The organism is Saprospiraceae bacterium (genome assembly GCA_016715965.1).
Taxonomy (GTDB): domain Bacteria; phylum Bacteroidota; class Bacteroidia; order Chitinophagales; family Saprospiraceae; genus Vicinibacter.
The window spans coordinates 997,501-1,112,843 of sequence record JADJXG010000001.1; the positions used below are offsets into that span (position 1 = coordinate 997,501).

The window sequence follows — 115,343 nt, forward strand, 5'->3', positions numbered from 1 at the left end:
AACCCAATGGAATAAACGATGTGATGAATTTGGAATTAAAACCCCAAATGCCCATTTTGGAAAAAAAATAATCCCAGATGATGAAAGGGATACTTGCCATTAAAATTGAAATCATCCATTTCTTATAGAAATACATGCTCTCTCCAAAAAATGGATATACCATCAAAGCTACAATCACAGGACCTGCCGCCAACAAATGATGCCAGAAATACATCCATTCATTTTCAAAAAATGGGATTCTGATCAGATTGGGAACAGATCTCAGCAGATGCGCCTCATCGACCGGACGGGATAAAATAAGAATCCCAAATATTGCCAAAACGGCAAATACCAAAGTGTGAAATTGCCATTGTTTGTCGTCGAAGTATTTCAATGATTGCGATTATTGCTGATCCTAAAGCATGTTAAAGCTATAACGGATATAACTTTTGAACAAGATAAAATATTTGATCAAATCCGGTATTCTCTTTCGGCATTGGCTGATGGCGGATGCTTCTGTCCTTGATAAGATCGTCAGCAGGGTGCGATAATAACGATAGGCAAGGTAAACACCGAGCCTGGCGTTGCTGGGAATCGAGCGAATCCCTCGAAGAGCCTTTTCAAAATCAGTCCTTATTTCTGTCTCGATTTGATTTTTTTGTTCTGTGCTGAGTTCGGTGCCTTCTACATTCGGAAAATAAATGCGGTTTCTTTCCATTTGATCACTCCCAAAATCCCGAAGAAAATTCACTTTCTGAAAGGCTGCGCCCAGTGCTTTCGCGGGTTCTTTTAATTCTTCATAGGTCTGTTGATTTTTACCACAAAAAACTTTCAGACACATCAGTCCAACCACTTCTGCAGATCCATAGATATACTGATCGTATTCCTCCCTGCTAAATCTTGTTTTTGCAAGATCCATCTCCATGCTGTCCAAAAATGCATCGATCAGGTCTAAATCAATCTGGTATTGATGCACCACTTCCTGAAATGCATGCAATATGGGATTTAAGGAAAAGCCTTTTTGGATGGAATCCATTGTATCCTGTCGGTATTGCTCCAAATATTTTTGCTGCGAAATGTGGTGAAAACTATCCACGATTTCATCTGCCAATCTGACAAATCCATAAATGGACGCAATGGGCGATCGGATGGATGGTTCAAACATTCGGATACCCAGAGAAAAAGATGTGCTGTATCTGCGGGTCAATTTCTGACTGAGATCCCTGCAAACTTCTGAATACAACATTAAATCCTTCATTCTTATCTACTTTGACATTTGATCAATTAATGAAGAAACAATTTCACCTGAAATCATGGATGGTGGAAGTCCTGGTCCCGGATGGGAAAGTTGCCCCGCAAAAAATAAATTTTTTATTCTGCGATGTTGTAATCTTGGTTTCAGGATCGCAGTCTGGGACAATGTATTTGCAAGTCCGTACGCGTTTCCCTTGAAGCTATTGTAGTCCCGGACAAAATCTGAATTGCCGTAGGATCGCTTAAAGACTATTTTATCTTTGAGCCGGACAGATGTGCGCTTCTCCATTCGGTCCAGCATAAGGTCCAGATATTTTTCCCTGTGCATTTCATTTTCAATCAAACCTGATGAAATGGGCATCAACAAGAACAAATTTTCATGATCTGCGGGTGCCACACCGGAATCACTATAGGAATTCATACAAACATAAAACAAGGGATTTTCCGGCCAGGTTTTGTCATCGTAAATTTCTGCTGCATGCTGATCAAAGTCAGCGTCGAAAAACAGATTGTGATGCAGTAAACCTTGTATTTTCCCTTTGATTCCAAGGTAAAAAATAAGCGCACCGGGAGCCATTTTTCTAGAGTTCCAATAGGAATCTGAATACTGTCGCTGATTCTGCGGCAGCAATTGAGTATCTGTGTGTTGGTAATCTGCCGCGGAAATGATAAAATCAAATGGATGAACACCACGGTCGCTGATGATGCCAATCGCTTTATTATTGTGCACATCAATTCTGCGCACCGTATCCGAAAATGAATATTTTACGCCCTTGTCCAGAGAGAGTTGATAAAATGCTTCAAACAACCGGGTCATCCCTCCCTCCGGATACCAGGTCCCTAAGACCAGATCTGCATAATTCATCAGGCTATATAGAGCGGGTGTGTCTTTTGGCTTGGCCCCTAAGAACAATACCGGAAAATTCAACCAGGCCCTCAGTGCTTTGTTGGATACACCTTTGTTGACCACAGATGCAATGGATTGGGTCATTTGAAGTTTGAAAACCGAGCGCAAAATTTTCCAATCAAAATATTCAAAAATACTCAAGGAAGGCCTGGTGACGTATTCCTTCATTCCTATGTTGTATTTGTACTTTGCCTCATCCAGAAATTTCCTTAAAAATGCGGAAGAACCAGGCTCCTGTTTTTCAAAAACCTGGAAGACTTCTTGCAGATCGGAGGGAGAATCCAAGACCTGATCTTCAAAAAACATCCGGTAAGAAGGAGACAGTCTGCGGAGGTTTAATTGCTCTTTCAGCGATTGGCCGTGCTTATTAAAAAAAGTCTCAAAAATATCCGGCATCCAGTACCAGCTTGGCCCCATGTCAAAGGTAAATCCATCTGCTGAAAACGATCGACCTCTGCCTCCAAATTGGTCGTTCTTTTCAAAAACGACCACCTTATGCCCTTTTGCCGCCAAATCAATGGCTGCTGCCATACCTGCAATTCCGCTTCCTATAATTCCTACGCTTGACAATTCCAGTATTTTTTGGCCAAATGAACTTGGGTTTATTTTTAGAAATTCAAATCCAAAAACACGGTGGTATCTTATTTGTTTAACTAATTAATAAATAAATTAAACAAAAAAGGCTCCGGATATCTCCAGAGCCTTCGTTTACATGGTCAACATGGTAATTTATTCTACTTTGCCTCCTTTCAGGCTGTCTTGCAAGGTTTTAAGTTCGTCCATTTTGCCTTCAGCCGCCAACTGTGCCTGTTGAGCCCAGGTGCCGGGATCGTGCATCTTGTACCTTGATCCTGCCTCTTCCAATATAGACTGCAAAGTCTCAATGGATGCATTGGCAAGGTCATTAAAGCTTACAATGCCTTTTGCCTGAAGAAGTTCGGCAATTTTCGGTCCAATGCCCTCAATGATTTTAAGATCATCTCCTTCCGCTTTTGATTTGCGGGATTTTGGTTTTGGCTCCGATGCAGGAGTTTCCTGATTTTCAGTGGTCGCATCGTCAAATAAAGTAGCCTTTGCGGGCTCTTCTTTGGGAGCGGGAACTGTGCTGGACTTTTCTTCTTTTGCCTCTAATTTGGCCTTGGCATTTTCCTGAAGTTGCTCTTTGAGCGCACTAAATCCTTCCAATTCGCCCAAGGTGGTAATCTCTACTTTCGACTGAGTTTTCTCAATGGCCTTTTTGGTCTGCTGTTTTTCAACATCCTTTTCTCTTCTCACTGTATCGTCTGCTTCCCGCTTGATGTCCTCTAAATAGCGGGTATGAGACACAATGATTTTCTTTTCATCACGGTTGAATTCAACCACCTTTACGGTTAGTACTTCTTCTATTCCGGCGTTCTGACCGTTCTCCTTTTTCATAAACTTGGTAGGAGCATAAGCCTCCAGCCCATAAGGGAGTTGAACGATAAATCCCCTGTCGTCCTTTCTAAGAACAGTGGCTTCATGATAAGATCCTTCCGGAAACACATTTTCAAAAGTATCCCATGGATTTTCTTCCAGTTGCTTGTGTCCAAGGGACAGTTTGCGGGTTTCCATGTCGATGTCGAGGATCTGCACTTCAAGTTCGTTGCCTACTTTGGTGAATTCAGACGGATGGTTGAATCTTTTGGTCCAGCTCAAATCAGAAATATGAACCATTCCTCCGATTCCTTCCTTCAGTTCGACAAAAACTCCATAAGGAGTAAGGTTTTTCACCACACCGGAATGTCTGGTTCCAACAGAGAAATTTTTCTGTACTTCGTTCCATGGATCTTCAGACATCAGTTTGATAGACAATGACATTTTCCTTTCATCTCTGTCCAAAGTAACCACTTTTGCCTCCAGTTCCTGACCGAGGAAAAAATAATCTTTGGCATGGATGGGTTGAGTACTCCAATTGACTTCTGATACGTGGATCAGACCTTCCACACCCGGAGAAATCTCGAGGAATGCACCGTAATCTTCGATGTTGACGATCTTACCTTTTACGATTGATCCTTCCACAATCTCAGCAGGGAATACATCCCATGGATGCGGCTGAAGTTGTTTTAGACCCAGTGAGATGCGCTTCTTATTTTCATCAAAATCCAATACAACGACATTGACTTTCTGGTTTTTCTCCAAAACTTCTGTCGGGTGGTTAATTCTTCCCCAACTGATGTCTGTGATATAGAGGAGTCCATCCACACCACCCAGATCAAGGAAAGCTCCAAAATCCGTGATGTTCTTGACGGTACCTTCCAGAACCTGTCCTTTTTCAAGTCCCGAAATGATTTGTTCTCTTTGCTCCTGTAGGTCTCCCTCGATCAAGGCTTTGTGAGAAACCACGGCATTTTTAATGGTTTCGTTGATTTTAACCACTTTAAACTCCATGGTTTTACCAACGTATGCATCGTAGTCAATGATCGGTTTGATGTCGATTTGGGAACCCGGCAAGAAAGTTTCCAGGCCGTTGCAGTCCACGATAAGTCCACCTTTTGTTTTGCTGATGACAGATCCTTTGATAATGGTGCCATTTTTGAAGGAGTCCACCAAAATTTCCCAGGCTCTGAGCAATTTGGCTTTTTTTCTGGACAGGACCAGATGTCCTTTTTCGTCTTCTGTGCGCTCAACATAAATCTCAATCGTCTCTCCGGGCATTACTTCCATGTCTCTGAATTCAGAAAGCGGAATAACCCCATCTGATTTATAGCGGATGTCAAAGATGACATCGCTGCCTACAATACCGGCGACGCGGCCCTGTAGCACCTGACCATCGATGATGGAGCTAAAAGTAGCATCGTAATCTGCGAGGTATTTTTTCTCGTCTTCAGGAGAATAATGTACGGTGTTCTTATTGGTCACTGTCCAATCGTATTCATCGTGGGGTCCTGAATAATCATCGGCAGCTACCAGGGTTTCTAGGGCGACTTCCTCCTCCAGAAAGACTTCGGTATCTTCGTTGCGGTGGTGGTCCATTGGGGTGGGATCATCCAGAGATTCCTGGATTTGTTCCTGTTCAGGGGTAAATTCGTCCTCAGTGATTAAATTGTTTTCGTCCAACATTTTGGCATTTTTAAGTTAAGAAATCATTTTAGCGGCGCGAAGATAAGGATATTCTCAGTTTTTGGGGCAGTAATATGTTAAACTGCCTTAAAAGTCCGGAAAGGAAATAGGGAGCCAAAGTGCGAAATTTCGGAATAAAAACATCTGGGTAAAAAGCAAATATGTAAGAGGCTACAAAGCAAGACTAAATACAGAATAAAAAAAATTATGTAACTAAATCGCCTCATGTAAACTGGCTTTTGTAAATTTGAATTTAATTTTTAAAATCTTAAATTCGTTTTTTTAAAAAACCATCTACTCCTCCTGTTCAGCATTCTGGGCTTTTATGGCCAATCGCAATCCGATACCATCCGTTTGGCTTTTGAGCTCCGTCAAATCGAAGACACCATCGTTTTGGATGTGGTGCCTTTGGACCATTACGATCTTTTGGGTTTTCAGTTTGCCATAGAGCACAGTTCGCCGGAAGTTGATTTTCTAGAAGTTAAATCAACTCTTCCGAATTATGATCGCAATTTGCGCTTTAATGAAGTCTGCAAGAATGTCATTCGCAATTTATGGGCTTCGCCGGATTTAAGTGTTTATCCCTTTTCACCCGGTAATGCGTTTTTGAGTTTTTATTTTATTGAAAAGACTCCTACCAGACATTTTATAAGAATATTGCCCAGCAGGGCAAGCCCTGGCAATAAATGCAATCACATGCTCAGGGAATTCCTGGGCTTCAATGGAAAGCAGTATTATTTGCCCGACGTCCAGATTGATTACGAGATCCAAAACAATCAGCTCATCATTTTAAACCAAAGCGAAGTCCGGAAACCAATCTTTGCTAAACTGTATCTCAGCTCCGACCAGCAGTCTGTGCTGGTTGAGCCCATTGGTGATTTTGTGCAGGGAAAAGCTTCTATCGCTATCTTTGATTTGTCCGGAAAACAAATCCTTCTGCAAGTCCTTGAAAACGCCGGACCCTGGCAGATCAAGCTTCCGGCTCAAGCTGCGACAAGCGGTTTGCTGACTTACCGCCTCTTGCTGCCTGATCAACAGGTCCAGGCTGGGAAGCTGATGATTAAGTAAGAAAACAGAGGGAACTTCAGGATTCATTTTCTCTCACCGGATCTTTACAGAAGAAACCGCCTATTTTACAAGTTACTATCATCTATTGCCAGTAAATGGGCTGATGGAAGTTGATTTCTATTTGATACAATATCAGTTTTTGATGATTTAAAAATAGCAGCAAAAATATCATGTCAATTTATTCGACTATCTTTGTCGAATAATTCGTCATGTATCTCAACTGCCACAGCTACTTTTCCCTGCGCTACGGGACCCTCAGTCCGGAGCAGCTCGCCCGGGAGGCTCAGGCCCGCGGCATTAGGGAGATGGTCCTGACCGACATCCACAACAGCTCCTGCTTTTATCAGTTTGCCGCCGCCTGCAGCAAGCTGGACATCAAGGCCGTGTACGGCATGGAGTTCCGCGACGGAGACCGCTTTCTCTATCTGGGCATCGCCAAAAACGAGGAAGGGGTCCGCGAGATCAACGAATTCCTGAGCAGGCATTCCTTGAGCGGAGAAGCCCTTCCGGAGCGGTCGCCCGATTGGTCCCACGCCTATACCGTATATCGGAAAATGCCGGTAGACGGCCTCCCGCTCAAGGAGTCTGAATACCTCGGCATCAAAGCCTCAGAGATCAGCCCCCTCTCTCACAAGCGAAAAAGTGTGGACAAGCTGGTGGTATTCGCACCGGTCGTCTTCCTGGATGAGGACGGCTGGAAGACCCACAAGCTGCTGCGCTGCATCGACCACAACATCCTGTTGGGTAAACTGGAAGCACATCAGCATGCCTCCAGGGACGAATGCTTCCTCAGTCCGGAAGAAATCCAGTCTGCCTTTGAGCCTTATCCACAGATCCTTCAAAACACCCAAATGCTCCTGGACAGCTGCGATACACGCTTGCCATCCACCAATGACAACAACCGAAAGACCTTCACAGGAACCCAAGATGGCGACTACAAATTGCTGAGCAAACTGGCCATCCAGGGCTGTCAGCGTCGCTACGGGACCGATCACAGCAAGGCCCTGGACCGTGTGCGACGCGAGCTGCAGGTCATCCACCGGCTCGGATTTTCGGCCTACTTCCTCATCACCTGGGACATCGTGCGCTACGGACAAAGTGCCGGTTATTTTCACGTAGGCAGGGGCAGCGGGGCCAACAGCATTGTGGCATTTTGCCTCTACATCACGGACGTGGATCCGCTGGAGCTGGACCTTTACTTCGAGCGGTTTATCAACCCGCACCGGAGTTCGCCACCCGATTTTGACATCGACTTTTCCTGGAGCGACCGGGACGATGTCACCGAATACATCTTCGACCGCTACGGACGCGATCACACGGCACTTCTGGCGACTTACAATACCTTCAAAGGCAAGTCCATCATCCGCGAACTGGGAAAGGTCTTTGGGCTACCCAAGTCCGACATCGATCAGATCGTGGACGAACCTCTGGCTTCCGCCAAGCATCACCCCTATGCCAAATACATCTTTCACTATGGTAAAAAGATCGAGGGCTTTCCCAACTACCTGTCGATCCATGCAGGCGGGGTGATTATTTCGGAGCGTCCGATCTACTATCACACCGCGCTCCAGCAAATGCCCAAGGGATTTCCCATCACGCACTTTGACATGTACGGGGCAGAAGATCTGAAGTTTCACAAATACGACATCCTCAGCCAGCGTGGGCTGGGCCATATCAAAGACGCCGTAGAACTGGTCCGCGAGAATCAGGGCCGCGACATCAATATCCACGACGTGCAAAAGATCAAGCAGGATGCTGCAGTGCGTGCACAACTCAAATCCGGCCAGTGCATCGGCTGCTTCTACATCGAATCCCCCGCCATGCGGGGCCTGCTCAGCAAGCTCAACTGCGAGGACTATGTGCACCTCGTAGCCGCCAGCTCCATCATCCGGCCGGGTGTGGCCAAGAGTGGTATGATGAGAGAGTACATCCAGAGATTTCACCATCCGGACAAGGTGCAATACCTGCATCCGGTTTTTAAGCAAAACCTGTCGGAAACCTTTGGGGTCATGGTCTATCAGGAGGACGTCATGAAGATCGTGCACCACTTCGCCGGTCTTGATCTGGACGAATCTGATGTGCTGAGGCGGATCATGACGGGCAAGAAAAAATCCTCGGATACCTTCCGCCAGCTGATGGAAAAGTATTTTAGAAACTGCAAAGAAAGGGGCTATCCCGACTCCTTGACGCAGGAGGTCTGGCGACAGATTGAGAGTTTTAGCGGATACAGTTTTTGCAAGGCCCACAGCGCCTCCTTCGCCGTGGAGTCCTTCCAGAGTTTATACCTGAAGTCCTATTATCCGCTGGAGTTTATGGTGGCGGTGATCAACAATTTCGGAGGCTTCTACAGCACCGAGCAATACGTCCACGAAGCGCGCATGCAGGGAGCGGAGATCCAGGCGCCCTGTGTCAACAAAAGCCGTTATCTGACGAGCATCGAGGGCAGGACCATCTGGCTGGGACTGATCCACATCCAGTCTCTGGAAAGAGATTTTGCCCATCAGCTGATCCGCGAGCGACAGACCCGCGGGACCTATGCTGATCTGGAAGACTTCGTCCGCAGACTCAATCCGGGAAGAGAACAACTGCATCTGCTGATCCGGATCGGTGCTTTTCGTTTTTCTGCGCAGAGCAAGTGCGCCCTGATGTGGCAGCAAAACGCGGTGATGGACCCTCGGCGGCAGATCGTGCAGTCGGTACCTATGTTTGCCGAAGCAGAAGAGGAATACCAGTTGCCTCAGCTTCTGGACGGTGCCTGCGATCAGGCTTTTGACGAGATCGAGCTTTTGGGTTTTCCGCTGAGATCACCCTTCGAACTCCTCGAACAAAAGCCCTCCGGCTGCGTCCCGTCTTCGGGACTGAAGGCTCACTCCGGTCAGCAGATCCGCATGCTGGGCTACTACGTCACGCGCAAGCCCGTCAGCACGGTGGGCGGCAAGCTGATGGCCTTCGGTACCTGGGTGGACGAGGAGGGACAGTATTTTGACACGACGCATTTTCCACCCTGTCTGAGTCGCTATCCCTTCCAGGGCAAGGGCTGCTATCTGATCAGCGGCCTGGTGACAGAAGATTTTGGATTTCCAAGTCTGGAGGTCAGCCATATGAAGAAGCTGCCGTACCGGAAGGATGAACGGTATTGAAGGCGGGGAAGATTAGTTGATGAGTTAATGAGTTGATTAGTCGATTAGAAAATTTGGAAATTTGGAAACCGAAGGGACGCTAAAGCGTCCTAAACTCCGCGTAGGGTACGCCTTCAGCGTACTAAATTCTGCCTTGGCGCCATGGGAAATTAGAAAATTAGAGGATTAGAGAATTAGTCGCGTGCCCCCAACGCAGTTGGTGGGATTAGAGAATTGGGAAACGGAGGTAATCTAAAGCGAACTAAACTACTCAAAGGGTACGCTTGCAGCGTACTGAAAGCCGCTACCTAAAACTCAAATCTTAAACCCAAACATTAACTAGATTTGTCCCTTAGAAAAATCACAGGATGGAGGAATTCTTAGAAATCAACGAATTGCTGGAAAGGCTCAACAGCAAGAAACATCAAACCATCAAAGCACTCTCCGAAGCTTTCGGCCTCAACCAAAAAAGAACCATCAAATTACTCAACAGCCTGCTCAAAACGGAGATCAGTGAAAAATCCGGAGTGTTGAGTGCAGATCTCATCCCACACCTTGCAGAACTTCAGGCTCTGTTGATGAAAGAGCAATCCGAATATGGAGAGTCCAAAAAAGATTTGGAGCAACAGAAAAAAATCAAAACCGAATTGAAAAATAACCGCGCCGCTACTCGCTTTGAAAAATCAAAAGAGAAATTAAATAAATAGGTTTTGGCGCATTTGCCAAAATAAATCTAAGATTATATTAAATTGATTTACACCTATTTAAATTCTAAAATACGGTAATTAAAATTAAAGCCCTGGTACAAATAGTGCAAATTAAAAACATCTAATTTTATTCAAACTTCATGCATGTTACTTTCTTTTGACCGTCAAAAGAAAGTAACCAAAGAAAACTCGCGGCTGGACTCCTCGCTCACCCAACATCAGCTCTGTCGCTATGCTAAAAAAACTCGCCCAAATTTTCTCCCATTTAACCTCTCAATCCTCGCTTCGCAAGTTCGTTCATTGTGGCTAGCTCTTCGGTCGGGCTCAAACAGTTTTTAGCATGACCGCGACATTCGCTGGTTGGGGACCCGAGCTGCGGAGCCCTAGGCCGCATTAAATTGCTTGAAAATCATTTTGTTTATTAAGTCTGTACTCAAAATACAGTATAATTTTAGGAGCTTTTTTCTGAGTAAACCAAGGTTGACAGTTTTTGGAATTAGGGCCTTATGTTGGTACTCCTCTATTAAAATTAATATTTCGAACCAAATAAATAAAACTATGTAATAAAACGAAATTATTGCCCAGTGATATCAAGCCCTTAAAAATTTGCACACACTGTGAATCTTGCAAAATGAACCAAATATAGATCAATCAATTCATGTAAGATGCCCTCTTTAAAAAGGCTGCGTTTTTGTCTATTTGTGTGAGATATAAAGTGGGGTCAATTATTTTATTCACAATTATTTTTGTAGGAAGTGCGGTTTTGTATCAGTCAAATACTTTAGGAAGTCACTGAAGTTTTTTTCTTTCCTGATCCAAATTTGCGGCGACCAAATGCACGCTTTCCATTGCGTGGGTGAAAAGGTTTTTTTTCTGCAGTCGCTTCTCTCACCAAAGGCACCCATTCGTTGGTATCTGCGGTCTCCACCGCAATCGGTGTTCCTACCAATTTTTCGATATTGACCCAATCCTTGTATTCTTCCGAGGAGCAAAGACTTAAGGCTTTACCTTCGGCTCCTGCTCTGCCTGTCCGACCGATGCGGTGGATATAGGTCTCAGAAATATTGGGGATGTCCACATTGATGACCTGTGACAATCCGTCCACATCGATCCCTCTCGCTGCAATGTCCGTAGCCACCAATACCGCAGATTTTCCGGATTTAAAGTTGGCCAAAACTTGCTGACGCGCATTCTGTGATTTGTTGCCGTGGATGGCTTCTGCAAAAACTCCATTTCTCACCAACATCTTCGCCAATTTATCAGCACCGTGCTTGGTGCGCGTAAAAATTAAAGTGGATTTGATATCCTGGGTTTTTAGCATGGTTATCAAAAAACTATTCTTGTCCTGCTTCTCCACATAACAAACAGACTGACTGATCATGGGAGCGGAAGAAGAAGGTCTTGATACGTTGACCCTTACCGCATTGTTGAGAATCGAATTGGCCAGACTCAAAATTTCTTCCGGCATGGTGGCAGAAAAAAACAAGGTCTGCCTTTGTTTGGGAAGCATCCTCACAATTTTTCTCACATCATTGATGAATCCCATGTCCAACATTCGGTCCGCTTCATCTAAAACAAAAATTTCAATTTCATTCAAATGGATAAATCCTTGTTGGATCAAGTCCAACAATCGGCCTGGAGTGGCGATCAGCACATCAGTGCCTCTTCCCAATTTGTTGGTTTGTTTTTGTTGTTTGACTCCTCCGAAAATAACCGTATGGTGGACGTCGGTGTGACGACCGTAGGCTTTAAAATTATCGTCGATCTGAATCGCCAACTCACGGGTCGGTGTCAGGATCAAACTGCGAATCCTTTTTTTGGATTTTGCCTGATCTCTTGTTTCATCCAAAATTTGAAGAATGGGCAATGCAAATGCAGCTGTTTTACCAGTGCCTGTTTGTGCGCAACCCAGGACATCTTTTCTTTCAAGTACCAGTGGAATTGCTTTTTGTTGAATGGGTGTTGGGCTTGTGTATCCTTCTTCTGACAATGCCTTTAGCAATGAAGGATTTAGTCGTAAATCATTAAAAGTCATAAAATTAAAGATAAAATAAAAGCTTGAGCGGGTGTAGTGTTCGGTTAAATTACACACAAAGATACAAAGATTATTGTAATCTCAGACATTATATTCCTGAGGTTTACCTTGGACGGAAGGCATTGATCCCTTCATACAGAACAAATCATCTAAAGAATGAACAAACTCATTTTATTCCCCACAGCGAGAAATGCCGGTGAGATAGTTGATCAATCTAACTTTCTTGACCGCATTGCAACCTTTAAATCCACAAATATTTCTGGAAGAGAACTGTTCCAGCTGGGCTTCCCATAAGGCATTCGAAATGACAACATAGGACCAATGCCATTTTTCTTCATTAAATCCAACGGGTCTTTTCTCATCTATGGCTGGATAGGTCTGACAAAAGCCAAACCGGCTTGCGTTGGCACACAACCATTGGTAGATGCGCATTCCTTCTTCTGTGTCAAAATAACTCGGTTCGACAGAATTGAGATCGATGTCTGTACCCCAATGATGACGGGTATATCCAGGGGGTGCGGTATATTCCAGAATTTTTACGGCCCGACGAATGACATCCTTCATCACCAGATTTAATCGTTTGCCATCCACTGGTGTTTTGCCGGTCCATTTGTTTTCCCAAAGCATTTTCTGCTGGTCAAAATCCCTGGTGGCAGATACAATTTGCAACTTGACGGAATCCTGCAGAGCAGCCTGCGCCATGGACACAAACGCCAAATAAGCTTCTTCAAGCATGTACATTTCCCGGTCACAATAGATGCTGTCGATCTTTACAAAGGCACGATGCATCACCGGATCAAATCTGCCATGCAGAATATTGTTCAACTCGGATCGATCAATGGAAATCAATTCAGTGGACTTTTCTTCTGAATAAAAATTTGCCTGCAAAGCGGCTTCGTTGAAACCACAAAACATGCACAACAGTATGGAGAGTATTTTTTTAATGGCAATTATCTTCTAAGTTTGTTTTGCTGCTCGATGTTCTTTTTCCTTTGCTCGTCCTCTTCTTTCAACATATCCTCCATGGTTTTTTTCCTGGACAATTCTTTGGCGTAGGACCCCGTATTGTCTAATAGATAATATACATTGGTCAGCCATTTGGTGGTATCCGGCTCTTCGTTTGGATTGGTCACATACTCCTCGATGATGGGAGGAAACAATGTGAAGGAAGAAGTATTCATAAAATAATCCATTTTCACATGCGCTGTCTTAAGGTTGTTGTAATGTCCAAAAACCTCCAACTTGACGCAAGGAATCTCCGGCACTTCCTCTAATTCAAAACCAGTAGGGGGTTTAAATTTCTGTTCCACAGGCAGAGCCGCCATGATATACACATAATTGGATCCGCCTTCCCAATCGTAAATCAGTCCAACCGGTGGCCCGGATTGCTTTATCTGCATTGAGTCCAAGAGTTTGTACACTTTTGGAAAATTCTCTGCGTAAAATTTCGGTATATTCATGTTGTAAATCGGAGCTTTTACTCCCACGTAATATTTTTTTGGAAAAGTAGTGGCATCCGCTCCAAATTGGGTGTTGATCATTCCCTCAATATAATTCTTTAACCCGGCCAAATCCTCCTGGTGTCTATTGCGGTACTCAGCCTGAAAGTTTCTATACAAAACCCTTTTAAAAAATGGAATCTTACTTACAATTCGACTTCTGGTGGTCAACAATACGGAAGAATTGGACTCAGGAATGATCTGAAAGGTAACAACTACTTTTGCCGGCCACTGATCATTGATGATTTGGGCTGCCATCAATGAATCTTTCAGCGATTCCTCCAATTCAACCCGACCCTTACCGAATATGGGTCCTTCAAAAGTAAAATTGGCTCCCTGATTGACATGTCTTCCCCCCAAGCTAATGGATAATTCAGGATCTTCATTCTTCCAACTCAACCACTTTGGCCATTCCTTGATGTCGTTGATCATGACTCCTAAAAGTCCTTTGGTGCATTTGATTTTTATTTCTCCTTTGTCTGTCATGGTGGATGGAGAAAAAATACATCCGATCACATACAATCCAAAAATGCCTGCCAACAAAGAGGAAATCAGTACAACCGTTTTATTCATTATGAATTTGTAAAAATATTTGATTAAATAAAAACAATCGGTTCAACCATTGATCTCAATGATTGGATCCGGCGCAAAGATAAGCTGATTTTAGGATCGGGAAATGAGATACTGCTTAACGATTTGTAAATAAGTCGATTACCACTTTTCCGCGAAATGGTTCCAGAGGGTACTGGATCGATCCTCAGTCAGTTTGAGTCGCAATCTGAATTTATTCACTCGTCCTAAATCGTCCGGAATGGCTCTGATCCCATCCCCTACCGGCATTTGCATGGAACTGAATGCTACTGTATTGTCCAAGGCTTTTGGTATGTCCACACCATGTCTGTATTTTCCAAACAGAGCAGAATGTTCGAATGGCAGCACCATGATTTCAAAAGGCGTATCCGAATATGCAGCCAGGCTAAGGCCTTCAAAGGTGGATACGGCTGCCCATCTGAGATCTGTTTTGATTCCCATTTCCTGAGGTCTTACAAGCGGTACGTTAAAATCGACCGCGGTTGTTTTAAATTCTCCAATCAGCAATCCTGATTTCCGATCCTGAAATCCATCGTATGGCCCTCTTCCCACCCATTTTATATTTCCAAATTTGGGAGGCATTTTTGTGATCCAGCCAATTCTGGCTGGCATTGGCGCACTTCCTTTGCCTAGCTCCAAAGTCAGGATAAAATCTCCTCCTGACCAAAGCTCCAAATCCCATATCACAGGAATGCGATCTGCCTTTCCGATCACACCATTCATTCTGATGTGGATCATTCCATCCTCCGATTTCACCAGACTGAAATTCTTTTCATTCAGGGTTTCCCAGATTTCCCTCCAGGAATGCAGCCAAAGGTCTTTACCACTGTACAAGTCGTTGTCAACCGGAGCTCTTACAAAAAATGGAACCAATGGAGAAGAAATCAAATCCAGATTTTTATACCTGATTTGTGCAATGGCAGCCCTGGCTGTATCCAAAGTCAGGGAAAAATCATTGGAACTGATTTTCCAGTCCGTTTTATTTTGATCGAGATGCAATGGATTATTGGGATTGGCGGTTAACTGTGCGTTGGGCAGAAAGGGAAACTCGAATTGCTGATGGCTGACATCCTGAAATCTAAACATCCCATTCACTACGCTCGCCTTGTTGACAATCAAATTCAGTACACAATATTTTCCAGGCTTTGGCTTATATCCGTTGAGATTTAATCTGAGCTTTCGGGTTTCTCCGGGTTTGAGGTGTAAGTTGGCAATGGTCCCTTCCATGACCCTGACTTTATTCTCTTCGATGGTCCAGAAATATTTAAACACCGTATCTTCAAAATACACCTGGTTGTTTTTTATCTGTAGGATACCTTGGTCCAGATCAACCATGCTAAAACCAAATGGTGAAAAAGCATGGCTGAGAATTTTGACAGCCGGCTTCGGAGTTTTGTCGGAAGTCATGATACCGCTGACACATCTGAATGAATCGGATTGGTATTCTCCAAAATCTCCACCATAGGCAAAGAAAAACTGACCCGATTTATTCTTCATATAGAAGGTTTGGTCTGTAAAATCTTCCACAAAACCTCCGGCAATCCTTTGGTTTGAAATGATCTGATTCCAGCTGTCTTCAAATCCACCCAATCCATTGCCCTGATGGGTGCCAAGTCTGTAAACGATTTCTGTTTTTTTCGATGCAGAATGGATGTTTGAAGAGTTAGTCAATTCGATATCGCCCAGACTACCACCATTGGAATAGGCTGCCACAGGTCGTATAGGATCTCTTTGTTTGATGTATTGCATCGATTTTTGGATGGCTGGTGAAGTGCCTGTCTGATAACCGAGGCTCCATGCAAAAATGTTGGAGTAGTTTTTATTTCTCTCAAACATGTTTTTTGTTCGGTACAATGCAATGTCTGCAAGGACACTGTCTGCAGGATAGGGCAAATTTCTGTTTGAAAAACTGCTCAGATTTAAATTGACCTCATCCATGATAAACAAGCCAAATTTTTGCATGTATTTGTACCAATAGGAAGGAAAGGGATAATGGTTGTTCCTGACTGCATTTATTCCCTGGAGTTTCAGCACATCCGCGTCATTTTCGATCCAGGTTTTGTCCAGAATGTTTCCATTGGTGGGATGGAATTCGTGACAAACGGCCCCTTTTATTTTTGGGTAACGCTTGTTCCACATCAATCCATTTTGACCATATTGAAGGGATCTGAATCCCAGTGGATAGCGGATGGATTCCAACAATTCTCCCTGATTGTTTTTAAGATTTAATATCAGAAAATATAGATGGGGTGTTTCATCAGACCAGGCTTTTGCATTGGCAAGGCTGGCTTTATACAAAAGCTTTTTATCAGATTGGGCGCCCATATCCATTTTCTGACGGCTTTCAAAAAGCAATCGGTTTGAATCATTTCTAATCTCGACCAAAAGTTGAAGTGCTTCGGATGCATTTTCTTCACGATTCTTCATGGTTACTTCTAAATCAAGGGTGCCTGATTTATTCTTCAGATCTGTTTTTGCAAAAAAATCTGCGATTCTTGTTTTTGGTCTTGCCAACAAATACGCATCCCGATTGATACCTGTCAGATGCCATTGGTTGTGAGATTCGAAATAAGAAGCGTCACTCCAACGAAACAAGATCAAGGTGAGGTCATTGGCTCCATCCTTCAACTGAAGGTTGAGCAAATATTCAGAGCAAGCTTTGCTGTCTTCATTGTAACCAATTAATGTACCATTCAAATACACAAAATAACTGCAGCTGATTCCCTCAAAAACTGCAAATACATCTCTTTGCTTCCAGCTGGGATCGATCTGGATCGATCTGTTGATCATCAACACACTGTTGGAATCTGCAGGAACTTCCGGAAATCGATGGGCGAATGGTAAATCATGATACTTAAAAATGGGTTTGCCCATTCCTTTCAGTTCTATAAAACCCGGAAAACTTATCTCTGAAACCACTTGGATCCACGATGATTTTTCAATGTCTTTGGGTACATAATCCGGACCGGGGTAAAATCGATATTTCCAGAATCCGCTGAGGGATTGATAATATTTACTATTGACCGCTTGCCCGGCCACTGCAAGGGCATCTGTTTCAAAAGGCATAAAATCGGATCTGGGTTCTTCCCTGCCCATTTCAAAAATGTTTGGATTCTTCCAATGGTCCGGAATGGTGGAATTCTGATGTATCTGGTAAATCTCAGGAGTTTGAAGGGAAATTGACTGATTCTCTTTATTTTTGCAGCCCATTAGATAGCTTGAGGTCAATACAATTAAAATGCAATTTTTTGTCATCAGAAGAATTGATTTGGTGTAAATAAGACCCTTCAGGAGATCTGTTTGTGATAAAATAGCGACAAAAATGATAAAAAATATGAAAATTAAATGGATTGGATTGATTCTTGCCAATTTGGTGTTGTGCAAGCTCTTTGCTCAACCGAGTTATCAGGGGATTATGACCGATGTTGTATATCTCGCTTCAGATGATTTGGAAGGCAGGTGTACCGGTACCCGGGGCGAGCATTTGGCAGCAGATTACATCATCCACCGAATGCAAAAAATAGGTCTGAAAGCCAAGGGACAGAACGGTTGGCTGCAGAGCTTTGGTTTTAGCTCGAATCCGCACGACAAAACCAAAATGGACAAAATGGGACACAATGTGATTGGTTTTTTGGACCGAAAATCAAAGCACACCATCGTCGTTGGAGCTCATTACGACCATCTGGGTCACGGAGATGTGGGATCTCTGGCGCCAAATGATCACAGCATTCACAATGGTGCTGACGACAACGCCAGTGGTGTGGCTTGTATGTTGTGGATTGCAGAACAATTGGCTTCCAATAAAAAATTTAAAACCAATGTATTGTTTATCGCTTTTTCGGGTGAAGAGTACGGTTTGTTTGGCTCAAAATCTTTTGTCGAAAATTCTACCATTCCACTGGATCAAATGAAAGCAATGATCAACATGGATATGGTGGGCAGGTTGAATGCCGAAAAAGTATTGGCCATCAGTGGCACAGGGACTGCCAGTGAGTGGAAATCCATTTTGGAGCAAGTAAAGCCTATGGATTTCAAATTCAATTATACCGAAGGTGGTATTGGTCCATCCGATCACACTTCCTTTTATTTGAAAAATATTCCGGTATTGCATTTTTTCACCGGGCAGCACACAGATTACCACAAACCCTCTGATGACAGTCCTTTGGTCAACTATTCTGGGATAGAATCGGTGTCAAAAATTATCCATGAGATCATTCTCCGGATCGACAAGCAGAGCTTGCATTTTCAAAAAACAAAAGATGAAAACAAAGATCAGGCGGTTAGTTTTAAAGTGACCATGGGTCTCATGCCGGATTATGTTTACAACGGAGAGGGCATGAGGGTGGATGCGGTATTGGACAATCGGCCCGCAGCCAAAGCAGGAATGCAAAATGGGGATGTTATTCTTTCCATCGGCACTTATCCTGTAAAAGATGTGCACGAATACATGAAGGCCTTGAATAAATTTGAAAAAGGCCAGACAACCGATGTCACAGTCATGCGTGGTACAGAAAAGCTGGTATTAAAAGTTACATTTTAAGGAATCCTATTTCATCCGAACCAGCTCTTTTTTTATTTTCTTTACCATCCAGGGCCCTTCGAAAATCATTCCGGTGTAAACCTGAATGAGTTGAGCTCCTGCGTTCAATTTTTGTACAGCATCATTACCGTTGAATATTCCGCCGACACCAACAATACTTAAAGTTGAATTTGCCTCTCTCACTGTTTTTATTATATCGGTGGTAAGACTGCTCAATGCTTTACCACTGAGACCCCCGGCCTCTTTGGCTTTCTCTTTTTCAAGCAGGAAATCCGGTCTGCTGATGGTGGTGTTGGTAAGTATCAGGCCCTGAATTCCTGATTGAATCGCTGCGTCAATGACATCCAAAATTTGTTCCTTGTTCAAGTCGGGAGCAATCTTCAGATAAATGGGTTTTGGTACAGGATAATTTTGATTGGCGGCTTGCAGTTTTATCAGCAGTTGCATCAAAGGCTCTTTGTCCTGCAGTGCTCTCAGGTTTGCGGTATTGGGAGAGGACACATTGATGGCAAAATAGTCCACATACTGGTGCAAGGCATGAAAGCACTTCAAATAATCTGCAGCAGCTTCTTCATTGGAACTGTCCTTATTCTTACCAATGTTGCCGCCGATGAGGACATTTTTATGCTTTTGAAATTCACTCAATCTTTTGGCGAGGGCCTCTACCCCGTTGTTGTTAAAACCCATTCTGTTGATGACGGATTGATCTTTGACCAATCTGAACAATCTGGGTTTCGGATTTCCACTTTGAGGTTTTGGTGTGACTGTACCCACTTCTATAAATCCAAAACCCAGCTGTTGTAACAAATGCAACCATCGTCCGTCTTTGTCAAATCCTGCTGCGAGTCCCACCGGATTCTTAAATACCATACCATCCAGATTTTGCTGCAAGGCCGGATGTTCAAATTTCCAGGATTGTATCAACCAATTGGAAATACCCGGGATTTTAAGTCCAAGTTGCAGCAAATTCATACTGAGGTAATGCGCTCTTTCCGGATCAAGGGAAAAGAAAATTTTTTTCAATAAAGTCCAAAGCATCATTTCAATGGTTTTAACTCAAAAAAGGATTGGTCAGTTTTTCCTGACCGATGGTCGTGACAGGACCATGGCCTGAATAAACCCTTGTTTCGTTGGGTAAATTGAGGAGATTGGTCTGGATCGAATGGATCAGGGTGTCATAGTTACTACCGGGCAAATCGGTTCTGCCAATACTGCCTTCAAACAGGACATCTCCTGAAAAGACTACCGATTCCTCCTTGACATAATAGCTTACGCTTCCCGGACTATGTCCAGGGGTAAATAACACCTTCCATTGAATATTTCCAAGAGTTAGTTCACTTCCGGCGATGATATCTGCATCGGCCGAAGGATAATTGAATATTTTTAGGCCATACATCTGACTCACCTGTGCGGCAGATTGGTAAACGAGCAACTCGCTTGGATGCAATCTGGGCCGGATGCCCAAATGTTGAAAGAGAAACTCCAGTCCAAAAATATGATCGATGTGGGCATGTGTCAACAGAATATGTTTGACGGTCAGCTTGTTGGCTGCGATAAAATTTAAGAATTCAGTTTGCTCATCTTCCTGGTAAAATCCCGGATCGATAATGATTGCATCTGATGGCTTGTCCCACACCAAAAAAGTATTTTCAGCAAATGGATTGACAACAAAACAGTGTATGTCCATAATTCGTTATAATTTGCGCAAAATAATGGAATTTAGAACGATTCAATCCAGTTTATTTGTTGTCCTGACAGGCCTGTTGGCTTATATTCCATCTGAAGCTCAGCACGCCCGTGAAACATTTGGTAAAAACAAGATTCAATACAACAATGATCAAAAAGACTGGTGGATCTACGAAACCAGTAATCTGGTATATTACTGGTACGGAAAAGGCAGAAATTTTGCTCATTTTCTGATCAATATCGCAGAAGAAGAAAATCAGGCTGTTCTCAACCTTTTTGAATACCACCCCAAAGAAAAAATAGAACTGGTCATATTTTCAGATTTGTCAGATTTTCACCAAACCAACATTGATCTGAGTCATACCTGGAGTCCTGGTCTTTGGAATCTGGAGCCCAAAATAAAAGGGCAGAAAATTCTGATCTATTTCAACGGCAACCATGACCATGCAGTTAAAATGTTGAGAAAGGGACTGGTCCAGGTCTATTTCAATTCCATGTTTTCGGGTACCAATTTTCAGGAAGTGATCCAAAAAGTGATTAGCTATAAACTTCCACCATGGTTTGAAACTGGTCTCATCGAATATCTGGGAGAGGGATGGACTGACAGAGATGAATGGATTCTAAATGGACTTTGGAAAAAACGCAATGGGTTTAAAAATTTTAGCAAAAAAAATCCTGTGCTGGCAGGAAAGTCATTCTGGAATTATATATTTATTAAATATGGAGACAAAACTTTGTCCAATTGGTTATATCTCATCAGAATTCAAAAGGATCTTCACCAGGCTACCAGAATGGTGTTTCAGATTGAATTGAAAGAACTAATGGAAGAATGGAGAATATGGTATGGAAGACAGCTTGACAATAAGAAATACCAATTGCCAGCCATCCATAAAATCAGATTAAAAAAAGAGGAATCCATCCAACGGGTATATTATTCCAATATTTTCAATGCCTGGGTTTTTGTTACGGATCAAAACAACCGAAAAAGAATCCGATTGTACAACGACCAATTAAAGTGTATTCAAACCATCTATTGCTCTGGTCACCGGAATAAAATAAATATTCCCGACATCAAGTACCCTGTTTACGCTGAAAATAAAATGGAAAATATCAGTGTGGTGGCAGATGAAATAAAGAACCGCATTAGAATGACCATCACCGATCACCAAACAGGGCTGGTTACAAAAACCATTTTACCAGAAGACATTTTTGCCATCTATGATTTGGAAATTTTAAATCGGGATCAATTGATTTTTTCCGGATCAAACAACGGATTTTCTGATCTCTTCCTTTACAAAATCAAATCGCGAAGTTACCAAAAACTGAGTGATGATATATTCGATGAAACAAAACTCCAGTTGGCGTCTTTAAATGGAGAGAAAAGGCTCTATTATCTTTCCAATCGCTTAAATTCTTATTATGAAAAAATAAAATTAGACAGTTTGCTTCCTTTGGATCCATTGTCGCTGCATGAAATGGGAATTTCAAATCCATCCCTTGCGTCTAAATCGCAAGAACCTATGGAAGGAAGTAGTCTTTATCATTTCATTCTTCTAAGGGATGACTTATACATTATTGAAGCAAATCATGCAGATGGTTTGATTCATTATTTATCGGACAACAATAGAAAATATGATTTGTCTCATCCGCTTTTGAATAAAATCGCCGGAAAATCAGGCCTTGAAAAAACAATGCGTATTTACAAAGACATCCACGGAAGACCTTTGGGTCGGATAGATGCATTGAATGATCTTAAAAATTCAGCCCTGGAATTTATTCAAGACAGCAACAATGAAATAAAGGACAGCGCCAATGTGTCGCCATTGGATTCAATTGGTATTTTGCCCCTGTCTAAATTTCAAAGTGAATTTGGTGACCCGCCAAATGCCCTTGAAATTATCCAGAATGGCTTTAAAGTCAAAAGTCAGGAATACAAGTCTTCCCGCAATAATCTTCAAAACCGAAAAATACCTGTTGTTTCATTTGAAAATAAATTTAACTCAAATCAGGCCATTGCCTACAGAGATCGGTTTCAAATTGAAGAGACGTCCGCCAATCTCAACAATGATTTACTCTTTGGTGGACTTAACACTTTTGCGGGGTTTAACGCAAATTTTGTGCCTCCTCCGGTTGGACTTTTATTAAAGATGAGGGTCAGAGATATCTTTGAGAATTACCATCTTGAAGGAGGAGTGAGGATTCCTACCAGTCTTTCGGGAAATGAAGCGTATCTATTGTTTGAAAATGAAAAGAAAAGACTGGATCATATTTATGCCATATACCGCAGGGTTGGTCATGAATCCATTCCATTGAATAGTTTTCAGAGCTTTCGTCAGACAACCAATACTGTTCTATTCAATTACCAATTGATTTATGCTTTTGATCCTTATAAAAGTATTCGGCTCAACAATACGGTTAGAAACGATCACTTGTTTCTCAAAGGAACAGACCTTATTAGTCTGGACAGTTCAAGCACCCACCTGCAAAGTGTGGGAACACGACTGGAATTTGTGTATGATGATGCATTGGAGCTTGGTATCAATCTCCGACAGGGTACACAAATCAAAGTATTCATCGAAACCATGAAGAGATTCAGAATCAATAAAGAAGAAACCTGGACTTTTGCCCCGGAAAAGGGATTGCTGTACATTCTTGGATTTGACGCAAGACATCACATCCCCATCCTTAAGCATTCAGTATTTTCAAATCGATGGTACTTTAATTCTTCTTTCGGCGGGCTCAGAATGTTAAATCATCTCGGTGGAACGGAAAACTGGCTGATCCCAAAATATGGTACGCAGGGAGGTTCCGGTGCACTTTTAAATTATACCTTTTCTCAGCAGGTCACCGAGGTCAGGGGGTTCCCAATTGGAGCCAGAAGAGGTACCAGTGCCATGGTGTTTAGTTCAGAAGTCAGAATTCCATTTTTTCAATATTTGCTGAGTCAAAGTTGGCGCAATGGATTTTTGCGCAATTTGCAACTGGTGGGATTTTTAGATGCAGGCATGGCCTGGAATGGATTTTTACCCCATCTTGCGAAAGCAGAAATAGTCGAACAAAATGTGAGCAACCCAGCGGTGATCGTTGACATAAGATACCAGAGAAATCCAATCATTAGTTCGACAGGTATAGGAGTCAGAAGCGCCATTTTTGGATATTTTATAAGAGCTGATTATGGATGGCCGTTTGACGTTTCAGGAATTGGAAAACCCATTTTTCATTTGTCCCTCGGATTGGATTTCTAAAGAAACCATAGACAATTCAAGCCCCATCGTTTAATATCTGAATACCCTGAGCCAAAGCGGTTACAATCACAAGACCCAACACCCATTTTTTAAAAACGGCCTCGGACATATACTTCAGCAGAAACTTTCCGGCAAGCGTACCAAAATAACTGACCAAAATCAATACCGGCAACAAATACAGGACATCACGAGTCACATATCCTTGTACACTATAAATCACCGCTCTGCTGGTATCGACTCCGAAATCAATCATCGCAGAAGTTGCAATAAAACTTTGTTTTTGCAAATGAATAGATGCCAGGGTGACTCCTCTGACAGCACCTCCTGTTCCAATTAGCCCGGCCAAAAATCCCGACAAGATTCCTGATGAAATCAAATTTCGATTGGTCCTTTCAATTTTCCTTTCTGAATTAAAAAATAGAAAAATGGAAATAAGAATTAAAAAAGCAGATAGCAACAATTCAAGATAAAGGGTCGAAACAAAATTGCTCAACACTGCTCCAACACTGACAAATACGATGGCTGGGATGCCCAATTTCAACATTACCTGTTTGTCCACTCCTTCTCTGAACAAAAATATTTTTGACAGATTGCTAAAAACATGAAAGAGGGCGGTAAGGCCCAATACAGTCTTAAGGTCGAAAAAATAAGAAGACAATGGCACAAACAAAATAGAAGAACCAAATCCACTGATGGTTCCCAGGACTTCTGAGACAAAAGCAAGAATGTAGAAAATAAAAAAGCCTGCAGTGGACATGTCGGCTTTAATTTAACAGGAACTGCAAAGTCAATCCCCCGTTCAAACGAACACTGGTAAATGAGCTTTGTGTATATGGGATTGTTTTATTGTAGTCCACAAAAAACCGGACATTCAAATTTTTATTCAGGTTGTATCTAACCGAAGGAGTAAAACTAAAGACCTTGGAACCCTGCGCAGGTTGACTTGGAATGTTCTCATCGAGTCTGATGACTTTTGTGATATTGTCGGTAATTCCAAAATCAACGGTAATCTGAAGATCGTTTCCTTTTGGTTTGGTCGCTGAGGCTGCCGCCGGATCTTCATCTTTCTTCTTTTTCTTTTTGGAAGAGAGTTTAATTTTTGGGACTTTTGGTACGCCGGGTAGCCAGGACAGGTAGAGGTTTTTGATAATGTAGCCAAATTTAAACGTCAACTGACTTGCAGTGCGATCTTCCAACTGACCATCCAGCGCCATTCTCAGCGAAAGATTGCGACTCTTGTTGTAATCAAAACCCAACTCAATGTTGCTTTTGGTCTTAATGTTCAAACCGATCAATGGACTAAAACTTTCATTGGTGGTCACGTCGGGAATTTCATAAAAAGAAAAATAAGAGGTTGTAAAAGTCGTATCTTGTTTTCTTCGAATGGGAGCTCCGTTTTGTTCCTCATAACCAAGATTGGTCTTATAACTACTCATTGTGAGTGTGTTCTTGTAAGAATGGCGGATGGAGAAATCTTGAAATATTTCTTTAAATCCATTCAATCTTGCAAGACCGTTATAATTGATTTGCCAGTTGGGTAGTGGCAGGGTCTTAAACACGTCCAAACCAGCGGAATTTGGATTCTTGTTGGAATAAGTTGCCAAAAATGCGGGTAGCACTACATCCTGATGGTCACCCAAAAATCCATCCACATAATCCGGATTGAGCACACTCCGTTGACTGATTCCATATCTGGCTCCTACCCTTTGAGAAAATACTTTTCTGTTTTCAGAAAACTCGTTGAAAAGATCGTCAATGTTTCTGCCGAACAAGGTCTGCAAAGAAACATAGGAAATTGAAAACTGACCGGTTTCAAAGGGTGCAAAATGCTGAAAGTCCATTTGATTGGTTCCTATTACAGAATCAAATTTGAAAATCTTATCATAATTATTGGAATAGCTTCGGTCAAAATTTAAGTCGATATTTAGATTTTTGACCACTTCCAGTCGCATTTTTACCCCGGCCACGTTGTTGTGTTTTTTGATCATCTGATTGTTGAAATAAATATTGTCAGTGATCCAGCCGTTGTTTGCAGCATTGTCCAAAAATCCTCCCGGATTAAAATTGGGTTGTCCTCCGAATACATAAGCCCAGCCCGGAGAATTAAACCCCTGGTCCATTCCAAAAAATTCAGGTCTTTGGGTAAATCCCGGAATGGTACTTCCATTGTTTTCTGTGTAATTAAATTGAATGCGTCGAACAGACATCAATGGTCTGATCAAAATTTTCTCGGCCAGACTCGGTACGCGCTTGCTGTTTTTTTGTTTTTCTTTGTTTTTAGGATCTGGTTTTTTAGGATCAGGCCTACCGGGTGCCGGTCTGCCTCTCGTCGGGGCATTGTCTCCATTGATTTGACGCAGGTAGGTAGATTTGTTGTACAAGGTTTGGAGATTAATCTCTCCTGACAAAACGATGGACTGATCATTAGAAATCACACTTCCCAAAGTGTCTATGGTACCCAAAGAGCCAGAAGCCCAATTAAAACTGGCATTGTACTGAATTCTGGCCTGGATGAATTCCATAAAAGGAATTAGTCTTGTGGGTATATTATAACTCAAAGCAACACTTTGCTTAAAATCTCTGGTTCGTCCAAAATCTCCTAAATTTTTCAGCACATAAGGTCTTTTTTCAGATCTTTCGACCAATGCAGAAGTGCGGGGATCAACATGTCCCTGACGCAAGGGGTTGTAGGTTATTTCATCCACAATGGCTTCCGTTTGTGCCGCATAATTTACCTTGATGGATTTGGTTAAATCCCAATTTACATTGTAATCTCTAAACCAGGCAAATTTTACACTTTCCCATGTTGCGTATTTGGGTGCAGCAAAACGATACACCCGGTTTGAAAATCTCCTGTCCAGATTGTTCCGGATGGCAATGGTATTGGGTATGGGATTGATGTTGATCTGTGAAATAAACTTCAGATGGTTGCTTTTGACCAGATTCTTAAATGGTTCAATGGACAAAGGTGACATTGAATAAGAATAGTCCAGGCTACCTTTTTTGCTTTCCTCCAAGTCTTCTGCCACAATGGGGTTTATCTTGTTCGTTGAGGACTGTCCATAACTCAAGGCAAAATTTTCAATTTGCCATGGCATGGGTTTCCCGCTGCCGGTTCTGTTTTTACGGACGTTATTGAATGCAAACCCGCTGATGCTTGTTTGGTCAATGGCCCGCTCGCGGATGCTATCCCGTTCCTGACCGTTTCTAGCCTGAGCCAATTTGTCTGATACTTTGACATCCAAATCATTTGGATCGTATTCAGGAGTCCTGGTGGCATTCGAAAACTGTGCACTAAATGGGACGGCAATGTTCCATTTTTGGGGCAAAAATTTACCCAATTCCAGGGTGGTTGTTGCGTCAATCTGGGTAATTTTTTCCAGTGACCTGTCCAGCAATCTTTGATCCACCGAGCCATATCCTATGGAGGTGTAAGATCCAGCAAGACTGAGATTTCCAAGATCCGCCAATGTCACTTCAGCCCTGGCCAATGCCGCATAACCAGCCCGATCTTCCAGTCCGGTAAGTCTTAATTCATTGGCCCAAATTTCATAAGAAGTGATGGTTTGGTTGGTATTGTTGCGCATACCAATCATGATTCCTCTCACCAAAGCCACATTTGGATTGCCGAGAATTTTCACTTTGTTTGCCGGTTTTTCCGGATCAAAACTTTCAAACAATTGAGAATAAGACACTCCATCCAGATTCCTTTTGTTTTTCAGATCAATCAGGAGTTGTATTGGAAAATCAAACTCATTTTCAGCCAACCAAATGGAGTCTTGTCTTTGGAAAATACTTGAATCAAGGCCTCTGGTAGAAGGTCTGACCGGTATCTCGTATTCATAATAATTCTGTGTAAAATCTTTTCCAAAGCGCAGGAAAACGGAGACTGCCTCTTTTGGCAAATCTTCTGGAGTCTCTGCATGGACAAACATTTTAAGTCTCTTGTATCTTCTGAAGTCGTTGTCTCCAAGACGGAACACCGATTGGCTGCAATTGGGTCCAAATCCATCTTTCCGGATCAGAATGCTACTCTCATTTTGGAACAAATCGGCAAACTGATTGCTGAAAAATCGCTCTCTTTGAATTCCGGGTGGTAAAATATACCGGAAAGGTTTTTTGGCTGAATTTTCTTCAATGTCCACTTTATCCAGGATCAACGCCGGAGATCCGTCAAATACGCAGGTATCGGACAAATATCTCCTCCAGGTATTTCTTCCAAGCTGAAATTTAATCATTCTGAAAGTCACCTGCTCATCAAATCCGGTAAACAATAATCTCATCGACTGGATGGATCTGAAATCCTGTATTTGTCCCACCTTATTGTCAAACTGAGCAATTGGAATTCTGAATCGATACCAGACCTCGGTACCGGTTGATTTGGGGATTGTTACGGAATCTGTGACAAATCTTGTTTTTACCCAGACCCCATTGTTGTGAAGAAAGGGTATGCGATAACTATAATAAGATTCCTGCTCATTGAGTGATTTATCCAGATTGAGGTCTTCCACATCGGGAAAGGAGGTATAAGCCGTCGATATTTGATTGCCTACCTGAATCTGGGCATTCCCTTCCGGCATCGTAAATCTTTTGTATTTATCAAGTACCGTTGTATTGGCAGGAAAGTCGTTGTCCCGGTAAGACTTAAAATCGTCGTTGGCCGGATCTTTCAACAGTATTGTATCAGCTCCCCGGGATAAAAAGGGTCTGACCAGATTGATGTAATCTGCATAATGTGCGATTTCAGTATTTGAGGCAGTTGGAATCATACTGCTCAATCCATCGAATCCTAAATCCTGGAGCTCCCTTTGATTGACATCAAAGCTATTGGTGATCGGCGGTTTGCGAGCCACCTTGCCATATAAGCTGTTATCGGTGGGCAACAACAGAGAAGGCGTTGGCAGACCATGTTCAAACTGTTGCTTTCCGTCCCTCAGAATGTCCTCTGAAAAAGTACCTATTTGGATGTACATATTTCCATCACCCGACACCGGACTACCGTCGTATTTGGGCATAAATGGATTCAACATCCAGAAATCAATGTATTCGACATTGGCCAATTCAAAGTCATTGGTGTTGAGTCGACTCATAATTCCCGCCCATCTTGTTTCCGGAGATAGTAGGGTCAAATCCGGATTGAGTCCCGCTGATTTGAAACCTTCCACATCATAACCGTTTGGTATTTCAAAATTATAGGGTCCTCTTTCCCTTGGAAAATAGGCGATGTCAAAGGTGAGCTCGGTGGCAAAACCCACAGGTCTTTGTCTGTTGGGGAAAATTTCGAGTTCATCGACGAGCCTTCCATAAGGAGAATTTGCATCCGGTGCATCAATTCTCGCAAGTTGATCCACCCTATACCAGGACAGCAAGGCCCTGTTGGCCGTACTTGCCAAATTATTGCGCAAATCACCCCCTTTGAAGTTGGGATCTATTCCCTCAGCCTGTGGGGGCGTGGCCAATATCCAGTTGGTTGGATTGAAATAAAGTCCAATGCCCGTCGCACTACCTTCAAAATCATCCACATACACTACTCCTCCATCACTTCCGTTTTGATTAATGGCTCTGCTATATCCCGGTCTGAGATAAGCTCCTTCGCCCTGGATGGACCATCTGGAAGGTGCCTTGGTGCTATACAAAGGCAGTTTATCCAATGCCCGCGTCAACCAATCAGCCTGTTTGTTGATTCCAAAGTCCAGGCCATACACATTGTTGTTGATGGGGTCTTCCCCGATATTTACCTTTTGCGTAAAAGGTCTTTCAAACAACTTCATAAAGGTTGTTCCAATGTAAATGTCTTTTGTTTTAGCATACTCAGCCCTAAAGCCGAGCATCGTTCTTGTCTGGAAATTGAATAGATTGTTATTTTCGTAATCAACTGTGATGGTGTTGTTGGATTGCAAAAGCGCCTCATTGATGATGATTACCTTGCCCTGTGCCCTGTCAATGGTGTAATCCACACCTTCAACAAGCGCCAATGCTCCTGCTCTAACTGTTATCCTGGCATTTCTATCGACCGTGTTGAGCAAAATTTCATTTGATTTTGAAGCTTTGTAGGACCCTCTCATGATAAACTGGTTTGCCTGTAGATTCTGTCTGGCAAAGGTCACGGAGGTATCATAAATTTGAGGGTAAGAGTATTTTTGGATGACGGCTTCTCTCAAAACCGGATCATTGGTGAGAAGATTCCACTTGTCCAATAGCTGCGGAAAAGATTTACCAAATGGTTCTAACACCGGAAAAATAATGGACCCTGAGGAAGGAATCACCGTTTGACCATTGATCCAATCAAAGATTCCATCCGGTTGGGGATCATTTGTTTTATTGAGGTTGTCCAGACGAAAAAGATTCAGCAAGGGAAATCCTTCTATTTCATCTATGAACCTGCGCTGTGCTCCATCTTGTGACTCATAGAATAAATCAAATCGGAAGTCCTCCTGGTTGACATTAAATCCACCGATTGGATACACATTTTTCATCATGAGTCGGAAGGAAGGTCTGCTGGTCACTTGATTGGTTGACTTCAGCATTTTCACAAACATGACTTTGAAAGTGAGGGAATCTGATTTAACGTCTGAAGCAAACTCCCCGACCTTATAAATGGCTCCTGTTCTTGGATCTTTCTCTCTACCATTGTAGGTGTACTGATAGGCTACAGCGACCACCTGATTGGGTCTTGGCCGGATCCTTAGGGAAATAAATCCCAGATCCGGATGAAAGGTGTACTCATTGGGATTAAGACGTTTGGCCCTGACTTTTTCAAAATCTCGCCCCTGGGTCAGATTGAGCCCGGCAGGATCGGCCAGAATATTGACCACTTCGTTCAGCTCTCGGGCATTTGGGATGGCCTGTATTTTTTCCAGCAACCGATTGCTGGTATTCGTGGGAAGAAATCTTGTTCCACTTAAATCTTTGGCCAATTGGCGACCTGGTACGAAATTGGGGACTTTAAATTCTTCCATATCAAACTCCTGCCCTTCAGAAGTACCTAGGTCTGCCAGGGCGATGATGTCCCTGACATTCACTTCCCGGGAATTTGGATTGTCTTCCGTGATCCAAACTTCTATGTCTTTGATTTTAAACTGACTGTTGACTTCAGGAGGATTGCTAAGGGCTATTTCATAGGTTTCAAAATTAAACTGACTCAGAAAAAAATGTCTGTTCTCATCGTATTGATCTGGTCGCAATTGAAATTCCTGAATGAGTCCACCGCCCTTGGTTCTGATGGCTTCCTGCCTTGCCCTTTGCTGTGAAATCAATCCTGTGAGTCTGAGGTATCCAAAAAGCCATTCGGTTTTAATCCCAAAAAGATTCTGACTACCCTTAATCAGTGAAGACCTGAGTGGCATACTCACATTTCCTGCTTCGATTTTCTTGATGATGTCATCTTCGGTAAATTTTTCAGAATCATAATTGAGCTTTAACTGATTCTCAAAATCAAAAGATGACAGGGAGTTGTAATTTGTATTGAGTTTTAATTTGTCACCTATGTTACCGGCCACTTCCATTTGAATGTCCATCTTGAAATCAGGTCCGGCATTCCACTTTTGTCTGGCGGTCAATATTGGGTTATCCACAAAGCTATAAAATCCCCCGACTGTCAGATCAATATTACCCCGGGGTGTGATTTCAATGCCAAGTCCTCCAAATAGTCTGTCACTCAGATTTCTTTTAAGATCCATTTTGGAAATTGGATCGACCAGACCATTGAGGTATTTTCTACCGGAGGAAGTACCTGCCAGGGTACTCATGTATTCCCTGTCCTGCTGTCTAGCTTTAAACTCCATGAATTCGTCAAAACTGAGGCTTCCGGCAGGGCGAATGTGTTCATTGGCTATTTTTTCTGTCACAATGTATTCGCCGGTGACTGGATCAAATTCTATTTTTTGATCGATCACTTTTGGATCTTTTAGATCGAAAGGATTTTTGTTTTTCTCATCCAGAAAATGACCAGGACGATCCTTGAGAGGGATGGTATCCGCCATTGAAGTTTTCCCCTGAACCTCAAACAGATCTGGTAGTTCTCTACCACCGGCGCAGTATCCCAGAAAATAGATTGCTAAATGAAAGAAAATGGTTAATAAAAAGAACCTCATAAACGCTTTAAAACCTGTCAAAAGGATTCACATTCCGGTGAATAGGGGTATATAACGATAGAATATTCAATTAGGTATATTGATTGAAGACTTTATCCTAAATTTTTCAAGACTTCTTTGATGATTTGTTCCAGTTCAGCCTCTTCCAACATCTGCTGCGGTAATTTTTGAATGGCCATGTCGATCTGAGCTCTCCCAAATCCCAGTGCCAACAGAGCAGATTGGGCTTCTGATCTTTTTGTTGACTTAGAAGAACCCGGCTGGATAGGACCAAATCCCAGATCCTTGCTCAATTTGTCCTTCAAATCCACAATAATTCTTTGGGCGGTCTTTGGTCCAACTCCTTTCACCTTCCGGAAAGCCGTGTCCTCACCGGTTACAATGGTTTGTCTGACCGTTTCTGGTTCCATGGAAGACAGAATGACCCTGGCGGTATTGGGACCCACCCCACTGACCGAAATCAAATGTATAAAGAGGGATCTTTCCTCTTCGGATGCAAAACCGAATAGTGTTTGTCCATCCTCTCGGGTGATCAGATGGGTTAGTATTTTGATCTGATTCTGACCATTAATTTTGGAATAGGTGTATAAGCTAATGTGGACGTGATAGGCCAAACCACCGGTTTCTACCAGGACGTGGGTGGGCAGACATTCTGCTACTGTACCTCTGATGTATGCAATCATTTCGGGCGCAAAAATAATAATATTATCAAATTAAATAATATGTTTTTAATTGATTTAGTTAATTTATTGATCCCCTTTGACCAAAATTTCCGCTTTCTGGTGGCTGTGATAAAAAATTTAGTGTCCGATATTTAAGTAGTTTTACGCCTTAAAGCGTTACTAAGCCATGCAATTTTTATTTTCAGGTTTTTTATGGACATTGGCATTGCTGGCGGTACCTGTCATCATCCACCTTTTTTATTTCAGGAGGTACAAAAAAGTATTATTCACCCAGGTCAGATTTCTAAAAGAACTCGTAGAAGAAACTTCCCATCGCAATAAACTGCGCAATCTGCTGATATTGCTTTGCAGAATGGTGGCATTGGCCGCGCTGATTTTTGCATTTGCCCAACCCTTTATATCAAAAGATGAAGGTCTCAAAGCCGGGCAAAAGGCTGTGATTCTATTTATAGACAATAGCCATTCGATGAATGGCGAATCTGGTCAGGGTTCTTTGTTTTCACAAGCCAAGGCGCATGCCCTGGAAATTGTTCAGTCTTTTTCTGATTTTGATAAGATCGCAATAACCAGTCACGAATTAAGTGGTCGGCAAAGTCGGTTTTTGTCAAAAGATGAGGCAATTACAGCGATTGAGGAAATAAAAGAAACCTCAAGGGTTAATTTGCTGTCAAAATTTCTTCAAAAAGCTGACGGAATGCTGGAAAAAATGTCCACCTATCAAGGTCAGGTATTTTTAATCAGCGATTTCCAAAAATCAATTTCCGATTTGAATCCCACTCATTTTGATAGTCTGGTCCAATATTATCTGATACCAGTGCAAAGCATTTCTGAAAGCAACATTTCTCTTGATACGGCCTACTTTATCCAGCCGGTTGTTGTGCCCGATCAACTCAACAGCGTCGTTTATAGAATGACCAATTACAGCAATCAGGAGGCTGATCAAATCAGAGTTAGTTATCGATTGAACGGACAAGAATACCCGCATCGTCAGATTTCTATTAAACCCAAAACCAGTCTTTCAGATACGATTCAAATGAAAATCGGTCGTTCCGGAATTCAAAAAATTAGTCTGAAATTAAAGGACTATCCCATTGTTTTCGATGACGAATACCATTTGTGCGCACCGGTTGATGAGACGTTTTCAGTCACAATTATTTATGATCAAAAAGTACCTGCCAACCTTCAGGCGGCTGTTTCATCCATACCATTCTTTCTTGCCACCCTGGCACCTGTCAATGCGCTCAACTATGCGCTGCTGGCAGAAAGCAAATTGATTGTCCTGACCGATTTGAAAGAAATCAGTTCTGGTTTGGCTGCAGAGTTGAAAAAAGCAATGGAATCTGGTACGAATGTGATCCTATTTCCTGCGGCAAATATAAGCGATGAAAACTATCGCTCTTTTTTGAACCTTGCGGGAATTTCAGGATTTGGAAAATTTGAACTCAATAGAAAGGAAGTAGGCCGCATCGATTTGGAAGGAGAGGTTTTCTCAGATGTGTTCGTGCATCCCAATGCAAATATCAAATTGCCCGTCAGTCAGGGGCAATATGCGATGCAAGCCGGAGGCGCAATGGAAACAATTATGAGTTACAGAGACGGCAGTACTTTTTTATCAAAGTATCTTGTACAGAATGGTCGATTGTATGTATTTGCAATACCATGGGATGAGAGTTATTCCAATTTGGCCCAAAGTCCGGAAGTTTTATTGCCCTTTATTTTTAAGGCAGCAATCAGCAACCAAACTGTCACTCGACACTCTTATGTGATTGGGAAAGATCAAACGGTGTTGTGGAGACCATCCAATGACTGGATAAAACCGGAATCAGGCTTGTTGGTGAAAGGACCTGAAGAATTTGTGCCTTCGATGAGACCACTCATGAAAGATTGGCAAATCGAGATTTATGAACAAGTGCAAAAACCGGGATTTTATACTTTACAACAGCTTGACCAGGAAATCACGACCTTTGCTTACAATGTGGATCGAATGGAATCAAACCCTATTTGTGATTCGGAAGAGGAACTGATGGAAAAAACAGCTGATAAAGTAAATATCATCAAGCCTTCGGACGCAAGTGCGCTTGGTCAAATTTTGAAAGAGAGCCTTGAGAAAAAATCATTTTGGTGGATATTGATTCTGATTGCAGTAATATCCCTATTTTTGGAAAGTATTCTGATCAGATTTTGGAAGAATTCATAGCATGGAAATCATTTTAAAAAATCTCAAAATAACCGATCCCGGAAGCAGTTTAAATGGAAAAAAGAGAGACCTGTGGCTGCGCGATGGAAAAATTATAAAAATAGGGGTCCATCTAAAGTCCAGCAAATCTTTGCGCTCAATGGATTTTACAGGTTGCAATGTGTCGATGGGTTGGGTAGATATCGGAGCGTACAGTGGTGAGCCGGGTTATGAGGAAAGAGAAACTTTTAAACATCTGGCAGCGGCAGCAGCGGCGGGAGGATTCACTACGGTGTGCATTATGCCAGATACCAAACCCGTCATTCATTCGAAATCCGAAGTACATTATATTCTGGACAGCAGTAAGCAACTGGATGTGGATTTGCTTCCCATAGGAGCCGTCAGCAAAAATCTGTTATCTCAGGAAATGGCGGAGCTTTACAGCATGAAAGAAGCTGGTGCCGTGGCTTTTAGTGATGCATCCCAAGGAATTCAAAAAAGCGGATTGCTGCTTAGGGCCTTGGAATATCTGAAATACTATTCTGATGCCGTTCTCATTCAACAATCTTTTGATCTGGAATTAACGGGCCCCGGACAAATGCACGAAGGCACCCACAGCACGTCAATGGGCTTGAGAGGTATTCCGTCCATGTCTGAGATTACAGGTATTTTGCGCGATCTGGAAATTCAAAAATACTCCGGATCAAAACTTCTATTTCATAAATTGTCTTCCACTGAAGGAATTTCGCTGATCAGGAATGCAAAGAAAAATCAAAGAAATATTTTCTCCTCTGTTTCTGTTTTTAATCTGGTGTTTGAAGACAAGGATCTCTTGGACTTCGATGCAAATCTCAAGTTGTCTCCTCCTTTGAGAGCATCCACTGACAGAAATTCTTTGATCAAAGCAGTCCTCGATGGAACATTGGATATCATCGTGAGCGATCATACCCCACTCAATCCGGAGAAAAAAGACCTGGAGTTTCAGGCTGCTTCTTTTGGAGCGATCTCACTCGAAACTGCGTACAGCATGATTCGCACAAATTTGGACAAAGAGATTTCTGATGAATTGTGGGTTGAAAAAGTAGCCTTGAATCCAAGAAAAATATTCAATTTGCCAGAGGCAAGCATCGAGGAAAATACAATGGCTGATTTGACCATTTTTGATCCCAATAAAACATGGGTGTATGAATTGAATCAAATCAAATCACTTTCGAAAAACAGTCCTTTGGTGGGAAAAAAATTGAAGGGGAGGGTAGAGGCCATCTTCAAAAAAGGCAAATTGCTGCAGCAAGCCACTTAAATCGTCAAGCATGGAAAAATTCAACATTGCCGCCCGTATTGGATTATTTTGGGGTTTGGGTTATATCGCAATCACCATGGTATTGTATCTGGTGGATCATGCTCTCATGCACAACAGTTGGGTAAATGCAATTTTGTTCTTCCTGGGTATTGGGATCATGTATTATTCCGGAATATCGACCAGAAAAGATTTTGGGGGAATCATACCTTGGAAAGATGCCATGACCGCCATGTGGGTGAGCAGTTTGATCTATATTCTGATGTTCAACTTTTTTTCTTATGCGCTGTATCAATGGATCGATCCTGAATTAAAAGAGGAATTGATGGCCCTGCAGGTGAAAGCGTTGGATCAGATGAGAGATTTTATGGGTGAGGAACAATATGAAAAAGCATTGGAGGCGATGGAATCAACAGACAGTTTTGACCTCTCGGGAATTCTCAAGAGCATTCCTTTCATTGCTTTAATTTATTTTATCATTGCATGTCTGCTCGCTCTGGCGATTAAAAAAGCAGAACCGTGGAATCCTGACAGCAAAACTTATGGTGATCAATTTTAAAAGCCAACCATGAGTCAAAAAAGAACTTTCAGCCAGACCCTCCGTTCAGAATTGTCGTGGTATTTCATCAGTCTTTTATTTTGTGTGGTGATTTTGTTTCCCATTTATTATTTTAAAGTCGAATATGATTTTTGGGTGGGCAATGTTATTGCAGTATTTGGTTTATCCGTACTACTGCGTTGGATATTTTTATGGAGCTATACACCTTTTGCCTGGTGGTTATATTTTAAAGTAGTCCTGGCTTTTTTAATGATACCATTGTTTTTTTATACGATCGACTCCTTTGCAGGTTTTAAAGATTTTATCAATGAGGTGGGGTTTCCTGAGATATTACAGCACGTCGAAGGACCAGATCAATTCGCTCTTGCAAAGTACATACAAAACCAGATGACCTTTTTTTCTGTGAGCTTTATGATGTGCATTTTGATCATACCTTTCAAAATGATCTGGAGCATCTGGAAGCAATTGAATCGGAATGAGGTTTGAATTGAATTGATCCCAGAATTGATAGCTGAATTCCACCATAAACCAAAATACCTTCTGGTCCTTTCTTTTTTTTCAAATGGGTCTTTTGTGAAATATAGATCAGCTACCCCCAAATTTCTTTCGAGAAGTATTGCTTTTTAGCTCTTTGAGATTCAACTACGAATCCTTTGGCAATTCTAGAATAAAGTGATACCAAACCTATTCAAAATAAATATAAATTGAATTTATGACTATTGATATACAAGTGTATACAAATTTTAATATGTGATTTTAAAATTGAACCCCCATAACAGCTATTGCAATTTAAAAAATATCTTTTGTTTATTAAACTTCATGTATGTTACTTTCTTTTGGCCGTCAAAAGAAAGTAACCAAAGAAAACTCGCGGCTGGACTCCTCACTCACCCAACTTCAGCTCTTTCGCTATGCTAAAAAAACTCGCCTCTACCTTCTTACTGGGCTCCACAATCCCCACTTCGCCAACTCCGTCATTGTGGATAGCTCCTCGGTTGGGCTCAGACAGTTTTTAGCATGACCGCGAAATTCGCTGGTTGGGTACCCGAGCTGCGGAGCCCTAGGCCGCATTGAAATGCATGAAAACCATCATTCTTCCTGATATTTCAATCAAAATATTGAGGAAAATTACAAACCTTTTCGTCAGCTGCCTAATAAGGATAAATTTTAGAAATAGCGCCTTATATTTTCTTTCCTTTTACGGAAATTTTTATGATGCACTCATCAATCAAACCATCAAAGTGTTATGAAATTATGGTGCGTCAATATTCAGCCCCCAAAATCTGTCCCAACAGTGAACCATACAAAATGAACCAAATAAAGGTCAATAGAACCAAGGAAGATGCCGACTTAGAAAAGGCTGCGTTTTTGGTACTCCGCTTTCGCGGCTCCTTCACTTAGAGTGTTTTCGCACCCTACCAAGCTTTTAGCCTGGATCGTTCAGTCGTGCGCGACAAAAAGTAGGAATGTTGTTTTAAAAAATTATATTGAACAGATGTAAAGTGATACTCTACTACGGTGCTACTTTTCTGGATGGTTGTTGCTGCAAAGCACAATGCATACCTCCTCCACGCCAATTGAGAGGGAGAGCATTGATAAAAATAATGCTGCGGTCAGGAAAAGCATCGTGAAAGATGCTTTTAACCTTCATTTCTTTCGATTTCGATGTGCCAACATGCTGATAGGTAGGCAACAAAACTACTTTGTTGGTCACAAAATAATTTAAATAGCTTGCAGTGGCAAGGCGATTCATGCTGTCGCCTGCTTTAAATTTACTGCCTGGTTTTAGCAACCATTCCGGAATATTGAGACTACCATCCCACTGGCCTTCCGGGTTGAGCCTGATTCTGGTAGAAATCGGATTGGGAAGTGGCACTTTTATAATATTAAAAGATTTGCCATCCTGGTCCCTGGATTTTTTAAGGATTTCATAATTTTTGGACATTCTTTCGTAGTTAAGCCTATTTACCGGATGGAGGTCTTTCTCTTCTTCGGGCACCCATGCCAATAAAATTGTATTGGGATCAGAAAATCTCAAATATTCATCTGTATGTCCTCCGGTCCCTATGGCTACATAATCATCTACCACATTTTGACATACAAGAGGATCTTCAACCAATCCTTCCTTTACCCAAATGATGTTTGTTACGCCAAGTACTCTTTTAAATTCATCTTCCAGTTCCTTTTTTGTGGCACCTTTATTTCTTCCAAGCGTCAGAGGCTCATTCAGTATGAGCGTTCCTTTACCATTCACTTCCAGGGATCCTCCTTCAATGTTTATCCATGACTTAATTACATCCACATTGGCAGATACCGCCATCAAACTGTCCACCCTGTCTTTTGGAGTGGGTGGAACATAGTTCATGGCGCCATTTATGGCGGCCGTATCTCCTTCGTAATAATCTTCCAGCCACTGACTGTAACCGTAATGTGTCCAACCAAAATCAACGGCTTTCATATCTCCAAGTCCATTGATGACGAAAGTAGCTCCATGATCGCGCATCCAATAATCATTGCCGGTCATGATTTGAAAATTAATTTTATCCACATCAATAAAAGCAGATTGCAAATAATCTTTGCATTCCTTCAAAGACTGCTGTGATTCAGCCACTACATTCAATTTAACATAGGGCATAAGCTCCCGGATAATACCAGCACGTACAGGTCTGAAAGCAGAACTGTCATCACTTGACATCCAAACAGCATCTTGTGGTTCGAATTCAGCAGGTAAATAAAATTCTGATTTGTCTAGGCTATTTTTTGTGAAGTAGGAGGTAGTGGTTGGAAACTTCCCTAGGAAGAATAACAGCAACATACAAAAAAAGACCCCTCCTAAAATACGATTACGTACTTTGCTCATATTTACCCGCTTTATGGCACAAAACTAAAAATTATTTACATTATTAATAAAATATTTAATCTAATTGGTTAAAACTTAAACAATAGAATCAAAATGTACTGAAATCTTAAAATTATTAAAATCATCAATTCATCAATTAAACAAATGAAAATGAAAGAAATGAATTCTCCCTTAAAAAAGGTACCATTTTAAATACTTAATTGTAATAGTTTAGACTTAATCTGACAGTTAGTGATTAATTTTAAGTTGTCAAAAATAATTAATTAACCACTAAACTGTCAGAAAATGAAATTAGAAACAAAATTAATCAAAACTAAATTGGGATTAGTCCATTTAGCAGAAAAATTGGGAAATGTATCTCAAGCTTGTAAAATAATGGGGTATTCCAGGGATAGTTTTTACAGGATTAAAGAGATGTATGACACAGGAGGCGAAATGGCCTTAATCGAAGTCAGCAGGAGCAAACCACTGGTCAAGAATCGAGTGGCTCCCGAAGTAGAGAAAGCAGTTGTTGATATGGCTATTGACAATCCAGCTTTTGGACAAGTAAGGGTTGCAAATGAGCTTGTTAAGAGAGGAATATTTGTATCCCCTTGTGGAGTTCGTTGTGTTTGGTTGAGGCACGATCTGGAGACCTTCCAAAAGAGATTAAAGGCCCTCGAAGCCAAAGTGGCCCAGGATGGAATAATTCTTACAGAAGCCCAAGTTGTAGCCTTGGAGCGTAAGAAAGAAAAATTGGAATCTCAAGGTGAAATTGAAACATATCATCCGGGCTATCTGGGAGCTCAGGATACTTATTATATTGGCAATATCAAAGGCGTTGGTCGTATCTATCAACAAACCTACATTGACACTTACTCTAAGGTAGTTCTGGCAAAAATCTATGATCGTAAAAATGCTCTTGTAGCAGCCGATTTGCTAAACGATAAAGTCCTGCCATTTTATGAACATGAGCAAATCAGGCTACTCAGGATACTGACCGATCGTGGCACGGAATACTGTGGAAAAAGAGAATATCATGAGTACGAACTTTATCTGAGTTTGGAGGATATTGAACATACTAAGATCAAAGCACGACACCCACAGACTAATGGTATCTGTGAAAGATTCCACCGCACCATTCAAAATGAATTTTATGCCATTACCTTCCGTAAAAAGTTATACAAATCTATTGAAGAGCTACAGGCAGACTTGGAGGATTGGCTACATTACTATAATTCGGACAGACCTCATTCCGGAAAATATTGCTTTGGCAAAACTCCTATGCAAACTCACATCGAGTCAAAAAATATTGCAATTGATAAAATGTTAGAAACTCATTTTGAATAAAGAAGATCATGAATAGAGTAATTCAACGCGTAAACGTCAACAAACTAAATTGTGGAGTAAATGTCAAGAGTTCCGAAGGAACTTGCCTCGCTCTTGACTTTTACGGAACAATTGTTACTTTTGTTGAAGCGTTGGATTATTCTTTTTTATCGCCAACTGTCAGATCAAGTCTAGGTTATTACAACTTAATCTAGGTTAAGTTTTTTGCAAATTGTTCAAGATTTGATAGGTATTTGATTGCTGTCAGGACCCTTTTCAAAAAACCCGGGTTCTGCTTGGCTCTGAAAATCGATATAAAGTCTCATTGAATTCCTGAGCCAGATGTGCAAAATTATTTGACATCAGACCTATTAAGCCTATATCCTGACTCTGCATTAGAGCATTTGCCTTCACTCCATTGTTTTGCTGATATTCATCGCAACCCAAGTGAAACTTGAAACACAATCTGAAGAAACATGTAAGGACTGATTGTAACCAACACTCTTCAATTAGCTGCTGAAATCAGTACCTGAATTTCGCATATAAAATTTATACTAGGATCCATTTCACTCCAATGACATAGTGCGTCCACCAAAATGATCTTTGCAATCTAAAGTCATTCGTGTTGTCCTCATGCGGGTTCAAAGTCAAAACAACAAAATTTCAATCGCACCAGAAACTTTTCCATAGCGACCAAAGGTACACGACAATTTATTCCTGAAAAGAGTTCTTCAAATATCTGATATCCGACGGACATTTTTTTGCAACCATCCTTTTCTCGCGATCGCTCAAACCATTCCTGTTGGAATAAACAACATCCTGCAGCCCGTCAACCGATTGAATAAAATCGTGGAATGCAAAATAATAATCAATTGGACAGCGACATTCAGATTTGCGATGAAGTGAGAGTACAGGATTCATTTTTTGTCTGTTTTTTAAAAAATCTTTTTGGTATTAAGACCAAATACTTTTCTCCTCCACCCTTGTAAAATTTGCAAAAATCAAAACAAACGGATGAGTTTGAATATTTTTTGTGAAGCCGAACATCCATTTTTAGACCATCCTTAATTTCACTTGCCAGTTCATTTAAATCCCGAGAATTCCTTAAAAGACCCATTTTGATTTTAATATGTAAACATAATTTAACTCATAATTTATTGTTTATCTATAATTTAGATATGTTTCTTGGTATAGATCCACAATTTTGGCTAACTTTGCAGTCTAACATCTATTAAGTATTAACATGGATCTTTCGATCGTGGTACCTTCCTTTAACGAAGAAGAATCGCTGCCAGAACTTGTTTCCTGGATACGGCGCGTTTTGGATCCACTTCAATTTAGTTATGAAGTATTGATCGTCGATGACGGGAGCACAGACCGAAGTTGGGATGTTATCCGCAATTTACACCATGAACATGGTAGTCTCATCAAAGGGATCCGTTTTCGAAGAAATTATGGAAAATCAGCTGCATTGAACACGGCATTCAGACAAACCATTGGAAAAGTTGTCATCACCATGGATGCAGATTTGCAAGATTCTCCTGAAGAAATTCCTGCCTTATATAATATGATCGTCCAGGATGGATACGATCTTGTTTCCGGATGGAAAAAGAAAAGAAAAGACAATACTTTTACCAAAAATCTTCCGTCCAAACTTTACAACGCGGTAACCGGCTGGATGAGTGGGGTTAAACTCCACGATATGAATTGCGGCCTGAAAGCGTATCGATCCGAAGTGATCAAAAGCATTGAAGTATATGGCGAAATGCACCGCTACATTCCGGTCATCGCCAAATGGGCCGGATTTAAAAAAATAGGAGAGAAGGTTGTAGCCCATCAATCCAGAAAATACGGTTACTCCAAATTTGGGATGAGTCGTTTTCTTAACGGATTCCTTGATTTGTCCACCATTCTTTTTATCAGCAAGTTTGGCAAGCGCCCCATGCATTTTTTTGGATCATTGGGTCTTCTGTTCTTCTTTATGGGATTGTGTTTTGTATGTTACTTAATGTTTACAAAATTTGCATATCAAGTCTATGGAATGACTGCGCGACCGGCCTTCTATCTTAGTCTGGTGATGATGATCATCGGGTCGCAGATGTTTTTGACAGGCTTTGTCGCTGAGCTCATTTCAAGATCAGCCTCAGAACGCAATAACTATCTCATCTCAGACGAAATCAAATAATGCCATCTGTCATCATCCTTGGACCGGCACATCCTCTGCGTGGAGGTCTGGCCTCATTTGACGAAAGGCTGGCCAGAGAATGGCAACAACAAGCCTGGAATACGTCCATTTGGACCTTCTCATTGCAATACCCAGGATTCTTATTTCCCGGAACCACCCAATACTCCGATGAACCGGCTCCGGAGAATCTCAACATCAGAGTGGTCATCAACTCAGTGAATCCCTTCAATTGGTACAAGGTAGGTAAAGATCTAAAACGCCTAAAACCTGATCTGATCATCGTGCGTTATTGGCTGCCTTTTATGGGGACCTGTCTTGGGACCATCCTGAGAATAGCCAAATCAAATGATCACACCAAAATAATTTGCATTGCCGACAATGTGATTCCCCACGAAAAACGTCCCGGTGATCGCGCTTTTACGAAATACTTTTTAAAATCCGTAGATGCTTTTATTACAATGAGTGAAAAAGTAAAAATGGATCTGCGTATTTTCGAACAGGAAAAAAAAGCGGTGGTGGTGGATCATCCTTTGTATGATAATTTTGGTGAAAAGTTGGATAAACGAGAAGCCCGCAAACATCTGAATTTGCAGGAAGACCATCCGTTGGTATTGTTTTTTGGTTTTATTCGAAAATACAAAGGTTTAAACCTGCTTTTGGAAGCATTCGCCAAAGAGCCTCTTCGTTCTTCAGGAATTCGTTGTCTTGTTGCGGGAGAATTTTATGAAGATGAAAAACCCTATCTTGAAACAATCAAAAAGGAAGGTATCGAAAAAATAATTCTGATGCACACCCAATTTATTTCCGATAGCGAAGTAAAGTATTACCTCAGCGCTGCTGATGTGGTCGTGCAACCCTACATCCACGCTACACAAAGCGGGGTCACTCCTTTGGCCTATCATTTTGAAAAACCCATGATTGTTACCAACGTAGGAGCTTTGCCCAGACTCGTCCCTCACGGCAAAGTTGGTTTGGTTTGTGAACCCAATTCTGATTCCATTTCATCCGCGATTATCGATTTTTTTGCAGATGATGTAGATCGATTTACATCCCATTTATTGGAAGAAAAAAAGAAGTTAAATTGGACCACGCTGGTGGAGACCATCAAAAAATTGTACCATGATCTGGAGAAGCAAAGCACCATTTAGATTAGGGCTTGCGGGTGGAGGCACGGATGTCAGTCCCTATAGTGATCTGTTCGGAGGAGCTATATTGAATGCCACGATATCCCTGTACGCACACAGCAGCATTGAACCCATCGATGAACCAAAAATAATTTTTGATTCCATCGATCAACAAAAATCTTTGGTGTTTGATTTAGGAGATCATGTCAATGTGGATCAAGGTCTCAGCTTACAATGCGGATTGTACAATCGACTCAGAAAGGAGGGCCTAATCGGCAACCAGGGATTCAGGTTGACAACATCCATGGATGTGCCTGCCGGAAGTGGACTTGGGACTTCTTCTACACTGATGGTTTCTATGTTGAAGGCATTTTCTGAAATGCTCAATATTCCTTTTGGAGATTATGATCTTGCTCATTTGGCTTTTGAAATTGAGAGAATTAATTTAGGACTCGCGGGCGGTAAGCAAGACCAGTATGCTGCTACTTTCGGGGGTGTCAACTTTATGGAATTTAATAAAGCCGATCAGGTCATCGTCAATCCTCTCCGTATTAAATATGAATACATCAACGAACTGGAAAATAATTTGATCCTGTATTTTACATCATCCAGTCGAAGTTCTTCACAAATTATCAGTGAGCAACAAAAAAATGTTTCCGATAACAAAGAAAGTAGCATAGAGGCGATGCATCAATTGAAAGAACAAAGCCGCATGATGAAAAATGCTTTGCTCAAAGGAAAACTCCACGAGATCGGAGAAATTCTTGATTTTGGATTTCAGCAAAAAAAGAAAATGGCAGACAATATCAGCAATGATCGTCTGGATGAAATTTACGACGCTGCCAAAAAAGCAGGAGCGAGTGGCGGTAAAATTTCCGGAGCTGGCGGAGGTGGATTTATGTTTTTTTATTGTCCGCGCAACAGCAGATACAAGGTCATTGAAACTTTGACACAGTTTGGCGGTTATTTTTTAAAATACCAGTTTACACCACAAGGCGCAAGAAGCTGGAAAATGAATACCTAAATTATGGATCAAATTAAAAACATCATTCTGGAATCGATCCGAATTAAAAACATCCTCTCCGGGGATGCCGGCACGCTTTCTAAAATCAAGGAAGCTTCGATTGCAGTCTTACATTCTTTACAACAGGGAGGAAGAATCTATTTTTGCGGAAATGGTGGTAGTGCTGCGGATGCTCAACATCTCGCTGCAGAATTTTCCGGTAGATTTTACACAGACCGAAAAGCCCTTCCGGCCGAAGCGCTTCATACCAATACATCTTATTTGACCGCAGTAGCAAATGATTACAGCTACGATGTCGTTTACTCCAGATTGATTTCCGGTATCGGCAGACCCGAAGATGTTCTGGTGGGAATAAGTACTTCTGGTAATTCAAAAAATATTGTCCTTGCTTTGCAGGCCGCAAATGAAATTGGCATCAAAACCATTGCGCTAACCGGTAGTAAAGGGGGTATGATGAAAGACCATTGCAGCATTTGGATTCCAGCACCATCGGACGATACACCAAGAATTCAGGAATGCCATATTCTGATCGGACACATCATTTGTCAATGGGTAGAAGAAAACTATTTTGTATAAATTCCTGTAATACGAATGAATGAATGCATCATTCTGGCCGGTGGTTTTGGAACAAGGCTGGCCCATCTGATTCCTGAACTTCCAAAATGTCTGGCACCAGTCGGTGAACGTCCATTTTTACATGCCCTATTGCATTACCTCCAGTTACAGAATATAAATCACTATGTATTTTCATTGGGATACAAATCAGATCTTGTGATCGATTATGTTCGCAGGAATTTTGAAGATTTAAAATGTAGTTTTGTCGTTGAAGAACAAGCCCTGGGTACTGGTGGCGCTATCCAGAAAGCCATTCAACAATGTCGGTCTGACCATGTATTTGTAATCAATGCAGATACTTTTTATCCCGTTGAACTAAATCCACTATATCAATTTCACACTGCCAAGAATGCCAACATAAGTTTGACACTCAAACCCATGATTTTTCCCCATCGGTATGGCACGGTTGAGATTGATATTCATCAAAAAGTAAGCCGTTTTCATGAAAAAAATGAAATTAATTATGGTTTGATCAATGGTGGAATATATTTGATCTCCAAATCATGGTTCCTGTCATTGAGTTTACCTGAAGTGTTTTCTTTTGAAAAAGATCTATTGGAAAAAGAAAACTACCAACAGGCTCTTTTCGCCCAAGTAAATGACTTACCATTCATCGACATTGGTGTTCCGGATGACTATGCACGTGCTGAAGAGTTTCTATCAAAGAATCTCAATTACAAACCGCAAATAAAAAATCTCTTTCTGGACAGAGATGGCGTCATCAATGTATTAAGACCCAATGATTATGTCAAGAACTTCGAAGAATTTAGATTCAGGGATGAAGTATTGGAAGAATTACATTTGATTGCTCCTGGATTTGAGAAAATATTTGTGGTGACCAACCAAGCGGGCATAGGAAAGGGATTAATGACTGAAGTAGATTTGCAGAATATCCATGATGTCATGGAAGAGATTCTTGAATTTTTTGGAGTTCGCTTTGCAAGAATCTACCATTGTCCTCATACCAAAGAATTGGATTGCATTTGTCGCAAACCGAAAGCTGGAATGTTGGATCAGGCAAAAATGGACTTTCCGGATATGCTTTTTGCAGAATCCTTGATCATCGGTGACAGTAACACAGACATGCTCATGGGACGATCCAGAGGAATGAAGACGGTGGCTTTGGGATCAAATTTTAGCGACGAACAAGGAAATCCAACACAAGACCATGTGGTGGAAAGTCTTAAAGAATTTAGAGAAAATATTTTAGCCCAATTTGTAAAATGAAAAGCTATTCTGTCAAAGAAATATTTTTGACCTTGCAAGGTGAAGGTGCTCAATCCGGAAGGGCATCTGTTTTCTTGCGTTTTGCAGGATGTAATTTATGGAGTGGCAGAGAAGAAGATCGAAGTTCTGCGGTTTGTAAATTTTGCGATACTGATTTTGTGGGAACAAACGGCACACTGGGTGGAAAATACAAAAACGCAGATCTGCTTGCAGACCAGGTGAACGCTTTGTGGCCTGATGAATCCCAAAAACATAAATACATCGTATGCACCGGAGGAGAGCCCTTGTTGCAATTGGATGAATATCTAATCAAAGCCTTGCACCAAAAAGGATTTGAAGTGGCCATCGAAACCAACGGGACCATCGTAGTGCCGGAAGGAGTAGATTGGATCTGCATGAGCCCCAAACCAAATACTGATATTGTGGTAAAATCCGGTCACGAACTCAAGTTTGTCTATCCACAACCAGACTTGTCTCCTGAAAATTTTGAGCAATTAAATTTCCAGCATTTTTTTATCCAACCCATGGATGGACCGGATATCAAAGTCAATATAGAAAAATCCATTGCATTTATCCACCAAAATCCTCAATGGAGACTGAGTTTGCAAAGTCATAAGATGATTGGAATTAGGTAAGTTGCAGGTTCCATTTTAAATTTAAATTGCACCCTTTTAGTTGGATTTCCAAAAAATGTTTGCTCATATTATTGAAGATACAATTGCAGAATTAAATAAATAAAAGGTGATAATTATGGTTTATAAAACTTAGCAATTGATGACAATTTCTTTTACTTTTAAATTTGTGCTAGGAATTATAACTACTTCAGAAAATCGTGATCAAACTATTTATCTGGAAGATTCTTATCATCTCCTTCAATACAGAAAAATGATTCAAATATTTCATGGTGCATTTCAGTATGAGCAATGAATTCATATCAATAAATTCTATTCTCCAACATTAATAATCACTTGGTCTGAAATCTGAGAAAATTGAATTTCAAAATTTGATTCCCATAAAGCAGCGTTGCGCTATCGCCGGTACTCTTATAAAATGAAATTGAATGAAACATTCGCAGGTGGAAATTCCTGTGTTGTTATTATCGAATAAATTATCTTTGAACCACGAAAATAAAAAGCGAATGAAAGCAACATTTACCCCTTTTTTTTACGTTATCCTACTTTTTGTTCTCGGTATATACTATGTCTCAGCCACCAACTACCACGTGTCAATTACCGGCAACGACAGCAACAACGGTCTGACCGTTTCCACTCCTTTGCGGACCATCCAGGCTGCCACCAATAAAGTCAGAGCGGGTGACAGCGTGCTCGTGTACAATGGAAATTATACCGGATTTGACCATCGCGACAAACAAAATGGACTAGCCGGAAGACCAATCGTTTATTTTGCCATGGGTGACCGGGTAATCATCACCACGGCCTTGTACCGCAACAATGGAATCAATATTGAAAACAACGACTACATCCACATCATTGGATTCAAAGTGAGAAGAATGCTGCAGGAAGGCATTCGCGCTGTGTACGCCAACCATGTCAGCATTTTATACAATGAATGCGACAGTTGCTACCGCGGAATATTTACGGGTTACACGGACGATCTTTTGGTCGAGCACAATGTTTGCAGCAGATCCCACGGAGAACACGGCATCTATGTTTCCAACAACAGTGATCGTGCTGTGGTGAGATACAATTCCTGTTCTTTCAATAAAGCGAGTGGAATACAGTACAACCCCGATCTCAGTAGCGGCGCACCTGGGTACAGCGAGGACGCGGATATTTCTTACAACATCGTTTTTGAAAACAAGAGAGGGGCTGGCTTAAACTTACAAGGATTGAGCCGCGCACTGGTCACAAACAATCTGATTTACAACAACCATGAAGCTTCGGGAATTACCTTATTTCATGGCGACGCTTCCAAAGGATGTACGGATGTAAAAGTATTCAACAACACCATTATTGTACCAGCCGATGGACGTTGGGGAATTCATGTCATTGACGATGCTGAAAGAATCCAGATTTTCAACAATGTGATTCTAAATTTTCATCCGTGGAAAGGGGCCATTGCCTTACAAAAAAACGGTTTCGTTCAAAAGGAAATCATCAGTGACTACAACTATGTAAGCGACAAATTCTGTGATATCGATGACGGTTGCAGCAAAACGCTTTCCTTCTGGCAATCGCTTGGGTATGATCTTCACTCATTGAAAGCTCTGATGGACCAATCCCTGGTATTTGTAAATTTTAACAACAAAAATTACAAGGCTTCGGCCAACTCTCCGCTCTTGGATGCAGGCACTGATTGGGTCGCCCCCCATAGCATGTCGGATTTAGTGGGGATTTCAAGACCTCAAGGCAGTGCTTATGACATTGGCTGTTATGAAAAAGTTTCCATTTCTTTTGTAGAGGATCCTTCCTCCGCAAGCCAGAACGCTATCTATGGACTTTTTGGTTGGGCATCATTTGAAAGTTTGATTGGAGACCAGCCAACTTCCAAATGGATGCTGTTTGATATCAATGGCCGACCCATCCATCCAAATCAATCTGATCCCAGGAAACTAAATCTAAATCCTGGAATTTATATTTTGAAACAATTGCCCAATGGTGCTGAGCAATCAAAAACCTATTTTCTGTACCATCTGACACCTTAAAATTCAATGCTCAATTCCATCGAACTTTCCAGTTTTTGATCATCGATTGGTTTTTAACTCTATGAGCTTCCTTGATTGTCTGAGAAGTTTCAAAAATGGGAATTAAAGAGGTAAATTGCGGATAAACAAAATCTTAACATTTACTCCCTCAAGGCATAAGCCCAAAAAGCTTTAGCTTTGCACGGTTTTTTGAAAAAGGGTCTGTCCCATGATGAAACAATACCTAACATTTTTACTATTTGCAGTGATCTCCCTAGGGCGAATCAGTTCGCAAAATGCTGATCATCAACATGATTCTCACCATCACGACCACCATCATCACGATGGTCACGACCACCCCGCGCACTCCCACCCCGCTGAAAATGCCAATCATCCAAAAGCTGCAGATCACAATGATCACAGCGCTTTTGATCCAAAAAGTACCGCTTTCCATCATATTTCTGATCTAAATGTTTACAACATTGGACCCTGGAATATTCCTCTTCCCTGCATTCTTTACGCCCCATCTCAAGGCTGGTCTGTTTTTTCTTCCGGAAAATTTGGCATCGACAACGCCCACCATGGATCCGGACATTATGCAATCGACCGATACGTGCTCAATGCCGGTAAAGTCATGAGAATCACTGAACCATCCTTTCCGATTGGCAAGGTTGAAATTGGACCATTTACTGCTGTGGAGACCGAAGAAAATGGTAAGAAAAAATACATCGATCAGGTGGTTTATCAGGGTACTCCTTTAAATCTTGAAAAATCAAGTACCGCAGATGGCGGAATTTTTGAAGGTGGAATCACCGGTTTTTATGACCTGTCCATTTCGAAAAATGTCTTTGCCATGTTGTTGGTGATTGGCTTACTCTCCTGGTTGTTTATTGGCATGGCCCGTCAATACAAGCGCGCTCCGGGTACTGCCCCAAAAGGAGCTCAAAAGCTTTTCGAACCCATTATACTTTTTCTTCAAGATGAAGTAGCAAAGCCTTTTTTGGGAAATAAATACGCCAGATTTATGCCTTTGCTTTTGGCTATTTTCTTTTTTATTTTGGGATTGAATCTTTTTGGACAAATTCCCTTCCTGGGTTCAGCCAACGTAACCGGAAATCTCGCTGTCACCATGGTATTGGCGATTCTTGTGTTTATAGTCGTCAACCTCAATGGCAACTGGCATTACTGGCAACACATTCTGTGGATGCCGGGAATTCCTGCAGCTGTTAAAATATTTGTTCTGACCCCGGTAGAAATACTTGGCGTCATCATCAAACCCGTGACCTTGATGCTGCGACTTTTTGCCAACATCACGGCAGGTCACATGGTGATCACCATTTTTATTGGTCTGATCTTTATTTTTGGAAAATCCGGAGAAAGTCCGGGGGCAGCCTATGGTGCTTCCATCGGATCCGTATTGTTAACTTTGTTTATGATGGCCATCGAATTGTTGGTGGCATTTATTCAGGCTTATGTGTTTACTTTATTGACCGCTTCTTACATTGGAGCTGCCACTGAAGATCACCACCATGGTCACGAAGAAATGAGTCATTAATTAATTATTTATAAACCATATTAAAATTTGAAATTATGGGAGGTTCAATTGTAGCTATCGGAATGGGTCTTGCAGCGATTGGTGCAGGAATCGGAGTGGGTACGATCGGAGGTAAAGCGTTGGAAGCGATAGCTCGCCAGCCTGAGGCCATCGGTGATATCCGCGCCAATATGATTCTTACTGCAGCGCTGGTAGAGGGTGCGGCTTTGATCGCCATCATCCTTGCTTATCTCGTGGCTTAAAACTATTTGATTCGAACAGGGTGCAGAACGGTTGGTTGCTGTACCTGTTCTTTTTTAAAACGATTATCGCATTAAGTAAAACAATATATGGAATCATTCATCCTGTTGCTTTCGATGGATTTCAGTCCGATCAAACCCAATTTTGGTTTGCTTCTCTGGACAGTAATCGTCTTCCTGATTTTTTGGCTAATCATTGGAAAACTTGCCTTCAAACCCATTATCCAGGCGCTCAATGAGCGTGCAGATCACATACAGGATTCACTCAACGCGGCAAAAACAGCCCGTGAGGAAATGAAAAATCTGATCTCTGAAAACGAAAGAATCAGTGCTGAGGCCAGAGAAGAAAAAATGAGAATCATCCGGGACGCCAAAGAATCTGCCAACAGCCTGATCGCTGAAGCAAGAGAAAGGGCCAAGGAAGAAGCACAGAGAATCGTCACCAATGCCAAAAACGACATAGAAACTGCAAAAAAGGCAGCATTGGTGGATGTAAAAAATCAGGTAGGTGCAATGGCTGTAGACATTGCTGAAACTGTTATCCGCCAAAAATTAGGCAACGATGCAGAACAGCAATCTTATATCAAGCGCCTTGTGGATGAAATCAAAGTCAATTAATCGAACCATCAGATGTCACAATCCAAAATTGCTGCCAGATACGCCAAATCCCTGATAGATTTATCCAGGGAGAAGTCTTCTTTGGAACAATCCTACCAGGATATGCTGAGCTTACAGAGCCTTTGTTCACAAAAGGATTTTGCATTGATGCTTAAGAGTCCCATTGTGAGTGCAGACAAAAAAGAAAACGTAATCAAAGCGCTGTTGGCGGATAAAATATCTCCACTTATTTACACTTTTATCAAATTGCTTGTGACCAAAGGTCGTGAGCCTCTTTTGGCAAACATTGCCGGTGCTTTTATCGCCCAATACAAATCCATTCAAAAAATCAGAACGGCTACTTTGGTCACCGCCGTTCCCCAATCTGAAACTCAATTGGAGAATTTTAAAAAACAGTTTGCAGACTGGCTGAAGCCCGGTGAGTCCATGGAAATTATTCATAAAGTAGAACCACAACTGATTGGCGGTTTTATTTTTCAGATGGAAGGAAAACAAGTCGATACCACTGCCAAGAGGAAACTGGAGGCATTTAGAACAAACTTATACGATTCATCTTATACCAACTTAGTCGTCAAATCTTAATATCTAAACATAATCATCAACCATCATGGTAAATATCAGACCCGAAGAAATATCAGCCATTCTAAAGCAACAAATCTCAGGCTCGGCCACAGCTTCCCAATTGGAAGAAGTAGGTACCGTACTTACCGTAGGTGACGGTATCGCGCGCGTCTATGGATTGACCAATGCTCAGGCAGGTGAGCTCGTCGAATTTGAAACCGGAGTTCAGGCCATCGTATTAAACCTCGAAGAAGACAACGTGGGTGTGGTACTCATGGGTCCCTGGGGAGGAATTAAAGAAGGTTCCAGAGTCAAACGAACCAACAAGATTGCCTCCATTGAAGTAGGTGAAGGTTTTGCAGGTCGTGTGGTCAATACCCTCGGTCAACCCATTGACGGGAAAGGACCCATCACCGGTGTTAAATATGAAATGCCTCTGGAGCGCAAAGCACCGGGTGTGATCTTTCGCCAGCCAGTCAATGAGCCCCTGCAGACAGGAATAAAAGCCATCGACTCAATGATTCCTATTGGGCGAGGACAAAGAGAATTGATCATCGGCGACCGTCAGACGGGCAAAACAGCCATCGCCATAGATACCATCATCAACCAAAAAGAATTTTACGACAAAGGCGAACCCGTTTATTGCATTTATGTGGCTTCAGGTCAAAAAGCATCTACGGTGGCCAAAGTAGCCAGAACACTCGAAGAATATGGCGCAATGCCTTATACCGTGATCGTATCTGCTTCCGCTGCGGATCCTGCACCCCTTCAATTTTATGCTCCTTTTGCCGGAGCCGCCATCGGCGAATATTATAGAGATACAGGAAGACCAGCTCTTGTCATCTATGATGATCTCAGCAAGCAGGCCGTGGCCTATCGGGAAGTTTCTCTCTTGTTGAGAAGACCTCCGGGACGTGAAGCTTATCCGGGAGACGTATTTTACCTGCACTCAAGATTGTTGGAAAGGGCTGCCAAAGTCATCAACAACGATGAGATTGCCAAAAATATGAATGACTTACCTGATTCTCTGAAAAAAGCAGGTATCGTCAAAGGGGGCGGATCGCTTACCGCGCTTCCCATCATTGAAACACAGGCGGGAGACGTTTCTGCTTATATTCCTACCAATGTGATTTCTATTACCGACGGACAGATATTCCTTGAATCTAACTTGTTTAACTCAGGTATCCGTCCCGCCATCAACGTTGGTATTTCAGTATCCCGGGTGGGAGGTAATGCGCAAATCAAATCCATGAAAAAGGTATCCGGAACCCTGAAACTTGATCAGGCGCAATACCGTGAATTGGAGGCCTTCTCCAAGTTTGGATCTGATTTGGATGCAGCCACAAAAGCCGTACTGGACAAGGGAAAGAGAAATGTTGAAATTTTGAAACAACCCCAATACAGTCCGGTCTCCGTTGAAAAACAAGTAGCCATTATCTATATGGGTACCAACAATATGCTGAAAGATATTCCGGTCGAAAAGGTAAAAGAATTTGAAAATGTAGTCTATACCGAACTCGAACTGAAACATCCTCAGGTATTGGAAAACTTTAGAAAAGGTAAGCTTGAAGAAGCAGACCTGAAAGTGTTGAAAGATTTAGCTGGAGGCCTTAAGATTGCCTAATTTGAAAATGTGAAAATTTGGAAATGTGAAAGTTTAAAATTAATTTTATATACTAGATTTTCCAAAATTATATCACATTATTTTGAAGTTGTCAAATGAAGTAGAAAGTAGTAACATTATACTCAAAAAATGTTTTGAATTTTCATTGGCGATCATACAATATACAGAAGATTTAGAAGCGCTTAAAAAATTTGTGATTGCAAATCAGCTGCTTAAATCAGGAACATCTATAGGTGCCAATGTGTATGAGGCTCAGGATGCTGAAAGTAAGGCTGATTTTTTACATAAAATTAAATTAGCTGCCAAAGAGTTGAATGAAACTGAGTATTGGTTGCACCTTTGCCAAATGTCAAAATCTTATCCTGACTGTGAGTATTTAATTGTTGAGTTAAAAGAAATGTCAAAAATTATAAATAAAATATTAATCACATTAAAATCGAGTAAGTAAATCTTCATGCCAATCGATAGATCCTCTTCACATTTTCACATTTCCAAATTTTCACATTTCCAAATTGATCCAAAATGGCTAACTTAAAAGAAGTAAGAAACAGAATAAAATCGGTGATGTCCACCCAGCAAATCACCAAAGCTATGAAAATGGTGTCTGCTGCTAAGTTGAGAAGGGCGCAACAAGCCATTGTCCAAATGAGACCTTACGCCACCAAACTCAACAACATGTTGGTCAACATCATGAGTTTTTCAGATGGTCAGGGGGCGGAAGCTTTTGCAAGAGCAACTGAAAAGAAAAATCCCTTGTTGGTCATCATCACTTCAGATCGGGGACTCTGCGGTGCTTTTAGCGCAAATATCATCAAATTGGCACAGCAGAGAATTCAGACCCATTATGCTGTCCACGCTGAAGAAGGCCGCTTAAACTTTCTGTGCATTGGAAAAAAGGGGTTTGAGTTTTTCAGAAAGAGATATCCCAAATGCAATATGATTGGTGAGTATTCTACTTTACAGACTGCATTGAGCTACGAAGCAGTTGTGGCCGTTGCAGACCGATTGATGGATGATTTTAAAAATGACAAGGTAGATCAGGTTGAAATCTACTATGGTAGATTCAAAAACGCTGCCACCCAATTTCCGGAAATGGAACAATATCTTCCGGTACCAAAAGCTGTACCATCAAAAACTGAATCCGGCGCCACAAGCACCAAGCCAGATTTTCTCTTTGAGCCCAATCAGGAAGATCTGTTGAAAGAATTGGTTCCTTCGATTCTCCAGTCACAACTTTATAAATGCATTCTGGACAATCAGGCCTCCGAGCATGGCGCAAGAATGACCGCCATGGACAAGGCCACAGAAAATGCAGAAGACATGCTGGTCGAATTAAAAATTAATTACAACAAAGCCCGTCAGGAAGCCATCACCAAAGAACTTTCCGAAATCGTTGGTGGAGCAGCTGCACTTGCCGGATAAATTTACCGTTGGTTTGGTAAACTTATTAATCTAGCTTAAGTCTGCAATCTCTTTAACTTTATTTTAAAAGGCCTTCCTGCATTTTCTCTTAAATTTGCAGAATGCATAAGTTGGCTTATTTTATTCCCATCCTTGTTTTTACCATTTCTTGCAAAAAGACGGAAAATAATACACCCTCAGGACCTCCTCCTAAAAAACCTACAGGAGTAGAAGCTTGGCTGGTCTCAAGCGTGGCTCTCGAAGAGAAACTTAGATTACCTGCCAATATTGTAGCCAATGAATTTACTGAAATAAGGCCTGAAATCAATGGCAAGATTCAGAATATATCATTTTCGGAGGGTCAAAAGATCACCAAAGGTCAGTTGCTCTTCAAATTGAATGATGCCGATGCACAGGCAAGATTGTCCAAACTCAAAGTACAAAAAGAAATACTGCTCAATACCGAAAGAAGACAAAAAGAATTGCTTCAGCTGCAGGCCATAGGACAACAAGAGTATGACTTGTCTCTGCTTCAGTTGAGGATAGCAGAAGCCGACATCAAAATTCTGGAGACTGAAATCGAAAAACACCATATCAGAGCTCCTTTTTCAGGAACCATTGGTATCCGTAAAATAAGCCCCGGTTCGGTGGTTTCGCCTTCATCTATTCTGGCGGAGGTGGCCGATCTGAACCAGGCAAAAGTGCAATTTGCACTACCTGAAAAATACATTCCTTCCATCAAAATAGGGGATCATATTTTCTTTAAAACCGAAGGCAACGACTCTCTTCACAAAGCGAAAATTGAAAGTTTTGAATCTTCCCTGGATCCAATCACCAGATCACTCAATGTTTCTGCCAGTATCAAAAACAATTCTAACAAATTTTTCCACGGTCTATTTGCTGAGGTAATTCTCAATATCCGAAGTAAAACCTCAGGTATCATGGTGCCCAGCCATGCAGTTATTCCACAGGCAAGAGATAAAAAAGTGATTTTACTCAAAAATGGTGTTGCAGAATTCAGATCTGTTACACTTGGAGTCCGTGACAGTACCAGTGTAGAAATAATACAAGGTATTGGTATCGGCGATACATTAATCACCACCGGTCTGATGGGAATCAAACCCGGTGCTCCTGTTCACATCGTTCAATTGTTCAACGTCCAATGAACATCTCTCAATTAAGCCTGAACAGGCCGGTTCTGGCAGTGGTCCTCAATCTGGTCATCATCCTTTTTGGATATCTGGGATTTAGAAATTTAGGCGTCAGGGATTTTCCAGCCATCGACCCACCGAATATCAGCGTCAGGACTTCGTATCCAGGTGCGAATGCGGACATCATCGAATCCCAAATCACTGAACCCCTGGAAAAAGCCATCAATGGAATCGCGGGAATTAAAAACATTACATCCGTCAGTTCTCAGGGGAATAGCAATATCAACGTAGAGTTTGATCTCAGCATTAATCTGGAAGAAGCGGCGAATGATGTAAGAGATAAAGTATCTCAGGCGGTGCGCAATTTACCCAATGATCTGGATGCTCCACCCACAGTCAACAAAGCAGATGCAAGCGGAGAGCCCATTTTGTCCATGACAATCATGAGCGATCGTAAAAATCAATTGGAGCTCACGGAATTTGCCTATGATCATTTGATTGAAATCCTTCAAACCATCCCCGGTGTCAGCAATGTCCACATTTGGGGAGAAAAAAGATATTCCATGCGGATCTGGATGGATCCTGTCAAACTTAGTTCATATGGTTTGACCCCGCAAGATGTCCAACAGGCACTGCAAAGAGAAAGTGTTGAATTGCCTTCCGGCAAAATCACAGGTAACAGTACAGAACTATCCATCAGAACTTTCGGACAACTAAAAACAGAAGAGGAATTTAACCAGTTGGTGATCTCCACCTCAGCTTCGGGAGCGACCATCCGTTTGAAAGACGTTGCCGAAGCAGTCCTCGGCCCGGAAAACGAAGAGTCCATTCTCAAACAAAGTGGGGTGCCCATGATCGCCATTGCGATTGTGCCACAACCAGGAACCAGCTATGTGGCCATTTCGGATGAGTTTTACAAACGCCTCGAAACCATTAAGCAAACGCTTCCGGCAGAATATGAGATCAACGTCGGTCTCGACCAGGCTAAGTTTATTAAAAAATCTATCACAGAAGTGAAGGAAACTCTGTTTATCGCCATCCTGTTGGTCGTCATCATTGTGTTCTTGTTTTTCAGAGACTGGATCATTGCATTGAGGCCTCTCATCGATATTCCTGTATCGCTGATCGGTGCATTTTTTGTCATGTACCTAGCAGGCTTTACCATCAACATTCTTACTTTGTTGGCCATTGTATTGGCCACGGGGCTGGTGGTGGATGATGGCATCGTCGTCACCGAAAACATCTACAAAAAACTGGAGTCCGGAATGTCCAAAATGATGGCTGCAAGATTGGGATCCCAAGAAATTTATTTTGCAGTGATCGCGACTTCAATTACCCTTGCCGTTGTATTTATACCGGTGATTTTTCTGGAAGGTTTTGTAGGGAGGTTGTTTAGAGAGTTTGGAGTGGTGGTAGCGGGTGCTGTACTCATATCAGCCTTTGTAAGTCTCAGTCTGACACCTGTCCTGACAGTATATGTCTCCAGAAAATCCATTGAGCCCGGATGGTTTTACAAAGTGACAGAACCCTTTTTCGAAAAACTGGAATCCGGATATGCCTTCCTATTGCAAAAATTTTTAAAAATCAGGTGGTTGGCTCCCATATCATTGGTCCTTTGCATGTGGGGCGCTTATGGTCTTTTCAATACTATTCCTTCTGAGCTCGCACCAATGGAAGACAGGAGTCAGTTTAGATTGAGCCTGACTGCCCCTGAAGGCACCTCTTTTGACAAGATGGATGCTTATGTAAATAAATTGACACAACTGATGATTGATTCCGTACCGGAAAAAGAAGTAATATTGTCAGTAACTTCTCCAGGTTTTATCGGCAGCGGTGCTGCCAATACCGGATTTGTCAGAGTGGTATTGTGTAACCCAGAAAATCGGAAAGCTACTCAGGAAGAAATCGTCCAAAGAATTAGCAGAAATTTACCCAAATACAATGAAGGAAGGGCTTTTCCCATCCAGGAACAGACGATTGCCATCAATCGCAGAGGTGGATTGCCCGTCCAGTTTGTGATCCAGAACAGCGACATGGAAAAACTCAAAACTGCCATTCCCAAATTTTTAGAAGAGGCCTCTAAAAGCAAGGTTTTGGTCAATGTGGATTCTGATCTAAAATTTAACAAACCCGAGCTGAGCATCACGGTTGACAGAGCCCGCGCCGCTGCTTTGGGGGTCAGCGTCCAAGATCTTGCTCAGACACTGCAAATGTCTTTCAGCAATCAAAGACTGGGCTATTTCACCATGAATGGGAGGCAGTATCAGGTCATTGGTCAGATGGATCGAAAATTCAGAGATGACCCTCAGGACCTTCGATTGTTGTACATCAGATCCAATACCGGACAGAATATACCCCTGGACCAATTGGTCACCGTTCGTGAAATCAGCACCACACCCACGATCTATCATTTCAATCGGTACAAATCTGCGACCATTTCAGCAGGACTGGCACCAGGATTTACCCTGGGCGATGGAATCGAAGAAATGAAAAAAATAGCCTCTACCGTCCTCGATAATAATTACACCACAGCCCTCAGCGGTCCATCCAGGGATTTTGCAGAGAGTTCCGGAAGCATCGGCTTTGCATTTGTTCTGGCACTTATTTTGATTTTTTTGGTGTTGGCTGCACAATTTGAGAGTTTTGTGGATCCACTCATCATCATGATGACAGTACCCCTCGCCATTTTTGGCGCATTGGCAGCATTGTGGATGTTTGATCAGACCGTTAATATTTTCTCCCAGATCGGAATGATTATGTTGATTGGTTTGGTGACCAAGAATGGAATCCTTATCGTTGATTTTGCCAACCAGAACCGACTTCAGGGCATGAATAAAATCCAAGCTGCTTTGACAGGTGCCAAAGCCAGACTCAGACCCATTCTTATGACCACACTTGCCATGGCCCTTGGAGCTACACCAATAGCGTTTTCGATTGGTGCTGCATCCACGAGCCGTGTACCGCTTGGAATCGTCATTATCGGTGGTCTGATGTTTTCACTGGTACTGACCCTGTTTGTGGTGCCATCTATTTACACCTATTTGTCTACCCACAAAAAATCCAGAGATGAACAAATGGATCTTTAGTGTTGTGATCTGTTCTGTTGGGATTCATTTGCACTCACAGAAATCGATTGGTCTCAAGGAAGCCATCGAAACTGCTTTGTCCAGAAATCATGGAATTCAACTTTCCAAAACAGATCTTGAAATATCATCGGTACAAAATAGCTGGAGCAATACCGGAATTCTTCCGGAGGTAATTTTTAATTTAGCCCCCACCCTCTCCTTCAATTCTTTGGATCAAAAGCTGGTCAACAATACAGAAATCAGAAGAGACAATGCCCGATCTGAACAGATGAATGCCAATCTCCTCTTCAATTGGAATTTTTTCAAAGGATTTAAAATGATGGTCGCAAAAGATCGGCTGGAAGAACAAGTAAGGAAATCCAAACACCAATTGGATCTTGACATTTTGGATTTGACCTATCAGGTGGCCCTGGCATATTATGACATTATCAGATTGCAAAATTTAATCAAATCCGCTGAAGAGCAAGTTTCCTTTTCGCTGGAAAGGGTGCGTCAGGAAGAAATTAAAATGCAAAAAGGCTTAAGTGGCAAAACTGAATTCTTGAATGCCCAAATGGATTACAAAGACTTTGAAATTCTATTAAATCAACAAAACCAACAGATCAAAATAGCAAAAATAAACTTACTTCAATTGATGCAAGCCCCTCTCGATAGCGATATTTTCTTGAGCGACACCAGCATTCAAACAAAATTAAATGTGAACATCGATTCTAATAATGATTTTTCCGGCCATCCACAATGGAGTTTTTACCAAAGTGAACAACGGATACTCCAATATTCCAAAAAAGAAATCGAATATGAGCGCTGGCCGGGATTGGGTCTTTTTGGAGCGTACAATTTCAACCGAACCGAAAATCAGGCAGGATTTAGTTTGTTTTCGCAAAACTATGGTCCTCAGATTCAACTTCAACTGTCCGTGCCACTTTATCAGGGAGGTAGAATCAAAAATGAGTCTAGAAGGATGGATCTAAACCTCAAGAAAAATGAAATCACAGCAGATCAATGGGTTTCCGGCGTAAATCATCAAATGGAAACAGCGAAACAGAATTTACTCTTCAATGAAAAACTGTTGATCATGGCAGATGAAAAGATCAAACACGCTGAGGAGATCTTCCAATTGGAAAAAGAAAAATACATGCGATCTGAATCTACCCATCTGGAAATGCGTCAGGCTCAAACAGACATGATACAAGCACAAATCGTACGACAGGATGCATGGTATCAATACATGGTCCAACTGCTCATCATCAAATCGCTTCAAGGTGATCTTAGGTTTTTGTTGGAGTAAAGTTTTGATTGGTTTAGCTTCCATTGAAAATTGTTTGATATGAATTAAACTCAAATTTATAAGATAGCTATCCAGTTTGAAGTTTGATCATATTCAAAATATTTACCATTAAGCCCTATCTTGCGGACTCTAAGACACAATATGGCCAAGAATTACCTTGACGAACTCAACTCCATCCAAAAGCAAGCCGTGCAGCAGATAGAGGGTCCTGTCATGGTGATTGCCGGTCCCGGATCAGGAAAAACGCGCGTACTCACCTACCGTCTGGCTCACATGATTCACAGTGGCATAAAACCCTGGCAAATTCTGTCCCTCACTTTTACCAACAAGGCCGCACGGGAAATGACAGAAAGGATCAGTCAGGTGGTGACCGGAGATGCCAGAAAAATATGGAGCGGCACTTTTCACTCTGTTTTTGCAAAAATTCTTCGCATCGAAGCTCCCAAAATCGGATACCCCACAAACTTCTCCATCTACGATACCGAAGACTCCAAAAGTCTGATCTCTGAGATTATTAAAGAACTGGGACTTAACCCCAAGGATTACAATGCCAATTCGGTCAGAGCCCGCATTTCCAATGCCAAGTCCAACCTGATCACCCCCCTGATGTACGAAAAAGACCAAAGCCTTTTTGAACAGGACCGGTTGAATAAAATGCCAGCCACTGGAAATATCTACAAGCGATATGTCCACAAATGTTTGCAGGCAGGTGCCATGGATTTTGACGACCTTCTACTTCAGTTGTACCGGCTTTTTCAGGAAAACAAAGACGGGGTGCTCGAAAAATACCGGCGCATTTTTCAATACCTCCTGGTAGATGAGTTTCAGGATACCAATTATCTCCAGTACGCCATTCTCAAAAAATTAACGCTCTACCCGGGCAGTAACAGAAATATTTGTATCGTCGGTGACGATGCTCAAAGCATCTATTCCTTTAGAGGTGCGACCATCAACAACATTCTCGACTTTCAGGAAGATTTTCCGGATGTTCAGATTTTTAAACTGGAGCAAAATTACAGGAGCACAAATCATATTGTTCAGGCTGCCAATGATGTGATCACCTTCAATGCCAAGCAAATCAAAAAAGAAATCTGGACCGAAAAAAAAGAAGGCCACAAAATAAAACTGATCAAATCGGCCTCCGACAACGAAGAAGGCCGAAAGGTAGCAGATTATGTCGTCGAATTAAAAAACAGATACCACCTGAAGAATTCGGATATCTGCATCCTCTATCGCACCAATGCGCAGTCTCGCATTTTTGAAGAACAACTCCGAAGGGTAAACATCAGTTATAAAGTGTTTGGCGGACTTTCTTTTTATCAGAGAAAAGAGGTCAAGGATCTGTTGGGCTACATGAGACTGGTCTCCAATCCGAAAGACAACGAGGCTTTCAAGCGAATTATCAACTATCCGAAAAGAGGAATCGGCGACAGCACCATCGACAAATTACAGGAGATCAGTACAGAACAACAATGGTCCCTGTTTGAAAGCATACCCGCCTTTGCAGGATCTGGTAGAGCTTCCCAAAATCTGATCAACTTCCGCAACATGCTACTTCAAATGCAGGATGTTGCAAACAAAAACTCTGCTTACGATGCAGCTTTGTACATTTACAAAACTTCCGGCATCGCTCAGGAACTAAAGCAGGACATGACCCAGGAGGGTATCTCCAGAATCGAAAACATTACCGCACTATTGGACGGTATCAAAGATTTTACAGATAACGACGAACTAACCGGTGATTTGCCAATCGACAAGTCGCTGGCCACCTACCTACAAAGCATCGCCCTGATCTCCGAGTTGGATAGCGAAACAGAAAACAGAGACTACCTTACTCTTATGTCGGTGCATTCGGCCAAAGGTCTGGAGTTTGATGCGGTCATTGTGGGCGGACTTGAAGAAAATCTTTTTCCTTCCTACATGTCGATGAATTCTGCCGAACAACTCGATGAGGAAAGACGATTGTTTTATGTAGCCATTACCAGGGCGCGTCAATTTTTGGCCTTGAGCTATGCAAATTCAAGGTATTTCTTTGGTAACCTGAGAATGAACGAACCCAGCCGCTTTATTGAAGAAATTGATCAGAGCAGATATGAAATCGACAAGACTTCCCGTGGCCTGGTCTTTCACCTTTCCGAAGAACCTGTGACGCCCAAATCGAGATATATAGAGCGCAAACCGGCTGAAATCAAACACCATCCCCTGCTCACCAATTTTAAACCCAGTGAAGCAGGCCAAATTCAAACAGGCATGAAAGTATTGCATCAAAAATTTGGAGAAGGCAAAGTCATCCAGGTCGAAGGCAGCTCTGACAATAGGATCGCCACGATCTACTTTGCTGAAGTGGATAATCCGCAGCGAAAAATAGTTCTTAAATTTGCCAAACTTCAGATACTCAATTGATTCGTTTTTTCGTTTTTTCGTTTTTACATTTATTCGGCTCAAACTTAGACCCTTGTGCCCAATCCATCCAAATGATTCGATCGTATCCCCTTCCTGAAGAACTCCATGAAATTTCCGGAATCATTAGTCTGGATCAGGGAAAAAGTTTTTTTGCACTCAACGATGGAGGCAATCCTGCCATTATTTATCATCTGGATGAAACAGGTGAAATCTTGCGTCGCATTAAGATTAAGAACGCAATCAACATTGATTGGGAAGAATTGACCACAGACTTTGTGCACCATGTATTTATCGCAGACACCGGCGACAATAAAAGAAAAAGACCCAAAAAACAAATTTATAAAATAAAAATCGAAGAACTGTTGAAATTCGATACTGTCACCGCTAAAAAAATAGACTTTTATTTTTTTTCAGAAGATAAAAAATCCACCCGGGAAGATACCCTTAAAACATACGATATCGAAGCCATGTATTGGTTTGATCATTCCCTCTACTTTTTCTCCAAAAACTGGAACAAGAAGAAAAGTCCACGGACCCGATTGTACAAAGCAGATCCTGACAATTCCCATCAGATTCTGAGACCAGAATTTACCAAAACATATACGCACCGATTCTATCTGGAAAGCCAAATTACCGGTGCTTGTACAGATCCTCTTTCACAAAAAGTCTATCTCCTCACCAGTACCGAGATCTTTGAAATGGATCCATATCAAACAGAAGATAAATGGCTGAGCCACAAATTTAATTTTATCAGCCAAAAAGAGGCCATCTGCTGTTATAAAAAAAATCATTTTGTCGTTGCCCAGGAAAAAAACAGAAGGATGAATCAATCGGCACAAATTCATTACATTCAAATGAATCCATCGGAAGAAAAAAATTAATATTTAATGATAGGATGCAATTTGTAAATTCATAAATCGAAAATCCAGTGGATATTTATCAAAGAACAGGAAGATGGAAATGGTATCTCGCCATTTTGGGCATTGTGATCACCGTTGCTCCGCTGTATTACTCAAACCACCTGGCCAACAACCTTGCAGAAAGAGAAAAAACGCACACCGAACTTTTGGTCCGCACATTGGAAGAAATGGTCATCAATGCAGACCTGGATATTGATGTCACTTACCACAACGAGGTGCTCCAAAAACTTTCCGACATCCGGGTAGTGACGATCAACAACAACAAAGACATTGGGCTGCACAATTATCCTGAGCCCATTGACACCCAAAAAATAGTAAAACGAGTGAAAGCTTCCGGGATAACTCCTCTGAGCAGTCCGGATTATCAGGCGATCTATTGGGAGTATCCTGATATTTTGACCGAGATTAGTTATCTGCCATGGATCCAAATGATTCTATTGTTGATTTATATCGCGATTGCTTACACGGTGTTTAATCTTTCCAGAAAAGAAGAGCAAAATAGGGTTTGGGTAGGGATGGCCAAGGAAACAGCACATCAGCTGGGCACACCCATCAGCGGATTAATGGGGTGGATGGATGCCTTAAAAACAAGTCAGGACGATCCCGTGACCAGAGAAGAATTGATCGGTCACATTGAACAGGACATCTACAAATTACAACAGGTCTCAGATCGGTTTAGCAAAATAGGATCTGTGCCAGAACTCAAAGCGACATCCATTAAATCAGAATGTCTTGCCGCATTAAATTACATGCATCCGAGAGCAGCCCGAAAAATTCAGTTTAAAGGACCTTCTGAAGATACCCACGATTATCAGGTGATGCTCAATTCGAATTTGTTTTCATGGGTCTTGGAAAACCTTTTGAGAAATTCGCTGGATGCAATGGATGACCAGGGCCAAATTGTATTGGACTTATACAAGGATGAAAACATGGTCTGCATCGAAATTAGCGATACCGGAAAAGGGATCCCGGCAGGATCATGGGAGACCATTTTCCGTCCAGGGTATTCAACCAAATTGAGAGGATGGGGACTGGGATTATCCCTTGCCCGAAGAATCATCGAAAACTATCACCAGGGCAAAATCTATGTCAAGGATTCAGAACCCGGCCGCGGTACCACCATCAGAATAGAGTTGAAAGAGGCAGACAACAGAATCTGAACGGACGAGGATATCTTTGACTGCATCCATTAGAGAATCACCTTCCCATATTCGCCACATTAAAATGGATTATCCCCCTTTTTCCGGTCCATCTTCTGCATGTCCAAAATGAAAGGTTCTTTTTCCTTCCACCTATATTTCACCAATTAAAAAGGGCAAAATGAAATCCATTGCCGGGCGATGAAAAAATGAAATGCCCTCAACGAAAAAGTCCCGCTGAAACCAGCAGGACTTTGTCTTTCGTTTTGAAATAGATTTATCCGAGAAAAACTTGTGATACTTTTTTATTAGAGTTATAAATGTTTGCGCTCTTTAAAGGAAATAGCCAGCTGTGATCGCAACTGGCTATTTATTAATCCCATGAACATATCCAAACTAACTTACCTTTATCTATCATGAAAAATTTACTCACTTTGGAATCGGATCCGTTCAACTTGTTAATAGAAGCCATCTCTTTGAGACGGCTTCCTATTAACAAATTTTTAATCCCATGAACATATCCGATTTTAACGGTCGCTGATACTTTTACCAGCATTCTGATTGTATTTCTTCCCTTTGTCTACAATCACAGTACAATGATCCGACGATATTCTTCCGTCCACAAGTACAAAAAAAGGCCCTTGTCATATATAATTATATTATATATTTTATTTTTATAATGTATAATACATTAATAATAAATAATATAATAAATTTACCTTTTTGAAATTAGCAATAAATTGTACTAATTAAATTAATTTTTGACCTCTTTTGTGGTTCAAATTTTTTTTAAAAAGGGCTCAAAACGTCTGGATTTTTTAAATAACTCGTGTCAATCAGGGTCTGCAGGAACGCCAAAACCTTGTTTTTTTGACGTACGTTCAGTACCAGGTTGGCAACATTGGGGTCCAGATTAGGGGCTTGTTTTACTTGTTGGGTGTAGTGGTCCATGACTTCATCGATGGTTTTGAATCTTCCATCATGCATATAAGGTGCTGTCAGATGCCAGTTGAAAAGGGTCGTGGCCTTGAATCGACCACTGTCCAAAGGTATTCCGGTAATGGCTCCTCTGCCCGGGTCCGGAAAATCTGATCCAAGCTTTGCAGGATCCAATCCATTGTTGAAATAATCACTGGACTGAAAGCTGGGAAAAGCATGACAGTGACCGCATTGAGCGTCTGGAAGGGAAGGGTTGGTATTAAAAAACATTTCCATCCCATCCTGTTCGTCCGGATCAAAGAAGGTTTTACCCTCCAACTGCTTGGCGTATCTGCTTTCTCCTCCGGTGATCAGGATTCTTTGAAACTGCGCCAATGCTTTAGCTGCCAATTCTTTCCTAATCTCAGACCGGTCACTGATTCCAAAAGCCTTTCGAAACATGGCTGGATACGCCGCATGTCTTTTCAATTTTTGCTCCACCTTGGGCCAGGATTCGTGCAATTCGATAGGATTCTCTACCGGCTCAAGGGCTTGAGTCTCTAAATCCGCACTGCGGCCATCCCAAAACAAACCCTTTGAAAAATAAGCCACATTCAGCAATGACATACTGCTGCGATGACCCATTTGACCTGTGACTCCTGTGCTGAATGCCTTCCCATCCGTAAAGGCAAATTCAGGGCGGTGGCAACTGGCGCATGACATACTCGAATCCGACGACAAAATAGGATCGTAAAACAAGTGTCGTCCGAGTTGGACCCCATCATAGGTCAAAGGATTGGCCGGATTGTCTGGTAAGGGATTGAAAAAAAAAGGGACTTTTACTTCGTAGGCCTTGGGTTCATACTGAATCCCCGTTAAGTCTCCTTCATTGGAATCTCCTCCACAGGAAATAACCACCAACATCCATGAAAAGAGAAAAAAAAGACGAGTTATGATCCCAAAACCCATTGCTCATTTTCTAAGGTAAGTACAAAAATGCAGACCTGAATCGATCCATAAAACGATTCATAAAATCACCTCCTTCATGTATAATCGGGTCCTGATAAATATTCACAAACTCAGATGAGCTGCCCAAAATTTTCTGATGGTCCATTTTGAATTCAATTTTAAATGTTGATCCATCCACAATATTCATCTGTACAGGAAATTCAATCAATTTGTACACCTCATCAAATCCTGAATGGTAGGCAAATTTTGCCTGCTGCGTTCCATTTTCCAATGTACCTTCTGTTTTAGAAAAAATATAAGAATCCCATCCGGCCCAATAGTGATCACCTTGACCCAACGGATTGGAACTTGCAAAATCCTTCGGTGTTTTTGCATTGAGACCGGCTGGCAACCCAACTCCAAATCGAATGGACTTGTAATTTCCCGGAGGTAGGTTTCCAAGATGAAGCTCCAAACCATCTTCAGCATTTTTGAGATTGAAGTGGTGATTCTGCAAATTGACAAACAAGGAGTTTTCTACATCGAGATCCAGCCAATTCCCATTTTGATCCTGAACAGCCAATTCACTCAGAAAAAATTCTGATTTGGTGATTGTAATCTTCGATCCATCAAAATAATCGTAAATCTGACCCATCACCAAAGGACTGTCTCCATAACTGCCTTTGATGACCATTTTTAATTGTCCTGATGGATCAATGGTACTACATGCCTGAATCCATACAGTCAAAACAAAAATCCACAATACCCAATTCTTCATCGATCTGTTTTGTTTTAAAACGCAGATCACTGAAACTTTGTTCTTCAAGCGAAGGCTTACTTTTTGGATTGAAGCTCCGCCAGATAATCTGACAGAATTTTACGGACAAGGTTCTTGACCTGAACCGAGAATTCTTTTTCAAGAATCCAATGGTAATAATTGCGATCCTCGTATAAGATTTTGGCCACAGGTTTGCCAATGTGTTTGCCAAAATTAAAGACAATTTCACCTGCTTCATTGTATCTCAACCTTTGTGTGGCGTCCAATATTTTTTGATCGTTGGTAAATTCATGCAATGCCTGGACATTGTTCTGAACAGGCTTCGAAATAATCTCACCACCTTCTTCTTCAAGATCAATGTCACGGTATTTCTCCAACTGTCCCTGCAATACCTCAATCGTCGCCTTGACATCTGCCATCGCATCATGGGCTTGTTGTATTTCTTTTCCACAATAAAACTGATATGCAGCACGTAAAGTGCGGGGTTCCATTTTGTAAAAAATTCTCTGCACGTCGATCAACCTGCGATTTTCTACATCAAATTCAATTCCGCATCTCGCAAATTCTTCCATTAGAATGGGTACATCAAATCGATTGGAATTGTATCCCGCCAGATCCGCATCACCAATAAAAGAAAAAATTTCTTCAGCCAGTTCTTCGAATTTGGGTTGATGGATTAAATCTTCAGGGGTGATACCGTGAATTTTGATGGACTCTTCAGAAATGGGAATGCCGGGATGGATCAAAAACATTTTTTCTTCCGGTGTATCTGATCCGGGCTTAAATTTAACCATGGCAATCTGGAGAATTCGGTCTCTCAGCACGTGCAAACCAGTGGTCTCAACATCAATAAATACAAGTTCTTTGGACAATTCAAATGTCATATTGGGATGATTAAGTCTGCAAAACTAAACGATTAATTCAGACAATAATTAGTTTTAATGATTGGTCTGCCAATCAATCCTCTCTTCATGGGTATATTCCTGTCCCCATCGATAAAAGCTAAAGACCATCCAAAACACCGCCAATCCAGGAAACAATAAAACCCACCACGCCGTTGGAAAATTTCTTGCACTGTGCATCATATTGCCCAGGCTGATTTCGCCAATCGGCAGACCCAAACCCAAAAATGTAAGGGTGGATTCTGAAAGTACAACACTGCCCAAAGACATGGCTGCCAGCGGAAACAGGGATTGTACCAAATACGGAATGAGGTGAATAAAAATAATTCTGCGATGGCTCAATCCCAAAGCTTTTAAAGATTCTACCCATTGCTTGGAACTCTCGCGAATCATCAAAAAGCGGGCGTATCTGGCCATGCTGACAGCAATAAAAAAACCAAACACAAAAACAATAAATACGGTATTGGGCGTGGTCACCCAATTGACCAAGAAAAGCAATAAAAACAGGGACGGAAAAGATTTTGTCAATCCAATTCCCGCACTCAGGTAAGAATCCGGATTCCAGTTGATTCGTTTTTTCAGATTCATTTTCAATTTTGCGATGGGCAGATAAAGCAAAAACAAGAATACCGGAACCCAAAGTGCTGGCCAAAATACCTGTTGGTGGTGTATCATCACAACAATTATCCATATACAAATCACAATGCCAATGATCCAAAACAAAAAAACCGGCAAAGAAGTATGAATACCTTCCTTGTGATAATAAGCCATGACCGCCGCAACAGGAATTCCTACCAAACAACCCAGGAGAACACTGCAAATGGCCAGGAATAGTGATTTTCGAAAGCCATACAGCAAGTTAGAACCAACGCTTCTACCCAAATCATAACTGCCCAATACATAAATAGGACCTTCAGACTTAAAAGATGGTTTTTGCCATGAATGCAACATGTTGGTTTGATATGGATCTGAGACAATGAGTGGCCAGATGGCCCAATCGTAAGGGATACTTTGCCACTTTAGGTCCCGCTCTGACAATGCAGTCTGCAACTCGGATCCCACAGGTGGATTTTGGCTCCAATAAAATACATACACCCGATCTTTGTAAGAACATAAAATGGGTCTCGGTCCAAGAATGCACTGGCTGCCCATCAAGATCAGAACAAAAAGATGGAGGGACAAACTCAACCAGGGTCTTTTTCTCCAGAATGTAATCCAGGAATGAAACAAGGCTCTGGCTTTCATCGAATGTCGAAAGGATAAGAAGGTGCTGACGAATTTATCGACTTGTTGTATCTTTGTAAGCAAACCATCACAACATGTATTTTTCGGAAAATATTCGTTTTCTGCGTCAAAAATACCAATTATCCCAACAAGAGGCAGCAGAACATCTCAACATTCCAAGAACCACTCTTGGAGATTATGAACGCGGTCACACAGAACCCAATATAGAAACTTTGTTGAAAATTGCGGACTTGTACCAGCTTTCTGTGGAATTGCTTATGAGATTTGATTTGACTGAAACGGGAGCAGATTATTCGGATAAGAAAGGTTTGCGTATCTTAAGCACCACCGTAGATTCCAGAGGCAGGTCCAATATCGAACTGGTCAGGACGAGGGCCCAGGCAGGATATTTGGAGTCTTTCGAGGACCCAGAATTCATTCGTGAGTTGCCCAAAATCCAATTGCCTGGTTTTAAATCTGGTATGTGGTGCAGGGCTTTTGAAATCAGCGGAGACAGCATGGCGCCGCTTCAATCGGGTAGTCTGGTTATTTGCAGTTATGTGGAAAAATTAAAAGAAATCAAATCCGGCGCAACTTATGTGCTGGTATCCCGCCAAAATGGTTTGGTGTATAAAAGGGTGTATCCAGATCATAAAACAAAAACCCTTTTGCTTAAATCGGATAACCCCATGTACCCTTCTGTCCGAATCGATATGGAAGACCTGACGGAAATATGGCATTATGAAGCACATCTCGCATTTGGAGATCTTTTGGAGGTTTTCCAGTCCTGGAACCAATACCAGCAACAGCTTGTATTGGACAAACTGGATGAGCTAAACTTAAATATCAAGCATTTAATGACAAAAAATCATTAATTTTGACCCATGGTGAAAAGCTTGACTTTTGTGGCTTTGATTTTGCTAGGCATTACAGCACTTTCCTCGCAAACCAGCTTAACAGATACAATATTACACGGAGGCCTGCTGAGAAATTACCGCCTATACCTCCCCAAGTCTTATTCACCATCAAAACCATCCGCGCTTTTGTTTAATCTGCATGGCTACACCTCCAATGCAATCCAACAAGAATTTTACGGCGACTTTAGACCCATCGCGGACACTGCAGGCTTCATCATCGTTCATCCCAATGGAACCACCGATCAAAATGGCAGCCAATATTGGAACTCAGGATTATTTCCGTCAAATGTGGATGATATTGGATTTCTTGAAGCACTGATCGATAGCCTGGATCGCAATTATCCCATAGACCGCAAAAGAGTCTTTTCAACCGGAATGTCCAATGGTGGATTTATGTCCCTGATGTTGGCCTGTCAGTCCAAAAAATTTAGAGCCGTTGCCTCCGTCACTGGGACCATGACAAAACTTGTGCAACAGGTTTGCCGACCCATAGACCCCATTCCTGTCATGTTGATTCATGGTACCGCTGATGCTGTCGTGCCTTATGCTGGAAATGTTGGACTCCTTTCTGTGCCAGAATTGTTGAATCATTTTGCCGATCTCTTTAAATGCGATAAAAGCAAAACACTGATACAGGATGTACCTAACCGCGCCCCCAATGATGGAACTACAGCAGAATGGCAAATCTATCAGTCCTGCTCAGATGGTCTGGAACATTTTAAAATCATCAATGGCGGACATACCTGGCCAGGATCGATCATCCCTTTACCAATGACCTGTCAGGATTTTAATGCCAGTGCAGAAATATGGAGATTTTTCAACCAAAGTTTGGTCAACAACAACACCGCACTTGAATCAGACCAAGAAGAACTTATCACTGCCCCTCATCCAGCTGATGATTGGTTAAGTATTAAATTGGTAAATCCGAAAGACCCCAAAATCCTAAAAATATTTGACCTCACGGGAAGACTTATTTACACATCCTCCAATCCTTCCAATGAATGGTCTGTTTATTCCGGAGATTGGCCTGCTTCCAATTATCTGATCAGGCTGGAATCTGCAAAAGGTTTTGCAGTAAAAAGCGTTTGGATTCAACACTAAAGTCAAATTCTATCCAGATTTAGCACCAGCCCGTTACTAAAATCCGGGTTATATTTGCATTTTTCAAAAGAGTACAATCCCCATTATGGATAAAATTAGAATCGGAATCAGCTGTGGAGACATCAATAGCATAAGCCTCGAAGTCATACTGAAGGCATTGTCAAAAGATGTTATATTAGAAAGTATGATACCCGTCATATACGGCAACATTAAAATCGTCTCTTACCACCGCAACATTGTTCATCTGGACAATATATCACTTTATGTACTCAACCCCGGAGAAAGACCCAAACCTGGAAAAATCAATATCATCAACAGCTGGAACGACCAGGTGACACTCAACCTGGGAAAAGCTTCAGTGGAAGGTGGTAAGTATGCCATGATGGCTTTGGACAATGCATTGGAAGATTTAAAAAATCAGCAAATCGACGCACTCGTTACAGGACCTGTGCACAAGCATAGTATGAAATTGGCTGGATTTGAATACAAAGGACATACGGACTATCTGGCAGAAAAAATGGGGGCCAAAAATCACATGATGATGATGATCAGCGATAAAATCAGAATGGGTTTGGTCACTGACCATATTCCCTTAAAGGATGTGGCTGCTAAAATCACCAAAGAAACTCTGTTGAAGAAAATCCAGATGATGGAACAAACACTGGTGCGTGATTTTGGCATAGAAAAGCCAAACATTGCAGTGCTGGGACTCAACCCCCACGCCGGCGAGGAAGGTATGTTGGGCAATGAAGAAGAGGAAATCATCCGACCCGCCATCATTGAATCCAAAAAATCGGGTGTGTTTGTAGCGGGGCCTTATCCTGCAGATGGCTTTTTTGGGACCAACCAATTTACCAAATTTGACGGCATTCTTGCCATGTACCATGATCAGGGACTCATACCTTTCAAATCCTTCAATTTTTACAGCGGAGTCAATTATACCGCAGGACTACCCTTTATCCGAACTTCTCCGGATCACGGAACTGCCTTTGAATTGGCTGGTAAAAATGAAGCCGATTTTAGGTCCATGTTTCACGCCATCATAGAAGCAAAAAATATAGTGGCCACCAGAAAAGGCTACCATGTAATGAGGGAAAATCCTTTGAAGAAAAAACCAAAAATATCTGAGGAGATCAGCAACAATTAATTTTAAATTTACTCTAATTTATCACACCTGTCCAAAATAAGTTTAAATTTGAAATGTGACCATTGATTTACAAGTGAATACTAATTTTGAACCGTTATTATAAAATTGAACCCCCATAACAGTTATTACAATTTAAAAAATTTCTTTTGTTTATCAAACTTCATGTATGTTACTTTCTTTTGGCCGTCAAAAGACGACTGAACGATCTGCGAAGCAGTTTTGAGCAGCTTGTCCCGCCATAGCGCATACGCGTCAACTTAATTAATAATAATTATTCGAAAAAATATTGTAATTACTTGTATTACAATATAATATAAAATTTTTATATATTTGCAAGGTCCTAAAAAATAGGAGCTCTTGGAATTTACCATAAAACTGCTAAATTATGTGTTCCGCAAGCTCCAAGTCAAAGAAACATAAAAATTGTGAAACTCCTTCCAAAATTTTTAAAAAGATACCATTTTTAAAATTGGCAAAGGCGACTGGCTTTTATTGTCGAAAAAGTAAAAAGTTGAATCCTAAATACCTGGTTATTGGATTTATCCAAATGATTGCTCAAGGAAATATCAGCTTTTCAAATTGGGCTTACCATATAAATTTGCTTAGTGGGAGTTTGGTATCAAAACAAGCATTGCATAAAAAAGTAAACCAAGCATTTGTAGAATACTGTTTAAGAGTTCTTCATCAGCTAATGATTAATATTATTTCAAAAGCGAAACAAGACAGTAAAATTATAAAAGGAACACTTTCGAAATTTAGAAATGTATATATACAGGATAGTACAACTGAAGTGGTCCAAGAAAATGGTACACAAATCTAACTTAAATTTGTGTTATGGATCAATCAAAGACAAACAATCGGAGGAGGAGGTACGATACCGAGTTTAAGCTTAATGCCATTCATTTGCTCGAATCCGGGAGGAACGCTAGCGAATTAGCTGATTCTCTTGGCGTTAGTAAGCAAATGCTTTACAATTGGCGTAGTCAAATCAGGATTACCAGGAATGCTTCCGTCCAGCCAGGAACAAATAATCCTTATACTGAACTTGAACAGCTCCGTAAGAAATTAAGGGATGTTGAAATGGAAAGGGATATTTTAAAAAAAGCCTTGAACATTTTCAGCCGGCAGACATGAAACCAAAAGCTGAATTTATCCAGAGTCTAAGCGGTGTGTATCCTACTAACAAGCTTTGCAAGATGATGAATATTCCAAGGAATACTTTGTATCATTTTATCCACAGGAGGGATTCTCCCACTAAACATTTGGGATTAAGAGACCGAATAAAATCCGTATTTGACTCTCATATGAATAGGTATGGAAGTCGTAGAATTAAAATGGAATTAGCCGTAAAATATTCAAAAAATGTTAGCCGCCATTTGATTCGCAAATGTATGAAGGAACAAAATTTGAAAGCAATCCAGCCAAAGAGTTTTGTTCCAAAAACAACTGATTCCACCGGGACCAAATTTCCTGCACCCAATTTACTTCTTGATTTTGGAAAGGCGCAAAAACCAAATGAAGTATGGGTTGGTGACATTACCTACATTCCTTTAAAGAATGGCCAATGGGCCTATCTTTCAACTTGGATTGATACTTATTTGCATAAAGTAGTGGGCTGGGATGTTCAGACTCATATGAGAAGCGAACTGGTTATTTCAGCCTTCAATAAAGCAAAACTGAAATGCATCCAAAATAAATTAAGTGTGATTGTCCATTCTGACCGAGGAACGCAGTACTCTAGTAAAGATTTCAAAAATGCCATTAAAGGAAATAGACAAAGTATGACTCGCAAAAACGAAGTTTATGACAACGCAATTGCCGAATCATTTTTCTCAAGGCTCAAATGCGAATGCATTAGAGGTACTGTATTTGATGATTTGGATCAATTAAGATTCACTCTGTTTGAATACATAGATGGCTATTACAACACAATCAGAAGGCATTCATCCATTCAATACTATACACCCTTAGAATTTGAAAATATTTATTATTCGAAAAATCAATTCACTCATTGCAACTAATATGGAAACAAAACATGACTTTGCATTTTTACCCTTAGACGAGGACCAAGCTTATTGCGGACAAAATGTCAAGAGTTCCGCCGACCTCTTTATTCTGTATTCTTCCGGCGGAACTCGACTTGCTCTTGACATTTTGGGAGCAATGCTTATCTTTGTCGCAGGGGTAAAATGTGTACTAATTTTATTTTTTAACTAAATTAGATCAGTGTCCCATTTATTGGTACCATGTCAAACATTCAAATTACCAGCAAGCTTGAGCTGGTGTTATCCAGGCACAATAGTTAAAGGGGCATTAACATCTCAGTTAAAAATTCAAACAATTTACGAACTAAAAAATAACTTATTTAAATACTTTAAAATAACATCATTTAGAGTCAATGACCAATCATGTACAAATGACATACTTTCTATTGCAAAACACAATGATCTTGTAATAAGAGACATGGGATATTTTAATCTATTATGTTTCAAAAAGTTAATAAATAAAGGTGTTTCCATTATAAGTAAAGTAAAATATGGAGTTGTTATGCTTGATGAAAAAACAGGCAAGCGGATTGATATTTTTAAACTAATGAAGGGAAAATCCAAAATTGAAAAATGGATATTCCTTGGAAAAGATGATAAAGTTAGAGTGCGATTATTAATAAATAGAGTACATCCCATTATAGCTAGTGAAAGAAAACGAAAAGCCAGCAAGGATCGAAATAATAAAATAAATCATAGTGATGATTACTATAAATATTTAAACTTTTCAATTTTAATCACAAATACAGAAAGTAACGATATTTCAATTGACCAAGCTTTCATTCTATATTCATTAAGATGGAGAATAGAAACTATATTTAAAAGCTGGAAGAGTTACAATAATTTGCAGAAAGTAATACCAACATATAATAAGTTATCAAAGGATAGAGTAGATTCAATTATAGTACTTTCTTTAATAAATATCGTAATACAACATAGAATGTACCAAGTGGCAATATTGTATAATAATAATCTTGGAAATGTGAACCAAATTAGTCTATTTAAATTTATAGACTATTTCAAAAAAGAAATCATTGATCTGCTTTCCAATCCAATAATAAACATCAAAAAATTAGTGGAAAATTGCAAATATGAAAAACGAAATGACCGTATAAACTATTTTAATAAACTGGCCCTCTAAGTTGACGCGTATGCGCCATAGCGGGAACAGCTCAAAAAGTGAAGGAGCCCCCGCCAATAAATTGGGGGCAAGGCGCAAGGGATAAAACAAAGATAGTTCGCTGTTTCAATTATCCGCTTTCGCGGTTCACTTCGCCATCGCACTGTCGTACGATGGTATCCTGCATGGCAGGATACTTCGCTACGATCTCCTCGCTCACCCAACTGCAGCTCTTTCGCTATGTGACTGACTGGTGTTCCCCATACGGGGAACATTGGAGTGACACAAAGTCACTCCAAAAGGAGGGAACCGTCCCTCAAAGGACGGCTTGGAGTGCGCCGCCTCGATGGGCTGTTCTTTTGTTTAGCTTCCCACAAGCGCTAACGCGTTCTTTCGCTTCTCGTGCTGTCGCACTCGACCACTCCTAAAGTCGTGGATCGCTCAATCACTGCGGAGCCCTAAGCCGCATTGAAATGCATGAAAACCATCATTATTCCTGATATTTTAATCTGAATAATGAGTAATATTAAGAGCCTTTTCGTCAGCGGCCCAAGAAGGACAGATTTTGGAAATAGCGCCTTATATTGTCGCTCCTTTAACTGAAACTAATATGATGCACCCATCAAACAAACTATCATAGTGAAATCATATTATGGAGCGGCAATATACAGCGCCCAAAATCTGTCCCATCAGAGAACCTTGCAAAATGAACCAAATAAAGATCAATAGAACCAAGGAAGATGCCGCCTTAGAAAAGGCTGCGTTTTTGGTACTCCGCTTTCGCGGCTCCTTCACTTAGAGTGCTGTCGCACTCTACCAAGCTTTTAGCTTGGATCGTTCAGTCGTGCGCGACAAAAAGTGGAAAAGCTGGTTTCTAAAAATTATTTTGGACAGGTGTGCTAATTTATAGTTCTTTACCTGGGCTAAAAAGATCAGGGAACTATAAATGATACCGGCTTTCTGTTGTTTTTCAAATCAAAAAAATAAACTCCGGATACTAAACTCAAGGGAAAATATTCTTCAGCAATTCCTGAGGTGGTTTTTTCAAATAGAACATTTGAGTTGATATCTATAATCCTAAAAGATAAAATACGCTCTGAAAGATTTCTAATCAGTAACCCATTTAATCGATAAATCACCTGCAACTCGGGCAATTTGTCCGATTGAACCAAGTCAGTACTTGAGCACAAGTTAGAGTAAACCCATTGATAAGCATCTGAAATAATAGAATTCCGGTTTGGGAAATCAATCGTATGCTCAATTCCCAAAAGCATGCTGTCTCTGACGCAGGCTCTGGTATTGCTTAAAAACTGTAAGGCGGGATAAAATCTGGTGTTGACCGCATCAAGACTGCCGTGTACTATATAGATATTTTTATTTTTCGCTCCTTCTTCCTTCCCACGCAGTTGATCCGTACCATCAATGGCAGCTCCTATTGGGATTAAACCATGGATCAAATCTGGTCTGGAAAGGCCATAAGAATAGACAGTTCTGCCTCCCCAGGAAAATCCAAGTGCAATCAGTTTGTCTGCATCGTAGGGATGCCAAAACATGACTGAATCCAAAAGTCTGGTGGTGAATGCTGTGTCAACTTCGTCATCAACTCTCCCATCGGCTCCACCATCCGGACAAATCAGCATCAGCTGATTGTGTTCAGCAAAAGTTACTAAAGTATCTCTCCAGCTTATGGCATTCCATCTGGCCGTATTTAGAGGGTGAAATGCAAGTACGGCTTTATAAGGATGTTGCTGTCCTGATGGAAGGTACAAGGAATATTTCTTTAGTACGTTCCTAAAAACAAACTGACCGTTAATTTTCTGCTGACCTTTGGATTCAATGATAAGGAAATGAGCACAAAAAACAAATATCAGAAATCTGGACATTTTAATATGGCTTATGATCTTGTAAAGATAATGATTGTCAGGCAATTTGTCTTAGCTTCATAAGGGCCATTTTCATCAAATTAGGATTTCCAAGCAATGCGTTGAATGAATTCCTGATTTCCAATTTAAATAATTTTTATTTGGCAAAGGGATATGCTTTCCTATGAAAATAGGAAGGAATGAACTGCCCGAGATACAAGATCTGGCTCTAAAATTGGAATTGAAATGAATAAATGAAAGAGAAAAAAAAGCCAAAGCTGTCAGGAGAAACGAGCGAGTAGGTTAAAAACACTCAATTATCATTCGTCTTAGGTTTGAGATTGGTTTATTTAGACTCTGACAACCCTGGCTACGCAAAGATAACGAGTCGGTTTCATATTTGTTTTTTATTTATATAACTTTTTTCTTTTTCCCTTTGTCTTTGTGTTGGTCTCCTTGTTAATTTGGAAAGGAATTCCGGGCTTTACCATGGGTCTGTGGAGGGGCAAAGGGGATTTTATTGCTACCGGATGGGTGGCTGTTGTGATCCTTGCTTCTGCTTCTATGTTTTTGATCGATTCAGCAATAATTTCTTCTTCTGCTTTCACCGGAACAAGCTGAGATTTTAATACCTCCTGATCCAATACGTATAGATTGTATTTTTCAATGGTCTGGATGATCTTGGCAGGGTAAGTAGGATCGGTTGCGTATCCGCATTTTTTCAATCCGTTGGCCCAGGCTACGTAATCGGTGATTTCCAAACTGAATAAAACATTGTAACGGGACCTGTTTCTCAAAAATTCCGAATGATCATAATAAGAATCTTCTGCACTCGGATACAGCCGAAAACAGGAATGCATCAAATTGCCTGATGAATCCCGATCATCATCTTTGTATAAATAGGTTTCCCCCTGCCAGCTGGATTTGCACTTGATCCCAAAGTGATTGTTGGCGTTTACTGCCAACTCGCTTCTCCCTGCCATGGACTCCAGGATTCCCTGAGCCATCTTGATGGAAGCCGGAATGCCGGAACGCTTCATTTCCACCATTGCGATGTCCTTAAACCGATCCATGTACTTCTCCTGTACTGTCACAGGACGGGTGCTGATCATCAGAAATCCTGTAAGCAACACCACCACCAAATAATTCAATTTTTTCATGATCACTCCGTATTGACACATATTCGGTTTTGGTGGTGCAAAAATAATACCAATTTTGAAATACACAAGGGGGTAGTAATATATTATTTATTATTTATCAGTGTTTTATGTGTGTAATATTTTTGTAATATTTGCATAAACGCATAAAAAATGAGGATTTAGCTTTGACTTCCAGGGAATTTGGGAGTGTTTTAAAGCATTGGTAAAATGGGATGTATAATTTGAACCAACCTACATAAGGGTAAATAAAGAAATAAATAGTGAGCTGTGGCTTGACCCTCTATTAAAAATTACTAATAAGTCCATCATTGAATAAAATGGTAAATTTAATTTTCGTGATGTTCTATTTTTGTATCGAAAAAATCCTGAACACAAAATCAAACCAACAGTGTTGATTTAAAGAAAAGTAAGAATTTTATATGCGTTTCTTGATGAAGCGAATTTAATACAAACATAATTGCAAACTCTATGATTATTAATTTTCATAATGAAATCTACATTGTAAAATAGTGCATTTCTGATCCACTCCCTTGGTTCCACTGACTCGATAAACCAATCGATGCTCTCCAGATATTCTCCTCGACCAAAATCCTTGTAAGCCAAATCTTAAAGGCTCTGGTTTACCTATGCCTTTGAACGGATCCTTTCTAATAGCTTTTATTAATTCCTTTATTTTTTGAGCTGATTCTTCATCATTTTCTATCCAATAAGAAAAATCTTCCCAAGCAATTGGTGTAAATTCAATATTCATGACTTTCGTTTCAGATCGTCATAAAACGTATGATTTGGTTTTGCCTTCATTCATCTGTTTGATGGACTCTTCGAGCCTTGATTGATTGGCTTTGGTTGAAAACAGATGCTCGGTCTCTTTAAGTGCATTGTATTCCTGTATAGACATGATTACAATGGAGTCTTCTTCTTTGTTTCTAGGCACAATAATAACTTCCATGGCATTGGAAACATAGTCAAAATACTCTTTCATACCTCTTCGAAGATTAGAAATGGAAATCACTTTCATTCTTTTCAATTTATGTACAAATGTACGTAAATTTGTACATAATATTGTACATATAAAGTATATATTTTTATAAACAGCTTTAATGGGGGTTCATTTTCAATTATAAACGAATTACTATAATATCTATGAATATTGGTCATTTGTTATTTTTTCTTACAGGTAATAGTCCCATTGAAATCCAAACCAATACAAAGGAAATTTGGCAAATTTAATAATATGCCAAAGCAACTCTTTAAAAATTTAATCACCAACTATAAGAATTATCATTTAAACAATTGAATCGGAACCCGATCAATTTTATAATCCACTCCATTGATATTCATCTTCGAAATTTCAGTAATATTTCCGCAACAGTTTGTATCGAAAGAATGGTATTGGGCCAAAAGGGTATCGACATCTGTGTTGTCCCATTTTATATACACATTTTCATGTATTTCAGGAAATAATTTAATGGATAAGATGCTGTCACTTATTGACGAGTCGTATTCTTTTAATGCGATAACATAGAATGTAGTATCCAGACCTAAGATCGAATAACATTTTATTCCCGATCTATTGTACACTCTGCCATCACCAAATATCAGATCACTACTGTCCCTCTGATCTTTAACAACCAGTTTTGCAAAATAATCATCGGATAGGCAATCCACATATCGGCAGCAGCCAGACAGAGTGAATAACACAATTATAGCCAGAAGAAACTTTAGTGGGTAAGGGATTTTAATAATTTTTTTTTGATTTTTCAATTTAAGATCTCCATTTAAATTTTACTAAAATGTGCGCCAGCCGCTAAAATACAAATATTGCCATAATAAAATCATGTATTCATTCATACAATTCACAACGCCAACTACTTTACCAATTTCAATCGCAAACGGTGATAGGTGAATGGCAAGGAAGTTAGCAGGTTTCTTAATTCTTGTACAGGTGTAGCAATAAAGTTAGTACGTGCGCTTACAGCTTGCCCCACACCAACTTCGTTGCTTTGTCCCCAACGCAGTTGGCGGGGGTGCACGGCCAGCTTGCTTGGTGGGGATTTCTTAAAACTGCGTCCAGGATAGGTTTTTGTGCGGCTCTCGCTGTTGCCGATCCCCAAGTGGACTTAGGGATCGGTTCCCTCGCTATCGATTGATCAATATCACTCGATTCCTTCGGACCGCTCGGTCATAGTAAACAATTTTACCGTGTCCCTCCCCAAGTTCACTTGGGAGGTGGATTTCTTAATACTGTGTCTTTTCTCTTTCTTTTTGCGGCCACCTCCAAGCGCTTACGCGTTCCTTCACTTGGCGCACTGTCGTACGCCACCATGCCTTCGGCATGGTGGGGATTTCTTAAAACTGCGTCCAGGATAGGTTTTTGTGCGGCTCTCGCTGTTGCCGATCCCCAAGTGGACTTGGGGATCGGGTCCCTCGCTATCGATTGATCAATATCACTCGATTCCTTCGGACCGCTCGGTCATAGTAAACAATTTTACCGTGTCCCTCCCCAAGTTCACTTGGGGTGGATTTCTTAATACTGTGTCATGCTCGCTTGAATGACTCCCTCTGTTGCCATGCGCAGGAGCGCATGGTTCTGTCGCTATCGAGTGATCAATATCACTCGATTCCTCCGGACCGCTCTGTCATAGTAAACAATTTTACCGTGTCCCTCCCCAAGTTCACTTGGGGGGTGGATTTCTTAATACTGTGTCATGCTCGCTTGAATGACTCCCTCTGTTGCCATGCGCAGGAGCGCATGGTTCTGTCGCTATCGAGTGATCAATATCACTCGATTCCTCCGGACCGCTCTGTCATAGTAAACAATTTTATTTCTTAATGCTGTGTCTTGACACGGAAGAGCTTAAATCAAAATTAGATGTTTCAGTAAACAATTTTATTTCTTAATGCTGTGTCTAGATTAAAGGATGTGCCAATACTTATAGAGAGTTTCAGTAAACAATTTTATTTCTTAATGCTGTGTCAGAGAAGGGTCTCCATCGAGCACCGGGAAGACGTTTCAGTAAACAATTTTATTTCTTAATGCTGTGTCATTGTCTTCTGACCCAGCCAGTCCAGGGTCGGGTTTCAGTAAACAATTTTATTTCTTAATGCTGTGTCATACTGAGGGAGAGAAATGGTCCTTTATTGGAGTTTCAGTAAACAATTTTATTTCTTAATGCTGTGTCGCTGAAGTCGTACTAACAGATGGGACTATATAGTTTCAGTAAACAATTTTATTTCTTAATGCTGTGTCTTGTTTTTTCAAACCTTAAATTTAAAAAAATGGTTTCAGTAAACAATTTTATTTCTTAATGCTGTGTCAGAAGGGTATTACTTAATGATGAGTGAAGAACTGTTTCAGTAAACAATTTTATTTCTTAATGCTGTGTCTTACGGTGTGTTGGGTTCATCAAAATATGTGTGTTTCAGTAAACAATTTTATTTCTTAATGCTGTGTCGCAGGAAGTGGCGCCGAAGGCGTAAAGGAAGAGTTTCAGTAAACAATTTTATTTCTTAATGCTGTGTCCTATTCGAGGATGAGGGCCTTGCCTCGGAGTAGTTTCAGTAAACAATTTTATTTCTTAATGCTGTGTCGTGTTCGAAGGAACTGTATTGGCTCCGAAAGGGTTTCAGTAAACAATTTTATTTCTTAATGCTGTGTCCAACAGGAGTTTATCCAAAAAGTAACGGATTGGTTTCAGTAAACAATTTTATTTCTTAATGCTGTGTCTGGCTAGCGATTTTCAATCAAAGGCGTTTGTTGGTTTCAGTAAACAATTTTATTTCTTAATGCTGTGTCTTCCAAAAGGTATCAACTGCAGCCCCTATCTTGTTTCAGTAAACAATTTTATTTCTTAATGCTGTGTCTATTATATGAAAGCGATACACTCAAAGTATCAGTTTCAGTAAACAATTTTATTTCTTAATGCTGTGTCTGGAAACCCTGCCCGTATTCGAGGGGACCGTCGTTTCAGTAAACAATTTTATTTCTTAATGCTGTGTCTTCCTCCGATAGATTTTACTGGAGGAGTGAAAGTTTCAGTAAACAATTTTATTTCTTAATGCTGTGTCACAAACAATTTTTGGCAGCGTATGAAAGATCAGTTTCAGTAAACAATTTTATTTCTTAATGCTGTGTCCTTATTAATACAATGTTTGTTAAAAGCGTCCCGTTTCAGTAAACAATTTTATTTCTTAATGCTGTGTCCAAGAAATGGGTGAAAAATATCTTCCCTCTGTGTTTCAGTAAACAATTTTATTTCTTAATGCTGTGTCTTTTACAGGGGCGCAAACATTCAATGACGTAAGTTTCAGTAAACAATTTTATTTCTTAATGCTGTGTCCCAGACGACCGCCTTGCGTAGCTGCCTAGTAAGTTTCAGTAAACAATTTTATTTCTTAATGCTGTGTCAAATACACCCGCAGTCCTTGTCGGTAAAATATGTTTCAGTAAACAATTTTATTTCTTAATGCTGTGTCTGTATCAGTAGTTTATGAATTATGATAAAAGAGTTTCAGTAAACAATTTTATTTCTTAATGCTGTGTCTTAATCACTCCAAAAACCACGAAGAGGAACCAGTTTCAGTAAACAATTTTATTTCTTAATGCTGTGTCCGAAATGCAGCTTTAGTAAGTTTCCGCATTAAGTTTCAGTAAACAATTTTATTTCTTAATGCTGTGTCTGGAAATCCAGAGTCAATGACAGACAAATTGGGTTTCAGTAAACAATTTTATTTCTTAATGCTGTGTCCTATTGAGGCCCCGGCGGCTAAAAACGATCTGCGTTTCAGTAAACAATTTTATTTCTTAATGCTGTGTCTATTGAGTCTCCTGCTTCAACCAACGATCTCCGTTTCAGTAAACAATTTTATTTCTTAATGCTGTGTCAATAATCTGGAGGCATGTGAAAATATATTCAGGTTTCAGTAAACAATTTTATTTCTTAATGCTGTGTCTTGGTAATCATTACTTTACCCATAAATAAAATGTTTCAGTAAACAATTTTATTTCTTAATGCTGTGTCAAAAAGATATTCAGTATAATCCTTCGGCTGAAGTTTCAGTAAACAATTTTATTTCTTAATGCTGTGTCGCACTGATTTGGGCAATTCCTGCGGCAATGGCGTTTCAGTAAACAATTTTATTTCTTAATGCTGTGTCTGTCCATACATGGCGGTCACTAAAAAAGAAATGTTTCAGTAAACAATTTTATTTCTTAATGCTGTGTCGATGAAGGACTCGCAGGCGAGTACCTTCATTTGTTTCAGTAAACAATTTTATTTCTTAATGCTGTGTCGAAAAATACTCCGCAGGAGTGGAGTGTAGGAGGTTTCAGTAAACAATTTTATTTCTTAATGCTGTGTCCCACAAGTTGCTAATCCTGTTTCCTCGCAGATGTTTCAGTAAACAATTTTATTTCTTAATGCTGTGTCGACGGAGACCCCGTCATTACCGCCGCAGGCCAGTTTCAGTAAACAATTTTATTTCTTAATGCTGTGTCGCGTATGTAGAGCATTTCGCACCCATGCAAATGTTTCAGTAAACAATTTTATTTCTTAATGCTGTGTCGGTGTGAGTAAAACACTAAGAATTCCAAAAATGTTTCAGTAAACAATTTTATTTCTTAATGCTGTGTCGTAAAGGACAGGACGTACCGGTAAGGGGTTCCGTTTCAGTAAACAATTTTATTTCTTAATGCTGTGTCCCCTCTAGTACTGGCAAAACCTTGTTGCATGGTGTTTCAGTAAACAATTTTATTTCTTAATGCTGTGTCACGACGAAGACAAAAGATCCTATTCTGGTAGTGTTTCAGTAAACAATTTTATTTCTTAATGCTGTGTCGGTTTAGAGACCGTACCTGTCTTCGAAGGCACGTTTCAGTAAACAATTTTATTTCTTAATGCTGTGTCACTTACTAAAAGATACCGATATAGCCTTACATGTTTCAGTAAACAATTTTATTTCTTAATGCTGTGTCAAAAAGAAAAACAAACTGCAAGCTCCCCCAAGGTTTCAGTAAACAATTTTATTTCTTAATGCTGTGTCGAAAGATTCACTGGCATTATTTCAGAACAACTGTTTCAGTAAACAATTTTATTTCTTAATGCTGTGTCTGGAAGGAACAGAGAAGGGAAAACAACTATTTGTTTCAGTAAACAATTTTATTTCTTAATGCTGTGTCATACTTATAGCTAGAGAAGCACATCTTATCTTGTTTCAGTAAACAATTTTATTTCTTAATGCTGTGTCTTTCAAAATTTAATCCTTTGGATGTGCTTAAAGTTTCAGTAAACAATTTTATTTCTTAATGCTGTGTCATGCAAAACCTTTCAGCCGCTTTCTTTTCCCAGTTTCAGTAAACAATTTTATTTCTTAATGCTGTGTCATTTATGGATACTGCATTATCCACACGTTGGTGTTTCAGTAAACAATTTTATTTCTTAATGCTGTGTCCGGTAAAAAGCAGTGCTATTTTATTGTTAAGAGTTTCAGTAAACAATTTTATTTCTTAATGCTGTGTCAGGGGTGCCGAGTTCAACAGGGAAAACGTTGTGTTTCAGTAAACAATTTTATTTCTTAATGCTGTGTCCGCAGTTTTTAATCAACTGCCGGATGATGAGGCAAATATATAACTTTTTTTCGGAGCTCAGATCCAAAGTATCTTTGGTGGATTCAAAATGGCGTCCAGATCCGCCGGTTCTCCTAAAAAATGCATCTGTCTCAGATCTATGGGTTTGACCGTCATAATATTTAGTTTATCGCCAGGTCCTAGCTTGTCTTTGATTACCTGATCGATTTCATCCCTGCAATACCGCCATTGGCTGTCACTGTGCATACCGCAAAATACAGAATACTGTAATCGGACAAATCCCAGCGCTTCCAACTTGTTGTGCAGCTTGGTCCGGACCGGATTGCTCTCGATGTCGTAGAAAATCATCCTTGTCCTCATTCTTCTCCCCGGATGGTCCTCACCAATTTCTGGCTCAGGTGGTGAATGTGGTCTATTTTCTTAATGCGCTTTGCATTGAGCAGACTCCTCTGATCCATTTCTTTGAAAAACTGCCCGATCAAAATCTTGCGGTGGGCAAGACTCAGACTTAGATCTCCTTCTCTGATCTCTTGAGGGATTCTTTTTTGAATATACAACTGCATCAACATCTTGTCCACCCAGGGTCTGAAGGGCTCTATCTGGTCAAAGACCAGACTGGGCTTGTCATACTGGATGGCGTGAAGCAATCCCATGTAGGGATCCAAACCATACATCAGCAGGCTGGATTCGACCATACCATACAAAATCCCATACATGTAATTGAGACTCTGGTTGAACTGGTCTTTGGCACGTCTTTTTTCCCTACCTTCAAATTTGATATACTTGTTCATTCCAATCGATACACCGCTCCAATACCATTTTGAAGCTGCTCCTTCACATCCTCTGATGCTCTCCTGGTTTTTTGCTTCTGCTAACATTCTCCGAAGATGTTCCATTTTGATCATGATCCTTTGAAGCTCCCAGGCTGCCGAAGACACCCTGTCTGCCAACCAACGCAGATTTTGGATTTGATGCCGGCATTTGTGGTCCAGGAGCCCTGTGACCCACTTCAAACAATCAGGTCCATCGCAAAAATAAACTTGTTGCTTCCTCAATTGCGCAATGTTGGCGTACTTGGGACTCCAGACCCAGGCTTCTACCCTACCGGTATTGGAATACATCAGAACCGGCACCTGGTGATTGGCCGCCGCACAAAGCACCGCTGTGGTTACGGTAGCTGGTTTCAAAATATTGATGCTGCTGATTTTAAGGAAACTGGATTTCCTTTCGATTTCTCCGTACACGATTCTCAGCATCTCTTCTTCGATGTCCAGTTTTACGCCGTATTCTTCAATAAAAACATGCATACTTTCGTTTATTTAGAATCCATAAGGCAGGTCAAGCCAATGCACGCTTTCAAAATCTTCCAGCGCTTCTTTGGCCTGATCCATTTGGTCCCTGAGATAGTCGATCCGCTCATTGTCGGGCTCCACCAATTGGGCAAAACTGAGCTTGCCTCTTAATTCTTGCTCGAACAATTTGAGTTTTTTCATCGATGCTCCTGTGCGGTATCGGGCTTCAACTTCATAATATGTAATGTATCGCCCAATTTCAGTTTCCAGCTGCCGCAAATAGTTTTCTTCCAGACAGACTTCTCCCATTTTCAAAAAAAGTCCGGTGATTTCCTTTGGGTTGTTTTCTTTGGCCCACCGTATTTTTTTGGGATTGACTTCAAAACCACAGGTCTGTACGCAATGTAGAAAATGTTCGTAATCGATTCTGCTGATTGCTTGCTTACTGGAAAAACTCAAATCATCCGCATATCTGGTATAGCTGATCCCGGATTGGCTGCAATAAGCCATGAGTTGTTCGTCCAATGGTATGGCGGCGTAATTGGAAAGCACCGGCGAGGTGGGCGCACCCATCGGCAGTCTGGCTTTGTAGCACACAAGTCTGGCCAACAAGTCAATGAGTGCATCCTCGAATTGTGGAAAATGTCGTGAGAAAATCGCCACCACCTTGTCTTCCCGGATTTGATGAAAAAAATCCTTGAGATCGATGTTGAGCAAATGTTTGCATCCGAGATGCTTTTTGGCATTGGTCACAATGTTGCGATCCTCATCTTCCGATGCGGAGATGACAAAACCGTAAGCAGAGGCGGGACGAACCGAATAATAACAGGCTTGCAGATGTTCGTTGAGTTTTTGCAAGACAGATTTGAGTTTGGGTTCCGGATCCTCGATCTGTCTCCAGCCTCCTCCCGGTTTTGGAATCTGGTATTCCTTGTACCGGGGTTTGAAGGAGAGGAGTTGTAATTTGGCCTCCTCCCTACCGAGCCAATGGGCAAACTCAAAGACCGTCCGCAGTTTTTCAAACCTCTTTGCTTTGGATCGGATGGTACTGCGATTGGCCATGGTTTTATTCCAACATGTCAAACAACTTTATTTGCCTTTGGTGGCTTATCCTCCACCGGACGAAGGATCCCATAGCCAAGGGCTTTGAGATTGCCGATGGATATGCCGGCCGGCAAATCAGCATTGATACCAAGATGCAAATCCACCGATACGTAGGTCAGAGGATCTGGAGAATCTTTTGGATGGTATTTGGCCGTCTTAAATCCTTTTAAATCGATGGTTTTTGCGGTGATTTTAAAATGATCCTTTTGTTCGGGAAAAAACTCTTCCATAAAAAGGACCAGATTGTGTGTGGCCATACGCTCGATCAATTCCAGCTTGTCCACAAAAAATAATTTGGATTTGAACTCCTTGTACCGGTCTTCGTTAAATGGCAGGAAATGGGTCAGACTGTATTTCTTCAGGCTGATCTGGTTCCATATTTTGGGAGGGTCCATTTTTTGTTCGATCAAATCCAAAAGATGCAAATTCACACGACCTCTGCCCCAAGGGATCTCAAATGCAGGTTTTTTCTTCAAAAATTTTACAATTTCATCTGCTCCTTTTCCAATGCCCCATAAGCAGGCGCAGGTATGTCCCATGTGATATTCAGTCCGAAACTGAATCTGGGGATAGCGACGCAGGTTTTTTCCCTGTATTTTGCTGTTGCGCACATTGACGGATTGCTCAAAATCATGGTCTTCTTGTTCTACGATGTGATTGTGCCATACATCGTTTTTGGGATTCTGCAAATGCAAAATCTCCTTTTTGAAGAAAGGAATCTCATGGGGCCGGAGGACGAGATTAAAAATGGCTTGAATGGTTTTGATTTGCTGACTCATGATATAGTATGGGATAAAAGGGGCTCAAAAATGTATTTTTCCAACTGCTCTACCAATTCAGTGGCGTAGAGGGAGTTCATCCCGGAGACCTTCATGACGTGCAGGGATTTGTTGGGATCTGCTTCCTGACAAACCAAGAAGCTTTGTGCAGGATCAAGGCCTAAAAATTCACGCTGGCTGGCAAATTTCTGGTAGTAAGAAGCAATATTTCCGGATTTGCACTCAAACCAGAAAAACTTTTGGTTGACCATCAGCAGCAAATCAATTTCTGTATTTTTACCATCCGGTCTCATCACCCCGGTTTGGCTCAAAAAGTCAAAGTTTTGGATGTGCTGCAAATGTTTGCGCAACAATTCTGCGACCTTGCTTCTAAGCAAAACTTCAAGCCAATAACCCATGATAAATTGGGTGGCCTTGTGGATCTCGGCAATCTCAACGACAACCTCATCCCTGTTGAAATGATATCGATCGATGAGCTCCAATTGGCTTAACTTCTTGCACCACTCCCCAATGTATCTCAACGAACTCTTCTGCATCTTAAACCTAAAATCTTTGCGTCTGTTTTGTGCCAATTTTAAGGTTTCGTAAAATGGCTTTAGTTCGGAATAATGCAAGGCCAAATAATCGCTCACCTGATGCAGATAAGCATCTACTTTAAGAGAATCGGATCCTCCTGCAATCGTAAATTTTTTAGAATTCATCCATTGGGTAATGGCTCCCTTCTTAAATTTCATTCGGGCCATCTCCCTAAATCCAACCAATTCGTCTGAGGGCGGAGGCGTTTTGGCCATGCGCTTCATCACCAAAGCCAACTCCTTGATGTACTGATCTCTTTCTTCGAGGTTTTGTGAGGAGATCAGTGTGATAAAATCGATCAATGCATTGGCCAATTCACGGAAAGCTTCAGGTACTTTCTGTTCTTTTTGATCTCGTTGCTTTTTTTCTGTCATTGCCTGCGCATAATTGCACAAAGTTTACAATCCGTTGAGGGTGGCTGCATAGTGTTCATCCTGGAGTAATGCTCTGCAAGTTTTGAAATATTCCATCCAAAATTTTTTGACTTTAAAAAATCGATCAGTATTGGCGCTGTTGGCTCCGGCAACATAAACATTTACATTGTCTAAGCTGGGAATGCCTTGTGGTTTTTTGGATTCTATATCTATGATTTTTTGAATTCGATCATCGGTAAAATCTTCTTGGGTAAATTTATAGGCTTTGGAGTACTCCTCCATGTCGCTCAACAAGATTAATGTCTTTGTGGAATTTTTCTGAATTTTAAAAACGCTCGCAGCCACCTGCAGTGCGCTGAGGATTTCTGTGGCGGGACTGACCCTTTGGCTCAACAAAATGGTGTCCTGGACCATTCTCGTGATTCTGCTTTTTGATTCCTCAAGGGATTTTTTAAATTTCTTTCTGGCCTTCTTTATTCGATCTTTGTTGGTGGTGCCGGATTCAAAATTCGGAAGTTGCGTATTGACCAAAAAATTCAATTCATTGGCGGATGTTTCGGTGATAAAGGCTACCGCCAATTCATCGCCTTCTCCCATTTTCTGCATGATGGTCACAAAATTTTCTGCATATTGTTTCCTCATGGCTGGATTGTTGCGCACTCCGGACATGTCTATGAGTACACACCAGCCTTTGGGTTCTCTGATAACCGCCTTGTCTGAGTGGCAGGATGCAAAGAATAAAATGCACATTAAAAAAACAAGAATCAATAAATGGTTGGATTTTTTCATTATTTGGCTATCAACTTATATTTTAATGTGTTCAATTTTGGTTAAAACCAGTTTTGGAAAATGGATTGAGGCCCATGATATTTGGATCACAAGACCAGTCCAAAGACGCCGCCATCAACAATTCCGGTACTTTCAATTCTGGTATAGGCTCTTTAAAACAAGGAGGCGTAATGCCATTTTTTCTTACCCCAATATTGGCATCGTGGTAGATGGAGATATACAGTCTGGCTTTTTTAATCAGATCAAAGGCCATCGCCTGGTGGATGTCAAATTCTTCTTTGCGCAGGTGTTTGGCTTTTTCATAAGCAATGCGTGCTTTTTGATACATTCTCGATGCCTGTTGATGATCGCGGGATTCGTGATCAAAGCGCTTGCGGGCTCTGTTCATTCGGATACGCAAGGTGCGGTAGGTTTCCGGATCTGCATGAGAGGCCATATAAGAGACCACCGCTCCAACTAAAAAGATGAGAAGGTTGATGACGATAAATACCATGCTGGCGGCCCATGGAGAAATAGGGGGTGCTTCTTCATCCTCGGTCCAGGCTCCTTCAAACAAGGCTGCTCTAAGCAAACTGATACCCATCAATACAAGGACAGGTACCAACAACATCACCAGGGCCATCCATTTCTCCAGGATGTTTTTATCGGCTTTCTTCAACAACATACCGAGATACATCGCAGACATGGGAAGGGTGGCACTAATCACCAAAGCCATAATATGGGTCTCAAGGTCTTCTGCACCGACCATATTAAAAATTATATAGTTGAAAAAATATTCTCCAACCATCAAAAAGGCGATCCACATCCATTCTGTACGATGGCTGATGGGTGGCTGTCTTTGGGCTTCAAACTCGTCTTCGGCCTGATCAAATTCCTTTTTGGCGAACTCGAGATCTTTGGTCTCTGAAGTCAATGCTTCAGTTGCCATTTGCAATTCCACCAAACTTTTGCAATACTGGTTTTTAAGGACCTTGTCTTCTTCACTCCAGGATATTGCAATATCGGCCAGATCGTCTTCTGCAGCGCGATACAGCTCCAGATCAAAAGACGCCTGCTCTTGTTGATCATCCAATGGCTGCACCGGCATTTCCTTCTTAAAAGGCCAAAAGGCATATTGCCAGCCACGGCCATCTCGCCGTCCTATGCATTCTACCTTGCGTGCTGAGTATCGGAATTTTTGTTTTGGCATGGTTTTTTTGTCTTATAAGATGTAGCTGATAATAATTTTAAAAAGTAATTTATTTTTATTGGCACTTTAAATATAATATTGGGTCTCAATGCGAATGCAATTTTACGCTAATTCTATTTTAGTTGTTCTTCATTCATTATTTTATTATTTGCTTGGTCTAATGTTAATGCCTTGGAAGGATGTGGTTTGTCATAACCGGTTTTATTTGCTGGGCTATCATCCCGATTATCAATCCAAAACTTATATTCATCTAAAATCCGAGTATCCATCAGTTTTTCCTGATTAGGGTCTGGAAAATTTTTCAGGTACAAAGTAACTTCGTATAATATATAGCTTTCAGAATTATATATTTTTACCAACGGGTTCAATTGTGTAATGTATGGAAAAAATTCTAAAAAACGAGCTCCAGACATTTGACTTCCTATTTGTTGTGCCCAAGCCCTAATATCACCTGCTGCAGAAAGATATGCTTCATGACAAGTAAGTATGTATTTGTCACCTAATTTAAAATGAACAGTTAATCTTTTCGGCAGATTTTCTCTCCAATTTTGTCTTAGCCTTGAAATCCACAAAAAGAAAGCAAGAAGAAAAGTTGTTAACCCAACGATTGGATCTATCCATTTTCCCCACCAACTATCCATTACGTTTATATAAAATGGTGTATTGCCATTTGTACATGAAGTCCAAATTATAAGAATTGCAACAACTAAAAAACCGATCAATATATCCGTTTTTTGGTTTTTCCAACTATACTTGAGTATTTGTCTAATTTCTTTCATTATTTGGATTTAAGTTTGGATAGGTTCTAAAACGGCAAAATTTAAATACTGAAATTTTGCTTCCATCAGGCTTGTCCTCGACAATTCTTTTGGTTGTTGATGAAATACAATTGAAACCCTGCCTTTGAGCCAAAGCAACGAACGCCATTGTAAAAGTCATTTCCCCGGCAATATGGATTGCATCTAACCATCTTGGAGATCCAAGATGTAATTTTATATTTTCGAATAATTCAAAAGCCATTGCTTCCACTTCAAAAGTTTCTGCTTCTGGTGGAACATGTGGAAATGGGATATCTTCAATAAGCTGATAACTTTTCTCTGCGGCATCTAATTGTTCTGATGACCATTTTGAAGAAGGGTGATTGGAAAGGTTGATTAACATTGCTTCAAATGCTTTTAAATTCCATTTAAATTAATATTCTCATGATTTCAAAAGTGGGCCCCAATATTCATAAGTCCCAGCTCTGTTCCTATGGTACAGCAACACCGGTATCCAATTATCAAAAACTGCACCAGCCAAAGTTCCTGCCATAACCGGTCCAGCTATAAATAATCTCAGCTCTGTTGCTTCTGATAACGGTCCACGCCTACATTCTCTTAGTTTAGTTAAATAATTTTTTATATCTTCTTTAGAACGCAAACCATCCATTTTTATCTCTTCTATTTTTGAAACAGCAAGTCCTGCACCTTTAAAATATCGCTGAACATCTCCTTTGGCACTTTCCTGAATCTCTAATAATGATATAACCAATGCAAAGGGAACTTCTGATCTTATATTTTTGTATTCATCATAATACTTGTCCCAATCATTCGGTGGTGGTGTGGTTGCTGCCAATTGGGCAATTTTAATGTTTTGACGCTGCAGTTTGAACCAAATGGCAATAGAAATAATCACAGTAATAATGCCAATTATTATACTTGCCTTATCTAATATGTCCCAAACAATCTCTGCGTTCATATATTGAAATTATGGTTTCTTATAAATATCCTTTTGAACGACTTCATTGGGATTAGGTAGGATGGGACGGTTTTTGTATTCGTTTTTCGGCTTCTTCTCATCATCTTCAACTCTGAAATAGGGAGAGTCTTTTGATGGTTTAAATTGAATCTCCATATATCGTGAGATATTAAGCCATTGAAAATTATCCAATTTTTCAATTCCTGTAAAATGACCATTATGATCATATGAAAAACTTAATATTTTTTGGAAATGGGAAAGCCTTTCAATATTCCACAAATTCATTACACCCTCACTTTCTTTGAAAGACATTTGAAGAACACTACAAACCAATTTTGCAAATTTGTTCTTGAAATAATCAGATGAAAGTTTGTTCGTATCTAGCCCTATATGCCAGGCACTTCCATCAAAGAGTTTTCCATATCTTTTTTGTCTGTCAATAATGATGAAATTGCTAATTTCAATTTCTACTGACCCAAGCCCTAATGGCTTACCCATACCCATTTTGTGACAACAGTCCTTTGGCAGTTCAATTGCACAAAGGAGAGCACCCAATTCTTCAGCGGTTAAATTCTCAAATCTCAAGCGAGAACAAAATGACGCTCCTGCTTTAAGCGGTTTGATTTCTTTCGAATGACTATTAGTTTGTGGCCCATTCTCAATCCAGGAATGCTTATCAAGCTTATTTGATGATGTTTTTCGGTGCCAATATCCCTTGTAACCTCTGATGACTGTTTCGCCTCTATCTTTCCAAGTCCTTTGGTTCGTCTCTGATACATTCAGGTCTTTTTGTTCTAAATAGAGTTGGTAAGATGTTGGTTTTGGAGACGATAAAATTTTTGGCAGTTGAGGAATTGACACTTCAAATTGTTCAGGCTCGTTAATTTGTTGAAGAAGCCCATCCTCAAAAAATACGCGTGTAGAATAATCTGTACTGCCAAAAATTGCCTTTGTAAAATCCTCTGTTGTCCCAGAGGAATTTTGAACAATGAAATCTCCTATTTTGTGTTCGTATGGAATTCTGTGAAACTTGGAATTTCCAAATGAAATCACATCGCCATCGGGTGCTCTAAAAAAGACAGGAATTCCTTGAATTGGCACTTGATTCTTTTCAGGGCCAATATGAATATTATCTTTAGTTCCATCTACTATAAATCCTTTTTCAAGAGATTTAAGTATGTGTATTGACTTTTCATCGCGGTTTACATCTCCATTATAACCGTCAATAACATCCCTCGGAACTTCAAAACCATCGCCACTTTTGAAATTTGTTTGAAATTTCCAAACTCTGCATATACCTTGAAATTTTCCAACTGAATACACAACTGAATCATTGTTAAACTTATAGTTGTAGGGAGTCTTTGATAAATTATTCTCTATGTGTTGGACTTGAGTTGGTTTCGTTGTGATTTCGAAAATCTTAAAATTTTTTCCAACTCTTCTGATAAACCCCCATTTAATGTCATTCGGGTTATCATTTATTATGTTGAATCGCTTGTAAAAATGCTTGTTGTCATAAAACTCTATCTTACTAAATGACAATATTTCAACCATATTCCGTATTAATCCTCGAAATGTACTGCCGGGAATTATTGGTTTCCCGTTTATCACCCTAAAAAAATCGGTCTGCTCCTTCTCTTGTCTGATAAAAAAAGGCGTTACTGTTTTAATTTGCACATCAACATATCCCGAATACCGCTTATTATCTTCTCTGTTTAGTTTTGCATCTTCAGAATAGAATCTATCATGGTTGGGCTGTGGCTGTCCAGATATGACAGTTTCATTCAACGGAACAAAATTGTATGGAGCCCGCGCAGGTTCTCTGTTATTTTGATTCATTTGACCTTGATTTTGAATTTTTGTTGGCAAAGCTTGTTCGATAAAAGGAATGCCATCTTTCATTTTACTCTCATCATAATTCACCTCTAATTTTTCAGATGCCTTAATATCAGCCTTGAAGTAACCTCTGGGCAATTTAATTTCTTTCCCATCCTCCAATATAAGGTACTTAAGTTTATCATTTGGATTAAAATATATCTTGCCCTTTTTCATAAGTTATAAATTTTTATATTCAACAAATCTACTGTCCACAAATCCTGCTTGGCCGATTTCATTGTATTCAATGTAATTACGAGTTGTTATATACCATTTTTCTCCTTCTTTTGAGATAGGTAATTGACGAACGATCACACCACGGAGCAACATATTTGTGTCTACATATAATTTTTCTCCTTTAGAACCATCAATATCTGTTCTCAAACGCCCCATCAACCCACTAACATTCCGCCAAAAATGATATTCTTTACTTTCGTTGAATGCGCGTATACGTTCAATGTGTTTAGCATTGGTTTCCGGTGTCTTTTGCCAAGAGATTTTCCCGTTAGTAATACTTCCTACAAATACGCCATGATATTGCCATAGCAGGAGATGACCGTTTTTCAAATCAGATGCGAGTGTATCCAAGCCGCTCCACGTTATTGGCTCGTGGGAAGTATTTATTTCCTTGGCTTGATATGCTGTTGTTTTATCGCTCATACAATTACGGGTTTAAATGTTAATGCTTCGTTGAAATCCTTTATTAATTCATCTTTATGTCCAGTGATAGAAATTCCATTGTCCTTTATATCAATGGTTGCGGTTTTCCCATCCCATTCCACACTGGCTTTTTGTCCTTGCAAAATTCCTCTTCCAACGTTTTTTTCTCCACCTACAGCAAGATCTTCGGTCCATAGATCTTTCAGTAAGTGCAGCAGCAAAGCCGCTTCCCAATTTTTGTAATTACGTATGGTAAAAATCAATTCAAATGGGACATCGCCATTTCTCCAAACCGGCTCGGAATTGAAAAGTGCGCCACTCATTACTCCACCAGTGAAACGGTCTATGCGGATACGGTTTTGCATCATCGCAGTAACCCCTTTAAGCTCGCTTTCATCAATGCAAAGACGGCTTTTTTGGGCTTTGTATCTTTTGCCTTTGTCGTCCACCCAGCCCATGAAGTCATTGAGAGAGTCAATAGGGAACCCTAATGTATTGAAGATTTTTATAGCCCTGTGCCGCAAAGCACCTTTTATAGATTTGGCGGTGATTATATGCTTGCCATTGCTCATCAAATGTGACTTATCAGGTTTAGAAGCATCTTCATTATACGAGCCTATGATGAGGGCGCTTTTAAGTTTGAATTGGGCTTTCAGCTGGAAGGTGTTTGTGTCCTCGATTTTGAATTTCTCGATAATTGCTGCTTCATCCCACTTTCTTGTTCTGATAAAATCAAACCACTTTTTAGCTTCTTTTTCGTTACCGTTTTCACCAAAGTTAAATGTGGCAGTTTTCCAGTCTTTAACCTCCAGCTTCCCAAAGCCAAAGCCAGTGAGTGCCCCTATCCGGAAATCTTCATGTTTAATGGCGTCTTCCAAAGTGGCGGTCATTTTTTTGAAATACTCTGCATTCATACCGTTGCGGATGGTTACTTCTCCATAGAGAGTAAATGTTGCACCCGGCTCTACCATCTGATAATCGTATTTACCCTTTGGCTCAGTAGTACCGGTGGCATAGTCAATCCTCACCCCGTCACGGATGTTGAGTTTTGGATTGTTAACGCAGATTAAATTTTCTAAATTTAAATGGCTATGAAAAGTGATTTTATCACCATTCTTAATTTCACTACCCCAGTATTGATTGAAAGAATTTTGATCGGCAGTACCCAATTTAAAAGTTTCACAAAAACTTCGCAAGACGCCTCCAAGGGATGAAGCAGGGATGTAGGGTTTGCCATGTAACAACATTACTTCAGCATCAGACACTTCTCCTTCTCCTTTACCAATAAGCATGGGAGATTTGTTTGATAGCACTGCGCTGAAAACGATTTTTCCTATAATCCGGTCATTGTGCCTATTGTATTTTTCACTGCTCATTATCTGTTCATTTTTCTGAAGGTTTGGAAAAAGGTGATCCAATAAAGTTTGCTCTCTTCAAAACTCAATTCGGTGTTCTCTACCTTTATTTTGAACATACAGATGTCATCGAGTAATTCGGCTGAGTTGAGAGATATCTCAGCCGGCTTTCCTTTGATGTCATTAAACCATTTCGTAATGGCTTCTATGTTTTCGGCATTCTTAACCATCATCTCCATTCTACCGATGAGGTGGTTTTTGATCTGATGATGTTCATGGTGTGCAGTAGCATCTTTAATAGCTTTGGTTTTTACTTTAATAAGCTGGTTTTCTGCATCGTAAGCAGCTTTTATTTCTGCCAATATTTCACTTTTTGTTACATCGCTTGTATTTGTAGATGATGGTTTGTAATCGGTGATTTCAAATTGTTTACTTTCTTGCGCGCTGAAGTTCTCCCATTTCACTTTTCCAAATCCCTGTAGATTCCATTCGCCAATTTGGATAGGTGCGTTTATTTGATTTGTTAGACCTGATATTTCCACCACAAAGACACTCCCTTCTTTATAAGCCGAATATTTACCCGACTTAGATTGCCAAACACTGTTGTATTGCTCTATTGTGGTGAAAGCTACAGCAGAGTCCTTAATAGATATTTTTGCATCAGGCAACTTTGCACATAGCGCAGCTTCCAATGTTTTTTTGGTAGGAGATGGAAAGCCAAGCTCATTTAACAAAACCAGAGGTGACTGCAGACTGAGGAGATAGGTTTCGTTAGTGAGTTTTGAGACAAGAGTGGGGTGCTGTTTCGTTTCGTCAGAATAAATTTCCAATTTCACCTCTCCATATTGGGCGGATTTACTTTTCCCTATTTTTAATGTTGAAGTCTCTACTATCAAATCATATATCTGGTTCAACAATTTGCTATCCGATGAAGTGATTGCACCTTCAAAAACCTGATCTTCATTCAGGGCTTCATAATAAAAAATGCCACCACCACCTTCTACTCCGGTAGTGCTGCCTTGCTCTACGTTGCGTCCGGCTTTGCGCATTTGGCGGCTGTTGTGAAAGAAAAATGAAGTGGAAGGTGAGCATTTCTCTAAATTTTGTCTTGCTGTTTCTGCTTCCATAATTCCCCGCCCACCAATAGGTTTGGTAATGTATTTTCCATAATCGCTGTTTTCTTTCCAATGAAAAACATTTACTGGACTTTTATCTTTATGAGAGTATCCTTTAAACTCATGAATATGTAATGGAATTGCTTGGGAATTGTTAAAATGGAGGTTGCCATAAAGAACATCTCCAGATAGGAAGAGATTGAAGAAATTGGGATCTTTATGTGGTTCCGTTCCAGCTAGCAGTTTTTTCTGAATGTAAGTATTCGCCAATAAGCCCCTCATCCTATTGCCGCTGATATACCGTTCTGTTGATACCGTGTTTTGCTCACCCAATTGCATAGCGAGCACCACGGAGGATTGGGTTGTAAGGCGGATGAATAAGGAATTTCTGCCGGTATCAAAAGTTAAATTAGCTCCGGTCTTGTCATCGCTACTTTCAATTTTGGGTTCGGCTTTTGTTCCAATATTTACTTTAATTTTTCCAAATCCACGATTTCGTCTGGTGCCAGCATAGCGCAAGTTAGTGAGTGCGTATTCAAGCCATGTATGCTCATCTTTGCTTAGACCTTTATTAAACTCAAGGGTGCCGAAGAAACTGATGCGGGGATTCAGCACCCTGTAATTACGCAGGCTTCGATCTTTTGCTGTGCCTGAATGTTGGTCTATGGCTGTTTGTTGAATTTCTGTAGTAAAATACTTCTTGATGTTGGATGGCTGATAGGCATGTTCACTGGCTTTTGCTTTTGTTTGTTCTTTTAAATTTTTCCAGCCATCCAAATAAAAATTCGGCACTTGAATGCTGCCATCACCTTCATCGCGGTCTTCTTTACCGAAAATAGATTGGATAACACCACCAACATTATCGTGCCCCAACATTTCCAGCACTTCTTCCATGCTCTCCTTGAGCAAACCTTTCAACCTTCGCCCAGGGAAATAAGGAAATCCAGTAGAATGAAAAACCACATCTGCATCTATAAGCGCATCACCCTCGCCAGAACTTGTGAGAAGATAACTTTCAGTCGTAATTTTTAAATGGATCTTAGTCATAATAATTCTTTTGGATAAAAGTCCAATAATTCTATAATGTCGTAATAGGGTGTTTTTTTATTGTCCCAAAGTTTTTCATGCACATTGGATCCATCATATTTAGGGAGGTTTCTTCCACGAGATTTAGACTCCATTACAAAATAATCTATCGAAGCTGTGTCCTTATGCAACACATCCCGCAATAACATCAGTTTACTTCTAGGCCAGGCTGCATCACCTGAGGTGATTTTTTTCAAATTAACTTTTAGCAATTGTAAGCTTTTTAGGTTTTGATCAATCCTATAAGGTCCAAAGTAGAGATTTCCATTTGTTGTTTTAAACATTTTAGTTTGAACTTCATCAATTGTTCCAGAAAAACCCCCTGAGGAAATTAGGAAACTAAGCCAGCTTGATTTTTCACTTCTTGACGAATTTTTAGCCTGGTTAGTAAGCTCTTCACAGAGCTTATAAGCTCGATAGAAAGGATATTTGGTGTGCACAATAGCCACGCCGGCACAAGCTGCAATGGTTTCACCGCCAACGGGAATGCTTGTTATAAATTCAATCAGTTTTTCAGAAAGATGCACACCCAACCGACCTTCGCAAACAAAAGTAATGTCGTCACCACCTACAATGATTGGGCGGATAGGCAAGATTTTTCTCCCAGCCCAGGTTTGTTCTGTTTTATCGGCATTTTCTCCGGGCTTAAATTCTTTTAGTTCGAAGCCATTGTCTTTGGTTAGTGTTTTCTTTTCAAATAAGTCAACCACATAGCTGATGAGCTTTTTCATCGATTCGTCAGCCAAATTGGAAACTTCACAAGAAAGTTGTCGAAATATGGACAAATCTTCACATTCCATAAAACGCTGACCCATCCCATTCCCATCCACATGCACTACTGCAATGTAGCCCTTATCTTCCAGTTGGGCCAATTGATCCAATTCATCTGTGAAGATGTAATCGTCGTTTAGTTGTTCCTTGTAGGTTTTAGCTAAACTTTCCTGTGCCTTGAGACAAGCATTAAATTTGGCAGCAGACATTACAGAGATGCCTTTTTGCACTTTGTAGTCGGTTTCCCTAGCTTCGTTACTTAGTGGACAGTCATCTACTATTCCATGTTTAAAAGGCATCACATTCACCGAATGTAAACTGCGATTTACAATGATTGATTGCTGCAATTTTTTTCTACTTTCCTGAAACTTATCTGGGACAAACTCATTGGTGATACCGAAAGCTGTTTTAATTCCAGGATATTGTAATAAAACTTTAAGAGAAAATTTCCTAATGAAATTCTTAGCATCATCTAGGTTGTAAAATAGCAGTAAAGCATTTCCTCCACCGATGTAGCCAATTCCTGATTCAAATCCATCTGGCAAAATTTCATCCATATTTTCCTTCCAATGGTCCATAGGTAAATTGCTTGGAAGGCAAGTTTTCAAAACATCTCCGTAAATTTTATGCTCGATGATATAGGATGCCCCAATATTCTCTTTCAACTTATTACTACCAAATATATAAGGCTGAATTGAAACTGTATCAATTAGAACTGCAATAAGTTTGTCAGAATTACTTTCTTTCATAAAATTTTGTTTATGGTCTCATATTAAAATATGTCGAATATTTATTATCAAGTGCTCATCCAACCAGGGAAAAACCTGCGCTCTGTCATAATCTGTTAACTCTACATTGAATTCTTCTCCGCTCTCTGACACCAGGGCCAAAGATATGAGTGTCGTGCGCTGATGCAGACCTGTAAATTCATTGTCTAAAAACAAGAGACTCGCTTTCATTTTTTTGGGGTTATGAACAAATCGTGGTTTAAAATTAGGTTTTTTGGTCGATTTTACATCTATTCGATTGAAATATTTGTTTTTGTAATATATAAATATTTGTATCTGTTAAAAATGTTCATAAGGAATGGAGTCGTTGTGAAAATTAATTCTCAAAAGCCAACACGATCATTAACCTGCAGCCAAAAAATTTAGTTCCATTTTATAAAAATTACTATAAATAAAGATAATTTTTATCAAATTTATTTCACTTTGATTTTTCCTCAATGGATTGTATCCTTCTCAAACCTGTCAACGGAATTCATGGAATCGCAGGTCACAACTCAACACTTAAAACTTAACACTAAAAACTGATTCCAAAAATTTATCCTATTTTTACCCACAAATCACAGGAAATGGAACAGAGACCTTGGCTAAAACACTATCCTGCTGGGATCCCAGCCAACATCGATGCAGAAGCTTATTGCTCACTCATAGAATTTGCAGAAGAGTGTTTTAAAAAGTATAAGAAACTCACCGCCTTTACCCTGATGGGTAAGTCCATCACATACCACGATTTAGACCAGAGGTCCCTGCATTTTGCGGCTTATCTGCATTCCCGCGGCCTAAAACCCGGAGACAAAATTGCCCTGATGATGCCCAACCTTCTTCAGTATCCGGTGGCCATCTTTGGAGCGCTCAGGGCGGGTTTGGTGATCGTCAACACCAATCCGCTTTATACCCCTTATGAGATGGAATATCAATTTAATGATTCAGGTGCCAAAGCGATTGTGATTGCTGAAAATTTTGCGGCCAATCTGGAGAAAATATTGGCAAAAACCCAGATTAAGATCGTCATCACCACCACCATTGGAGAATTTTTGGGGGGAATCAAAGGCTGGGTCGTGGATTTTATGGTGAAAAACATCAAAAAAATGGTGCCGAAATTCAGCATACCCAATACGGTCAGTTTTGGGCACGCCATACAGGAGGGTGCGAGGTTTTCTATCAATGAATTTACACCTGCTTTGGACGATGTGATCCTTTTGCAGTACACAGGTGGCACGACCGGTGTCAGCAAGGGCACCATGCTCACCAACCGCAACATGGTGGCCAATCTTCAGCAAATCCGCGCCATTCTGGGTCCTTATTTGAAAGAAGCTCAGGAGACCACACTTTCTCCTTTGCCAATGTATCATATTTTCGCTTTTGCTGTTAATGTTCTGGCCATGATGGCGATTGGAGCGAATACGGTTTTGATTGTCAATGCCCGCGACATTGGTTCTGTGTCAAAGGCCTTCAAAGACCACAAAATTAGTCTAATGACGGGTGTCAACACCCTTTACAATGCCCTGCTAAACTTTCCGGGATTTGACAAACACGATTTTAGTTCGCTGAGGGTAAGCGTGGGCGGTGCCATGGCCATTCAATCTTCTGTGGCGGATCGCTGGAAACAAGTCACCGGTTGTTCCCTTTGTGAAGGTTTTGGCATGACTGAGACCTCACCGGTCGTATGTCTTAATCCCCTGGACGGATCTGGCAAAATGGGTACAATTGGAATTCCAGTGCCTAGTACGGATGTTCGCATCTTTTCAGAAGATGGTCATGTTTGTGGTCCCAATGAGTCCGGAGAAATACAGGTGAAGGGCCCACAGGTCATGAAAGGTTATTACAACAAACCGGATGAAACTGAGATGACAATCAAAGATGGATGGCTTTGCACCGGTGATATCGGTATGATGGACGAAGATGGATACTTCAAAATTGTAGATCGCAAGAAAGACATGATTCTGGTTTCTGGATTTAATGTCTATCCCAATGAAATAGAAGATGTCATCATGCGTCATCCCAAGGTCCTTGAAGTGGCAGCGGTCGGCAAACCAGACGAAAAATGCGGAGAAATGGTCAAAGTCTTTATTGTTAAGAAAGACCAGAGCCTCAGCTCCTCAGAAATCATCGACTATACCAAAGAATATTTGACGAATTACAAGATCCCCAAGGAGGTTGAATTTAGGGATTCACTTCCCAAAACCAATGTGGGTAAGATTTTAAGAAGGGAGCTCAGAAATGCGTAGGTAATTTAGTTGATCGAATCCTATATTTTCAAACATTGGGTTCAAACCAATTTAGCTATTTGGCATTAATACTCTCTATGAATTCAATGATCAAAAAAGAAATATATTTTTTTAAGTGCTTTTGTATTTTTCTATCGACCCTATTCATATTTTCAAAAAATGTATCCGCATCTTCTTTCACCTCTCCCAACAAAGTCCTCGAAGTAAAATTTTATTTGGATGAAGAAGGGCATCCATATTATGATTTTAAAGCAGAAGGCTTTGAAATTATCAAAAAAGCAAAGCTCGGATTTAAATTGTACCGTCGGGCCAGCTTGGATTCCGGATTTTTAATTGACACCGTCTTTTACGATGAAGTCAATCAAAATTGGGCTCCTGTCTGGGGCGAAGAACGCAATATCAAAGATCATTACAAATCCATGACAGTGGTCTTGCGTAAAAATAATTCAGGATTGAATCGATTATTGCATATCGAATTCAGATTATACAACGAAGGCCTTGGATTCAGATATCTTTTTCCCAAAAATGGCAACCACGGTTTTTTTATCGTCACCGATGAGCTTACGGAATTTAATTTCGAAGAAGACCTCGAGTGTTGGTGGATACCCGGAGATTATGATTCCAATGAATACCCTTATACACAATCAAAATTAAGTCAGATCAACGCTCTATCCATCGGAGATCAAACAAAATTGGATTTTAGACATTTGATCAACGATAGTTTGATTCAAACACCCACATTGATGCGCAACAGTCATGGTGCATTTATGGCCTTGCATGAAGCGGCTTTGCGACATTATCCTGCCATGCATTTGCAAATCGATCGAGTTAAGTCAAAAATTCATTCCCGGCTTGTGCCAAACTCACTCGGACATTGCGCTTATTTGCAGGATGGCGATAAAACACCCTGGAGGGTAATATTGTATGCAAGACAAGCCAAAGAACTTTTAACCAATCGGGTCATATTGAATCTCAATGAACCCTCGATCATTCCAAATTCTGATTTTATCAAACCCGGAAAATACATTGGTGTCTGGTGGGAAATGCACATCGGTAAAAGCAGTTGGAATTATTGGAATTCTACTGATTTCACTCCAATACCAAACCATGGCGCCAATACAAAAAATGTCTTAAGGCACATTGACTTTGCCGCAAAACATGGATTTCCCTATGTGTTGGTGGAAGGATGGAACAGAGGATGGGAAGAATGGTACGGTGTCTGGAAAGAATCCATTTTTAGTTTTACAGAACCTTATCCCGACTTGGATTTAAAACTCCTCAGCGATTATGCCAAATCGAAAAATGTCCAACTCATCATGCATCATGAAACTTCCGGAGCAGTGACTGACTATGAAAGAAAATTGGATTCTGCGATTGCTTTGATGAAACTATTTGGATATCCGGGAATCAAGGGAGGTTATGTTGGTAAAATTATTCCTCGGGGAGAACACCATGATGGCCAATGGATGGTAGAACACTACGAAAGATTGGCCCAAAAAATGGCACAAAATAAACTAACTCTCGATCTCCACGAATCTGTCAGACCAACAGGCCTTCACAGAACCTATCCCAATTGGTGGACCAACGAAGCTGCAAGGGGAAATGAATTTAATGCCTGGAGCAAGGGTAATCCTCCTGAACACGAAACCATCCTTCCATTTACGAGATTGTTGGGCGGACCAATGGATTATACACCGGGTATATTCCAGATTAAAATGAATGTGTATGATTCAGCAAGAAAAGAGCAGGTCCACACCACCATTGCCAAACAATTGGCCTTGTACATAACCATGTACAGTCCCCTGCAAATGGCCGCAGACCTCATCGAAAATTATGAAAAACAAACCGATCTCTTCCAATTTATCAAGGATGTTCCCACGGATTGGGATAGCACCGTAGTCCTGGATGCTTTTCCTGGTGACTTTATCTATATGGCAAGAAAAACCAAAGGATCTGAGCACTGGTTTTTTGGCGCTATCACAGACGAAAATGAGAAAATTTTAGAGTTTGAACCCTCCTTTCTGATTCCGGATTCAAAATACAACATCACCATTTACAGGGATGGTGATGATGCTCACTGGGAATCAAATCCTATGAGCTATAAAATAGAAAAGAAAACGATTCGCTCAAAGGAAAAAATTAAAATCAAATTGGCTCCGGGTGGCGGATGCGCCATCCATTTTGCACCTGTCGCTCAAAAAAGAAAAGGGAAATAAAATAAGAAAAATTGTCAAAAAGCCCTTTTGAAAATTCCATGTTGAACTGTCCAAAATTCAAACAAAAAATGAATTTTTCATTTAAAAGTTTACAATTTCATTTATCTTAGCGTACCGTTCATTTGAAATTTTAAACCCGATGAGACTTATTCTGCAGTACACTCCGTATTTTCATAATTTAAGTGGCTTTTTTTTCTGCCTTCTAATTCTCATCTTTGAATCAAAGGCACAAAATCCCGAAGCAAAACCAGCCTACCCATTGTCCATACAAGAACAATTTGTATCTATTCCCAGTCCTCCATTATTGAGGGTGCCATTGCACATGGAGTTTACACCCAAACAAGCCAACATGGATTTTGATCCATCCATCAAAAACCTGATAGCACCTCATCGTTCGAAAGAACAGGAAGAGTCTATGAAATTGCATCGTCTTAAAATAGATGCGATTAAAAATGACCCTTCTGTCAGAAGAAAGGGTACAGATGAAGCAGAATCCGGCGGGCCCTTAAAATTAACCATCGGAACCACATTTTATGGGGACATAGACGGAGCCTGTCCCAATGACAATACCATTGCCGTTTCCAAGGCAGGTCGAATCATCTCAATGATGAATTCCCACGTGGGTATTTACAATACATCAGGAGCAAAATTGAATTTCTATACCCTGACTGAATTTTTTAGGGGAAGCACGAATTCTTCTCCATGCGATCCAAAGGTGGAATACGATCCTGTAGCAGACCGATTTTTTATGTTTATCCAGGATTGCGGATCAGACAATACCAAAAACAACATTGCATTCGGATTTTCTAAAACCAATGATCCAAATGGCAGCTGGAATATCTACAAATTTGCCACCGATCCTTTTGGAGATGGTTCCTGGTCTGATTATCCCAAAGTGGCCATCAATCAAGATGAGGTATTTGTCTCCATCAATCTGTTTGGAAAAAATGGTGGTTCGTATCGTCAGGCCATTCTATATCAGCTGGATAAAACGGATGGGTATGCAGGAAGAACAATGGATTATAAAATCTGGACCGGTTTTAAAAACGGTACCATTCTTCCCATCCGCTCAGGAGCCAATGGTCATTATGGTCCCGGCATTTATGCAGTTCAAGCTGTTGCGGGGGGAGGCTCCTACATCAACTATTATGACATTACCGGCAAACTCAGCGATGCAAACAGCCGATTAATCCATCAACAACTGAACACAGATGCATATCAACCTGGTTCTCCAGCTTATCAATACAATACAAGTTATCGTCTGGATGTTGGTGATTGCAGAATGCAGGATGGATATTACCAAAACGGTGTGATTCATTTTGTGTTTACTGCAGAAGATGGTTCTGGTTACAGTGGCATCCGGTACCACCGGATTGATCCGGTTAAATTGGATATCAATAATTATCAGTTTTTCTCGTCTGCTGATGAAAGAGATTTTGCTTACCCAGCAATCTCACCCTTTTCAAACATTCCCACCGATCGCAGCTCAGTGATCCATTTTGCTTCATCCGGAAAAGATTTTTATCCGGATATGCGTGCCAAACTTTATCACCATGACTTTAGTTCGGATAATTCCATTCGCGTGAAAGTGGGTCCGGGCCCTAACAAAGATTGTGACAATGGTGATTATGTGCGCTGGGGAGATTACAGTGGAATCGCGCGCCATTACGGCCTGAGCGCCCCCACAGTCTGGATTGCTGGAAGCGTCGGCAATGATATCAAATACAGTTGGTGGACCTACATTGCAGAAATCAAGGCTGTGGCCACAGCCACCCATGATCCACTTACAAGCCATGAGGTTGTGCTTTCCCCCAACCCCGCATTTGATAAAGTGAAGGTAGAATTTGAACTTAAACAAGCAACTCCCCTGATTTTTGCCATTTACAATTCGACAGGTCAGCTCGTGAGCCGTATCTTCGAATCTGATGTGGCTCAGGGCAACAACGTATTTTCATTTTCAACAGGTCAATTGGTGGCCGGCAACTACTTTTTAAAAATCCTAAACAATCAAAATGAAATACTTAAAACAGAACCTTTTGTGGTGGTGGGTCATTAGTTGCTTGCTTTTTTCCTGTTCTACTAAAAATGGAACCCTGAAAAGTGGTCCCCCTATAGAAGTTACACCAACAAATGATCCTAAAACAGACAGCACTTCTACTCCCAAATTTGGATCTCCAAATCACGAATACGATCAACACAAAATTGACTCCATCAAAAAACATCAAAAGAAAGGGAGGTAACCATCCATTGATAGTATCAATTCAAAAAGTTTTGAACGCATTCAATCGTTGAAATTCCGCATACCTATATCTGCAGGAATCATTTCATAAAGGAAGTTTCTAAGTTCAAACAAGTGAATCCTTTCGCCATTTAATATTACATCCTGCGCTGGGATACTGAAGTTCTGAAATAGCTTTCCCACTCAAAACATCATCCAGTGCATTTCTAAGATCCCTTCCATTGAGAGGTTCTGAATTACCCGGGCGTGAAGCATCCAATCGTCCTCTGTATCTTAAATGAAGCGATGGGTCAAAAAGGTAAAAATCCGGAGTGCAGGCAGCATCGTAGCTTTTTGCGACTTCCTGGGTTTCATCATAACAATAAGGAAAAACAAATTCATTTTTAAGTGCAAACAGTCTCATTTTATCCGGCGCATCATCCGGATAGTGGACTACATCATTGCTACTAATGGCAATGATTCTAATTCCTTTTTCGGAATATTCTTTTGTCAATCGCCGTAATTCTGGCAATACATGAATCACATACGGACAATGATTGCAAATAAACATAATCAAAGTTCCGGGATATTCTTTTTGATCATACAGCTGCACCATTTTATTCTGAACCACATCGGGAAGCACAAAGTCCGGGGCCTTAGTTCCCAATGGCAACATATTGGATTCTTTTAATGCCATTTTCTCCTTGTTAATTTATATAGCCAGCAAAGTTATTACAAATTAATCTTCTGATGAATCAATTAACTTCATGACAATCCTTCTGATTCATCAATTGAATGACCCAACTTTTGAGACCCCATCCGTATATATTTTCAAAAACAGCGATTGAGATAGACCTTCTGTTCAAATATTTCATCAAGGGGCGAAATTCGAATCGTTCAAAACTTGAGCGGATTTAAACACATTCTGCTAATTTTGCACCGATATGACTGTTGAAATTGCCAATGTTCCAATTCAAAAATTTCAATCCAAAGGAGAAAAAACAGGTTGGACTTACATTGAAATCTCGGCTGAGCAGGCAAACCAGCTAAACCCGGGAGTGAAAACCTCTTATCAGGTGAAAGGACAACTGGATAATATCTTTATTTCTGGAGTCAGTATGCTTCCCATGGGTGACGGATATTTTATCATACCACTCAATGCCGATCTGAGAAGAAAGCTGAGAAAAAAATCCGGTGATCAAATTTCTATCCATTTAAGTTTGGATCAACAGGGATATCAACTCAATCCCGATTTTCTGGAATACCTTGAGACCGAGCAAAAAGCATTTAAATATTTTAACCAATTGCCCAATTCGCACCAAAAATATTTTTCCAAGTGGATTGACAGCGCCAAAAGCCCTTCCACGAGGGCCAACAGAATAGCCGAAGCAGTATCTGCGTTAAACAAACATTGGGGTTATGCCGAGATGATTCGCAACCGAAGTAAAGAATATTAACCAGCATTGGATTGATGCAATAAATAATCAAAAAATATTTTTATGAAAACCCATTCTCTTTTATTATTTTCCTTGATCGCTTTTGGTATAGGCACCATTTCCGCTTTCTCCCAAAATTGCGATCTGTACATTCCGCACGAGGAAGGTGCAAAATGGGAAATCAGCAACTACAACGATAAGTCAAAATCCACCGGAAAAATGGCTTACGAGATCATGGATGTAGAAGAAACCGATCAAGGTCTCAACTGGACCATAAAAACCATTTCATTCAACGCTAAAAACCAGGAACAATCGAAAAACAATCTGGTCTTTAAATGCGCAAACGGGATATTTTACTTTGACATGAAGTCTCTGATGACTCCAGAAAATTCGGCCTTTGCCAAAGCTGACATGGAGCTCAGTTTTGAAGGGGAAGATCTTCAGATGCCAGCCAATATAACAATAGGACAATCTCTTCCGGACGCACGCCTCAAATTAAAAGTCATGTCAGGATCCATGATACTGATGACTTCAGAAGTCAGAATGTTGAATAGAAAAATCCTGAGCAATGAAAAAATAACAACCCCTGCGGGTACTTTTGATTGCTTTAAAATGAGCTATGACTCTGAAGTCAATTCGATTCTGTCCTTTAAATCGACCAACACCATCTGGTATGCCAAAAATGTGGGCATGGTCAAAAGTGAATCTTACGACAAAAAAGGCAATCTGAAAGCCTGGTCCGAATTGAGTCTGCTTAAAACCTGAATGAGATAAAGGATGGTTCCTTGTGAGCTGCTCGATTTGCTGTATGATTTATCAATAGCTTCCTTTTTCAATCCAATAAACATTTACCCCTGCTCGTTTGTACTGTCTAGGCTTTTTGAATGAACAACAAGAAAATGAAAAGATTTCTGATGCCCGCTTTGCTTTTGCTGGTATTCTTACTCAGCGGAGCGGCTTTTCTCAATTACAACAAGTATTTCGAAATTACTAAGAACATTGAGATTTTTTCCAATTTATACAAGGAAATAAATGCTCATTACGTCGATGAAACTGATCCGTCCAGGTTAATGAAGACCGGTATTGACGCCATGCTCAAATCTTTGGATCCATTCACCAATTACATTTCTGAGGCACAAATTGAAAATTACCGGTTGGTTTTGGAAGGAAGATACAATGGCATTGGAGCAAGAGCCAAAAAAATTGGCGACTACGCCACCATCACCGAAATTTATGAAGACTATCCGGCCCACAAGGCTGGTTTGAGAATCGGTGACCAAGTGATCCAGGTCAATGGTCTCGACGCAAAAGGCAAAGACAGCGAAGATCTCTATCAGATCATGAGGGGAACCCCCAAATCCGAGGTAGAAGTAAAAATCATTCGACCCGGAGTAACTGCAGCTATGACATTTAAAATTATCAGGGACGAGGTCAATATCCCCAATGTGCCATACTCTACTTTACTGCCAGATTCTATCGGATATATCAACCTCATCACCTTCACCGACAATGCTGGCAAGAACGTGCAGGACGCTTTGACCAAATTAAAAAATGAACACCCCGGTATGCGCGGAGTGATTTTGGACCTCAGAGAAAATGGTGGAGGCCTGCTCCACGAAGCAGTCAATGTGTGCAATACCTTTGTACCACAGGGACAATTGATCGCCAGTACAAGAGGCAAACTCAAAGAAACCAATCAAGTGTACCATACCAGAATGGATCCGATTGATGACAAGATTCCTTTGGCAGTGCTGATCAACGGACATTCTGCTTCTGCCTCGGAGATCGTCAGCGGAGCCATGCAGGATTTGGACAGAGGGGTGGTTATCGGTCAAATTTCCTATGGCAAAGGGCTCGTCCAGAATACCAAGGATGTCGGTTACAATGCAAAAGTCAAACTCACCATTTCAAAATACTACATCCCTTCCGGCCGCTGTATACAAAGTGTCCGGTACGATGAAGAAGGCAATAAAATTGACCTTCCGGATTCACTTCGGTCCGCATTCAAAACCAAAAATGGCCGGACGGTTTACGATGGAGGCGGAGTTCAACCTGATATCTCGATGGAGGACGCCAACTATCCACCAATAGTTCAAAAACTGGTGGATGACAACTGGATCTTCAATTATGTCACAGAATACACCATAAAAAATCAAGCCCCTACGGATCCAGTTGGCTTTGAATTCAAACAGGTAGATGATTTTATTTCGTACCTGCGGAAAAATCAATTTGATGATTTATCCACTTTGGAATTAAAGATCAATGAATTGGACAGTCTCGCGTTGCTCAATCAAGACATTCAAATCACCAAAGAAATGAAGTCCATCAGACAAGCCCTCGATCAGGATCAGTGGAAACAAATAGAGAAACACAAAGCGAAAATCGGTTTGGTGATCGGCGAACACATTGTTGAAAGAAGTTTCTTTGATAAGGGACTTCTCAAAAACAGGTTGGTACACGATCCCCTGGTTGAAAAAGCCACAAAAATTTTACTTAACACCCGGGAATACAGTGCCATCCTTCATAAATAAGGATAAGCCAATTATCCGAATCCTCCAATTGGAAGCCGGTCCTCCGGGATGTTCGGTGGCTATTGGTGAAAACGGGAAGATCCTGGGCGAAGCGCTTTGCGACGAGAAAGATCCAATCGCTGCCTTCCCGGCTTTGATACGGCAATGCCTGCACGATCATCAGATGACAAAGGACCAATTGAATGCCATATCGGTCAACAGCGGCCCCGGTTCCTATACGGCCCTTAGGTCAGGGCTTGCCTTTGCAAAGGGCCTGTGTGAAATTCTGGACCTAAAACTGATTTCTGTCTCACATCTCGAAATATTGGCCACCGCCGGTCTTGCGTCTGTTCAAAAAACTCAAACTGTTCCTGAGCAAATCGGGGTTGTAATGCATACCCGAAGAAATGAGTTTGTGGGATCTGTCTTTGACACTCATTTGTACAAAATCAGCGATTTGATCAAAGGAGATACTGAAAACGCAGAATTTTGGACAAACCAGTCTGCATTGATCTGTTCTGAGACTGACCTGGAATTCTTTCAATCATTCTTAAAAGTGCCTGCTATACCTCTTATATATACAAGACCCACCGCAGGGAGTCAATCTAAACTGGCTTTCCAAAGATATGTTCAGGAGAATTTCTGTGATCTGATCCATTTTAGCCCATATTACTTATTTGAACCCCACATTACAACGCCCCGCCCCAAAATAGCTAAATGATTGAATCAAAATCCCCAAGGCTGTGTTGTATATATATATTAAAAATAAATGTAAGCCGAATGTTAAAATAATCAGAATGGGATTCTGCTTTTGGCATTGAATTTGTAACAATGGTACTCGTTATTACACATTTTATCAAATTCTCTGACATGAAAAATAAAAGGAACGAAACGATTACGTTGAAAAGGGGCGGTAAAGAAGTACAGCTCGACTACGCTGACTTGAGGAAGGCGGTACTTGTTCTCAGGGCAGTCAATCACAAGTTGCGCCAAAGAGTGATTGATCTCTTGGAGGAACAGGACAAACTCACCGTCACAGACATTTACATCAAACTCAGACTTGAACAATCCGTTGCTTCTCAACATTTAGCCATCCTGAGAAGAGCAGGAGTCGTGGCTACAGACCGCCAGGGTAAATTTATTTATTACTCTTTGGACCGTGATCGTCTCAATCAAATTTCAAACCTTGTGGAAGATCTAGCGGGTTAAGCCCACACCCGGTCAAAAACCGAAGTCTTATCGATTGATTTAGCCAACACACTGCCTTACTCCTTTTAAATGACCATAAAACAAATAAAAAAAAAATCTAATATTTGTTTTGTAGTTCCAAAAATGTTTAGATATTTGTGGCGACAAGGTCAACTACGAAAATCAAAATAAGAAACTTCAATGAAGAAGACTAAGGTAACTTTTAATGCAGTTAAGCTCGACTATTCATGCGAGCTGATGAGGTCTTTGGCTCATCCGCTGCGATTACAAATTTTACAATTTATTGACAGTCAGGGAAATGTAAATGTGAATAAAATTTACAATTCTCTGAAAATCGAACAGTCTGTCACCTCACAACACCTCAGTGTGCTGAGATTGGCAGGAGTCATCTTTACAGAAAAGGTGGGTAAATATGTTCACTGTCGGATTAATTATGAGTGCGTTCAACGGGCTCAAATGGCAGTAGCCAACTTTTTAGGGAAAAGCAAAAAGTCTGCCTAGGATTCAAAATCTACCCATTTGGCAAGCTTTTTACTCAATCACTTCCGATGCCTTGGTATCGGAAGTTTCCTTATTTATAAGATGAGCATTGTCCCTTTGTTCTGTCAATGAGTTTGTCTTTAAATGCCTGTAAAAAATTAAAAAAATACAAATCCCGCAAAAGATCGACGAATCAGCCACATTGAAAACTGGTCTGAAAAATTCAAACTCCTGTCCACCCCAAGCTGGTACCCACTCGGGCCATGTAGTTTGTATCATTGGAAAATAAAACATGTCGACTACTTTTCCCATCAGAGCAGGCGCATATCCTCCCTCTGCAGGAAATAACTCCGCTACACCGCCATGATAGGGTGAGTTGGAAAAAATCAGACCGTAAAAAACACTGTCCAAAATATTCCCAATGGCTCCGGCTAAAATCATGCTAAATGAAATTACAATAGCAGGTTTTTCCTGTCCCTTGATCAATCTCCAAAGGATAAAAAACAGAAAAAAAACAGCTATAATTCGAAATATACTCAAAAGAAGTTTTCCCATTTGATTTCCGAGGCTGATTCCAAATGCCATACCTTCGTTTTCCACAAAATGGATTCTGGCCCAATTCAACCCAAGAATTAAATGCTCTTGGCCTTGATACATCGTGGTTTTTACCCAGATCTTTAAACACTGGTCTAACAGCAAAATAAGGATCATCACAGCAAAGGACAGGGTCCAGTAATTTCGATTGTTCATACTGCAAAGTTAGCGATATCCAACTTCTTGAAATAATTATTCAACGTACCCCACTTCACTGCCCATAGATCTTATCAGCAAATGTCCTGATCGGATTAGAATAACCGCAGAAATGGCTATCCCAAATGTCAATTAAAATATTTTTTGATAGAATATTATCGAACCCACCATCAGGGTGGTTAATGAAGCAATGAAGACGGCGGCAGCAGAAAGGTCCTTTACCACCTTAATTTTAGGGTGGTAGTCCTGAGAAACGACATCGGATAATTTTTCAATGGCTGTATTAAAAATCTCAGCAGACCAAACCAATCCGATGCAAAAGATGACAATGCACCACTCTATTTTACTCAATTCAAAATACCAAGATGCTACAATGACCAATGCACTGGCCAGTAAATGAATTCTTGTATTCTGCTCTGAGTGTAAAGCCTGTACCAATCCGGAGAAGGCATATTTTACGCTTGAAAAAAATTTCTTGATGGAAAATTTCAAAAGAGGAGCTTATTGGTTTAAAGAATCATACAGCAAGCTCTTCGGTTTTTGATAGGGAGGGAATGTTATCGATGGCTTGTCAGGTTTGAGCGTATCGTATGGCACTGGAATGCTATCA

General features: G+C 40.7%; 92 protein-coding genes and 1 CRISPR repeat array (2 of these 93 only partly in view). Of the genes, 48 read left to right on the top strand and 44 right to left on the bottom strand.

The window, feature by feature from the left end:
• The 4 genes from IPM48_03555 to rpsA all read right to left on the bottom strand — a co-directional run.
• Nucleotides 1–373: the beginning of a hypothetical protein gene (locus tag IPM48_03555; GenBank protein MBK9270648.1), read on the bottom strand. It extends 464 nt beyond the left edge of the window; the window shows 373 of its 837 coding nt (coding positions 1–373); its start codon is at nucleotides 371–373; its stop codon lies beyond the left edge, outside the window.
• A gap of 21 nt (nucleotides 374–394) precedes the next feature.
• Entirely contained in the window at nucleotides 395–1,237 is an 843-nt protein-coding gene (locus IPM48_03560) for a phytoene/squalene synthase family protein (GenBank protein MBK9270649.1), read from the bottom strand.
• A gap of 6 nt (nucleotides 1,238–1,243) precedes the next feature.
• On the bottom strand, nucleotides 1,244–2,719 hold the full coding sequence (gene crtI, locus IPM48_03565) for a phytoene desaturase (GenBank protein ID MBK9270650.1): 1,476 nt from the start codon (nucleotides 2,717–2,719) through the stop codon (nucleotides 1,244–1,246).
• A 150-nt stretch (nucleotides 2,720–2,869) separates the two neighbouring features.
• The gene (gene rpsA, locus IPM48_03570) at nucleotides 2,870–5,134 is read right to left on the bottom strand and encodes a 30S ribosomal protein S1 (protein MBK9270651.1); all 2,265 of its coding nucleotides are present in this window, start codon (nucleotides 5,132–5,134) and stop codon (nucleotides 2,870–2,872) included.
• Between the two features lie 441 nt (nucleotides 5,135–5,575).
• On the opposite strand from rpsA, the gene IPM48_03575 reads away from it, so the two are divergent.
• The 3 genes from IPM48_03575 (at nucleotide 5,576) to IPM48_03585 (ending at nucleotide 10,115) form a co-directional block, all read left to right on the top strand.
• The gene (locus IPM48_03575) at nucleotides 5,576–6,289 is read left to right on the top strand and encodes a hypothetical protein (GenBank protein MBK9270652.1); all 714 of its coding nucleotides are present in this window, start codon (nucleotides 5,576–5,578) and stop codon (nucleotides 6,287–6,289) included.
• A 209-nt stretch (nucleotides 6,290–6,498) separates the two neighbouring features.
• The gene (locus tag IPM48_03580) at nucleotides 6,499–9,429 is read left to right on the top strand and encodes a DNA polymerase III subunit alpha (GenBank protein MBK9270653.1); all 2,931 of its coding nucleotides are present in this window, start codon (nucleotides 6,499–6,501) and stop codon (nucleotides 9,427–9,429) included.
• A 347-nt stretch (nucleotides 9,430–9,776) separates the two neighbouring features.
• Nucleotides 9,777–10,115, top strand: coding sequence for a hypothetical protein (locus IPM48_03585; GenBank protein ID MBK9270654.1), 339 nt, complete (start codon nucleotides 9,777–9,779; stop codon nucleotides 10,113–10,115).
• A 781-nt stretch (nucleotides 10,116–10,896) separates the two neighbouring features.
• Here the strand turns inward: IPM48_03585 and IPM48_03590 are convergent.
• From IPM48_03590 to IPM48_03605, 4 genes are all read right to left on the bottom strand, one after another.
• The gene (locus IPM48_03590) at nucleotides 10,897–12,150 is read right to left on the bottom strand and encodes a DEAD/DEAH box helicase (protein ID MBK9270655.1); all 1,254 of its coding nucleotides are present in this window, start codon (nucleotides 12,148–12,150) and stop codon (nucleotides 10,897–10,899) included.
• A gap of 171 nt (nucleotides 12,151–12,321) precedes the next feature.
• A complete protein-coding gene (locus tag IPM48_03595) occupies nucleotides 12,322–13,065 on the bottom strand; it encodes a M15 family metallopeptidase (GenBank protein ID MBK9270656.1) in 744 nt (247 codons plus the stop codon).
• 35 nt (nucleotides 13,066–13,100) lie between these two features.
• Nucleotides 13,101–14,222 carry a GyrI-like domain-containing protein gene (locus IPM48_03600; GenBank protein ID MBK9270657.1) on the bottom strand — a complete coding sequence of 374 codons (1,122 nt, stop codon included), beginning with the start codon at nucleotides 14,220–14,222 and terminating at the stop codon, nucleotides 13,101–13,103.
• Between the two features lie 138 nt (nucleotides 14,223–14,360).
• Nucleotides 14,361–17,495 (bottom strand): hypothetical protein, encoded by a 3,135-nt coding sequence (locus tag IPM48_03605; GenBank protein ID MBK9270658.1) that lies wholly within the window; start codon nucleotides 17,493–17,495, stop codon nucleotides 14,361–14,363.
• A gap of 79 nt (nucleotides 17,496–17,574) precedes the next feature.
• Here IPM48_03605 and IPM48_03610 point away from each other — a divergent pair, with 79 nt between their 5' ends.
• Complete coding sequence (locus tag IPM48_03610) at nucleotides 17,575–18,780, top strand: M20/M25/M40 family metallo-hydrolase (protein ID MBK9270659.1); 1,206 nt, start codon at nucleotides 17,575–17,577, stop codon at nucleotides 18,778–18,780.
• 6 nt (nucleotides 18,781–18,786) lie between these two features.
• On the opposite strand, the gene IPM48_03615 is transcribed toward IPM48_03610, so the two are convergent.
• Together IPM48_03615 and IPM48_03620 are read right to left on the bottom strand one after the other, a co-directional pair.
• Nucleotides 18,787–19,818: a quinone-dependent dihydroorotate dehydrogenase gene (locus IPM48_03615; protein MBK9270660.1), complete on the bottom strand. Its 1,032-nt coding sequence runs from the start codon at nucleotides 19,816–19,818 to the stop codon at nucleotides 18,787–18,789.
• A 13-nt stretch (nucleotides 19,819–19,831) separates the two neighbouring features.
• Nucleotides 19,832–20,467, bottom strand: a complete 636-nt coding sequence (locus IPM48_03620; GenBank protein ID MBK9270661.1) for an MBL fold metallo-hydrolase — start codon at nucleotides 20,465–20,467, stop codon at nucleotides 19,832–19,834.
• On the opposite strand from IPM48_03620, the gene IPM48_03625 reads away from it, so the two are divergent.
• Nucleotides 20,460–23,711 carry a hypothetical protein gene (locus IPM48_03625; protein ID MBK9270662.1) on the top strand — a complete coding sequence of 1,084 codons (3,252 nt, stop codon included), beginning with the start codon at nucleotides 20,460–20,462 and terminating at the stop codon, nucleotides 23,709–23,711. The two genes, IPM48_03620 and IPM48_03625, sit on opposite strands and share 8 nt — an antisense overlap.
• A 16-nt stretch (nucleotides 23,712–23,727) precedes the next feature.
• On the opposite strand, the gene IPM48_03630 is transcribed toward IPM48_03625, so the two are convergent.
• The 3 genes from IPM48_03630 to ruvA all read right to left on the bottom strand — a co-directional run bounded on the left by IPM48_03630 (nucleotide 23,728) and on the right by ruvA (nucleotide 32,487).
• A complete protein-coding gene (locus tag IPM48_03630; GenBank protein MBK9270663.1) occupies nucleotides 23,728–24,468 on the bottom strand; it encodes a sulfite exporter TauE/SafE family protein in 741 nt (246 codons plus the stop codon).
• A gap of 7 nt (nucleotides 24,469–24,475) precedes the next feature.
• Nucleotides 24,476–31,804 (bottom strand): cell surface protein SprA, encoded by a 7,329-nt coding sequence (gene sprA, locus IPM48_03635; protein ID MBK9270664.1) that lies wholly within the window; start codon nucleotides 31,802–31,804, stop codon nucleotides 24,476–24,478.
• A 92-nt stretch (nucleotides 31,805–31,896) separates the two neighbouring features.
• Complete coding sequence (gene ruvA, locus IPM48_03640) at nucleotides 31,897–32,487, bottom strand: Holliday junction branch migration protein RuvA (protein ID MBK9270665.1); 591 nt, start codon at nucleotides 32,485–32,487, stop codon at nucleotides 31,897–31,899.
• A 166-nt stretch (nucleotides 32,488–32,653) separates the two neighbouring features.
• On the opposite strand from ruvA, the gene IPM48_03645 reads away from it, so the two are divergent.
• The 4 genes from IPM48_03645 to IPM48_03660 are packed head-to-tail and all read left to right on the top strand — an operon-like array spanning nucleotide 32,654 to nucleotide 37,005.
• Nucleotides 32,654–34,684 (top strand): BatA and WFA domain-containing protein, encoded by a 2,031-nt coding sequence (locus tag IPM48_03645; protein MBK9270666.1) that lies wholly within the window; start codon nucleotides 32,654–32,656, stop codon nucleotides 34,682–34,684.
• A 1-nt stretch (nucleotide 34,685) separates the two neighbouring features.
• On the top strand, nucleotides 34,686–35,963 hold the full coding sequence (gene pyrC / locus IPM48_03650) for a dihydroorotase (protein MBK9270667.1): 1,278 nt from the start codon (nucleotides 34,686–34,688) through the stop codon (nucleotides 35,961–35,963).
• A gap of 10 nt (nucleotides 35,964–35,973) precedes the next feature.
• On the top strand, nucleotides 35,974–36,519 hold the full coding sequence (locus tag IPM48_03655) for a DUF4199 domain-containing protein (protein MBK9270668.1): 546 nt from the start codon (nucleotides 35,974–35,976) through the stop codon (nucleotides 36,517–36,519).
• Nucleotides 36,520–36,528: 9 nt separating this feature from the next.
• On the top strand, nucleotides 36,529–37,005 hold the full coding sequence (locus IPM48_03660) for a hypothetical protein (protein ID MBK9270669.1): 477 nt from the start codon (nucleotides 36,529–36,531) through the stop codon (nucleotides 37,003–37,005).
• A gap of 1,027 nt (nucleotides 37,006–38,032) precedes the next feature.
• Here the strand turns inward: IPM48_03660 and IPM48_03665 are convergent.
• On the bottom strand, nucleotides 38,033–39,379 hold the full coding sequence (locus IPM48_03665; GenBank protein ID MBK9270670.1) for an agmatine deiminase family protein: 1,347 nt from the start codon (nucleotides 39,377–39,379) through the stop codon (nucleotides 38,033–38,035).
• 285 nt (nucleotides 39,380–39,664) lie between these two features.
• Between IPM48_03665 and IPM48_03670 the strand changes: the two genes are divergently transcribed.
• Both IPM48_03670 and IPM48_03675 read left to right on the top strand, forming a co-directional pair.
• Nucleotides 39,665–40,708 carry an IS481 family transposase gene (locus IPM48_03670; protein ID MBK9270671.1) on the top strand — a complete coding sequence of 348 codons (1,044 nt, stop codon included), beginning with the start codon at nucleotides 39,665–39,667 and terminating at the stop codon, nucleotides 40,706–40,708.
• Nucleotides 40,709–40,716: 8 nt separating this feature from the next.
• Nucleotides 40,717–40,902, top strand: a complete 186-nt coding sequence (locus tag IPM48_03675; GenBank protein ID MBK9270672.1) for a hypothetical protein — start codon at nucleotides 40,717–40,719, stop codon at nucleotides 40,900–40,902.
• A gap of 496 nt (nucleotides 40,903–41,398) precedes the next feature.
• Here IPM48_03675 and IPM48_03680 read toward each other — a convergent pair whose 3' ends face one another.
• Complete coding sequence (locus IPM48_03680; protein MBK9270673.1) at nucleotides 41,399–41,608, bottom strand: hypothetical protein; 210 nt, start codon at nucleotides 41,606–41,608, stop codon at nucleotides 41,399–41,401.
• A 322-nt stretch (nucleotides 41,609–41,930) separates the two neighbouring features.
• Between IPM48_03680 and IPM48_03685 the strand changes: the two genes are divergently transcribed.
• From IPM48_03685 to IPM48_03780, 20 genes are all read left to right on the top strand, one after another.
• Complete coding sequence (locus tag IPM48_03685; protein MBK9270674.1) at nucleotides 41,931–42,872, top strand: glycosyltransferase family 2 protein; 942 nt, start codon at nucleotides 41,931–41,933, stop codon at nucleotides 42,870–42,872.
• Complete coding sequence (locus IPM48_03690; GenBank protein ID MBK9270675.1) at nucleotides 42,872–44,020, top strand: glycosyltransferase; 1,149 nt, start codon at nucleotides 42,872–42,874, stop codon at nucleotides 44,018–44,020. The genes IPM48_03685 and IPM48_03690 overlap by 1 nt, the downstream gene beginning before the upstream one ends.
• Nucleotides 43,992–45,020: a dehydrogenase gene (locus tag IPM48_03695; protein MBK9270676.1), complete on the top strand. Its 1,029-nt coding sequence runs from the start codon at nucleotides 43,992–43,994 to the stop codon at nucleotides 45,018–45,020. Before IPM48_03690 ends, IPM48_03695 begins: the two co-directional genes overlap by 29 nt.
• A 3-nt stretch (nucleotides 45,021–45,023) precedes the next feature.
• Complete coding sequence (locus IPM48_03700) at nucleotides 45,024–45,596, top strand: D-sedoheptulose 7-phosphate isomerase (GenBank protein MBK9270677.1); 573 nt, start codon at nucleotides 45,024–45,026, stop codon at nucleotides 45,594–45,596.
• A 15-nt stretch (nucleotides 45,597–45,611) separates the two neighbouring features.
• Nucleotides 45,612–46,862 carry an HAD-IIIA family hydrolase gene (locus IPM48_03705; protein ID MBK9270678.1) on the top strand — a complete coding sequence of 417 codons (1,251 nt, stop codon included), beginning with the start codon at nucleotides 45,612–45,614 and terminating at the stop codon, nucleotides 46,860–46,862.
• On the top strand, nucleotides 46,859–47,497 hold the full coding sequence (gene queE / locus IPM48_03710; protein ID MBK9270679.1) for a 7-carboxy-7-deazaguanine synthase: 639 nt from the start codon (nucleotides 46,859–46,861) through the stop codon (nucleotides 47,495–47,497). The genes IPM48_03705 and queE overlap by 4 nt, the downstream gene beginning before the upstream one ends.
• A gap of 425 nt (nucleotides 47,498–47,922) precedes the next feature.
• Entirely contained in the window at nucleotides 47,923–49,527 is a 1,605-nt protein-coding gene (locus tag IPM48_03715) for a right-handed parallel beta-helix repeat-containing protein (GenBank protein ID MBK9270680.1), read from the top strand.
• Nucleotides 49,528–49,738: 211 nt separating this feature from the next.
• Complete coding sequence (gene atpB, locus IPM48_03720) at nucleotides 49,739–51,061, top strand: F0F1 ATP synthase subunit A (GenBank protein ID MBK9270681.1); 1,323 nt, start codon at nucleotides 49,739–49,741, stop codon at nucleotides 51,059–51,061.
• Nucleotides 51,062–51,096: 35 nt separating this feature from the next.
• The gene (atpE, locus tag IPM48_03725; GenBank protein MBK9270682.1) at nucleotides 51,097–51,303 is read left to right on the top strand and encodes an ATP synthase F0 subunit C; all 207 of its coding nucleotides are present in this window, start codon (nucleotides 51,097–51,099) and stop codon (nucleotides 51,301–51,303) included.
• 87 nt (nucleotides 51,304–51,390) lie between these two features.
• Nucleotides 51,391–51,918, top strand: a complete 528-nt coding sequence (gene atpF / locus IPM48_03730) for a F0F1 ATP synthase subunit B (protein MBK9270683.1) — start codon at nucleotides 51,391–51,393, stop codon at nucleotides 51,916–51,918.
• Between the two features lie 12 nt (nucleotides 51,919–51,930).
• Nucleotides 51,931–52,500: an ATP synthase F1 subunit delta gene (atpH, locus tag IPM48_03735; GenBank protein ID MBK9270684.1), complete on the top strand. Its 570-nt coding sequence runs from the start codon at nucleotides 51,931–51,933 to the stop codon at nucleotides 52,498–52,500.
• 25 nt (nucleotides 52,501–52,525) lie between these two features.
• Complete coding sequence (locus tag IPM48_03740; protein ID MBK9270685.1) at nucleotides 52,526–54,103, top strand: F0F1 ATP synthase subunit alpha; 1,578 nt, start codon at nucleotides 52,526–52,528, stop codon at nucleotides 54,101–54,103.
• An 88-nt stretch (nucleotides 54,104–54,191) separates the two neighbouring features.
• Nucleotides 54,192–54,551, top strand: a complete 360-nt coding sequence (locus IPM48_03745) for a four helix bundle protein (GenBank protein MBK9270686.1) — start codon at nucleotides 54,192–54,194, stop codon at nucleotides 54,549–54,551.
• Nucleotides 54,552–54,625: 74 nt separating this feature from the next.
• A complete protein-coding gene (gene atpG / locus IPM48_03750) occupies nucleotides 54,626–55,525 on the top strand; it encodes an ATP synthase F1 subunit gamma (GenBank protein ID MBK9270687.1) in 900 nt (299 codons plus the stop codon).
• Between the two features lie 101 nt (nucleotides 55,526–55,626).
• Complete coding sequence (locus IPM48_03755; protein MBK9270688.1) at nucleotides 55,627–56,670, top strand: efflux RND transporter periplasmic adaptor subunit; 1,044 nt, start codon at nucleotides 55,627–55,629, stop codon at nucleotides 56,668–56,670.
• The gene (locus tag IPM48_03760) at nucleotides 56,667–59,741 is read left to right on the top strand and encodes an efflux RND transporter permease subunit (GenBank protein ID MBK9270689.1); all 3,075 of its coding nucleotides are present in this window, start codon (nucleotides 56,667–56,669) and stop codon (nucleotides 59,739–59,741) included. Before IPM48_03755 ends, IPM48_03760 begins: the two co-directional genes overlap by 4 nt.
• On the top strand, nucleotides 59,722–61,029 hold the full coding sequence (locus IPM48_03765; GenBank protein ID MBK9270690.1) for a TolC family protein: 1,308 nt from the start codon (nucleotides 59,722–59,724) through the stop codon (nucleotides 61,027–61,029). The genes IPM48_03760 and IPM48_03765 overlap by 20 nt, the downstream gene beginning before the upstream one ends.
• A 141-nt stretch (nucleotides 61,030–61,170) precedes the next feature.
• Nucleotides 61,171–63,432, top strand: coding sequence for a UvrD-helicase domain-containing protein (locus IPM48_03770; GenBank protein MBK9270691.1), 2,262 nt, complete (start codon nucleotides 61,171–61,173; stop codon nucleotides 63,430–63,432).
• A 71-nt stretch (nucleotides 63,433–63,503) separates the two neighbouring features.
• The gene (locus IPM48_03775; protein MBK9270692.1) at nucleotides 63,504–64,313 is read left to right on the top strand and encodes a hypothetical protein; all 810 of its coding nucleotides are present in this window, start codon (nucleotides 63,504–63,506) and stop codon (nucleotides 64,311–64,313) included.
• A gap of 47 nt (nucleotides 64,314–64,360) precedes the next feature.
• On the top strand, nucleotides 64,361–65,512 hold the full coding sequence (locus IPM48_03780) for a HAMP domain-containing histidine kinase (protein ID MBK9270693.1): 1,152 nt from the start codon (nucleotides 64,361–64,363) through the stop codon (nucleotides 65,510–65,512).
• 768 nt (nucleotides 65,513–66,280) lie between these two features.
• Here the strand turns inward: IPM48_03780 and IPM48_03785 are convergent.
• The 4 genes from IPM48_03785 to IPM48_03800 are packed head-to-tail and all read right to left on the bottom strand — an operon-like array spanning nucleotide 66,281 to nucleotide 70,282.
• A complete protein-coding gene (locus tag IPM48_03785) occupies nucleotides 66,281–67,378 on the bottom strand; it encodes a cytochrome C peroxidase (GenBank protein ID MBK9270694.1) in 1,098 nt (365 codons plus the stop codon).
• 10 nt (nucleotides 67,379–67,388) lie between these two features.
• On the bottom strand, nucleotides 67,389–68,135 hold the full coding sequence (locus IPM48_03790) for a hypothetical protein (protein ID MBK9270695.1): 747 nt from the start codon (nucleotides 68,133–68,135) through the stop codon (nucleotides 67,389–67,391).
• A 56-nt stretch (nucleotides 68,136–68,191) separates the two neighbouring features.
• Nucleotides 68,192–69,019: a 3'-5' exonuclease gene (locus IPM48_03795; GenBank protein MBK9270696.1), complete on the bottom strand. Its 828-nt coding sequence runs from the start codon at nucleotides 69,017–69,019 to the stop codon at nucleotides 68,192–68,194.
• Between the two features lie 54 nt (nucleotides 69,020–69,073).
• Nucleotides 69,074–70,282 carry an ABC transporter permease subunit gene (locus tag IPM48_03800; protein MBK9270697.1) on the bottom strand — a complete coding sequence of 403 codons (1,209 nt, stop codon included), beginning with the start codon at nucleotides 70,280–70,282 and terminating at the stop codon, nucleotides 69,074–69,076.
• A 74-nt stretch (nucleotides 70,283–70,356) separates the two neighbouring features.
• Between IPM48_03800 and IPM48_03805 the strand changes: the two genes are divergently transcribed.
• From IPM48_03805 to IPM48_03835, 7 genes are all read left to right on the top strand, one after another.
• Nucleotides 70,357–71,136 (top strand): helix-turn-helix domain-containing protein, encoded by a 780-nt coding sequence (locus tag IPM48_03805; protein MBK9270698.1) that lies wholly within the window; start codon nucleotides 70,357–70,359, stop codon nucleotides 71,134–71,136.
• 9 nt (nucleotides 71,137–71,145) lie between these two features.
• Nucleotides 71,146–72,279 carry a prolyl oligopeptidase family serine peptidase gene (locus IPM48_03810; protein MBK9270699.1) on the top strand — a complete coding sequence of 378 codons (1,134 nt, stop codon included), beginning with the start codon at nucleotides 71,146–71,148 and terminating at the stop codon, nucleotides 72,277–72,279.
• Nucleotides 72,280–72,364: 85 nt separating this feature from the next.
• Nucleotides 72,365–73,426: a 4-hydroxythreonine-4-phosphate dehydrogenase PdxA gene (pdxA, locus tag IPM48_03815; protein MBK9270700.1), complete on the top strand. Its 1,062-nt coding sequence runs from the start codon at nucleotides 72,365–72,367 to the stop codon at nucleotides 73,424–73,426.
• Nucleotides 73,427–73,811: 385 nt separating this feature from the next.
• A complete protein-coding gene (locus tag IPM48_03820; protein MBK9270701.1) occupies nucleotides 73,812–74,246 on the top strand; it encodes a hypothetical protein in 435 nt (144 codons plus the stop codon).
• Between the two features lie 14 nt (nucleotides 74,247–74,260).
• Entirely contained in the window at nucleotides 74,261–74,560 is a 300-nt protein-coding gene (locus IPM48_03825; protein ID MBK9270702.1) for a transposase, read from the top strand.
• Nucleotides 74,557–75,447 (top strand): IS3 family transposase, encoded by an 891-nt coding sequence (locus IPM48_03830; protein ID MBK9270703.1) that lies wholly within the window; start codon nucleotides 74,557–74,559, stop codon nucleotides 75,445–75,447. Before IPM48_03825 ends, IPM48_03830 begins: the two co-directional genes overlap by 4 nt.
• 253 nt (nucleotides 75,448–75,700) lie before the next feature.
• Nucleotides 75,701–76,612 carry a transposase gene (locus IPM48_03835; GenBank protein MBK9270704.1) on the top strand — a complete coding sequence of 304 codons (912 nt, stop codon included), beginning with the start codon at nucleotides 75,701–75,703 and terminating at the stop codon, nucleotides 76,610–76,612.
• A 911-nt stretch (nucleotides 76,613–77,523) separates the two neighbouring features.
• On the opposite strand, the gene IPM48_03840 is transcribed toward IPM48_03835, so the two are convergent.
• The 21 genes from IPM48_03840 to IPM48_03940 form a co-directional block, all read right to left on the bottom strand.
• Complete coding sequence (locus IPM48_03840; protein MBK9270705.1) at nucleotides 77,524–78,474, bottom strand: alpha/beta hydrolase; 951 nt, start codon at nucleotides 78,472–78,474, stop codon at nucleotides 77,524–77,526.
• Between the two features lie 386 nt (nucleotides 78,475–78,860).
• Complete coding sequence (locus IPM48_03845) at nucleotides 78,861–79,634, bottom strand: glucosaminidase domain-containing protein (GenBank protein ID MBK9270706.1); 774 nt, start codon at nucleotides 79,632–79,634, stop codon at nucleotides 78,861–78,863.
• 454 nt (nucleotides 79,635–80,088) lie between these two features.
• A complete protein-coding gene (locus IPM48_03850; GenBank protein ID MBK9270707.1) occupies nucleotides 80,089–80,364 on the bottom strand; it encodes a Txe/YoeB family addiction module toxin in 276 nt (91 codons plus the stop codon).
• An 18-nt stretch (nucleotides 80,365–80,382) separates the two neighbouring features.
• Nucleotides 80,383–80,631 (bottom strand): type II toxin-antitoxin system Phd/YefM family antitoxin, encoded by a 249-nt coding sequence (locus IPM48_03855; protein MBK9270708.1) that lies wholly within the window; start codon nucleotides 80,629–80,631, stop codon nucleotides 80,383–80,385.
• Between the two features lie 263 nt (nucleotides 80,632–80,894).
• On the bottom strand, nucleotides 80,895–81,377 hold the full coding sequence (locus IPM48_03860; protein MBK9270709.1) for a hypothetical protein: 483 nt from the start codon (nucleotides 81,375–81,377) through the stop codon (nucleotides 80,895–80,897).
• 1,042 nt (nucleotides 81,378–82,419) lie between these two features.
• A CRISPR array of direct repeats spans nucleotides 82,420–86,199; the repeat unit is 36 nt; unit sequence GTTTCAGTAAACAATTTTATTTCTTAATGCTGTGTC.
• 57 nt (nucleotides 86,200–86,256) lie between these two features.
• Complete coding sequence (gene cas2 / locus IPM48_03865; protein ID MBK9270710.1) at nucleotides 86,257–86,547, bottom strand: CRISPR-associated endonuclease Cas2; 291 nt, start codon at nucleotides 86,545–86,547, stop codon at nucleotides 86,257–86,259.
• Nucleotides 86,548–86,555: 8 nt separating this feature from the next.
• Nucleotides 86,556–87,506, bottom strand: a complete 951-nt coding sequence (cas1, locus tag IPM48_03870; GenBank protein MBK9270711.1) for a CRISPR-associated endonuclease Cas1 — start codon at nucleotides 87,504–87,506, stop codon at nucleotides 86,556–86,558.
• 12 nt (nucleotides 87,507–87,518) lie between these two features.
• Nucleotides 87,519–88,553 (bottom strand): RNA-directed DNA polymerase, encoded by a 1,035-nt coding sequence (locus IPM48_03875; GenBank protein ID MBK9270712.1) that lies wholly within the window; start codon nucleotides 88,551–88,553, stop codon nucleotides 87,519–87,521.
• A gap of 17 nt (nucleotides 88,554–88,570) precedes the next feature.
• Nucleotides 88,571–89,374, bottom strand: coding sequence for a hypothetical protein (locus IPM48_03880; GenBank protein MBK9270713.1), 804 nt, complete (start codon nucleotides 89,372–89,374; stop codon nucleotides 88,571–88,573).
• Nucleotides 89,371–90,324 carry a hypothetical protein gene (locus IPM48_03885; protein MBK9270714.1) on the bottom strand — a complete coding sequence of 318 codons (954 nt, stop codon included), beginning with the start codon at nucleotides 90,322–90,324 and terminating at the stop codon, nucleotides 89,371–89,373. The genes IPM48_03880 and IPM48_03885 overlap by 4 nt, the downstream gene beginning before the upstream one ends.
• Nucleotides 90,325–90,348: 24 nt before the next feature.
• On the bottom strand, nucleotides 90,349–91,113 hold the full coding sequence (locus IPM48_03890; GenBank protein MBK9270715.1) for a hypothetical protein: 765 nt from the start codon (nucleotides 91,111–91,113) through the stop codon (nucleotides 90,349–90,351).
• Between the two features lie 31 nt (nucleotides 91,114–91,144).
• Nucleotides 91,145–92,302, bottom strand: a complete 1,158-nt coding sequence (locus IPM48_03895) for a hypothetical protein (GenBank protein ID MBK9270716.1) — start codon at nucleotides 92,300–92,302, stop codon at nucleotides 91,145–91,147.
• A 113-nt stretch (nucleotides 92,303–92,415) separates the two neighbouring features.
• On the bottom strand, nucleotides 92,416–93,081 hold the full coding sequence (locus IPM48_03900; GenBank protein MBK9270717.1) for a hypothetical protein: 666 nt from the start codon (nucleotides 93,079–93,081) through the stop codon (nucleotides 92,416–92,418).
• Nucleotides 93,068–93,463, bottom strand: coding sequence for a CRISPR-associated protein (locus IPM48_03905; GenBank protein ID MBK9270718.1), 396 nt, complete (start codon nucleotides 93,461–93,463; stop codon nucleotides 93,068–93,070). Before IPM48_03905 ends, IPM48_03900 begins: the two co-directional genes overlap by 14 nt.
• A gap of 39 nt (nucleotides 93,464–93,502) precedes the next feature.
• On the bottom strand, nucleotides 93,503–94,039 hold the full coding sequence (locus tag IPM48_03910; protein ID MBK9270719.1) for a hypothetical protein: 537 nt from the start codon (nucleotides 94,037–94,039) through the stop codon (nucleotides 93,503–93,505).
• A gap of 9 nt (nucleotides 94,040–94,048) precedes the next feature.
• A complete protein-coding gene (locus IPM48_03915) occupies nucleotides 94,049–96,091 on the bottom strand; it encodes a TIGR03986 family CRISPR-associated RAMP protein (protein ID MBK9270720.1) in 2,043 nt (680 codons plus the stop codon).
• Nucleotides 96,092–96,094: 3 nt separating this feature from the next.
• A complete protein-coding gene (locus IPM48_03920) occupies nucleotides 96,095–96,574 on the bottom strand; it encodes a hypothetical protein (protein ID MBK9270721.1) in 480 nt (159 codons plus the stop codon).
• Nucleotides 96,571–97,950, bottom strand: a complete 1,380-nt coding sequence (locus tag IPM48_03925; protein ID MBK9270722.1) for a hypothetical protein — start codon at nucleotides 97,948–97,950, stop codon at nucleotides 96,571–96,573. The genes IPM48_03920 and IPM48_03925 overlap by 4 nt, the downstream gene beginning before the upstream one ends.
• The gene (locus tag IPM48_03930; protein ID MBK9270723.1) at nucleotides 97,950–100,091 is read right to left on the bottom strand and encodes a hypothetical protein; all 2,142 of its coding nucleotides are present in this window, start codon (nucleotides 100,089–100,091) and stop codon (nucleotides 97,950–97,952) included. Before IPM48_03930 ends, IPM48_03925 begins: the two co-directional genes overlap by 1 nt.
• The gene (locus tag IPM48_03935) at nucleotides 100,088–101,650 is read right to left on the bottom strand and encodes a hypothetical protein (GenBank protein MBK9270724.1); all 1,563 of its coding nucleotides are present in this window, start codon (nucleotides 101,648–101,650) and stop codon (nucleotides 100,088–100,090) included. Before IPM48_03935 ends, IPM48_03930 begins: the two co-directional genes overlap by 4 nt.
• 18 nt (nucleotides 101,651–101,668) lie before the next feature.
• A complete protein-coding gene (locus tag IPM48_03940) occupies nucleotides 101,669–101,860 on the bottom strand; it encodes a hypothetical protein (protein ID MBK9270725.1) in 192 nt (63 codons plus the stop codon).
• A gap of 395 nt (nucleotides 101,861–102,255) precedes the next feature.
• Here IPM48_03940 and IPM48_03945 point away from each other — a divergent pair, with 395 nt between their 5' ends.
• From IPM48_03945 to IPM48_03960, 4 genes are all read left to right on the top strand, one after another.
• Nucleotides 102,256–103,914, top strand: coding sequence for an AMP-binding protein (locus IPM48_03945; GenBank protein MBK9270726.1), 1,659 nt, complete (start codon nucleotides 102,256–102,258; stop codon nucleotides 103,912–103,914).
• A gap of 86 nt (nucleotides 103,915–104,000) precedes the next feature.
• The gene (locus IPM48_03950) at nucleotides 104,001–106,130 is read left to right on the top strand and encodes a glycoside hydrolase family 97 protein (GenBank protein ID MBK9270727.1); all 2,130 of its coding nucleotides are present in this window, start codon (nucleotides 104,001–104,003) and stop codon (nucleotides 106,128–106,130) included.
• Between the two features lie 139 nt (nucleotides 106,131–106,269).
• Nucleotides 106,270–108,186 carry a T9SS type A sorting domain-containing protein gene (locus IPM48_03955; protein ID MBK9270728.1) on the top strand — a complete coding sequence of 639 codons (1,917 nt, stop codon included), beginning with the start codon at nucleotides 106,270–106,272 and terminating at the stop codon, nucleotides 108,184–108,186.
• Nucleotides 108,143–108,370 (top strand): hypothetical protein, encoded by a 228-nt coding sequence (locus IPM48_03960; protein MBK9270729.1) that lies wholly within the window; start codon nucleotides 108,143–108,145, stop codon nucleotides 108,368–108,370. The genes IPM48_03955 and IPM48_03960 overlap by 44 nt, the downstream gene beginning before the upstream one ends.
• A gap of 105 nt (nucleotides 108,371–108,475) precedes the next feature.
• On the opposite strand, the gene IPM48_03965 is transcribed toward IPM48_03960, so the two are convergent.
• Nucleotides 108,476–109,045, bottom strand: coding sequence for a thioredoxin family protein (locus IPM48_03965; GenBank protein ID MBK9270730.1), 570 nt, complete (start codon nucleotides 109,043–109,045; stop codon nucleotides 108,476–108,478).
• A gap of 247 nt (nucleotides 109,046–109,292) precedes the next feature.
• Here IPM48_03965 and IPM48_03970 point away from each other — a divergent pair, with 247 nt between their 5' ends.
• The 6 genes from IPM48_03970 to IPM48_03995 all read left to right on the top strand — a co-directional run bounded on the left by IPM48_03970 (nucleotide 109,293) and on the right by IPM48_03995 (nucleotide 114,004).
• Complete coding sequence (locus IPM48_03970) at nucleotides 109,293–109,805, top strand: DUF1905 domain-containing protein (protein ID MBK9270731.1); 513 nt, start codon at nucleotides 109,293–109,295, stop codon at nucleotides 109,803–109,805.
• Between the two features lie 42 nt (nucleotides 109,806–109,847).
• On the top strand, nucleotides 109,848–110,549 hold the full coding sequence (locus IPM48_03975; protein ID MBK9270732.1) for a hypothetical protein: 702 nt from the start codon (nucleotides 109,848–109,850) through the stop codon (nucleotides 110,547–110,549).
• A 134-nt stretch (nucleotides 110,550–110,683) separates the two neighbouring features.
• On the top strand, nucleotides 110,684–112,315 hold the full coding sequence (locus tag IPM48_03980) for a S41 family peptidase (GenBank protein MBK9270733.1): 1,632 nt from the start codon (nucleotides 110,684–110,686) through the stop codon (nucleotides 112,313–112,315).
• The gene (gene tsaB, locus IPM48_03985; GenBank protein MBK9270734.1) at nucleotides 112,296–113,015 is read left to right on the top strand and encodes a tRNA (adenosine(37)-N6)-threonylcarbamoyltransferase complex dimerization subunit type 1 TsaB; all 720 of its coding nucleotides are present in this window, start codon (nucleotides 112,296–112,298) and stop codon (nucleotides 113,013–113,015) included. The genes IPM48_03980 and tsaB overlap by 20 nt, the downstream gene beginning before the upstream one ends.
• 149 nt (nucleotides 113,016–113,164) lie before the next feature.
• On the top strand, nucleotides 113,165–113,503 hold the full coding sequence (locus IPM48_03990) for a helix-turn-helix transcriptional regulator (protein MBK9270735.1): 339 nt from the start codon (nucleotides 113,165–113,167) through the stop codon (nucleotides 113,501–113,503).
• 180 nt (nucleotides 113,504–113,683) lie between these two features.
• Nucleotides 113,684–114,004 carry a helix-turn-helix transcriptional regulator gene (locus tag IPM48_03995; GenBank protein ID MBK9270736.1) on the top strand — a complete coding sequence of 107 codons (321 nt, stop codon included), beginning with the start codon at nucleotides 113,684–113,686 and terminating at the stop codon, nucleotides 114,002–114,004.
• Nucleotides 114,005–114,034: 30 nt separating this feature from the next.
• Here the strand turns inward: IPM48_03995 and IPM48_04000 are convergent, their stop codons facing one another.
• From IPM48_04000 to IPM48_04010, 3 genes are all read right to left on the bottom strand, one after another.
• Nucleotides 114,035–114,733 carry a lipoprotein signal peptidase gene (locus tag IPM48_04000; GenBank protein ID MBK9270737.1) on the bottom strand — a complete coding sequence of 233 codons (699 nt, stop codon included), beginning with the start codon at nucleotides 114,731–114,733 and terminating at the stop codon, nucleotides 114,035–114,037.
• A 132-nt stretch (nucleotides 114,734–114,865) separates the two neighbouring features.
• A complete protein-coding gene (locus IPM48_04005) occupies nucleotides 114,866–115,225 on the bottom strand; it encodes a diacylglycerol kinase family protein (protein ID MBK9270738.1) in 360 nt (119 codons plus the stop codon).
• Nucleotides 115,226–115,234: 9 nt separating this feature from the next.
• On the bottom strand, nucleotides 115,235–115,343 hold the end of the coding sequence (locus IPM48_04010; GenBank protein MBK9270739.1) for a hypothetical protein. The gene runs 218 nt beyond the window's last position; the window shows 109 of its 327 coding nt (coding positions 219–327); its start codon lies off the right edge, out of view; its stop codon occupies nucleotides 115,235–115,237.

Bases quoted from the DNA above. Each gene is read 5' to 3' on its own strand.
- IPM48_03825 (MBK9270702.1), top strand. From the start codon at position 74,261: ATGGATCAATCAAAGACAAACAATCGGAGGAGGAGGTACGATACCGAG.
- IPM48_03970 (MBK9270731.1), top strand. From the start codon at position 109,293: ATGACTGTTGAAATTGCCAATGTTCCAATTCAAAAATTTCAATCCAAA.
- IPM48_03990 (MBK9270735.1), top strand. From the start codon at position 113,165: ATGAAAAATAAAAGGAACGAAACGATTACGTTGAAAAGGGGCGGTAAA.
- IPM48_03880 (MBK9270713.1), bottom strand. From the start codon at position 89,374: ATGAGTCAGCAAATCAAAACCATTCAAGCCATTTTTAATCTCGTCCTC.
- IPM48_03605 (MBK9270658.1), bottom strand. From the start codon at position 17,495: ATGACAAAAAATTGCATTTTAATTGTATTGACCTCAAGCTATCTAATG.
- IPM48_03915 (MBK9270720.1), bottom strand. From the start codon at position 96,091: ATGAAAAAGGGCAAGATATATTTTAATCCAAATGATAAACTTAAGTAC.
- atpG (MBK9270687.1), top strand. From the start codon at position 54,626: ATGGCTAACTTAAAAGAAGTAAGAAACAGAATAAAATCGGTGATGTCC.
- IPM48_03930 (MBK9270723.1), bottom strand. From the start codon at position 100,091: ATGACTAAGATCCATTTAAAAATTACGACTGAAAGTTATCTTCTCACA.
- IPM48_03760 (MBK9270689.1), top strand. From the start codon at position 56,667: ATGAACATCTCTCAATTAAGCCTGAACAGGCCGGTTCTGGCAGTGGTC.
- IPM48_03770 (MBK9270691.1), top strand. From the start codon at position 61,171: ATGGCCAAGAATTACCTTGACGAACTCAACTCCATCCAAAAGCAAGCC.
- IPM48_03695 (MBK9270676.1), top strand. From the start codon at position 43,992: ATGATCTGGAGAAGCAAAGCACCATTTAGATTAGGGCTTGCGGGTGGA.
- queE (MBK9270679.1), top strand. From the start codon at position 46,859: ATGAAAAGCTATTCTGTCAAAGAAATATTTTTGACCTTGCAAGGTGAA.
- IPM48_03945 (MBK9270726.1), top strand. From the start codon at position 102,256: ATGGAACAGAGACCTTGGCTAAAACACTATCCTGCTGGGATCCCAGCC.
- IPM48_03625 (MBK9270662.1), top strand. From the start codon at position 20,460: ATGTCCATAATTCGTTATAATTTGCGCAAAATAATGGAATTTAGAACG.
- IPM48_03660 (MBK9270669.1), top strand. From the start codon at position 36,529: ATGAGTCAAAAAAGAACTTTCAGCCAGACCCTCCGTTCAGAATTGTCG.
- atpH (MBK9270684.1), top strand. From the start codon at position 51,931: ATGTCACAATCCAAAATTGCTGCCAGATACGCCAAATCCCTGATAGAT.
- IPM48_03690 (MBK9270675.1), top strand. From the start codon at position 42,872: ATGCCATCTGTCATCATCCTTGGACCGGCACATCCTCTGCGTGGAGGT.
- IPM48_03980 (MBK9270733.1), top strand. From the start codon at position 110,684: ATGAAAAGATTTCTGATGCCCGCTTTGCTTTTGCTGGTATTCTTACTC.
- pdxA (MBK9270700.1), top strand. From the start codon at position 72,365: ATGGATAAAATTAGAATCGGAATCAGCTGTGGAGACATCAATAGCATA.
- pyrC (MBK9270667.1), top strand. From the start codon at position 34,686: ATGGAAATCATTTTAAAAAATCTCAAAATAACCGATCCCGGAAGCAGT.
- IPM48_03820 (MBK9270701.1), top strand. From the start codon at position 73,812: ATGTGTTCCGCAAGCTCCAAGTCAAAGAAACATAAAAATTGTGAAACT.
- IPM48_03705 (MBK9270678.1), top strand. From the start codon at position 45,612: ATGAATGAATGCATCATTCTGGCCGGTGGTTTTGGAACAAGGCTGGCC.
- IPM48_03925 (MBK9270722.1), bottom strand. From the start codon at position 97,950: ATGAGCAGTGAAAAATACAATAGGCACAATGACCGGATTATAGGAAAA.
- atpE (MBK9270682.1), top strand. From the start codon at position 51,097: ATGGGAGGTTCAATTGTAGCTATCGGAATGGGTCTTGCAGCGATTGGT.
- IPM48_03960 (MBK9270729.1), top strand. From the start codon at position 108,143: ATGAAATACTTAAAACAGAACCTTTTGTGGTGGTGGGTCATTAGTTGC.
- IPM48_03935 (MBK9270724.1), bottom strand. From the start codon at position 101,650: ATGAAAGAAAGTAATTCTGACAAACTTATTGCAGTTCTAATTGATACA.
- IPM48_03845 (MBK9270706.1), bottom strand. From the start codon at position 79,634: ATGTGTCAATACGGAGTGATCATGAAAAAATTGAATTATTTGGTGGTG.
- ruvA (MBK9270665.1), bottom strand. From the start codon at position 32,487: ATGATTGCATACATCAGAGGTACAGTAGCAGAATGTCTGCCCACCCAC.
- IPM48_03975 (MBK9270732.1), top strand. From the start codon at position 109,848: ATGAAAACCCATTCTCTTTTATTATTTTCCTTGATCGCTTTTGGTATA.
- cas2 (MBK9270710.1), bottom strand. From the start codon at position 86,547: ATGATTTTCTACGACATCGAGAGCAATCCGGTCCGGACCAAGCTGCAC.
- IPM48_03850 (MBK9270707.1), bottom strand. From the start codon at position 80,364: ATGAATATTGAATTTACACCAATTGCTTGGGAAGATTTTTCTTATTGG.
- IPM48_03595 (MBK9270656.1), bottom strand. From the start codon at position 13,065: ATGTTTTGTGGTTTCAACGAAGCCGCTTTGCAGGCAAATTTTTATTCA.
- IPM48_03910 (MBK9270719.1), bottom strand. From the start codon at position 94,039: ATGAACGCAGAGATTGTTTGGGACATATTAGATAAGGCAAGTATAATA.
- IPM48_03905 (MBK9270718.1), bottom strand. From the start codon at position 93,463: ATGTTAATCAACCTTTCCAATCACCCTTCTTCAAAATGGTCATCAGAA.
- IPM48_03810 (MBK9270699.1), top strand. From the start codon at position 71,146: ATGGTGAAAAGCTTGACTTTTGTGGCTTTGATTTTGCTAGGCATTACA.
- IPM48_03560 (MBK9270649.1), bottom strand. From the start codon at position 1,237: ATGAAGGATTTAATGTTGTATTCAGAAGTTTGCAGGGATCTCAGTCAG.
- IPM48_03740 (MBK9270685.1), top strand. From the start codon at position 52,526: ATGGTAAATATCAGACCCGAAGAAATATCAGCCATTCTAAAGCAACAA.
- IPM48_03590 (MBK9270655.1), bottom strand. From the start codon at position 12,150: ATGACTTTTAATGATTTACGACTAAATCCTTCATTGCTAAAGGCATTG.
- IPM48_03610 (MBK9270659.1), top strand. From the start codon at position 17,575: ATGAAAATTAAATGGATTGGATTGATTCTTGCCAATTTGGTGTTGTGC.
- IPM48_03775 (MBK9270692.1), top strand. From the start codon at position 63,504: ATGATTCGATCGTATCCCCTTCCTGAAGAACTCCATGAAATTTCCGGA.
- IPM48_03585 (MBK9270654.1), top strand. From the start codon at position 9,777: ATGGAGGAATTCTTAGAAATCAACGAATTGCTGGAAAGGCTCAACAGC.
- IPM48_03615 (MBK9270660.1), bottom strand. From the start codon at position 19,818: ATGCTTTGGACTTTATTGAAAAAAATTTTCTTTTCCCTTGATCCGGAA.
- IPM48_03785 (MBK9270694.1), bottom strand. From the start codon at position 67,378: ATGGGTTTTGGGATCATAACTCGTCTTTTTTTTCTCTTTTCATGGATG.
- IPM48_03670 (MBK9270671.1), top strand. From the start codon at position 39,665: ATGAAATTAGAAACAAAATTAATCAAAACTAAATTGGGATTAGTCCAT.
- IPM48_03755 (MBK9270688.1), top strand. From the start codon at position 55,627: ATGCATAAGTTGGCTTATTTTATTCCCATCCTTGTTTTTACCATTTCT.
- IPM48_03940 (MBK9270725.1), bottom strand. From the start codon at position 101,860: ATGAAAGCGAGTCTCTTGTTTTTAGACAATGAATTTACAGGTCTGCAT.
- IPM48_03715 (MBK9270680.1), top strand. From the start codon at position 47,923: ATGAAACATTCGCAGGTGGAAATTCCTGTGTTGTTATTATCGAATAAA.
- IPM48_03800 (MBK9270697.1), bottom strand. From the start codon at position 70,282: ATGAAAGCCAGAGCCTTGTTTCATTCCTGGATTACATTCTGGAGAAAA.
- IPM48_03855 (MBK9270708.1), bottom strand. From the start codon at position 80,631: ATGAAAGTGATTTCCATTTCTAATCTTCGAAGAGGTATGAAAGAGTAT.
- IPM48_04000 (MBK9270737.1), bottom strand. From the start codon at position 114,733: ATGAACAATCGAAATTACTGGACCCTGTCCTTTGCTGTGATGATCCTT.
- IPM48_03680 (MBK9270673.1), bottom strand. From the start codon at position 41,608: ATGAATCCTGTACTCTCACTTCATCGCAAATCTGAATGTCGCTGTCCA.
- IPM48_03795 (MBK9270696.1), bottom strand. From the start codon at position 69,019: ATGACATTTGAATTGTCCAAAGAACTTGTATTTATTGATGTTGAGACC.
- IPM48_03665 (MBK9270670.1), bottom strand. From the start codon at position 39,379: ATGAGCAAAGTACGTAATCGTATTTTAGGAGGGGTCTTTTTTTGTATG.
- IPM48_03885 (MBK9270714.1), bottom strand. From the start codon at position 90,324: ATGACAGAAAAAAAGCAACGAGATCAAAAAGAACAGAAAGTACCTGAA.
- atpF (MBK9270683.1), top strand. From the start codon at position 51,391: ATGGAATCATTCATCCTGTTGCTTTCGATGGATTTCAGTCCGATCAAA.
- IPM48_03685 (MBK9270674.1), top strand. From the start codon at position 41,931: ATGGATCTTTCGATCGTGGTACCTTCCTTTAACGAAGAAGAATCGCTG.
- IPM48_03580 (MBK9270653.1), top strand. From the start codon at position 6,499: ATGTATCTCAACTGCCACAGCTACTTTTCCCTGCGCTACGGGACCCTC.
- IPM48_03955 (MBK9270728.1), top strand. From the start codon at position 106,270: ATGAGACTTATTCTGCAGTACACTCCGTATTTTCATAATTTAAGTGGC.
- IPM48_03620 (MBK9270661.1), bottom strand. From the start codon at position 20,467: ATGGACATACACTGTTTTGTTGTCAATCCATTTGCTGAAAATACTTTT.
- IPM48_03600 (MBK9270657.1), bottom strand. From the start codon at position 14,222: ATGAATAAAACGGTTGTACTGATTTCCTCTTTGTTGGCAGGCATTTTT.
- rpsA (MBK9270651.1), bottom strand. From the start codon at position 5,134: ATGGACCACCACCGCAACGAAGATACCGAAGTCTTTCTGGAGGAGGAA.
- IPM48_03675 (MBK9270672.1), top strand. From the start codon at position 40,717: ATGAATAGAGTAATTCAACGCGTAAACGTCAACAAACTAAATTGTGGA.
- IPM48_03895 (MBK9270716.1), bottom strand. From the start codon at position 92,302: ATGCCAAAACAAAAATTCCGATACTCAGCACGCAAGGTAGAATGCATA.
- IPM48_03630 (MBK9270663.1), bottom strand. From the start codon at position 24,468: ATGTCCACTGCAGGCTTTTTTATTTTCTACATTCTTGCTTTTGTCTCA.
- IPM48_03655 (MBK9270668.1), top strand. From the start codon at position 35,974: ATGGAAAAATTCAACATTGCCGCCCGTATTGGATTATTTTGGGGTTTG.
- IPM48_03765 (MBK9270690.1), top strand. From the start codon at position 59,722: ATGAACAAATGGATCTTTAGTGTTGTGATCTGTTCTGTTGGGATTCAT.
- IPM48_03900 (MBK9270717.1), bottom strand. From the start codon at position 93,081: ATGAAAGAAATTAGACAAATACTCAAGTATAGTTGGAAAAACCAAAAA.
- sprA (MBK9270664.1), bottom strand. From the start codon at position 31,804: ATGAGGTTCTTTTTATTAACCATTTTCTTTCATTTAGCAATCTATTTT.
- IPM48_03645 (MBK9270666.1), top strand. From the start codon at position 32,654: ATGCAATTTTTATTTTCAGGTTTTTTATGGACATTGGCATTGCTGGCG.
- IPM48_03875 (MBK9270712.1), bottom strand. From the start codon at position 88,553: ATGGCCAATCGCAGTACCATCCGATCCAAAGCAAAGAGGTTTGAAAAA.
- cas1 (MBK9270711.1), bottom strand. From the start codon at position 87,506: ATGCATGTTTTTATTGAAGAATACGGCGTAAAACTGGACATCGAAGAA.
- IPM48_03890 (MBK9270715.1), bottom strand. From the start codon at position 91,113: ATGAAAAAATCCAACCATTTATTGATTCTTGTTTTTTTAATGTGCATT.
- IPM48_03700 (MBK9270677.1), top strand. From the start codon at position 45,024: ATGGATCAAATTAAAAACATCATTCTGGAATCGATCCGAATTAAAAAC.
- IPM48_03790 (MBK9270695.1), bottom strand. From the start codon at position 68,135: ATGAAGAATTGGGTATTGTGGATTTTTGTTTTGACTGTATGGATTCAG.
- IPM48_03840 (MBK9270705.1), bottom strand. From the start codon at position 78,474: ATGTCCAGATTTCTGATATTTGTTTTTTGTGCTCATTTCCTTATCATT.
- IPM48_03805 (MBK9270698.1), top strand. From the start codon at position 70,357: ATGTATTTTTCGGAAAATATTCGTTTTCTGCGTCAAAAATACCAATTA.
- atpB (MBK9270681.1), top strand. From the start codon at position 49,739: ATGAAACAATACCTAACATTTTTACTATTTGCAGTGATCTCCCTAGGG.
- IPM48_03995 (MBK9270736.1), top strand. From the start codon at position 113,684: ATGAAGAAGACTAAGGTAACTTTTAATGCAGTTAAGCTCGACTATTCA.
- IPM48_03920 (MBK9270721.1), bottom strand. From the start codon at position 96,574: ATGAGCGATAAAACAACAGCATATCAAGCCAAGGAAATAAATACTTCC.
- IPM48_03950 (MBK9270727.1), top strand. From the start codon at position 104,001: ATGATCAAAAAAGAAATATATTTTTTTAAGTGCTTTTGTATTTTTCTA.
- IPM48_03830 (MBK9270703.1), top strand. From the start codon at position 74,557: ATGAAACCAAAAGCTGAATTTATCCAGAGTCTAAGCGGTGTGTATCCT.
- IPM48_03965 (MBK9270730.1), bottom strand. From the start codon at position 109,045: ATGGCATTAAAAGAATCCAATATGTTGCCATTGGGAACTAAGGCCCCG.